Source organism: Acidobacteriota bacterium (genome assembly GCA_016184105.1).
Taxonomy (GTDB): domain Bacteria; phylum Acidobacteriota; class Vicinamibacteria; order Vicinamibacterales; family 2-12-FULL-66-21; genus JACPDI01.
The window spans coordinates 1-115,343 of sequence record JACPDI010000031.1 but is presented as its reverse complement, the minus strand read 5'-3'; the positions used below and the strand labels follow the sequence as shown (position 1 = coordinate 115,343).

Genomic DNA, 115,343 nt, shown 5'->3' with positions numbered 1-115,343 from the left:
CCCCTGGATGTTGTAGACGGGTACGACCGCGCCGAGCACGGTGGGGAAGTGGAAGATCTTGCCGGGCGCCGCGCGCAGCTGATCGCTGGTCATCGGCCCGTCGGTCGCCCCGAAAAAGACCGTCTCCTGCGTGATCTGGCGGATGCCGCCGCCCGATCCGATCGACTGGTAGTTGATTTGGACGTTCGGACGGACCTTGTTGTACTCGGCGAACCACTTCGAGTAGATCGGATATGGGAACGTCGCGCCCGCGCCGTTGATCTGGACCGCCTGCGCGGCAAGGCCCACGGTCGCGGCCGCGGTCAGGAGTGTCAGCACTTTCTTCATGATTCGGTATCGATCCTTCCCTCAGAAGTTAAGCAGCATGTGGAGCGCCACGCGCTGTTCCTTCGGGCGCGCCGGCGCGTAGTTCCTGTAGTCCACCTTCTCGAAGTCGAGCAGGAACGCGGCCTGGGCGCCGGAGATCGGCAGCCAGTACGCGACGCCCGCCATCGCGCGGTTCTTCCGGTCGTCGTCGCCGGTGTTCGGCTCGAGGCGGTCAAATCGGAGCAGCCCCTCCCAGCCCTTGGTGGTGCGCGGCGTCGCCCAGATGGAGAAGCCGCGACCGTCGATCCGAGCCGACGCCGGCAGCGCCTGGTCGGAGGTGGCGAGATAGATGAACCCGGTGTTGACGAACCTGTGCTCGAAGGTGAGGTCCCCAAGGGCGCGGCGGCGACGCCCGTCCTTCACCGCCGCGTCGGCGTCGTAGAACCCGCTCACGCGCAGGCCGCGCAGGGTTCGCGCCCTGGGCATCGGGCGAAACGTGGCGCGAACCATGAACGCCTTCTGATCGTTCGCCTCGAGCTTCGAGAACGTCTCGCCGTTGTAGATCCCCGCGTGCACGTCGCCGTAGTTGTTCTTGAACTGCGTGCGGAACGAGACGCCGGAGTCCGACGAACTGAGGAAACCCTCGCGGTCGGCGAACACGGTGCCCTGGAAGCGGTACCGGTACACCCCTTCCTGGTAATCGATCATCGGCGTCTGCTGCATCCCGATGCGCACCCAGCTCCCGCCCGTCAGCCAGTCGTCCAGGTTGACCTGCGCGTACGCGTACTTGAGACGGAACGTCAGGCTGCCGTTCAGCGAGCTGCCCGTGCCGGTCTCCTGCCGGATGTCCGGCGTGATCCGGAACGACAGCCGATGATGGACCTGGCCCGTCACGTTGATGTAGGTCCGGCCGACCTGGAACGCGTTGAAGTTGACGTTGCGGCCTGCAGCGTCCTTCACGTCCGGCGACTGCTGCAGCGTGTAGTCCAGGAAAATCGTCGTCCCGACCCGGATCGACGGGGTGTCGTCCGGCGGGGTGTAGCCCTGGGCAGGGGTCACCTGCGCGAGGGCGGGCGCTGGAGCGAGCAGCGCGGCGACAAAAAGGGTGGCGGCACGAGTCCGTCCTGTCTTTCTTGCGGTCGTCATGAGCTTGAAACGTACGACGACAGGATGACCGAGACGTTACGTGACGGTTACGGGCGCGTTAAATCCATCCGGCCGCCGCCGGGCGCGCGCCGGCGTGTAACGTCCGTGTAACGACTTGGGATAGGATCTACGGTTGCCTGAGGAGGTTGAGTGGCCAGATTCAGCTTGATCCCGCGCGAGGAGCGGTTCTTTGACGATTTCGAGACGATGGCGCGTGAAATCACCCGTGGTGCCGCGATGCTCGAAGAGATGCTGGCGCCGGAGCATCCGGTGTGGGACAAGGCCGACGAGATCAAGGAAGTCGAGCACAAGTGCGACTTCCTCACGCACGAGGTCATCCAGCGGCTGAACCGCACGTTCATCACGCCGCTGGACCGGGAAGACATCCACTCTCTCGCCCGCAGCCTGGACGATGTCATGGACGCCATCGACGCGTCGGCGGGCGTCATCCGGCTCTATCAGATCGCCAGGGTGCGGCCGGGCGCGCGGGAGCTGGCGCGGATCATCGCGCAGTCGACCGACCAGATCGTCAAGGCCATGCCAGCGCTCGATCGCCGCAAGGGCATCCACGAGCACGCCGTGGAAATCAACCGCCTGGAGAACGAGGCGGACCGCGCCCACCAGCTGGCGTTGAAGCAGCTGTTCGCCGACGAGCACGACGCGATTGCCATCATCAAGTGGAAGGAGATCCTCGACTTCCTCGAGGCCGCAACCGACCGCTGCGAGGACGTCGCCAACGTCCTCGAGAGCGTCGTCGTGAAGCACGGCTGACGGGGACGCGATGGAGATCAGCATCGGGCTCCTCGTCGTGCTCGTCCTCATCCTGGGCGCGGAGTTCGTCAACGGGTGGACGGACGCGCCAAACGCGATTGCCACGGTCGTCTCGACGCGGTCGCTCTCGCCGATCCAGGCGATCCTGATGGCGGCCGTCCTGAACCTGGTCGGCGTGCTGTCGGGCACCGCCGTCGCGGCGACCATCGGCAAGGACATCATCGATCCCAGCATCGTCGATCTGACGACGGTGGGCGGAGCGATGGTGGGCATCATTATCTGGTCCACGGTCGCCGCCTACTGGGGCATCCCCACCAGCGAGAGCCACGCGCTCGTCGCGGGACTGGCAGGGGCCGGACTGGCCACGGCCGGACCGGACGCCCTCGTGCTCTCCGGATGGACGAAGGTGGGCTACGGGCTGTTGTTCTCGACCTTCCTCGGCTTCGGGGGAGGGCTGCTGATGATGACGGCGGTGTACCGCCTGTTCCGGCGCGCGACGCCGGGGCCGACCAAGCGCATCTTCCGCTGGATGCAGGTCCTGTCGTCCGGGTTCATGGCGTTCAGCCACGGCTCGAACGACGGCCAGAAGTTCATGGGAGCGTTCACGCTGGCGCTGGTGCTGGGAGGGCAGCTCGGGACGTTCGCCGTCCCCAAGTGGGTGATCTTCCTCTGCGCCGGCACGATGGCGCTCGGCACGATCACCGGCGGCTGGCGCATCATGCGGACGCTCGGCATGAAGATCACCAAGCTCGAAACGCACCAGGGGTTTGCCGCGGAAATGGCGGCGGCGAGCACCATCGAGCTGGCCTCGCGGCTGGGCATTCCCCTGAGCACGACGCACACCATTTCGACGGCGATCATGGGCGTGGGAGCCACGCGCGGCGTCTCGGCGGTACGCTGGGGAGTGACGCGCGAGCTGGTGACGGCGTGGATTCTGACCTTCCCGATCTGCGCGGGGATCAGCTGGGGCGTCGTGAAGGCGATGCGCGCGCTGTTTTAATCGCGATCCTCAGGCCGGCAGGGACACGCTGAACACCGCGCCCCCCTCCGGTCGGTTTCGCGCGGTGACCGTGCCGCCGTGCAGGCCCACGAGGTGCTTGACGATCGCGAGGCCCAGGCCCGTGCCGCCGCCGTGCTCGGGGGCGCGCGCCCGCGCCTTGTCCACGCGATAGAACCGCTCGAACACCCGGGTGAGATCCGGCTCGGGAATTCCCGTTCCTTCGTCTTCGACGTCGATCACGATCCGGCCATCAGCCGCGCGCGTGCGGAGGTGGATTGTCGCCCCCTCTGGCGAGTGGCGGCTTGCATTCTCCAGGAGGTTGCGCAGGACGTCATGCATGTGCGCGGCGTCGGCGCGGATCGTCGCGGCATCGGCGGCGATGTCGCGCGCGATGCGCTGGCCGCGTGGTTCGATCACGGGGCCGAGCGCCGTTTCGACGTCGGCGAACAGCCCGGCGACCGGGACGTCGCTCACGTCCAGGCGTTCCTGCCCGGCCTCGATGCGGGCGAGGCGCAGCAGGTCGCGCACCAGCCGCTCCATCTGCGTGCTGTGCCTCGCGATCACCTCGAGGAACTTCTTCGCCTGCGCGGGGTCGTCGATGCCGTCGGCCAGCGCCTCGGCGTAGCCGCGGATGGCCGTGAGCGGCGTTCTCAGCTCGTGGGAAACGTTCGCCACGAAATCCCGGCGCATGCGGTCGGCGCGCTTCAGGTCCGACACGTCGTGCAGCACGACGATCGCAATGCGTCCTCCGGGCACGTCCACGGCGCTCGCGCGCGCGATGAACACGCGGTCTCCCGCGGCGGTCAGGGTGACCTCCACCGGCGCGGGCGCGTCCCCGGCGAGGGCCGAGCCGAGCTGCTGGGCGATCGCCGGATGCCGCACCGCCTCCAGGTAGTGGCGCCCCGCCCCGCGCGGCTCCAGCGCCAGCATGCGACGCGCCGCCTCGTTGACGAGCTGCAGCTGCCCGCGCGCGTCCACGACGACGACTCCCTCGGTCATGCCGGAGAGAATGCCGGCCGTCAGCGCGCGATCGCGCGCCAGTTCCGCGACGCGGCTGCTCAGATCCTGCACGGCGTCGTCGAGCACCCGCGCGACCGTGCCGACCTCGTCGGCGCCGTAATCGGCCGGCGTGCGCAGGCGTTCCCCCCGCGCGTACCGTTCCGCTCTCGCCGCGATGGCGCTGACCCGGCGCGAGACGAGCGCGGCCATCCACCACGCGAGCGCCGCCGCCGTCACGATGCCGACGGCGAGCGCGAGCACCGACAGCCGGCGGACGGTGCTCAGCTGCTCTTCGACTTCCGCCAGCGGCAGCGCGAGCCGCACGACCGCCACCGCCCCGGGTCCATCCCGAACGGGAACCGCGACGTACAGCATGTCGGTCTGGACGGTGGTGCTATGGCGGGTCGAGATGCCTCTGCCGGCGCGGAGCGCGCCGAGTACTTCCGGCCGGCCGCCGTGGTTCTCCATGGCCGCCAGCTCCCGGCCGTCGCGTTCCGAGTCGCCGACGACACGGCCGTCGCGCGCGACAAGCGTCACGCGCGCGGAGACGCGGGCGCCGATATCATCCGCCTGGTCGTCGAGCGACGCGGCGTCCACGTGATGCGACACCAGCGCGGCCGCGAGCTGCGCCTCGGAGATGAGGCCGCGCTCGAGGCGCGAGATCAGATCGCGCCGCACCGCCCACGAAACGAGCGCAGTGGCCGCGGCGACCGTGGCGAACGCGGCCACGAAGGCGGCGAGGAAGATCTTCCGGCGGAAACTCATTCGGCGAGCTTGTACCCGAACTGCTTCACGGTTTCGATGACCTGCTCGAGCAGCGGGATCTTCTCACGCAACCGCCGGACGTGCACGTCCACGGTCCGGGTGCCCCCGGTGTACTGGTAGCCCCAGACGTCGGTGAGGAGCTGGTCGCGCGAGACCACGCGTCCCGCGCGCTGCATCATGTACTGGAGCAGCAGGAATTCCTTCGCCGTGAGCTTCACCTCGGCGCCGTTGGCTGTCACGCGGTGGCGATCGCCGTCGACGACGAGATCGCGATAGCGGAGGACCGTGGCCGTGGGCGCAGCCGGCGGGCGCGACCGGCGGAGGAGCGCCGCGACGCGTGCGACCAGCTCGCGCGGGCTGAACGGCTTGGTCAGGTAATCGTCCGCGCCCAGCTCGAGGCCGCCGACGCGGTCCGCTTCCTCCCCGCGCGCGGTCACCATGATGATCGGAGTGGCCGCCGTGTCCGGCTCCGCCCTCAGCGCGCGACACACCTGCATGCCGTCGAGCCCGGGGAGCATCACGTCGAGCACGAGCGCGTCGGGACGCGCCGCGCGCGCCCGCGCGAGCGCCTCCGACCCCGACCCGACGATCTCGGTCTCGTGCCCCGCCTTGCGGAGGCTGTGGTCGATCAGATCGGCGATGTCGCGATCGTCTTCGGCGATGAGGATGTGGGGCATGGGGCGTGTGGAAAGGTTCGAACCGTCCGATTCTCCCTGTCTCCCCCCGATTGTACGGTTGAGCCCTTCAGAGGACAACGTCACCGCGCTCGGCCGCAAAAGCCTCGGCAAATCGCGATTTCCGGGCGGCACGTGCCTTGGAACCTTACCGGGCGGAACGTGATTCGGAGGGAGTCTGAGATGAGGACCAACGGAGCAATGAGCATCAGCAGTCTGCGGCGCGCGGCGCTCGGCCTGGCGGGCGTGGGCGCGCTCGTGGTGACGGCTGCATGCGGCACGAAGGCCGACAGCAGCGTCCGCGCGCTCGGGTACGAGGGCGGGTTCGCCCAGCCGGTCGCCCAGCAGGTGGCGGGCGCCGCAAACGGGCAGGTCCTCGTCAACTGCGAGCCGAACCAGCGCACGCTCGTCCGGCAGGCCGTGGTCAGCGGCCAGCCCGTGGCGCAGGTGCAGTGCGTGTCCGCAGAGGTGCCATACGCAGCGGCGCCGGTGGCGTACGGCAACGGCGCGCTCGCGGTTCGTGACTACGGTTACGACACGCGCGTGGTGCAGCCTGCGGTGGTGCAGCAGCCTGCGGTGGTCTACCGCGAGGCGCGGCCCCGCACCGTCTCGCAGCGGGGCGTCGTCACCGAGCGGTCGAGCGGCCGCAGCGTGAAGAAAAGCGCGATCATCATCGGGTCGTCGGCAGGCGTGGGCGCCGGTGTCGGCGCGGCGGTCGGCGGCAAGAAGGGGGCGCTCATCGGCGCGGCGATTGGCGGCGGCAGCGCGGCCATCTGGGATCAGATCACGAGGCGGAACTAAGGGGAACTGCTCGGCGATCTGGAGCCACGTCCCTCCCGTATGTGGGGGGACGTGGTTTTTTGCGTGTTCCGCGCATTCTGCAGCGCGCCTGTTGTCAAGCGCCGGTCGTTTGTCCACAATACGACGATGATCCCGGCGCTCCTTCTCGTGCTGCTGCAGGCGGCCACTGCCGGCGCGCTCCGGTCTCCTCAGGCGCCGCTGGCGCGTGTCGAGGCCGTGCGGCGTTCGGCTCCCGTGAAGCCGGGCACGCCGGTGCCGCTCAAAGTCACCGTGACCCCGCGCGAAGGCATCCACATCTACGCGCCCCCGCAAGAACGGTACATTCCCGTGTCTCTGACGATCGAGCCGATCCCGGACGGGCATGCCGGCAGCGTCCGGTTTCCCCCGGCGGTGGTTCGAATGTTCGCAGGGGAACGCGTGCGCGTCTACGACAAGGCGTTCTCGCTTGCCGTCCCGGTCACGGTGCCGCCTGGCCGACCGGGCGCGGCCGTGCGCGTGCTGGGCACCGTGCGCTACCAGGCATGTGACGATTTGATGTGCTACCGCCCGGTAAATGTCCCCGTTCGATGGGACCTGCGGCTACAATAACCCGGTGTTTCTGATTGCTTCGGCGCTCGTGCTCGGCTTCCTGCACGGGCTCGGCGCCGACCATCTCATGGCCATCGCCGCGCTGACGGTCCGCGGCGAAGAAACGGTTGCCGTCCGTCGCGCGCGCGCGCTTGCGGTCGCCGTCCGATTCGCAGCCGGCCACGCGCTGGTGCTCGCATTTGGCGCGAGCCTCGTCGTGGTGGCCGGGTGGACGATTCCGCAGACCGTCGAGCGCGGCGGAGAGCAGCTGGGGGGAGTGCTGCTGGTCGCCCTCGGCGTCACGGCGCTGATGGCGGCGGTTTCCGGCCGCTTCTACGCGCACGCGCACCCGCAGAGCCACGATCCGGGCGCATGGCACCTGCATCTCGGCCGCCCGCAGGCGCACGGCGTCGCGCACTCGCAGCTGCCCGCCCTGCTTGGCGCGGTCTTCGCCATCAGCAGCCTGCGCGCGCTGGCCACGTTCGCGCCGTTCGGCGGCTCGACGGCGGCGGCCGCGATCCCGCAGATCGTGCTGCTCATCGTGCTGTTCGCCGTCGGCATCCTCATCTCGATGTCGCTGTTTGGCGTGGCCCTCGCGCGCACGCTCTCCACGCGCGTCGTCGCGCGGCTCGGCCGCGGCGCCGCGCTGCTGATGGCGGTGGCATCGATCGGCCTCGGTCTGTACTGGATCCTGGCTGTCTGATCCGATCTCTTACAACTCCCGGAGGCCGTGGCCGCGGAACAGGTAATAGACCGCGATCGCGACGAGCAGCGTTCCTCCCGTCACCAGCGCGGTCGGCGCCGAGGTGATGCTGGCCATCGTGCCCGCGGCCAGCCCGCCAAGCGGCATGCCGCCGCGGAACGCCACCATGTAAATGCTGACGACACGGCCACGGAGGTGATCCGGCACGATCAGCTGCACGAGGGAGGCCGTGAACGAAAACACCGCGATCAGCGCGGCGCCCGCCACGAAGAGCAGGACGTTGCTCAGCCACAGCAGGCGCGACAGCGCGAAGCCGACGAGCAACAGCCCGAACACGATCTGCAGGAGCAGCGTCGCCAGCCCCATGTGCCTGAACCGTCCCAGCCACGCGACGATGAGCGCGCCGGAGACGGCGCCGATGCCGGAGAAGGCCATCATCTGCGTGTAGCGGCCGACACCGCCGTGAAAGACGTCGCGCGCGAAGACCGGCAGCAGCGTCAGCAGCGGCAGCCCCAGGAACGTCGTGACGAAGCCGAGGAGGGTGAGCGAGATGATCGCCGGCTCGCTGCGGGCGTACGCGATGCCGCCGCGCAGCTCGTCCATCATCGGCTGGCGTGTCAGCGGCGGGATGTGTTTCACGCCGAGCGCCATCAGCGCGACGATCACGATGAGGAACGAAACGCCGTTGACCGCGAAGCACATCGCCGTGCCGAACGCGGCGAGCGTGGCGCCGGCGAGGATCGGCCCGAACACGCGCGCCAGGTTGAACTGGATCGAGTTGAGCGCGATCGCGTTGGGCAGGTCCTTGCGATCCACGAGCGACGGGATCAGCGACTGGTACGCCGGGCCGCCGAACGCCTGCGCGACGCCGGTGATGAACGACAGCGCGAGGATGTGCCACAGCTCCACGACCTGCCAGTAGACGAGCGCCGTGAGGATGAACGCGGCCGTCATCTGCACGTACTGCGAGCCGATGAGGAGCCGGCGCCGGTCGTAGCGATCGGCAATCACGCCGCCAATCAGCGTCAGGAGCAGGATGGGAAGCTGCGCGAGGAAATCGTCGAGCCCCAGGAAGAATGACGACCCGGTGAGCGAGAGGACCAGCCAGCTTTGCGCGACCTTCTGCATCCACGTGCCGACCGTGGACATGAAGGCGCCTGTCCAGAGGATGCGGAAATCGCGGTAAGTGAAGGCGGCGGCGGTCCGGCGGATGAACCCGTGGTTCGGAACCGAAGGGGCGGCCTCACCTTCGGTTTTCAGGGCGTCAGAGGACAAGGAAATCATCTTAGCAGGAGAGGGCTGCGCCGCGGAACGCGCTGAACACGCAGGATCCCGTATTTTTCCGCGTGTTCTGCGTGTTCCGCGGCGATGTTGCCCCAGCGTCGCTGGGTGGTTTATACTGCGTCCGGCAGGCGAAATAAAAGCGAAACACCTCGACCGGACACCATGGCTGCCGCGGCCCGCGCCCACCTCGAATCGCTGCTTCGCGCGAAAAAGCTCGACGCCACGCTGACGCACCTGCGCCCGGCGCTCGACGCCGGGCGGCCGCTGCTGCCGCTCGGCCATGCCGAGATCGACGCGCGGCTTGGCGGTGGATTGCCGCGGGGTGAGCTGTCGGAGATTGCGGGAGCGCGCTCCACCGGGCGGACCACGCTCATGTGTGCCGCGCTTGCGTCGGCGACCGCGGCCGGCGGGGCGGCGGCGCTGGTGGACGCGCTGGATCGGTTCGATGTGGAGTCGGCGGCGGCCACGGGGGTGCAGCTCGGGAACCTGTTGTGGGTGCGCGGCGTGGCGGCCAGCGTCGAGGCGATCCGCGCGAGCGGGCACGCGGCGCCGGGAAACACCTCATCGCTTTGGCGTGCAGTGGAGCGCGCGCTCAAGGCGTTCACCGTCGTGCTGGAGTCGCGCGCCTTCGGCCTCGCGGTCTGCGATCTCGCCGACGTGCCGCCGCCCGTCCTGCGGCGGCTGCCGTTCACGACCTGGCTTCGCCTGGCGCGGCTGATCGAAGGGGGATCCACCGCCGCGCTGCTCGTCGCGCCCGAGCGCGCCGGCCGCAGCGCGGGGGGCGTGACGATCGTGCTCGGCGGCGCCGCCGCGCCCCGGTGGCGCGGTGCGTCGGCGCGCGCGCGGCTGTTCGACGGGATTGCGCCGCAGGCGCGCGTGCTGGGGCGGGCTTCGCACGGAGGTTCGCACGGAGGTGCGCACGGAGGTTCGGGGAGTGTTCGCCGCACTGTTCAGCCCGGACAGTAAGGATGCCGCTGCGCTGCTTGCCGCGGCACAGGCGTGTTCGCCGCGCGTCGAGCCGCAGCTCGGCGGGCGGCTGGTGCTCATCGACACCGCCGGCCTCACGCGCATCGTTGGCGATGCCGCGGCGATCGCGGAAGAACTGTCGCACGCCGCACGTCGCACGCCGCACGTGACCGTGTCGGTGGCGGTCGCGCCCTCCCGCACGGCGGCCCTCCTGCTCGCCATCGCGCAGCCGTACAGCGTCGTCCTGCCGGGGAGGACCGCGGCCGCCGTGGGCGCGCTGTCGCTGGAGGTGTTCGACACGCTGGCGGCGAACAAGGGGCCGGGAGCCTTTTTACCGCCGCGGCTGCAGAAAAAAGGCTCCCGGCCCCTTGTTCGCGCCTGCGCGTTGTGCCGCCTGGCCGGCGCGCCCGGCCGTTGCGGCGAGCCGGGCGGCGCGTGCACCGAGCTTGCCACGCTGCGCCGATGGGGGCTGGTCACGCTCGGCGATCTCGCGGCGCTGCCCGCGGCCGATCTGGCGGCGCGGCTCGGCCAGGCCGGCGTCGTGCTGCAGCGGTTCGCGCGCGGCCTCGACACGCAGCCGCTCGTGCCGGTCCTCGACGAGGCGCGCTTCGAGGCGTCCTTCGATCTCGAGTGGCCGCTCGACGCGCTGCAGCCGGTGTCGTTCGTGCTCACGCGGCTGCTCGATCCGTTGAGCGCCGCGCTCGAGCGCGCCGATCGCGGCGCAGCCGTTCTCGAGACGACGCTCACGCTCGTGACCGCCCGCGTGGATGCGGACGGGACGAAGACGCGCGAGACGCACGTGCGGCGCATCGAGCTGCCCGCGCCGATGCGCGAGGCGCGCGTGCTGCGCACGCTCATCCTGCTCGATCTCGAGTCCCATCCGCCGCCGGCGGGCATCGATCGTATCGCCGTCCGGCTCGAGCCGGCCCCGGGACGCATCGTCCAGTTCTCGCTGCTCGAGCGCGCCGGGACGCAGCCCGAAACGATCGCGACGGTGGTGTCGAGGCTGACGGCGCTGATGGGAGAGGGACGCGTGGGCTCGCCGGTGCTCCTCGACTCGCACGCGCCGGACGCGTTCACGCTCGCGCCGTTCGCGCCCGCCGAAGCGCGAAGCGCGAACAGGGGCGCCAGCTGCGCCGAAGCGCGAAGCGCGAAGGCGAGACCTGTTCTGCGACGCTTTCGCATCCCCGTTGTCGCGCGCGTGGCGCTCGAGGGCGAGCGGGTGGCGCGCGTGACCACGGATCGGATTGGCATCCGCGGCGGCGCGGTGGAGCAGTGCGCCGGGCCGTGGCGATCGTCCGGCGGCTGGTGGAGCGGCCGCGACCCCGGCGCCTGCTGGGACCGCGATGAATACGACGTAACGCTCGCCGACGGCGCGGCCTACCGGATCTGCCGCGATCGTCACGAGGACAGGTGGTTTGTAGAGGGGATTCTGGACTGACGAAGGTTCTCACGAGGGTTCGAACGGTGGTTCCGGCGAGGATTCAGAGCGCGCGGTCGAACCTTCGTGCGAGCCTTCGCGTGAGCCTTCGCGTGAACCTTCGTGTGAACCTTCGTGTGAACCTTCGTGTATATCGAACTCCATTCCGCTTCGGCCTTTTCATTCCTCGACGGCGCCTCGCTGCCCGAAGCGCTCGTCGACCGCGCGGCGGCGCTCGGCTATCCGGCGCTCGCCCTCGTCGATCGAGACGGCTTCTACGGCGCGCCGCGATTTCACCTGGCGGCGAAGAAAGCGGGGCTGCGCGCGATTGTCGGCGCGGAGATCACGATCAGGGAGAAAAAGGGGTCGGGAGCCTTTTTCGCCGTTGACGCCTCGAAAAAGGCTCCCGACCCCTTTTTCTCCCTCTGGCGTCTCCCGGTCCTCGTCGAGTCCGCCATTGGCTACAAGAATCTCTGCCGCCTGATCACGCAGATGAAGCTCCGCGCGCCGAAAGGCGAGGGGTCGCTCGACCTCGAGGAGCTCGACGGCCGCACGGCGGGGCTCGTCGCGCTCATCGGGCGCGAGGCGCTGCAGGGGCCGCGGCACGGCGTGGGCGGGCTCGTCGACCGCGCCGTCGGCATGTTCGGGCGCGGCAGCGTGTACGTCGAGCTGCAGCGCCATCTGCGCCGCGACGAGGAATCGGACAACCACGCGCTGCTGTCGCTGGCCTCGGCGTTTCACGTCCCCGTCATCGCGACCAACGGCGTGCGCTTTGCCGAGCCGGCCGATCGCCCGCTGTACGACGTCCTCACGTGCCTCCGTCACAAGACGACGATCGCGCGCGCAGGCCGGCGCCTCAGCGTGAACGCGGAGCGGTACCTCAAGTCGCCGGAGCAGATGGCGGTGCTCTTCCACGATCTGCCGCACGCGGTGGCGGCGACGCGCGATCTGGCGGACCGCCTGCAGTACACGATGGCCGATCTCGGCTACCGCTTTCCCGAGTACCCCGTGCCCGCCGGCGAGACGATGGGCTCGTTCCTGCGGAAGATCACGGACGCGGGGGCGCGCGAGCGCTATCGGCCGTACCACGCGCGCGCGCGCGCGCAGATCGAGCGCGAGCTGTCGCTCGTCGAGAAGCTCGATCTCGCCGGGTACTTCCTCATCGTCTGGGACATCGTGAACTACTGCCGGCAGCACGGGATCCTCGTGCAGGGGCGCGGCTCGGCGGCCAACAGCGCGGTCTGCTACAGCCTGGGCATCACCGCGGTGGACCCGGTCGGGATGGATTTGCTCTTCGAACGGTTTCTTTCCGAGGAGCGCGGCGAGTGGCCCGACATCGATCTCGATCTGCCGAGCGGCGACCGCCGCGAGCAAGTGATTCAGTACGTCTACGAGCGCTACGGGAAGCGTGGCGCGCCCCCCGAAGGGCAGAGTGCGGCCCCCGAAGGGCAGAGTGCGGCAATGACCGCCAACGTCATCACCTATCGCGGGCGCAGCGCGGCGCGCGATATCGGCAAGGTCCTCGGGCTGGAGCCCGGCGAGGTGGACCGCCTGGCGAAGGTGATGAACCCCTTCGAGTGGATCGACCCGAAGGACACGCTCGAGCGGCACCTGCGCGACGCGGGGCTCGATCCCGCCAACGCGGCGCTGCGCACGTTCGGCCACCTGTGGGAGCGCATCCACGATCTGCCGCGGCACCTCGGGCAGCACTCCGGCGGCATGATCGTCTGCCAGGGGCGGCTCGATGAAGTCGTTCCCCTCGAAAACGCCAGCATGCCCGGCCGCGTCGTCGCGCAGTGGGACAAGGACGACTGCGCGGACATGGGGATCGTGAAGGTTGACCTGCTTGGACTGGGGATGATGGCGGTGCTTCAAGATGCGCTGACGATTGTGAATTCAGAGGCCAGAGGAGCGCCTGCGGCCCCTCTGGATTTGGTCCACCTCCCCCCCGACGACCCCGCGGTCTACCGCATGCTGCAGGAGGCGGACACGATCGGCATCTTCCAGGTGGAGTCACGCGCCCAGATGGCCACGCTGCCGCGGATGAAGCCCGAGCGTTTCTACGACATCGTCGTCGAGGTGGCGATCATCCGGCCCGGTCCGATCGTCGGCCAGATGGTGCACCCGTACCTGAAGCGGCGCCGCGGCGTGGAGCCGGTGGTGTACCCGCACCCGTCGCTCGCGCCGATCCTCGAGCGCACGCTCGGCGTGCCGCTCTTCCAGGAGCAGCTCCTGCGCATGGCGATGGTCGCGGCGGGATTCACGGGAGGGGAAGCGGAGGAGCTGCGCCGCGCGTTCGGCTTCAAGCGCTCGGAGAAGCGGATGCGCGTGATCGAACAGAAGCTGCGCGATGGCATCGCGAAGCAGGGGATCGGTGACGACGCGGCGGAGGAGATCATCCGCGCGATCACGTCGTTCGCGCTCTACGGCTTCCCTGAGTCGCACGCCGCGAGCTTCGCGCTGCTCGTCTATGCCAGCGCCTACCTGAAGGCGCATTACCCGGCGGCGTTCTACACCGCGATGCTGAACAACCAGCCGATGGGGTTCTACTCGCCGGCCACGCTCGTCAAGGATGCGCAGCGCCGCGGCGTGCGCTTCGCGCCGATCGACGTGCAGGTGTCGGGGTGGGGCTGCAGCATCGAGGAGGACGGGCGCGTGCGCCTCGGGCTGCGATACGTCAATGGGCTGCGCGCGGAGGCGGGAAAGGCCATCGAGCAGGCCGGTCCGCCGCACGATCGCACGTCGCACGATCGCACGTCGCACGATCGCACGTCGCACGATCGCACGTCGCACCGTGGCACGTCGCACGTCGCACGTGACATTTGCCCCAAGTGCGGTTCGGACGACGAAGCGATGATCGAGCGCGTGGGGACGACGTGCTTCTGTAGCGTCTGCGCGCACGAGTGGGCGGTCCACGTGCCACGTGCCACGTGCGACGTGCGACGTGCCACGTGCAGCCGGCCGCCTTCGCGCTTCACCTCCCTGGACGACTTCGTGGCGCGCAGCGGCGTGCATCGCGACGAGCTGCGCGCGCTGGCTGACATCGGCGCGCTCAACGCGTTCGGTTACGAGCGGCGCGCCGCGATGTGGCAGATCGAGCGCGCGATGCGGCCGGCGGGTGAGCTGTTTTCGGATCCCGGGTCCCAGGTTCCCGACCCCGCCGACGCGAGTCCGCTGGCCCGGATGACGCTTGCCGAGCGCATCGAGGCGGACTATGCGGGCACCGGTCTCACGATCGGGCCGCATCCGATGTCGCTCAGGCGCCAGGAGCTGGCGCTGCGCGGCGTGCTGCGCGCCTGCGATCTGCCGCAGGGGCGGCACGGCCGCCGCGTGCGCGTCGCGGGCGCCGTCATCGCGCGCCAGCGGCCGGGCACCGCGAAAGGGTTCGTCTTTCTCACGCTTGAAGACGAAACGGGCATCGCCAACATCATCGTCCGGCCGGATCTGTTCGCCAAGCAGCGGCGTTCGGTGGTCGGCGAGGCTTACCTGCTGGTGGAAGGCACACTGCAAATCCAGGAAGGAGTGACGTCCATTAAAGCTGAGCGGTTGTACGGTCTCGGCGGCGGCGGCCCTGATGTCGAGGCGCGCGACTTTCACTGAGCGCGTTTGCGCCTTCTGCGGTTGAGGTGTTGGGGGCGCGAGTACGAACCTTGCAGATCGCCTCGTCCGTATGGTGGGCGCGATGTCGTTCCATCTCTGCCGTCGGCCGCCGACGGCCCTCCTCGTCGTGCTCTGCGCCTGCACGGCCGCGGCGTGCGGCGAGCCCAGGATTCGCCGGACTGCGCCGCGCCCGCCGGCGCCGGCGCAGATGGCCGAGCTGTGGGTCGAGCCGTCGAACATCGCGGCACGCGACCTGTTCTGGGGGCCGGGCGGTCGGGCGCTCGCGCCCCGGAATGGCGCCACGTTCACGTTCAAGGAGGAAAAAGCCGGCGGGTTCAGCCCGGGCTTGACCGTCGAAGACGCGCAGGGTCGCGAATGGAGCGCGAAGCAAGGCCCCGAGGCCCAGACCGAGGTCGTCGCCTCGCGCATCTACTGGGCTGCCGGCTATCGCCAGCCGCCGACCTACTTCCTCGCGCACTGGAGCGTGGAAGGGGGGCCCTCGTCCGGGGCGCAGAACTCCGCACGGTTCCGTCCCGAGATCGGCAAGGTCATCGGGGAATGGTCGCTGCACCGGAATCCCTTCGTCGGCACGCAGCCGTACCGCGGGCTGCTTGCACTCGCCGTCATCCTGAACAACTGGGACATCAAGCCCTCGCAGAACAAGATTTACGAGTTCGGCGAGCCGCGCGACGGCGCGCGCCGCTGGTACGTGGCGCGCGATCTCGGCGCCACCTTCGGCCGGCCGCGGTGGCCGGACGGCTCCCGCAACAATCCCGATCACTTCGAGGCGCATCCCTTCATCATCGCGTTCGATGGTGACCGGCCGCGCTTCGGCGACCAGGGGCGCCACGACGAGCTGCTGAATCAGCTGCGCCGGCGCGACATCCGCTGGATCTCCGAACGGCTGGCCCGGATCACGGACCGGCAATTTGCCGACGCGTTTCGCGCCGCGGGATATCCCGATGCGATCGCCGGCCGCTTTATCGCACGCCTGCAGGAAAAGATCGCGGACGGGCTCGCGGCGTGCCCGCGCGGGTGCTGAGCGGCCGGCAGCGGCGAAGCGTGATGGTGCTGCTGCTCCTTCTCGTCGGATCGTTTTCAGGCTGCGCGCCGGCGATGCGGTCCACCGCGACGGGGCCGATCGCGGCGCGGCAACTCGCGGAGCTGTGGATTCCGCCGGCAGGTCTGTCCTCCCGCGATCTCTTCCACGGGCCCGGCGGTCCCGGGCTGCTCCCTCCCGAGGACGCGACCTTCCGCTTCAAGAGACTCGACGTGCTCGGCTACAGCGGCGGCTACGACGTGGTGGACGCCGGCGGGCGCGAGTGGAGCGTGAAGCAGGGGCTCGAGGTCCAGAGCGAGATCGCCGCGTCGCGGCTGCTCTGGGCGGTTGGCTATCACCAGCCCCCCATGTATCTGGTCCGGCACTGGCGCCTCGACGGCGGCCCGCGGCCGGGCCCGAAGCCCGCCGGGCGCTTCCGCCCGGAACTGCCGAACGCGCGAAAGCTCGCGGACTGGAGCTGGCAGCAGAACCCCTTCGTCGGCACGCGGCCGTTCAAGGGCCTGGTGGTGCTCAACCTCCTCATCAACAACTGGGATCTCAAGACCACGAACAACAAGGTGTACCAGGTCGCCGATCCCGGCGACGGCCCCGCGCTCCGGTATGTCGTGCGCGACCTCGGCGCCGCGTTCGGCAAGAGCCGACGCTTCCCGCACGGAACGCGCAACAACGTGCGCGACTTCGAGTCGCATGGATTCATCACGGGCGTGAAGGACGGCCGCGTGCAGTTCGAGTACCGCGGGCGTCACCAGGAGCTGCTCGCCGACCTTTCGCAGGAAGACGTCGCCTGGGCGTGCGATCTCGCGTCGCAGCTCACCGATCGCCAGCTCGACGACGCGTTCCGTGCGGGCGGATACGCCGCCGCGGATCGCGCCCGCTTCATCAGGAAACTGAAGGCCAAGATTGCGCAGGGGCTCGCGCTACGCGCCGCGCCCGCCGCGCGGAGGGAATGATGTCGCGCGTGCTTCCCGCCTTGATGCTCGTCGTGCTCGCCGCCTCGGGTCCGGCGCTCGCGCAGGTGCCGCCGGAGGGGCCGTTGCAGATGCCGGCCCCGCAGGAGCTTCCCGAGCACGCCATGCATCCGCTGCACGAACTCGATTCGGCGCTCGTGGCGCTCCCGCTGGCGACGCTCCTCGGCACGACGCTGGCGTTTCGGCCGCGGCGCCGCGGCACGCCTCCGCGAACGCCTGCCGTCATCCAGACGCAGATCATCCTCGCCATCGTCGGCGCCGTCGTGATGCTCGTCGTGGGTGCGAGCATTGCGCGCGCGTTCGCGGTCGTGGGCGCCGCAAGCCTGGTACGCTACCGGGCGAAGATCGATGACCCGAAGGACGCCGGCGTGATGTTGTGTTCGCTGGCGATCGGGCTGGGCGCCGGCGTCGGCCTCTACGCGCTGGTCACGTTTTCCACGGCATTCATGCTGGTGGTGATGTGGGTGATCGAGTCGCTCGAGCCCAAAACGACGAAAACCTTCGAACTGCACGTCCGCACGAAGGACAGCTCAGCGCTGCGTTCGGCCATTGAAAATCTTCTTCGGCGCCAGGAAATCCGGTACGAGCTTCGCACATCCTCCCAGGACGAACTCAGTTACCTGGTCGACCTGCCGTATGATCGCCGCACCGACCGGCTGTCCAATGCCATTCTTCGCCTCGACGAATCGGGCGGGACGTCGGTCGAGTGGGAAGAGAAGAAGAAAGGGAAATAGCCGGTGGATCTCATCGTCCAGCCCCAGGAAGGCCTCGTGCCCATCCTCGCCGCGATCGCGGACGCGAAGAAGAGCATCGACATCACCGTCTTCCGGCTCGATCGCGCCGCGGTGATCAAGGCGCTTGCGGAGGCCGTTCAGCGGGGCGTCGCGGTGCGCGCGCTGATTGCCCACACCAACAGCAGCGGCGACAAGGCGCTCAGAAAACTGGAGCTGAAGCTGCTCGACGAGGGAGTGACCGTCGCGCGCTCGGACGATGACCTCGTGCGGTACCACGGCAAGATGATCATCGTGGACCGCGGCCGGCTCCTGCTGCTCGGGTTCAACTACACGAAACTCGATATCGACAAGAGCCGCAGCCTCGGGCTCATCGTCGAGGACGACGCGGTGGTGAAGGAGGCCATCCGGTTGTTCGAGGCGGACCTCCTGAAGCAGCAGTACACGCCGCGGCACCACGCGCTGGTCGTCAGCCCGGAAAACGCCCGCGAGCGCCTGGCGTCGTTCATCAGGGGCGCGCGCGAGCAGCTCGTGATCTACGATGCGCGTCTCTCGGACCGGTCGATGATCCGCCTGATCGAGGAGCGCGCGAAGGCCGGCGTGGACGTGCGCGTCCTGGGACGCTGCGCGAAGGCGGGCGCGCGGCTGAAATGGGACACGCTGGCGCATTACCGCCTCCACATCCGGGCGATCGTGAAAGACGGCGAGCATGCGTTCGTCGGCAGCCAGAGCCTTCGGAAGGTGGAGCTCGACGAGCGCCGGGAGGTCGGCATGCTGATCGCGCACCGGCCCACGGTGCGGCGCATCCTCGCAACCTTCGACGAGGATTGGGCGCTTACGGCCGCCGCCAGGGAAGCGGCGCAAGCTGCGGGAAAGGAGGCGGCCGCTTCAGCGCAGACGTGAGCGGCGACGCCTTTCGCCGCACGACGACACCTTCGTCCACCGTCTGCCCGGTGCGCGAAATGACCTGGAACCGCATCTGGTCGCCGTTGATCTCCGCGAGCATGAATGAATTATCGGTGTCGAAGCCTCTTGCGGTGAGCTGCGAGCCGTCGCGCAGGTTCCCCTTCCGCAGCTTTGCCGATCCGCCCGCCGTGAAGTACGAGATGCCGTTCTGCGGCTTGAGCCGCTCGTAGAAGTGCTCGTGGCCGGCGAGCACCACGCTCACGTTGTACTTGATGAAGAGAGGCTCGAGCACCTGCCTGAGCGCGATGCTCGACCCGTGGCGGCCGCCCGACGAATAGATCGGGTGGTGCATGAAGACGATCTTCCAGTCCTCGTCATGGGTCTGCAGCTGCCGCTCCAGCCAGTCGAGCTGCCTGCGATCCATGTAGCTCGACTCGATCCCGAAGAAGCGCACGTTCTGACGAGGCGCCTTGAAGGTGTAGTACAGCTCGCCATTCATGTTGAACAGCTTGTAGTTGCGCTGCTCGCGGTCGTCGTGGTTGCCGAGCACCGCGTAGAACTTCACGCCGGCATCGAGCAGCGGCTTGTAGGGCCGCTCGAACTTCTTCGCGAAATCCTGCGGCCGCTCGGCGCCGTACAGGTTGTCTCCGACCATCAGGGCAATCTCGAACGGGTACTTCTGCCGCGCCTCGGCCAGGCGCTCGCCGACCTGGTACTGGGAGCGCCCGCCCGTGCCCGTGTCGCCCAGGACCGCCATCCGGAGCGAGTCTTCCTTGTTCGGCAGGCGCACGTCGACCGCCGCCAGCGAGAGCCCGGCGAGCAACACGGTGAGCATCAAGCGACGCATGGCGTTCAACCTCGAAGAGCGGACGTGCTAGCGCGGCAGCGCTCGCTCCATGTAATCGACGATCATGTTGGCTCGCGCGTCGAGGAGGATCAATCGCGTGCCCACGAACCGGAACTCGATCTGTTCGTCGGGAAGCCGTGGCAGCGCGGCGAGCACCTGCGGCGGCATGGTCGGCAGCGGCACCGTCGTCGGATAGGCACCATTGACCGCGATCGTGATCGGACCCGGGTCCTCGTCCTCGATGGCACGACGGATCGAGGTCCCCGGCTTCGGGTTCGGGCTCGCGAGCAGGCGCCGGATGAGCGCGCGGCTCGGCGCCGTGAAGATGTCCCCCTGTCTGGCGCCGCGCCGGGCCTGCTGAAGCGCCCCGAGCAGCGCCTTCTGGTGCGCCGCGATGTCCTCGGGCTTCGCTTCGTCCGAGAGGGAGGGCAGTTTCTGCTCTTCGGCCTTCCGGAGCTCGAGGTACTTCGCCACGCCGTCCAGGAAGTCCTTCTGGATTTGCGCGTCGCGGTTGACGCCGGCGGCGGCCTGCGCCGGCGTGACCGGTTGCCGGTGCACCGCCGCGGGAGCCGCGCATGAGGAAACCACGGCCGCCAACGCCACGGAGTAGCGCATCGTCATGCGGGATGCCAATTCAAGAACGTGACCGGAACGAGCTCAGCCTCGATAATTGCCGAACTGGAGGGCGATGCCGAAATCCTGCTCGCGGAGAAGGCGCATGACCGACTGCAGCTCGTCCTTCGAGGCAGAGCTGATGCGAACCTGGTCTCCCTGAATCGCGGCCTGGACGCGCTTGAGCTTCTGCTCTTTGATGAACCTGGCAATTTCCTTGGCCGCGTCGCCGGGAATACCCTGCTGGAGCGCGACCACCCGGCGGACCGTGTCGTTGGCGGCGCGCTCGAGGTCTCCCGGTTTCAGGTTCTTCACCGGGACGCCGCGGCGCACCAGGCGCGTCTGCACGATCTCCCACAACGCGTTCAGCTTGAACTCGTCGTCGGCGACCAGCGTGAGCGCGTTCTCGGCGCGGCTGAACGCGATGTCCGCCTTGGCGCCCTTGAAGTCGTATCGCTGCGCGACTTCCTTCTTCGCCTGATTGACGGCGTTGTCAACCTCCTGGAGGTCTACCGTCGAAGTGATGTCGAACGACGCGGTGGCTGCCATGCGATGTGTGCTGAGCTGCGCCGAATTATAGCGCAGCTTGAACCGAAGTCCCTCGTCTGCGACACTGAATGTCCGGCCCTTTCGCCGGAACCCACACCCAGACAACTGGACGATGAATGTTGAGCGACCGTGATCTGAGCCGCCGGAAATTCTGCGCGCTCGGGGCCATGGCGGCCGCGTCTCTGCTGCTGCCGCGCAGCCTCAGTGCCGCAACGCCGGCGTCCGGCAACAGACAGCTTTCGTTCTTCCACACGCATACAGGCGAGAGCCTGGCGGCGGAGTACTGCTGCGAAGGCGTATACAAGCCGGAATCGCTGCGTCGGATTAACCATCTGCTCCGGGACTTCCGCGTCAATGAGGTCAAGGCGATCGACGTGCGCCTGCTCGATCTCCTGTTCTCGCTGAACGGACAGCTCCAGACGCGCGAGCCGTATCATGTGATCTCCGGGTACCGCTCGCCCAGGACCAACACCATGCTGCGCGCGCGGGGCGGCGCGCATACCGGCGTCGCGTCCAAGTCGCTGCACATGGTGGGCAAGGCGATTGATATCCGCGTGCCCGGCGTGCCGCTCGGCCAACTTCACAAGGCGGCGGTGTCTCTCGAGAAGGGCGGCGTCGGCATCTACCCCTCGTCGAACTTCGTGCACGTGGACGTAGGGCGCGTTCGGTACTGGTCCGGAAACTGACTGCGTCCCCTGCGGTGAGTTCTCGTGCGCGGTGGGATATATTCGATCTCGTGATTGAGCGTCGGCGTTCGGGCATTCATGGCTGGGGGGTGTTCGCCACCCACGGCATTCCGAAAAACAAGCGCATTGTCGACTACGCGGGCGAGAAGATCTCCATCCGCGAGAGCGCGAAGCGCGAGGCGAATTACCTCGACCGCGGGCACATCTGGTGCTTCCGCCTGAATTCGCGATGGGTGCGCGACGCGGCGGTCGGCGGCAACGTCGCGCGCTACATCAACCACTCCTGCAAGCCCAACTGCTACGTCCAGATCGTCGGCGACGTGATCTGGATCCGTGCGTCGCGCACGATCCGCAAGGGCGAAGAGATCACCTACGACTACGCCACCGACGGCGCCAAGATCATTCCGTGCCGGTGCCGGCCCGGGTGCCGCACGCGCCTGTAATGCGCGGCATCTATCTCCACGGGTTCGCCTCGTCCGCGCGGTCGTCGAAAGCGCGAACCTTCGCGGATCGGCTTGCCCCCTACGACATCGTCCTCGAGGCGCTCGATTTCAACCAGCCCTCCTTTGAAACGCTCACCATCACGCGCATGATCGAGCATGCGGTGCGCGCCATCGATGGCGGCTCGGAACCGGTGGCGTTGATTGGGTCGAGCCTCGGGGCCTTTGTTGCCGTGCACGTCGCCGCGCAGCGCGCGGCCGTGGAGAAACTCGTGCTGCTCGCGCCCGCGCTCGATTTTGCTGAAACGCGGATGCGGGATCTTGGCGACGACGCGATCGCGAGGTGGCGCGAGACCGGATTGCTGGACGTCTTTCATTACGGCTTCGGCCGATTGGCGCAGGTCGGCTACGCGCTCTATGAAGATGCGGCACGATATGACGCATTCGGACTTGAGCTGACACAGCCCATGCTCGTTTTCCAGGGTACGCGCGACGCAGTGGTGAACCCGGCGGTTGCCCGGAAGTTCGCAAGCACGAGGACTAACGTCACGCTCCGGCTGCTGGATGACGACCATCAGTTGCTGTCCAGCATGCCGGACATCTGGGAGGAAACCCGCGTATTCCTTGGTTTGCCCGCGCGGCCCTAGATTTCACTTTCGCAAACCGGTGACAGTTCTTGTCGGTCGTTCCCGCCCACGCTCCCGCTAACTTGTTGTATTGTCGTCCATGCGTGGGCGGCACCGTCCTTGCCTCTTACCGGACGAACCGCACCCCAGCGACCAACTGCTTTCATGCTGCCGTTCCAGATTCTCGTCGTCGATGATGATGAGGCCGCATTGGCCGGCCTGATCGAGTTGCTCCGCGACGCCGGCCACCAGACGACTGGCGCGGCGACATTTGACGCGGCCCGGCGTCTCCTGGACGTCGGCCACTACGACCTTCTCGTTGCCGACATCAGACTTCGGTCGTACAACGGGCTACATCTTGTTCGCTTGAGTCGGTTACTGCACCCTGACATGGCCGTCATCATGATGACGGGCTACCCGGAGCGGTCGCTGGAATTCGAGGCGTCCCGCTACGGGGCGGTGTACATGGAGAAGCCGCTCGAGCCGAAGCAGTTCATGCGCTCGGTCGAACGGTTGCTCGCGCAAGTGCGTCGCGAGCGCCGCTGGCCCCGGCACCACGCACCCGAAGCCTTTCACGTGCAGATCGGTTCGTGGCCGGCACGCTTGCTGGATGTGAGCTACGGCGGGCTGCGTTTCGCGATGGCGGCGCCCGACACGCCGCTGCCGCCGACCGTGCCAGTGCGGATGCCCGCGCTCAACCTTTATATAGAGGCGGAAACGATTTGGACCGACCGTCTCACCTCGCCGGGCGCGTTGCTCGGCGGACTGGCGCTGCTCTCGGAAGGAGAGAACGCGCCGCTGCCCTGGCGCGCGCTCGTGGACTCGCTCGGCGAGGAACTGAACGACCTGCCCACCTAACCGCCGAGGCCGTCGCCTGTGGCCTGGTTTACGCCACAGCCGGCACGTCGGCCGGCGACGGACGCCCCCAGCAGATCCCCTCATACCGCGCCGGGATCGTTGTGAGATCCGTCTTCACGCGCACGAGGTCAATCACGATCTGGCCGGGGCGCGTGCGCGCCAGCGCGCCTGCAAACTCCGCCGCATGATTGCCCACGACAATCACGTCGCAGTTCTCGAGCACCTCGTCCACCGTGTCGCACAGCAGCGATGAGAGGTGGGGAATCTGCCGCTCGATGTACTCCTTGTTGGCGCCGACCAGCCGGGCAAGCGACACGTTCCGGTCGTAGATGCACAGCTTGTAGCCCTTGCCGAGCAACTGTTCGCCGAGGATCACGAGCGGGCTCTCGCGGAGATCGTCGGTCCCCGCCTTGAAGCTGAAGCCGAGCAGGCCGACGCGCTTGTGCCCCGACTCCACGATCAGGTCCAGCGCGTGCTGGATCTGCAGCTGGTTGCTCCCGAGGATGGCTTGAATGACCGGCAGCTCCAGGTCCACTTCCTTCGCGCGGTACTGCAGCGCGCGCACGTCCTTGGGCAGGCACGACCCCCCGAACGCGAACCCCGGCTTCATGTAGTGCGAGCTGAGATTCAGCTTGGTGTCCTGGCAGAAGATGTCCATCACCTCGTGGCTGTCGATGTCGAGGCGCTTGCACAGGTTGCCAATCTCGTTCGCGAAACAGACCTTCAGCGCGTGCCACGTGTTGCTTGCGTACTTCATCATCTCGGCGGTGCGCACGCTGGTGGTCACGAGCGGCGCCTCCACCTTGTCGTACAGGCCCACCGCTGCAGCGGCGTCCGCGGAGTGATCGACGCCCACGAGCGTCAGCGGCGGGTTCCGGAAGTCATGCAGCGCCGTGCCTTCACGCAGGAACTCCGGGTTCATCGCGACGCCAAACCCCTGGCCGTACTTCTTGCCGGAGTGCCGCTCGAGCCGGGGAATGACCACGTTGAACGCGGTGCCGGGGAGCACGGTGCTTCGAACGACGACGACGTGGTAATCCGCCTTGTCGCGCAGCGCGGCGCCGATTTCCTCGCAGACCCGGGTGAGGTACGACAGATCGAGGCTGCCGTTCCGCCGGCTGGGCGTTCCGACGCAGAGCAGCGACACACCGGTCCCTGCCACCGCTTCGGCCGCGTTCGTCGTGGCGCGCAGCGTGCCCTGCGAGACGGTCTCTGTGATCAGCTCCTCGAGGCCCCCCTCGACGATCGGGCTGCGCCCACGGTTGATCGCCTCCACCTTGCCCGCGTTGACGTCCACGCCTGTCACCTGGTGCCCGTCGCTCGCAAACGACGCAGCGGAGACGCAGCCGACATATCCAAGACCGAACACAGAGACCTGCATCTGGACCTCTCCCGTACTACGCGACCTGTTCCTTTGCCCGGGCCGCGGTGGCGACTCGTGCCAATGCCGCCTCGAATTCCCGGGCGACCGCCGACCAGTCGTAGCGCTCGACCACGAGCTGCCGTGCGGCCGCCTCGATCTGCCGCCGCTCGTCCGGCCGCCGGAGCAGGCCCACCACCGCTTCCGCGAACCGCGCGGGTTCGTCCGCGATCACGATGTCGCGTCCGGGCGTCACCGGCAGCCCCTCCGCACCGACGGTCGTGGACACGACCGCCTTCGCCATCGACATCGCCTCGAAGATCTTCAGGCGCGTTCCGCCGCCGATTCGAAGGGGAACGATGGAGAGGGACGCGCCGGCAACGTGCGGCCGCACGTCGTCGACGCGGCCAGTCACCTCCACGCCGCGCGCCTCGGCGAGGCGGCGCACGGCGGGAGTCGGCGCGCGGCCGACGATGCTGACCGTGACGCCGGGCTCGAGCTGCCGTATCTGCGGGAGGATCTCGCGGCAGAAGTAGAGCATCCCGTCCTCGTTGGGCAGCCAGTCCATGGAGCCGGTGAAGACGAGATGCCGATCGCGTGCGGCGTGGGCGCGGTCCGCGCCACGGGCGGGCGCGAAGTACTCCGTGTCGACGCCGGTCGGCACCACGTGGTACGCGCGACCTGTGGCGGGATAGAGCCGCTCGAACGTGGCGCGGTCCGCATCGGACACCGTGAGAACCAGGTCAAAGCGGTCCAGCGCCGCGCGCTCGAACGCGAGCATGCGCGTCCACTGGCCGTGCATGAGCGCGCGCCTGACGGGGTGCCCGGCGGTTTCCGCGTGGCGCCGCCAGATCTCCGCCTCGACGTTGTGCGTGAACAGCACCGACGGGCAGGGAAGCTCCGCCGGCATGTTGACGATCGGAGGCAGAAAATCGCAGACCGCGACGTCGAACGCTCGTTCGCGCAACAGGAATGTCAACGCGGCCGCGTAGGCCTGAGAGCGGTACTTCGCGACTGCGTACGGCGCCGGGTTCATGACGTAGCGCGCCGCGTCCACGTAGAACGCGAGGCTGCCCTTCGGCGCGTCCTCGCGCGGCACCGTGAGCACGCGCGCGGCAACTTCGCGCATGCCCTCGAGATCGCTCCGCGGCTGGTTCGGAGCGGCAAAGGACAGGTAGGTCACCTCGTGCCTGCGCGCAAGGTGGCGCATCAGGTGCCACGTGCGGAGCTTTCCCCCCTTGTCGAGCGGCAACGGGAGACCGGCGTTCAGCCAGAGAATCTTCACGCGATAGCCTCCCGCGCCGTCACGTCGACCGGAGCGGCCGTGTTCGACGGCGGCAGTCCTGCGGGCGTGCTCAAGACCTGCGCCCCGTCGCCGTCGACGCAGGTGCGGTACCACAACTCGAGGTTGAGCAGCGCCCAGAGTGCATCGCCGCCATCGGTGGTGCCGGAGCGGTGGGCGCCAATCAGCCGCTCGACCGCCGCGGGCGCGATGATGCCGCGCTCGCGCGTGCGGCGGTCGAGCAGGACGTCGCGGGCCACCGAACTCCATTCGGTCCGCATCCAGCGGCCGAACGGCACGGGAAAGCCCATCTTGGGGCGCGCCAGGATCTCGGGCGGCAGCACGTCCCGGACCGCGGCGCGCAGGATCCGCTTGGTCGTGAGGCCTCGCAGCTTCGCCGACGGCGGCAGCATCGCGGCGAACTCGACGAGCCTGTGATCGAGAAACGGGACGCGGCTCTCGATCGACGCCGCCATGCTCATCTGGTCCTGCTTCATGAGCAGCTCGACCAGGTACGTCTTGAGATCCGCGTAGAGCACGCGGTTGAGCAGCGGCGTGCCCGGCTGGGCGCGGTCGAGCCACGCGCACGATGCCGCGTACGGGTCGCGCGCCGCGGCGATCGCGCGGCGGCTCAACAGCCCGCGCGCCTGGGGCAGGCGGATGCCGGCGAAGGTGTCGAAGAAGATCGCCTCCGGCGTGTGGGGCAATCCGAGGAAGGACCGCTGCGCGTACCGACCCATCCGGCCCGGCAGGCGCGGCACGACGCGCTCGCGCAGCCACAGCCGCGCGGCGTCAGGGACCACTGTCGCGTAGATGCTGCCGGCGCGCCAGTTGACCAGCGAGCGCGGATACTTGCCGTAACCCGCCAGCAGTTCGTCCGAGCCCTCGCCCGCGAGCACCACCTTCACGTGATCGCGCGCGAGGCGCGAGACGAAGTAGAGCGGGACGCTCGAGGGGTGCGCGATCGGCTCGTCCTCGTGCCACACGAGCTGCGGCAACGCCCCAAAGAAGTCCCGCTCGTCGATGACGATCTCGTGGCGGTCCGCCTTGATGGCGTGCGCGACGGAGCGAGGCGCGGTCCTTGAAGGCCACGGAGAAGGTCTGCAGCGGCCGGGCGATCATGCGCGCCATGAGCGCGGCAATCGCGCTGCTGTCGATGCCCCCCGAGAGAAGCATGCCGAGCGGCACGTCGCTCATCAGCCGCAACCGCACGGATTCCTCGAGCAGCTCGCGGAACGTGGCGGCGAGATCGTCGAATGACCGCGAGCGTGCGGGCGCACCGGTCGGGACATCCCAGTACTGCCGGGCCTGGACCCGCCCATCGCCGTACACCAGCAGGTGCCCGGGGAGCAGCCGAAAGATGCCTCTGAACAGCGTCTGCTCGTCCGACGTGTACCTCGTGGTGATCACCTCGGCGAGAACCGGCTCGTTCGCCTCCGCCCGAACCAGCCCGCTTTCGAGGATGGCCTTGATCTCCGAGGCGAACAGCAGCCGGTCGCCGACCCGGCACCAATAGAGCGGCTTCACGCCCAGGCGATCGCGCGCGAGGAGCAGCCGGCGCCGGGGAGCGTCCCAGATCGCGAAGGCGAACATGCCACGGAAGTGGTGTACGCAGTCGTCGCCCCATTGCTCGTACGCGTGGACGATCGTTTCCGTGTCGGATGTGGTCCGGTAACGGTGCCCGGCCGCTTCGAGGCGGGAGCGAATCTCGCGATGGTTGTAGATCTCGCCGTTGAACACGATCCAGATGGTGGCCTCCTCGTTCGACAGCGGCTGGTGGCCGGAGGCGAGATCGACGATCGACAGGCGCCGGTGGGCCAGTCCTGCCCGCTCGTCCACATAGGTGCCCGCATCGTCTGGCCCGCGATGCGTCAACACATCACGCATGAAGGTCAGCCGGGCGCGCTCGTCCGCGTGCAGGCGATCGGCGGCGATGATTCCGGCGATGCCGCACATCAGGCCACCTCCCTCACGGGGCCCGGCGTCGCCGGGCGGGCCGCGGCGGTGTCGGCGCACTGGCGGAACCAGAGCTCGAGCATCACGAGCTGCCAGAGCCGATGCCGATGATCGGCGACGCCGGTCCGGTGCTCGGCCCAGAGGCGGCTGACTTCGCGCTGCTCGAACAGGCCGCGAGCGGCGAGCCGGCCGCCCATCAGCAGGTCGTCGGCCATCGGGGCGAGCGGGCCGCGGAGCCACTCGCCGATGGGGGCTTCGAAGCCGCGCTTGCCGCGCTCGACGATCTGCCGGGGCACCTTGCGCTCGAGCAGCCGGCGCAAGAGGTACTTGGTGTGGCCATCGCGGATCTTGAGCGAGACGGGCACCGTGGCGGCAAACTCCAACAGCTTGTGGTCGAGCAGCGGCTCGCGCGTTTCGAGCGACACCGCCATGCTCATGCGATCGACCTTCGTGAGAATGTCGTCGAGCAGGTAGGTCTTCACGTCCACGTAGAGCGCGCGATCGAGGGGGTCGTTCGACGCGCAGGCGTTGTACGCGGCGATGAACGGCGCGAACGGGTCGCTGTGCCGGACCGCGCGCGTGAAATCCGCGCTGTACAGCCGCGCCTTCGCATCGCGTTCGAACATGCCGTACCCGTGTTTGTCCGCGCACGCCGCCGCGGGCGAGAGCGCGAGGCGACGGAGGGCGCGCGCGCCCTTCATGCCGAGCGGCAGCGCCCGGGCCGCCCAGCCTGCCGGGCGCGCGGCCCCACCGAGCGCCCGGCGTGCGCGGGCCTCCCACCGCTCGACGCGATGACGGGCGTAGCCTGCCCACAGCTCGTCGCCGCCGTCGCCCGAGAGCGCGACGGTCACGAGCTCCCGCGCCGCCTTCGACACGTAGTAGGTCGGCACGGCGCTCGAGTCCGCAAACGGCTCGTCGAAGTGCCACGCCAGTGCCGGGAGCAGGTCTTCCACTTTCGGGTCCGCAGCCTGCGGGTGGTACTCGCACCCGAGGTGACGCGCGACGGCCTCGGCGTGGTGAAGCTCGTCGTACGCGTGCACGTCGAATCCCACCGACGTCGTGACCACCCGTGCGTCGCTCGTCTCGACCATGTACGAGACGACCGTGGCGGAATCGCTGCCCCCCGAGAGGAAGGCGCCGAGCGGCACGTCGCTCATCAGCCGCAGCTTCACAGACTCGCGCAGCAGCGCGTCGAGCTGCTCGAGGTACTCGTCCGCCCGCGCGGCGTCGCCCGTGCCGGTGAACTCGAGGTCCCAATACTGCCGTGTTCTCACGCTGCCGCGCTCGGCGACGAGGAGGTGGCCGGGGGGCAGCTTCTGGATGGACCGGTAAATCGTGGCGGGCGCCGGGACGTAGAGCAGCGTGAGGTAGGCGTCCAGCGCGTCGGGGCGCCAGTCGCGCGGCACGGATGGATCGGCCAGCAGCGATTTGATCTCGGACCCGAAGGTCAGGCCGCCGCCCGGCAGCGCCGAATAGTACAGCGGTTTGACGCCAAGCCGATCGCGGGCGAGCAGGAGCCGCCGCGCCGTCGCGTCCCACACGGCGAGCGCGAACATCCCGCGGAAACGCTCGACGCAGGCCTCGCCCCATTCCTCGTAGCCGTGAACGATGACCTCGGTGTCGCTCCGGGTGCGGAATCGATGGCCCGCCGCCTGCAGCTCCGCGCGCACGTCCGCGAAGTTGTAAATCTCGCCGTTGAAGACGGTCCACACGGTGCCGTCCTCATTGGCCAACGGCTGGTCCCCGGTGACGAGGTCGATGATGCTGAGGCGGCGATGACCCAGCCCGACGCCGGGCGCGAAGTGATAGCCGGCGGCATCGGGCCCGCGATGCGTGACCGCGTCGGTCATCGCGCCGAGGAGCGCCCGGTCCACCGGCGCCCCGTCGAAATTCACCGTTCCCGTGATTCCGCACATGGTTCAGGACACCGTAACGGCCGAACGATCGGCGGCGAGCGGCGCGCGCGCGTGCAACTCCGCGAGGTAAAGGGCCTCGAAGCCGGCGACCATGCGGTCGAAGCTGTAGCGCTCCCGCACGTGCCGCCGTGCGGACGCGCCCAGCGCGGCGGCGAGCGTTGGCTGCGCGAGGAGCCGCTCGACGGCCGCGACAAGCGCGTCCGCATTCCGTGCCGGGACGAGCAGCCCCGTTCGCCCGTCCTCGATGAGATCCAGCAATCCTCCGACCGCGGAGGCGATCACGGGGAGGCCGGCGGCCATGGCTTCAATCGCGCTGTTGGGAAACGCCTCGGAGCGCGAAGGCAGAAGAAACAGGTCGCTCGAGGCAAGAATCTCCGCGACGTCCTCGCGATGACCCATGAACTGAACGCGGTCAGCCACCCCCAGCGCCCTCGCCTGTCGCTCCAGGGCGGCGCGCCGGGGGCCGTCTCCGACGATCCTGAGCACCAGGGCCTCTGAAGCGGTGACGCGCGCAAACGCCTCGAGGAGCACGTCGTGCGCCTTCTCCTCGCGCAGGTGTGCCACCGTCACCAGCGTGCGGAGACGGCCGCTGTGGGCGATCGGGGGAAAGCGCGCCACGTCGAGCCCGTTCGGAATGATGCGGATGCGATCGGCGCTCACACCCTCGCGCGCAAGCTGTTGTGCCGCGGCGGGAGAGTTGGCGATGACGCGGTGGGCCGCATGGTAGGCGGCGCGCTGCAGGGCAAGTTGCCCCCGGGACTTATCCGGCTTGAGTTCGCGCCGGCTGCCCAGGCGGACCGGGACGCGCGCGATCGCGGCGCCGGCCAGGCCCACGACGTTCGCGTAGAAATCACACGTGTGCACGATCTGGATCGCGCGGTCGCGACACCAGGCGGCGAACGCTCGAACCGCGCGGACCGCGGAGACGTGGGCAAACCCGCAGAGGGGGAACTCTGAGACCTCTGCTGCGGCCTCTTCCGCCTTCGGCAGCCATGCGCCCTCGCGATGCAGGCACGCCACGTACACCGTGAAGCGGGTGCGATCGAGGCGACAGACGAGCTCCACCATCTGCCGTTCGGTTCCGCCCGGGTGGAAGCTCGTGAGGAACACCGCGAGGCGCGGCTGGGGTGTGATGATCACAGCGCTGTGCATCTCAGCAAGCGAAGTGCCACGCACACCGCCGGAAAGCGGGAGTTCTTTTCCCTTCCGCTCGCGGGCGCCCGCGGAGTGTGAAAACGCGGGGGTGGTGTGTGAAAGGGACTTCCCATCCGCGCGTTCGGCGGCTACGTTCCCGCGGCAAGCGCGGCCGGCTGCTCGCGAAGGGAAGGACCCGCGTCCAGGTAGCGGCGGTGCCACAGCTCGAAGACGAGCAGCTGCCACAGCCGCAGCGAGTGATCGCGCGTGGCGGACAGGTGCTCGCCGACAAGGCGATCGACGAAACGCGCGTCGAAGTAGCCGCGCGACCGCGTCACCGGCGAGAGCAGGATGTCGTGGAACAGCTCGCGCAGGCCTCCGCGGAACCACGCGCCGATCGGGACACCGAATCCATGCTTCGGCCGGTCGAGGATGTCCGGGGGAAGCAGCGGGGCGGCGGCGAGTTTGAGAATGTGCTTGCGGCGTCCGTCCCGGATCTTGAAGGCGGCCGGCAGCGTCGCGGCAAAGTCGATCACGTCATTGTCGAGCAGCGGCACGCGCGATTCGAGCGAGTGCGCCATGCTCATGCGATCGACTTTCGTCAGCACGTCTTCGGGCAAGTACGTCTCGAAATCGAACCGCATCATGCGGCTGTGCAGCGGGAGCCCCGTGAACCGCGCGAGGCGCCGGGCCGCACTGCGCTCCGCATCGTGCGCACCCAGGGCGGCACGCAGGTCGGCGCTCATCATCGCGCGCTTCTCGTCGGTGCGGAAGAGCGCCACGGCGTCGAGGTAGCGCCCCTCCTCGTCGCGGGACACGTGGCGCAGGAAATTCCTGCCGCGGGTGCCGTGCGGCAGCATCGGCCAGAGCAGCGACGCGACCTGGCGCGTGCCCGGCAGCGGCAGCCGATCGAAGCGCGCCACCCGCGGATGGGGAAGATAGCGGTCGTACCCGCCGAACAACTCGTCGCCGCCGTCGCCGGAGAGCACCACCGTCACGTGCCGCCGCGCGATCTCCGAGACGTACCAGGTGGGAATGGCCGAGGCATCCGCGAACGGCTCGTCGAAGTGGTCGATCACCGCGTCGAGAATCGCGAGCGCGTCGGGACGCACGACGAATTCATGGTGGTCCGTGCCGAAGTGCTGCGCGACCGCGCGGGCGTGCGGCAGCTCGTCGAACTCCGGCTCGTCGAATCCGATCGAAAACGTCGTGACGCGCGACGAGGCTTCGGCCATCAGGCCGACGACGAGGCTCGAGTCCACCCCGCCCGACAGGAACGCCCCCAACGGGACATCGCTCACCAGGTGCGCGCGGACCGCGTCTCCCAGGACATCGCGCAGGCGCGCGGCGGCCTCTTCCTCGCGGCCATCGAACGTTTCGGCGGCCGGCACTTCCCAGTAAGGGGCGATCGTCGCCACGCCATGGTCGCGCCACCGCAGGTAGTGACCCGGCGGCAGCTTGCGGATGTTCCGGAAGATCGAGCGATCGCGCGGCGTGTAGAGAAAGGACAGGAAGTGATCGAGGGCGATCGGATCCAGCTCGCGCGGCACGTCGCCCGTGGCGAGCAGTGACTTGGCTTCCGACGCGAAGCACAACCGCCCGGCCGCCTCGGTGAAATAGAGGGGCTTGATGCCCGCACGGTCTCGTGCGAGAAAGAGCTCCCGGCTGCGGGCGTCCCAGATGGCGAGGCCGAACATGCCGCGCAGCCGGGCGAACGCGCCGTGCCCCCATTCCTCGTACGCGTGCACGATCGACTCGGTGTCGCTCGATGTGTAGAAGCGGTGCCCGCGATGCTCGAGTGCGTGCCGCAGCTCGCGGTAGTTGTAGATCTCGCCGTTGAAGACGATCCAGACGTCGCGGGCCTCGTTGTGAATCGGCTGGCGCCCCGTGGACAGGTCGATGATGCTCAGCCGGCGCATGCCCAGGCCGACGCCCGGCCCCACGTGAATCCCCTCGTCATCCGGGCCGCGATGGCGCATGACGTCGCACATCGCGTGCACGAGCGAGAACGCCGCGTCTTTGGAGCGACCGTCGCTGGCACCGCGTTCCGCGTAACCTGCAATCCCGCACATCGTGTTGTGACCCTCTTACCCTCGCGGACGCCCTGCCGGCGAAGCCGCGGCAGGCGCATGGAGATGCACGGACGGGGCCACCGTGCGGCTGTGGTGGCGGAGCTCGTGACCGTGAATCTCGAAGACGTCGGCGCGACCCTCGCGCCCGATGGTAATCGTGAGACGGCGGCCGTCTTCTGAGTCCGCCGCGCGAACAGCGAGGCTCGGCGGGACAGAGCCCTCGCAGAGCGCCGTCACGATCTCGAAGGGGGCCGGCGCCCGATGGGTCCCGAGGAGCATCCACGTCGGCCGCAGCTGGCCGTACACCGGCGCGCACCAGCCACCGCCTTCCCCCCCTTTGACCGCGTGGAGTGTCGCGGTGCTGCTGACGCGAAGCTCGGCGTGTGAACTGTGAATCAACCTCGCTCCCCGCATCGCCCGCTGGTATTCCCAGGAGGGTTCCAGGTGCCACCGGACCTCGGCGGTATGGAGCACGTCGCCGTCTCCGTCGACCGCGTCGACGATGAGCAGCAACCCGTCGTCGGAGAGGAAGACGCCGCGCCGGTGCACGAGCGGGGAGTAGCCATCGTGTGCTGCGGACATCCAGGTGCCATGCGGGTGTGTGTCTGCGCGCGCGAGCTGCGCTCCGGCAGTGCGCCGCCAGTGAAACGGCCCGGAGGGTTCTGACTGCTGGCGGCCGTCGACGAGCAGCGTGTTGTGGGAGCCGCTGCCCCTCATCCGGTCGCGCAGGGCAGCATCCATCGTGTAGGTCGACGTGCCGGGGTCGATCAGCACGGCGCGTCCTCCCACGCTGACGACGAGGGAGAGCGCATCGGCATGGGCGTGGCCGCCGTTGAGAAACCCGTGACGGCCGACGTCGAACACCACGTGGTCACGCCGGAGCGTCCGTGCGACCACGTAGCCGCTGTCGGGAAAGACGAGGATGAGGGGCCCTGGCGCGCTCGCCGGCGTGTCGGTTGGCGGGTCGGGAACGCGCCCGAGGAGCCACGAAACCTCCTCCGGAGCCGCGCCGTCCGGCGCAAGGGCCGGATCGCCCAGCAGCGCCGCAGCCCAGGCAAGCGAGGGTCTCGCATCGGCCGGATCGCGGCCGCAGATCGGAAACAACTGCCCGCCGTCGTCATCGCCGATGAGCGGGAGCCGGCCGCTGTCGTCGGCGAGCGCGCGCGCGTAGCGCGCCAGCCGCCGCGAGACCTCCTCGAACCGCCCTTCAGCGCCGGTGTCGCCGGTGAGGCGCGCGATCGAGAGCGCCAGCAGGTAAAAGTCCAGCGCGTATCGGTGGTAATGCGCAGACAGCTCGGCGTGCCCGCCATCGGCATGCACCTGGCGGTCGATCTCATCGATCAGCACGCGGCGCCCGGTCCGGACCCAGTCTGTCGCCTGCGTCAGTTCGGGCAGCGAGCGTCCGGCGACATACAGCGCCAGCGCCTCGCCGAGCAGGTGCGTGTTCGGGCTGAAGTAGTACGACAGATTCCCATGGACGTGGCGGAGCTGGGCGTCCAGTCCGACGAGGAGTTCGGCAAACCAGTCGTCCGGCGTGTCGTCGAACGCCGCGCAGAACTGCAACGCCCACAGCCATGAGAGCGATCTGAACGCCAGCTCCAGCATGCTCGCCCAATTGATGCCCATGAGCGGCGGGTTCTGCGCGAGCCAGTCGCGGAGCTGCGTGACGATCGCGTCACGATAACGAACGTCCCCGGTCAGCCATGCCGCGCGCCCGAGGACGAGCCAGTGCTGGTGCCGATTGAGTTCCCACGTGACCTTGTGGTCGCCGATGGCGGGATCGAGATACCGGACGGTCGCCCAGAAGTGAATCGGCGCGGTGCGGTCGTGGACGGGATCGCGGTGCCAGTTGATCGGCGAGCCCACGGCGACATTGCGATAGCCGAGGATGTCGAGGCGGCCCGCCAGGATCGGATCGGCGAGCTGGCGCGCGTGGTCCGAGGCGGCGGGATCCCGCTCGAGCATCGCCGCACGCAGCCTGGCGGCGTCAGTGGGATGAACCGGAAAGAGCCTGCAACGCGAACGAAAATGCGAGCCCAGCCGGCGGCGATCGGCGCCCGCGAGCAGCCCGTCAATGCCGGCGCTGTCCCACTTCGGCGTGCGGATGGCGACAGAGACTCGTTGCGCCGCCTGGCGCGAGGCAACCCGTGCGCGGAACGCCAGTTCGCGCCGGTCCATCCGGAGCGCGCGTGCGAGCATGCCCATTGGTCAGCGCGCGGAGGGGATCGCGACCGGCGCGGCGACGCGCCCCGGCGCAGCCAGTTGCCGGTACGCTTCCAGCCATCGCGACCGTACCGATTCCCAGTCGCAGTTCCCGGCGTACGCGCGCCCCGCGGCAATCGTGCGGGCAGCCAACCCGGGAGAGTCGAGGAACCTGAGGACCGCGGCGGCAACCGCCGCGTCATCGCCGCAGGGTGCCAGCAGCCCCTCCTGCTCGTGGCGGAGGATGTAGGGCACTCCGCCCGCGCGCGTGGACACGACAGCCAGGCCGCTGGCGTACGCCTCCAGCACCGACGCGGGCATGTTGTCGATGTCGGGCGTCTGCAGGTAGATGTCTGCCTCGTTGTAGTACTGCCAGATGTCGTCCGGCGCCACGCGGCCGGCGAAAGTCACGCCACGCAATCCCAGCTCGCGCGAGAGGGCCTCGAGGGCGGGCCGCTCAGCTCCATCGCCGACCAGCGTTAAAGTGGCGTCAGCCACCTGCTGCTGCACGCGCTTGAACGCGCGGAGCGTGCACGCCACGTTGTAGAGGCGCTCGAAATTGCGCGTGGACACGAGGCGCGGGCGGAGCGGTCGCCGGTCGCGAAACCGGAACCGCTCCAGATCGACGACGTTCTGAATGACGTCGGAGTCGATGCCGAATCCGGCAAACACGTCGCGGAGGAACCCCGACGGCACGATGTTGCGCTGGACGCGCCGGAGCCCCCACCGCGCGGTCGCGGACCGCCGGAGGTGATCCGGCGCCTCGCCGCTGCGATAATTCAGGAGCACCGGCTTTCCGAGCGCCCGCGCCACGAGAATCGCGGGCAGCGGCGCCAGCAGGAACGAGAAGTAGCTCGCGGAGAAGACGTGCACGACGTCCGCGCGCCGCACCTCGCGCAGGAGCCGCGGCCAGTAGGTGAGCTGGGTTGCGATCGTGCGGAGATACTTGAGCGGGACCAGTGCCCGCAGCGGTCCGGGCGGCACCGGGTTGACCGGCACGAGGTACGCGCAGACCTCGGGGTCGTCCCGCCACGCCCGCAGGAGCCGATCGGCCTGGACCGCCTGGCCACCGAGTATTCCGAGCGAGGGCGCAACGATCGCGACGCGCAACCGAGCAGACGAAGGCCCGCGAGTCATGAAGTCAGCGAGCTGGACTGCAAAGCTGGGGCCCCGCGGAATGTGTCCGATCCCAATTCAGATTCCGGGTTGGACGATAGCCTGCTGAGATCGCGCGACCGCGTCATTGTAGGGGTTTGCAACTCTGCTGAAAAATGTACTTCGCCCGGTTTTACTGGAGTCTTGGAACAGAGATGTAAGTCTTACAAACGGCAGAGTTGTCTCAACTAACAACACCTCAGCCATACGTCACTCGGCGCTGAGACGACGTATCGAAAACCTCAAGTAATTCGCGGATTGCCCAACTTGGCCACGTCCTTGCCCATAGGGCGGGCGACCCGGCCGTTCTACGGTTGGTTCCACTTGGCCTCGGCTGGGTGCATTTCAAATCAAACCAAACGCTGGCGTCGCCGTTACGGGGCAAGGCGACGTGTGGCTTGACCGGAGGTGTGATGCACGGACGTGTGTGCTTCGACAAGGCAGGTATGCGGCGGCTGACGGCGATGGGCACGGCCGTCGGCGACAACGGCAACACGAAAGGCGCGACGCGGAACAACCGGATTGACTGCGTGTTTCACTCGAAGAACGCGACCGCGCTGGTCCTGGAGAGCGCGCGCGTCTACGAGACGGCTGACAGCGGCGGCGTGAGGCCGTCGGATCACCGGCCCCTGCTGGTCACCTCCTCGGTGCAGTAGCGGCGGGCACGGCCATTCATTACGGGACGACAGACAGGGAAGCCATCATGAACGTCACGCACACTGGCGCACGGCGCCTCACCAGGATCCTTGCGGCATTGGCCGCCACCTGCGCGCTCTCGAGCGCCGCGCAGGCACAATCGCTCGTGCTGACCGACGCGGCCGACACGGTGCTGCGCGGCGGCTCGTACGCCAGCACCAATTACGGCCGGAGCACGACGCTGGCGACGCGCGCCAGCACGAACGACGAGTACAAGCGCCGCGTGCTGCTCAAGTTCGACACGCACAGCACAATTGCCGCCGGCAGCACGATCGGCTCGGCGAGGCTGACGCTCACCGTCCGCGGCGGCAACAGCCAGAGCCGCACCCTGACGGCCTACAGGGTGTCGCAGCCGTACACCGACGTCGAGGCGACGTGGAAGATCCGCCGCACCTCGGCGTACTGGTCGACCCCGGGCGGCGACATGGCCGAACGCATCGGCCAGGCCACCGTCACCAACGTGGCCGGCTCCAAGGTGGCCTACGACGTCACCGCCGTCGTGCAGAAGATCGTGAGCGGCACATACGGCAGCTCGCGCTATCTGAGAGTGCTGCTCGTCGACGAAGGGGCCTCCACGCGCGACTCGTACAAGGAGTTCTATTCGATGGAGGCCGGCAGCGGCACCGGGCCGACGCTGGCGGTCGTGCTGGGCACCTCTTCGACGCCTCCGCCCGATCCGACGCCATCGCCTTCGAGCACGCTGAAGTTCATGGATTGGAACATTCATCACGGGCTCGACACGAGCAACGTGTCCAACCTGGACCGCGTTGCCACGTGGATCGCGAATATCAGTCCACATGTCGTGTCCCTGAACGAAGTGGAGCGCCTGAACGGCTACACGGGCAATGCCGACCAGCCTGCGGTACTCGCCTCCCTGCTGAAGAGCAAGACGGGCGCGGCCTGGTACACGTGCTTCGCGCAGATTAACGGTGGCTCGACGGGACAGGGGAACCTGCTGCTGTCGCGCATCCCCATCGAGAGCTGCGGCACGCACGTCCTCAGCTACACGAGATCGGTCGCACAGGTGACCATCACCGTCAACGGACGGAGCGTCAACATGTTCTCGACGCACCTCGACGACGATTCGAGCAGCCAGCGCGCGGCCCAGATGGAGCAGTTGAAGAACTGGGCGTCCGGGTTCTCGGAGCAGCGGCTCATCGCAGGGGACTTCAATACATGGCCCGGTGGCGGCGAGATTGGTCGCATGACCGGCACGTATTACGACGCTTGGGCAGTGGCACAGAGCGCGGGGACGGCGGTGGCATATTCCGGCAACGAGGCCGGCAATACGCGCAACAGCCGGATCGATTACATCTTCTATTCGAAGGGCGCGACCGCGCTCGTTCTGAAGGGCGCGCAGGTTTACGACACCGGGTCGGTTTCGGACCACCGGCCGGTCGTGGCGACGTTCGAAGTGCGCTGAAGCTTCCGCCGCGGTCTCGCGGCGGATAGGCAAGGGTCGGAGACGGCACCGGAAGCTGGGGAGCCTGCTGGTGTTGGATCCGGCCCTTTTCCACGTACGCCTGCCGCAACACATGAGCATGGCCCGCTGATTGCACTCATGCGTCAATGGGGTCCTGCCTTGAGCGATTTGCGTGTGGCTGTCATCGGGTGCGGCGCCGTCGCCCAGCTCGTCCATCTGCCAAGCCTCGCAGCGATATCCGGCATGCGAACGACGCTGCTGATTGACACGGATGTGCCCCGGGCAGCGGGCCTGGCTCGCGCGTTCGCCGTTCCGGCGACCGGTACCGACTATCGAGAAGCGATCGGCCGTGTCGATGCCGCGATCATCGCCGTGCCGCATCACCTCCACGCGCACATCTCGACGGAATTGCTCGACGGCGGCGTGCATGTCCTGGTCGAGAAGCCCATGGCCCTCCATGCCGGTGAGTGTGACGCCATGATCGCCGCCGCCGAGGCGGCGGGTCGCGTGCTGGCGGTCGGGCTTCTTCGGCGGTTCCATGATTCGCTTCGTTTCGCGAAGAGTGCGATCGATACAGGTCTCATCGGGCGGTTGAAGAAAGTGGAGATTCGCGAAGGCGCCGCATATCGGTGGATGCTGGCTTCGGATGCGATGTTCAAGCGCCCCGCGGGCGGTGTCCTCGCCGACGCGGGGGCGCACGTCCTCGATCTTCTCGTGTGGTGGTTCGGCGACTGTGAGATCCTCAGCTACCGCGACGACGCCGCTGGTGGCGTCGAGGCGGACTGTGAGATCCGCGTCGGCCTGCCCGACGGAGTTGGCGCTGTGGTTGCGCTGAGCCGCACGCGCGATCTCCCTGGGACCGCTCTCCTCGAAGGCCATTACGGCGTCCTCGAGGTAGGTACCAAGACAGACTCAACGGTGCGCCTCGCCGTCGGTGATCGGCGCACGGTCCTCGCGGGCAAGCCGATCGAACCAGGTGGAGCCCCTCCCGCATCCCTCGTGGACCTGTGCACGCGTCAACTGGAGGACTTCCGTGATGCCATTCGTGATGGACGGCCACCGAGGGTGACCGGTGGGGAAGGGCGAAAGTCGGTGGCGCTCATCGAAACCTGCTACGCGATGCGACAGCCGATTGAGTACCCCTGGGAAGCGCCGTTGCCGGTCTCGGCGCCCGTGGTCACGGTGGAGGCGTGATGCTGGAAAAGCTCTGCGGCAGGCGGGTGCTCGTCACCGGAGGCAGCGGGTTCATCGGCGGCCAGCTCGTGGCCCGCCTGGCGAAAGAGTGCCAGTCGAACGTGAGGGTGCTCGTTCGCCGCTTTGGCAGCGCGGCGCGAATTTCCAGATTTCCGGTCGAGCTGGTCCAGGGCGATATCAGCAGTCCCGAGGACATCGACCGCGCCGTGACCGGTTGCGACCTCGTCTTTCACTGCGCATATGGAAAGGACGGAAACGATCGCGCGCGCAGGCACGCGACGGTCGCCGGCGCCGAGAACGTTCTCGCGGCGTCGCTCCGCCACAACGTGTCGCGGATTGTGTACGCCAGCACCTTCTCCGTGTACGGCGAACTGACGACGTCGCACCTCGATGAAACCGCACCACGCCGGATCACCGGCGATACGTACGGCGATTCCAAGGTCGAAGCCGAAGAGGTCGCGTTCCGTTACTGGCGGCAGCACCGTGTGCCGGTCAGCATCGTGCAGCCCACGATCGTCTACGGTCCGTTCGGTTTCAGCTTCACCGTCAACCCGCTGCAGCAGCTTCGCACCGGCCGGCTTCCTTTGGTCAACGGCGGCAGCGGCCGCTGCAATGCGGTGTACGTCGACGATGTCGTGACGGCCATGCTGCTGGCGGCTGTGAGGGACGAAGCGGTGGGAGAGGCCTTCCTGGTCTCTGGGCCGCAGCCGGTCACGTGGCGTGATTTCTACGGATCGTACGAGCACATGCTCGGCGTCTCGGCCACGGTATCGATGACGCCCGACGAGGCGCTCGCGCACTACTACGCGAGCCAGCCCGGCTCGACGTCACTGGTTGGGGAGGCGCTGCGTCTCCTCGGCGATCGGCACGTTCGCGAGCGCCTGGCATCCACCCGTGAAGGCGCGTGGATTGCGAGCGGCCTCCGCGCAGCGCTGCCGCGACGCGTCCGGCAGACTCTGACGGCGCGCGTCAAGGCCGCCGCCCGGGAGACACCCGCCGGAGGTCCCCGCGAGCCACCCGCGAAGATCCATCCGGTGCGGCCGGCGCGCATCAGGCTCTTTGCGGCGCCGACCGCGGTTCAGATCGGCAAAGCCTCACGGCTCCTCGGCTACGAGCCCCGGTTCGACCTCCACGCCGGCATGGCGCTCACGCGCGAGTGGGCCAGGTGGGCGGATCTCGTCGCATGAAGCGGCTGCGTTCCTTGGTCGCCGGGCCCGTCCGCGCGCTCGACCATGCCATCGGGCGACGGCTCGGGCGACGACAGGTCGTCTTCGATGCCCGTCTGCCGGTGCACTTTGTAGTCGTGCGGCCGGTCCTGGAACTTCTGCGCCGTGATCCGCGCGTCGAGGTGTGGGTCTGCTCTGCGGAGGGGCGGACGGATACCATTGCGGCGTTTGACGAGGCAGGCTTTGCCGACCGCTTGCTCACTCGCGAAGGTTGCGCCTGGCGGCGGTTCGATCTCTACATCAACGGCGATCCCTGGTGCGTGGCGCCGCTGAGGCGCTGCTCGGGTTGGATCAACTTCTTTCATGGGGTGGCGGGCAAGTACGGCTTGGATCAGCCGCCTGCTGACGCGCATCTCTTTGACCGCTACGACCGCGTCGCGTTCGTCAACGAGGACCGGCTGCGCCGGTACCTGGACGCAGGGATCGTGACACCCACCCAGGCAGCGCTGGTCGGGTATCCGAAGCTGGATCGCCTGGCGACCGGGGCGTTCGATGCGGCGGCCATCAGGCGTTCCCTCGGAATCCCGCCGGATCGTCCGACAGTCATGTATGCGCCAACGTGGTCCTCGGCGTCCTCGCTGCACGTTGCCGGCGAGGCAATCATCGGGACGCTGCTCGAGAGCGGGTGCAACGTCATCGCAAAGCTCCACGACAACTGTTTCGTGCGCGGGGAACGGTGCGCGGGCGACGTGGACTGGCGCGGGCGGCTGGCCCGCTTTGCCTCTCTTTCGGGATTCCACCTGGCGCGCTCAGCGGACTCGACTGCCTATATGGCCGCTTCCGACATCCTCCTGACCGATCACAGCTCGATCGGCTTTGAGGCGCTCGCGATTGATCAACCCGTGGTGGTGTTCGATGCACCTGACCTCGTGCGCGTGGCGCGGATCAACCCGGAGAAGGTTGCGCTCCTTCGGAGTGCGGCCGACATTGTGACGGCCGCCGACCAGCTCCCCCGCGTGCTTGAAGCGGTGCTGCGTCACCCCGGTGCGAGGGCTGAGGCCCGCCGTCGCGTGGCGTCCCAGATATTCCACGCGCCTGGCGGCGCCACCGAGCGTGCGCTGAGGCTGCTGTACAGTGCGCTGGAACTGTCGCCGGACCAGCGGGCGATCGAGTTGGCCACGCCGGTGTCACGGCTGCCGACGGTGGCGGTGGGATCATGAGCAGTCGTGGCGTCCGTCCGCCGGACGTCAGCGTTCTGATCTGCACGTACAACCGTGCGGCGCGTCTGGGCGAGACCCTCGAAGTCCTCGGCCGGACGCGATCCCGGCTCCGCTGGGAAGCGATTGTCGTCGACAACGCGTCCACCGACTGCACGCGCGACGTCGTCCTGGAACTGACCCCCTCCTTTCCAGCACCGCTGCGGTACCTGTTCGAGCCACGCCAGGGGAAGTCGTACGCGCTGAACACGGGCATCCAGGCGTCCGCCGCGCGCGTGATCGCGTTCACGGATGACGACGTGCGCATACCGCCGGGATGGCTCGATGCCGCAACGACGCCGTTGCTCCCCGATGACGGCCCGGACTACACCGGAGGGCCCGTTGCGCCTATTTGGGAAACGCCGCCGCCGCGGTGGCTCGATCCAGCCGGCAACTTGGGGGGCACCATCGCGGTGAAGGACCATGGCCCTGTGGCGTTCGTGTTCGAAGACCGCGCGAAGACGCCGCTCGGGGTGAACATGGCTGTGCGGCGCTCGCTGATCGACCGGATCGGCGGTTTTCGTACGGAACTCGGCCGGCGCGGTAATTCGCTCATGGGGCAGGAGCAGGCAGAATTCTTCTGCCGGTCGCGCGCGGCCGGCGCCCGGGGCCTGTACGTCCCTGAAATGGCACTGGGACACCATGTGCCCGCCTCACGCCTCACGCGCTCGTATTACCGCCGCTGGTGGTACTGGAAGGGCGTCTCGCACGCGCGGCTGCACGATATCCAGCCGGTCACCGAGCTGGGCGTCGACCTGCGGGGTGTGCCGCGCCTGCTGGGTCTGCCGCGGTTCATGTATGGCGTGGCGCTGCGGGACGCCGTCGGCTTGCTGCGTTCAGTGCTGCGCCGCGACCCGGTCGCATCAACTGAACATGTGATGATGCTCGCGTACTTCGTCGGCTACTTCCGGCAGGTCCGGTCGCACGTCGCGCCATCCCACGGCGCGAGCGGCGCCACGGCGCTGTCCGCCTGAGGTCCGCTCCGACCTGCTCTCTCACCCGTCGGTCCCGCCGCTTTCGGCATAGATGTTCGCGTCGTTCTTCAGCAGTCCAGGCGACGACGTAATGAAGCGCTCCGGCGACAGGATGATGTGATCGATCGACACGCCGTCTTCGCGGATCTGGATCCGGACCGTGTGGGCGCCGGTGGTTTCGAAATACACGAGCGGGCCGAGCACGGACGTTCCATACCCGTTATCCTGCCAGCCCCAGTTCAACAACCCGCACCCGCTGCAGTCCTCGAGATTGACCTCGGCCGACGAGGTGGTGCCGATCCGGTAGATCGGAGCGCCCGCCTCGTTCGTGCTGTCGGAGAACTGCACGTGCACGGAGTCGTTCGGGTAATCGTTGTTCGACGCCTTCATGCGCAGCCACAGGCGGTACGGCCGCCCGGCGTCGGCGTTGAAGCTCATTTCGAAATAGTCGGCCGGGCTGGCGATGACCGGCGAGCCCGCCACGATCTTCGGGGCTCCGTTGTTGGCGCTGCGCATCATCATGCCTCCGGCCGCGGTGGCGTCGGCCGCCACGGTCCAGTTGCCGGCGACCACCGGAGCCTTCGACGCGTACAGCACCACCTCGGCGCTCGCCGGAGGCGGCGGAGGCGGCGGTGCGCCATCGCCGCTGCTCGCCGGGTAGATCGTCGCGTCGTTCTTCAGCGCCCCCGGCGCCGCCGTCTTGAACTTCTCCGGTGAGAGGAGGATCTGGTCGATCGACGCTCCGTCCTCGCGTTGCTGCACACGGATCGTCTGCGTGCCCGTCGTCTCGAAATAGATCAGCGGCCCGAGCACGTTGATGCCCCAGCCGTTGTCCTGCCAGCCCCATTCGAGGAGGCCGCAGCCGCTGCAGTCCTCCAGGTTCACTTCGGTCATGCCCGTGGTGCCGATCCGGTAAACCGGGGCGCCCGATGAGGTGACGCTTTCCGAAAACTGCACGTGGACCGAGTCGTTGGGGGCGGCGTTGCCTTCCGCCTTCATGCGCATCCACAGGCGGTAGCCGACGCCCGCGGTCGCATCGAACGTCAGCTCGAAGTAATTGGTCGGGCTGGCAAGCGCCGTCGTGATCTTCGCGGCGCCCGCGTTGGGCTGATACATCCGCACCGCGCCGGCGGCCGTGCTGTCCGACGCCGCGCGCCACGTGCCGTTTACGCTGGCCGTCCCGGCGTAGAGGAGGATGTCACCGGGACCGAGGACACCGGTGGTGGGCGGCGGCTGCGGCGCTCCGCCAGTGGTGAAGCTCCGCACGGGTCCCGTGGCAACCTGATCCGCCATCGTCTTGCTGACGATCTGCCAGTAGTAGGTGGTGCCTGGAGTCAGGTTCGGGACCGTGTAGCTCTTGTACTGCGTCGAGGTTTCGCTCGGCCCCAACTCCAGGTTCGCCGCCACCGCTGCGAGCGAGGCCGGCGTCGTGCCCAGGAGCACGTCGTACTTGTGGGCCCAGCGGCCGCCGTGCCAGACGAGCGTCACGGTGGTCGAGAGCCCCGTCGCGCCGTCGGCCGGCGACTGGTACGCGGGCTTGGTCGGGGGCAGCGGCACGAAGGCGGCGGTCTCCTCGTTGCCCGTGCTGTTGTTCCACTTGCGTTCGAACTGGTCGCGGAAGAAGGTGAAGAACTGCGCCTTCTTCGTGAAGTAATTGTGCTCGTGCTGCGAATCCGACGAAGGCGACGTCCAGTTCGACGAGCCGAAGAACACCATCCCCTGGCCGTAGAAGACCGCGGACTTCTGGTGGAGCAGTCCCTGGTGCGCGCGATGCCGAATCTGGACCCCCGCCATGTACAGCCGATCGACGTTCCACGAATGCCACGCGCGGTCCGGATCCCGGTACTGCTTCGGTTCCGAAATGAGTCGAATCGGGACGCCGCGGCCGCGCGCCGCAATCAGCGCGTCGGTGTGACGACGGTCCGTGATGCGGTACATGATGGCGTCGATGCCGGCGGTCTCGGCGTTGTACGCCTTGACCGAGCGGCTGGCGAAGCTCTGGAACGGCGGCCAGTTCAGTTCCGGGTCGAGTGCGGATGCAACCGGGTACTCGCGCGCCGGCGGACTGGTGATGTTGGCGTAATCGGCGAACGGCGATCCGCTCACCCACGCATCGTCGAACTTGGTCTTGAAGGTGTCGACGACCGTTCGATCGCTGGCGAAGTAAATCACCTCGTCGACGTAGTTCACGTACGGGATCTCCGGGACGAACGCCTCCGACGTGTAGTTGGCAGCGCTGAACTGCAGCGTGTTCTGTCCGGCGAACAGCATCAACTTCCAGTGCAGGATGCCGCCGCCGACTTTCTCGCGCATCGGGATGCCGGCGTCGCGCAGCTCGCGAAGGCGGTCGGCATTCGGGGGATACTGCGAGTTGGCATTGGTGTCCATCAGGACACGGACCTTCACGCCCGCCTGGTGACGCCTGATCAGTTCAGCCGTGTACCGCGCGTCTTCCATGAACCAGAACGCGACGTCGATCCCGGCCGTTTCGTTTCTGATGAGCTGAATGAGCGGCGTGCGACAGTCTTCGAAACTTGGATCGCAAAGCCTGTCGGCGGCCTCGGCAGGGCGAGCGCCGGAGGCGAACACGAGCAGGAGAAAGAGAATCGAACCGAATTTACGCATCAGTAAGGCCCACAAATCACGGCGGCGCAAACGAACGGCCGCGGCCGTTCGAATCGCAAGAAGGGTGCCGATGAAACTGCCGAATGTCGGCGGACAAGTGCCTGAGATTACCGCCAGAGCTCACCACGGACCGTTCTCTTTCACGACTGATGGGAAGCGGGGCTCTCAAGGTGGGCAGCGATCTGTCCAGTCGGGCGGGCGGCGAGCGGTGCGGCGCCTCGGCTCGTGACCGCGCGCTGCCTGACGATGCCGGCAAAAAACCAGAGCCACGTGTCGTGCTCGAAGGCCTGCTCGCGGTCGCCGCGCAGCGCCGCCCTGAGCCATCCGAACGCTTCGGCGATGAGACGACGGTACAAGTAGCGCGGCACGCCGGCGATGTGCGGGACTTTCGAACAATCAAGGGTGGACTGTTCCGGAGCCTCCATGTCGAGGCCGAAACGCTCGTACAGCATCGCCCGGCTGATCCCGCGCCAGAAGAACCACCGGCGGAAGTACGACTTGGTCAACCGCGACGCAGGAATGATGTGGCGCACGGACATCTCCGGCACGTAGAAGCCGCGCAACCCGGCGGCCCGCGCGCGGATCCCCCATTCACGCACCTCCTGGCCGAGCAGCGTTCCCGCGCGGCGGCCGGTGTTCACGTCGAACAATCCCGCCCGCGCGAACGCGCCGCGGCGGAAGGCCATGTTCACGCCCAGCGGCACGCGCGTGGTGAACTCGATGGGCTGCTCGCCATAGTCGAGAAGGGCGATCACGGCCCAGTGTTTCGTCGGGCGGGCCGCGAGCCATCGCGGGCGCTCGCCGCCCCAGATCGGCAGCACCTTGCCGCCAACGTAGTCGCAGCGCAACGACTCGAGCCCTGCCGCCGCACGGTCCAGCCAGTCAGCGTCCACCCGCACGTCGTCGTCGGTGGTCGCGATGATCTCGCCGCGGGCCGCACCGATGCCTGTGTTGAGCGCGGGGCTGCGCCCCTGCTGCCGCTCGAACAGGTACCGTAGCTCGACGGGGAAGGTCTTCGACGCCCGCTCCACGCACGCGCGCGTGCCGTCGGTGGAGTTGTTGTCGACGACGATGACCTCCCAGTCGCCGGGGGGGCGGAGGCCGGCGAGGCTCCGGAGCGTGCCCGCGAGGTCGGGCGCGCGGTTGTAGGTCGCAATGACGATGGAGAACTTCATCCGGCGACTCCGGCGGCGGCCCGGCCGCGGGACGGGGTGGCGGCCCGTCGCTGTTTGAACTGATAGGCGGCCGCCAGGAGTGGCGCCGCGTAGCGGGCGAGGAACGCCGCCGCGCGGTGTTTGAACGTCGGCTGGAGCGATCGCAGCGCGGCCAGCGCGCGGGCCGCCGCCGCGTGGTCGCCGCTGGCGAGCGCGTGCCGGGCGTGCGCCAGTTCCAGCTCCGCTTCGAAGCGCGCGATCTGTGCCTCCAGCACGCGCCGCGCCGGTGTGCCTGGCACGCAGGAGGTCCGCGCCTTGTCGTAGACCTTCAGGATGCCCGCGATCATGCGCACCTCGCTGGCCGAGAGGCTGTCATCGCGCCGGCGGTAGCGGGCGAGCGGCAGCGGGTTGCGCGCGAAGCGGAAGCCGGCGGCAGCCGCGCGCAGCCAGTAGTCGTAGTCCTCGTTGGTCCGAAGCGTCGTGTCGAAGCCGCCGATGGCGTGGTAGACGCGGCGCCGGAAGACGGTCATCACGAACACCGCTTCTTCGTCCGCGATGATCCGCTCGAGCGTGATGGCGGGGCGCATGTCAGGGCAGGGGCGGACGGGGCGCCCCTCGAGCCGGCTTCCAAGAAACAACGCGTTCCCGGTGACGAGATCGACCTCGGGCGACGCCTCGAAGATGGCCATCTGCGAGGCCAGGAACTCCGGCTCCCACGTGTCGTCGCTGTCGAGGAGCGCGAAGTACTCGCCGGTGGCGGCCTGCATCGCGGAGTTGCGCGCCCCGGACAGCCCGGCGTTGGGCTGCGTGACCACGCGCACGCGGGCGGGATCGCGGCGGCGTATCGTCTCGGCGATCTCGCCGGTCGTATCCGTCGAGCCGTCGTTGACGATGATCAGCTCCAGGTCCGCGAACGTCTGGCGCAGGGCCGATTCCGCTGCGTCGAGCAGGTACTGCGCGACGTTGTACGCGGGCGTGATCACGCTGACGGCTGGCACAGGGCCTCCGCGGGACGCAGCGCCGCTGCGGGCTGCTCGAGTTCGATGGTGTCGTACAACGCGGCGACGGTTCGCGCCGTGGCGGCGCCGGGCTGATGAAAGAGGTCCTCGGCGATTGCACGTCGCGAGCCCGAGCGCTCCGAGGGTGCGGCGAGCGCACGTTCGACGGCGGCCAGGGTTCCCTCGAGGTCGTTCGCCGAGTCAGACGCTTCGGTCATCAGCTTGACGTAGTCCGGGTGAATGTTGGCTGCCCGGATCAGCGTGGGCCGGTGGATGCGGACGAGGGGCCGGTCGAGCAGCAGGTATTCGAATCCGGCGGAGCTGTGATCCGTGATCATCGCGTCGGCGGCCGCCAGGCAGGGGCAGATGTCGTGCCCGGTCACGATGCGGGCGTTCCGCCGTTCCGCCAGGGGCGCGAGCGCCTGCATCCAGTCGCGCCCGCCGGAATACCGGTCGCGCAGGTCGCGCGATCGGTCGTGCAGCTTCACGATCACGTTGATTTGCATCGCGGCGAGGCGCGCCACCAGGTCGAGTCCGAAGGCGTTCAGCGACGACTCGGGAGACCACGTCGGCGCATACAGCACCGATGGCTTCGCCGGATCCAGGTCGAGCGTCCTCAGCACGTCGTCTCTCCGGAGCGTGCCGTCGACGAGGCAGTCCACCTTCGGCATGCCGACAAGGCGGATGGCGGGGCTGTCGGCGTCGATCGCACCCGCCGCGATGAAGTTGCGGAGCCGCCGCACGTTCACGAACAGGAGCCGGTCCCACACGCGCATGGAGGTCGTCGGCGCGTCAAACCCGTACTTGCCCCCGACGCCGTGGAACATCTGGACGCGCTGGGCGCCCCTGGGGAGCGTGGCCCACATGAAGTCCGACGCGAGATACGCATCGAACTTCATGAGCGCGGCGCGTCGCGGGTGCACGAGCGCGCCATCAGGCGGCGCGGCAGCAGAGATCTCCGCCAGGCGCCTGGGCTCTTCGCTCGCGGTGAACCAGAATTCCACCCGGGGGTCAGCCGCCATGGCGCGGTGGACCGGCGCGACCATGACGTAGTTGACCGGCGTGCGGCCGTCGACCAGGATCCGGCGCTTTCCCGACCTGCGCGACCATTTCTCGTCGGCGCGGCGGATCTGTCGGAGTCCCGATTGGATCAGCGCGGCGAGCGTCATGCGCGCGCCGCCTCCGGCCGCGCCACGCCGGGCAGGCGGGCCGTTGCTCTACGGGCAGTCGCCTCGGCCACGTCGAACCCGTTGAGGATGAGCAGCTGGCGCGGCGCCGCCGCGAGCGCCAGCAGGTAATAGAAGGTCCAGTTGTACGCCACCGACGCGAACTGGGCGCAGATGAACCAGCCGATGATCCCTGCCGACATGGCGGAGAGATGCGCCCGCATCCACCGCACCGCGGGGTCCGACGCCGAGAGGGTGCCCGCCCGCACCGCCCGTGCGAGGATCTGCCGCGCGTGGCGCACCGCCTTGAGGCCGCGCCACACGAGAAACAGCATGATCATCGGCCCGAGAGCGCCAAGCTCGGTGGCGAGCTGCAACAACGCGTTGTGCGTCTCGCGCCAGGCCTCGAGGCGCCCTTCCGGGTTGTAGTTCTTGAACTGGCCCGCGCCGACGCCCGTGATCGGGCGCGCGACGAACGAGGCCCACGACTCCTGCATCAGAATCCAGCGCGCCTCTCGCGAGCCGCTCTGGTCCTTCGAGGGGTCGGCGATGCTGGCCATCCGTTCGACATAGCTGTGAGGGACAAAGGGCACCGACACCGCCACGATCAGGAATCCCACCAGGACGAGCGTGGGCCGCCGGAGCAGAGCGTACAGAGTGCAGATGCCGATGACGATGACGAGGCCGATCGTGCCGCTGCGGGACTGGGTCGCAATGACCGCGCCGATCATGAGGAGGGCGATGATGGCGCCCCACGTGCGCTTCGGGATGCTGCCGGGCTCGATCATCGCGAAGATCGCAATCGGCAGATAGCTCACCAGGTTCAGCGCGAGGTCATTCGGATTCCGGAAGATGCCGCCGATCGAGCCCTGGACGCGCCCTCCCTCCACCAGGTTGACGCCGCGCGCGTAGTCGAGGATCGCGCGGAAGCCGAGATAGCCGCAGGCGACCAGGATGATCCACGTCATGCGCTCGAGCCGCTTCGGCGAGCGCAGCGCGTGCACCATCAGCACGAAGATCGCCAGGATCTTCAGGAACACGTCGCTGAAGGTGGCAAACGCGCCGCCCGGCCAGATCGAGAACGGGATCGTGGCGGCCATGACGATGCCGAGCGCGGAGACGCCGAGGAATTCGGGCGTCAGCGGGACGACCGTCTCGCCTCGGCTGAGGCGCTGGAAGAACATCGCGGTGAGCGCGGCAATCGCGGTCACCTCCGCGAGGTGGAACGGCATGAGGAACGGGAGCTGGTCCTGCGGCCGGAAGAAGAGCACGAAGGTGAACGCGAGGAGTCCGCGCCACGCCCAGTCGGGACGTGCGGACTCTTCCAGCGTGCGCGCGCCGGAGGGACCCGCAAACGCGCGCTCGAAGTCCACGCGGCGTCTCTCGACGTGCCGCTGCCCGGTGCCGTAGTTGAACGTCAGCCGCTCGGTCATTGCCTCACCGCCAGACGTGCCGGCGCCGCAGCGCCGCGAGAAGTCCCGCCACCGCCGCTCCGTTCATCGTGACGAACGCGTAGGCGATCCGTGCGACCCGATTGATCAGCCTCATCGCCGTGTTCCTGTCGTGCGAGCCAGGCCCCGTACCCGGCCAAGCCGTAAAACCCGATCTGCGCGACCAGCGCAGCCACATACAAGATGTCTGCCGGCACGATCGCAACGTTGGTGATCAGCGCGAGCGCCATCGCGTACGGCACGACGAGCCGGCCAAGCTTGTGGGAGACGTACTGCAGCCAGACGCGATTCGCGAATGGATTGATGAGCGCGGGCTCGAGCCCCAGGATCTGGATGTTGCCGGCGAGCGTCCTGACCTTGCGCCGGCGTTCGGCCCCCGCGTCCGCTTCGACGCGGTCGTAGGCCTTCGCGCGTTCATCGAACACCACTCGAGCGCCCGCGAGCACCACGCGCATCGGCGCCAGCACATCGTCGAGCAGCGCCGGAGAGGGAAGCGGCCGCCACAACGTCCGGCGCATCGCATAGATCGCTCCGGTCGCGCCGAGCGTGGACCAGACCGCGCTCTCCCGGCGGCGCAGCCACTTCTCGTACCGCCAGTACGCACCGACGCTGTCGCCGACCGTTGATGCCGGCATCGCCGCATCCGCTTCGCAATCAAGCAGCAGTTCGCCGGTGACCGCACCCACGGCCGGATCGGCGAAATTCTCCACGAGCCGGCGGACGGCGTCGGGCGCGAACGCCTGCCGCGCGTCCGCGAACACGAGAATCTCGTGCGCCGCAGCGGCCACCCCGGCATTCAGGGCCGATGGCTTTCCGGACGCCGGGATGTCCACGAGGCGCACGCGGTGCCCGAATGGCGCGAGTGCGTCGCGCGTCGCATCCGTGGATCCATCGGAGACGACGATGATGTCGATCGGGCCGGGATAGTCCTGCGCGAGCAGGTTGGTGACGCGCGCCGGAAGGCGGTGCGCCTCGTTGCGCGCGGCAATCACGATGGACGCTCCGGGCGCGTCGGGCCCGAGCGGCTTCCGCCGGACGGATCGCGGCCGCAGCCGGGCCCACGCCGCGAGCAGCAGCGGATAACCCACGTAGACGTAGGCAATCACCGCGATCGCGATCCAGAACAGCGGCTTCATCGGTTCGCCCTCGTGACGCGAGGCGTTCAGGCTCGCGCCGGCGGACCCGAAACGGCCCCTTCCGCGGCCGCGAGGACAGCATCCGCCTCGGCCTGCTCCTGCAGCGCCTGCTTGTGCGCCGGGTTCGGCGCCCCCAGCCTGAACACGTGCGGGGCGTCGCTCCGCGTCGCGTTCCGCGTGTCGACCACGAGATCGGCGGCCGCGACCATCGCGGCGTAGTCGAAAGCCTTGTGATCCGTGAGGATCGCGACGCAGTCGGCCGAGCCCAGCGCCTCGGGCGTCAGGGCCACCGACCGCAGCTCGCGCCCTCCCGCCCACGCGCCGGCTGCCAGGACCGGCACCCAGGGATCGCTGTAGAGCACCCGGGCGCCGCGTTCCTCGAGCAGGTGCATGACGTCGAGCGACGGAGACTCGCGCATGTCATCGATGTCGCGTTTGTACGTGATGCCTGCGACAACGATCGTCGACCCGTTGAGGGCCTTCCTCCGCGTGTTCAACGCTTCGGCGATCTTGTCTGCCACGAAACGCGGCATCGCGCTGTTGACGTGGCCGGCCAGCTCGATGAACCGCGGCTCGAATCCGAACTGTTTGGCCTTCCACGAGAGATAAAACGGATCGATAGGGATGCAGTGACCACCGAGGCCGGGGCCGGGATAGAAGGGCATGAACCCGAACGGCTTCGTCTTCGCCGCGTCGACCACCTCCCAGACGTCGATCCCGAGCTTGTCGCACATGAGCGCCAGCTCGTTGACCAGGCCGATGTTCACGGCGCGGAACGTGTTCTCGAGCAGCTTCACCATCTCCGCCACGCCCGGCGAGCTGACCGGGACAATGGTCTCGATGGCCGCCCCGTAGAGCGCCGACGCGAGATCGGTGCACGTCGGGGTCAGGCCGCCGACCACCTTCGGCGTGTTCCTCGTGTTGAACCGCTCGTTCGCGGGGTCGACGCGCTCCGGAGAGAACGCCAGGAAGAAGTCCACGCCGGCCTTGAGCCCGTTCGCCTCGAGCATTGGCTGCAGCAGCTCCACCGTCGTGCCCGGATACGTCGTGGATTCGAGGACGACGAGCATCCCGGGATGCAGGTGCTCCGCTATTCGCTCGCACGCCGAAACGACGTAGGACATGTCCGGGTCCTTGGTCTTGCGCAGCGGGGTGGGGACACAGATGTTGACGGTGTCCAGCTCGGCGATCACGCCGAAGTCCGCCGCGGCGGTGAGCCGTCCGGCGCGTGCGTGTTCGGTGACATCCGCCTCCGGCACGTCGGGGATGTACGACCGGCCGGCGTTGACCGCGTTCACCTTGCGCGGATCGAGGTCGATGCCGGTGGTACGAAAGCCCGCGCGCGCGAATTCGACGGCGAGCGGCAGGCCGACGTAGCCGAGGCCCACGACGCCGGTGCGTGCGGAGCGGGTCTTCAGGCGATCCAGGAGAACGGCCGCGAGTCCAGACATGAATGCGTGAGGCTCCTCAGATACGGTCGGTGCTGAACGGTTCCATGACGCCGAAGACGATCCGGCGCAGGCGGGTCCAGAAGGTCTCCGGCTCCCGCGATCTGCCGGGGAGGCGGCCGGAGGTCCCCACGTACGCGGACGGCGGCGTGGTGGCGCGCTGCGTGATCGGGCGCGACACGGACACGTGCGCGGGCGCGCCCGCTGCGTGCGGCGCCGGCGCGCTCAGCGGAGCGGTGTGCGAGGTCGGTGCCGACTGCATCAGGGCGGGAGCCGATGAGGCCGCCGGCCGCCGCAGCAGCCGGTATTCCTCGGAGAGCACCCGGCGCTGCTCCAGCAACTCGCGCTCGCGCTGCGCGAGCTGCTGTTCGCGCCGGCGAACGTCTTCCTCGCGCGCGTCCAGCGCGTACGCCGCGGCAGGGCTGATGGCGGGCGTCGTCGCGACCGCCGGTGCGCCGGCGGCTGACCGCGTCTCCACACCCGCGGCGGCCGCTTCAGCGATCTCGCCCTCGCTGGGCGGAAGCACGCCCGTTGCCTCCAGCTCCTTGATCGCTTCCCGCGCGAGCGAGGCGTCGATGTGGTGGCGCTCCTCGGCGTAGCCGAACACGAGCACCGCGTCGCAAATCACGTTGATGATGCGCGGGATGCCTTTGGCGCGCACGTGGACCAGATCGGTGACCGCCCGCGGGAACTCCACCGGCGCGCCCACGGCCGCACGGCGCAGCCGGTGATTGATGTAGCGCGCGGTGTCGTCGGCATCGAGCGGGTTCAGGTGGTAGCTCACCGTGACACGCTGGCGCAGCTGTTCGAGCTGCGGCGAGCGCATCTTCGTGCGGAGATCGGGCTGGCCGATCAACACCATCTGCATCAGCTTGGATTTCTCGGTCTCGAGGTTCGAGAGCATCCGCAGCTCCTCGAGGGCGGCCGGGCTGAGATTCTGCGCCTCGTCGATGACGACGAGCACGATGCGGCCCATCATCCGCTGGTCGACGAGGAACTGCGCGAGATCGCGCAGCATGAGCGGCTTGCTCTTGCCAGCCGGGTCGAGCCCGAGATCCACCATCAGGGCCTCGAGCACCTCGCGCGGGTCCAGCAGCGTGTTGACGATCCGCGCCACGGTGGTGTGGCCGTCGAGTGTTCGCAGCACCGCCTGCAGCAGGGTGGTCTTGCCGCTGCCGATCTCGCCGGTAATCACGACGAACCCGGCGTGGCTCTCGAGCCCGTACCGCAGGTAGTCGAGCGCTTCCTGGTGGACGCGGCTCGGGTACAGGTAGTCCGGGTCGGGACTCAGGGCGAACGGCCGTTCACGAAGGTGATAGAAGCGTTCGTACATTAATCCACTCCATCTTTAGGCGCGCGACCTTCGACGCTCAGGCCGCGCCGAGCGAGTCGGGGGGCGCCATGCGCCGAGCTTGCCGCGGGCGACCGCGGTGATCGCCGCGCCCAGCCGACCGGGGTGGTGCCGGATCGTGCCGGGTGGCATCTCCGAGGCGAGCGGCAGGCCGATGGCGCGCGCGCCCATCGCGGAAAGCGTCTCGAGGTCGCCAGGCGAAACGATCACCGGACCGGCGCCACGCGATGCGTATGCCGCGACGGTCTGCGGCGACAGGGTGGCCGTGCTATACAGCGCCACGTCGAACAACTGCCTGCCGACATGCGCCGCGATGGCACGCAGGTGCTCCGGCGCGCCGAACCCGTCGGTTTCGCCCGGCTCCGTCATCAGGTTCATCACGAACACGCGCGTGGCTCGCGCGGCCGACACGGCCTCGGCGAGCTCGGGCACGAGCAGCGGCGGCAGGAGGCTCGTGTAGAGGCTTCCCGGGCCGAGCACGATCACGTCCGCGCCTGCCACCGCGTCGATCACGGCGCTCAGGCACTTCGGATCCTCGGGCGACAGGGAGAGCCGCACGATCTTCGTGCCGGCGTTGCGAATCGCGGTTTCGCCGCGCACCAGCGATCCGTCTTCCAGCGCCGCCACCAGCGACACGGCCTCGGCGGTGACCGGCAGCACGGTCCCGCGCGCACCGACCGCACGCGCCGCCAGCTCCACGGCGCGTGCGAAGTCGTTGGTCACGTCAGCCAGCGCCGCCAGCACGAGGTTGCCCAGGGCGTGCCCGTTCAGCCCGCCGCCGCTGTCAAAGCGGTACTGGAACAGATCCGCGAGCAGTCCCCGATGCTCGGCGAGCGCGGCCAGGCAGTTCCGAATGTCCCCCGGCGGGATCACGCCCAACTCCTTCCGGAGCCGGCCCGAGCTGCCGCCATCGTCGGTGGTGGTGACCACCGCGACGAGCTGGTCGCGCGGCGTGCTGGCCCGGTCGCCGTAGAGCAGCGGTCTCAGGCCGCGCAGAAGGTTTGGCAGCCCGGTGCCGCCGCCGATCGCCACTACGCGTGGCGCGGAGGTCAGCGCCGGCATCACGTCGCGCCTGTCCACGATCGGCTGCGGAAACGAAGAGATGTTCATGCGCGTGACTCGGCTCCCGCGGCGGCCAGCGGCGCCTCGTCGCGCCTGCGCGCCGGCGCCGCAGCGCGCGTGTCCGCCTCGATGGCGGGGAGGACGTCGTTCACCGCCCGGTCGTAATCCTCGGGGAAATCGATCTCGGTCCACGGCAGCCCGCGCGTCCCGATCGCATGCAGCGGGCGCCGGCGCGCGAACTCGGCAAACGCGCGAGGCGCCCACTCGCGCACGCCGCCCGCCTCCACGATGCGGTCAAGGATCAAGAGCAGCAGCCGGGTGCCTTCCCGGCCGAACTTCAGCACGCCCAGGTTCTCGCCGTCGGCGTCGGCCGGATCCATCTGCTTTGACATGTCGGTGACGCAGCCGCGGCGCACGGTGACCTTCATCTCCTCGTCGGCAAATGCCGTCGCGGCATCCTCGCGGTACCCGATCAGCATGGCGTCCTCGTAACGCGACGTCAGCAGGTCATCGAGGAGCCGCGGGTGGAGCAGCACGTCGCAATTCATGACGACGAAACCGGCTGCATCGCCGAGCAGATGCCGTGTCAGCCACAGCGAGTAGAGGCTGTTGGTGGCCGCGAAGTCCGGGTTCTCGACGTACCGGACGCCGCGCCCGCAGGCACGCCGGACCGCCTCGGCCCCGCAGCCGATCACGACGGCGACGTCGCGGACGCCGCACGCCTGGAGCAGAGCAATGTGGCGCTCGACGAGCGACACGCCGCCCACGTCGACCAGGCATTTCGGCGCGTTGCTCTGCCCGCCATTGAGCCGGGTGCCGCGCCCCGCGGCCAGGATGACCCCTCGCATCGATCCGGTGACTCCCTTCGTTGACTCACGCCGCCTGCGGCGCGGTCCGCACGATCAGTTGCCGCACTTTCCGCAGATACAGATCGCGATCGCGCGTCCCCACCGCGAACGCGATGAAGAGCGTCAGGTACACCAGTGCCGCGGCCAGCGAGAGCGCGGCGATCGCACCCAGGCGCGCGGGCACATACGCCCTGACGCCGAGCAAGAGCAGCGCCATCGGGATCGCCGGCCACACCGCCGGCCAGACTCCCCGCCGCCAACCCTCGTTCAACGCCACGCCCGTGTGCCGGCACGCAGCCGGGAACTGCAGGAAGAGGGCCGCCGCCGTGACCGGCAGCAGCGTGCCGAGCGCGTTGCCGAGCAGGCCGAGCGGCCCGATGAGCGCGATCGACAGCGCCACGTTGACCACCGACATGCCCAGGTTCGTGAGCGCGATGAAACGGTGCTCGCCGGCCCCCTTGAGCACGGTGGTCGCCGTCGCGTTGCCGACGCGGACGGCGATGGCGATCGACAGGATCTGGATGATCACGGCGCTCGCGGCGAAGTCCGCGCCGACCCACGCGTGGACGAGCGGCGGCGCCACCATCACCAGGCACGCGGTGATGGGGACGACCGTCGCGAGCGACAGCCGCGTGCCCTGCAGCAGGATCGCGCGGAGATGCTCGGCGCGCCGGCCGGCGTCGCTGTCCACCACGACCGGAAAGAGGACGCCGTTCAACTGGTTTGTGAGCCGCTGGACCGCCCACACGATCCGCTGCGCCACACCCCACACCGCCACCGGCGCGGCGCCCAGGAACACGCCAATCACGAGCGGGTCGATCGAGTAATTGAGCTTGTTGGCCCAATCGATGATCAGGCTGTACACGCTGAAGCCGGTCACCTCGCGCAGGCGCGCGCGGCGCACGTGCGCGAGCCGCACCTGGAGCGCGGGGAAGATGCGGTACGCGTTGGCGCGGTACACGAACAGCGCCACGATGCGGATCCCGGTCGTCCACGCGACGAGCGCGACCAGGCCTCCCCCCGACAGCAGCACGCCCACGTTGGCGGCCGCCACGAGGACCGCGCTGACGATCGCCACCAGGTTGTTCGTGTCGTACCGCTGGAATCCGTTGATGACCCCGCCGAAGACCGAGAAGGGGAACGACAGGGCGATCTGGACCGCCACGATCAGCAGCACGGCACGCCCGGTGGGCGCCTGATCGGGCGTGATCGCGAACAGGTGCGGCAGGTTGTACGCGACCGCGGCCGCCACGCCGTAGGAGAGAAGGCCCACGCCGGCGAACAGGAAGAACAGCGTGCTCGCGATCTGGTTGATCGCCTTCGCGTCCCGCCACGCGCGGTATTGCGCGACGAACTTCACGAGCGCCCCGCCGTAGCCGAGGTCGAGAATCGAGAAGTACGCGGTCACCGATGCGGTCAGCAGCCAGAGGCCGTACGCGTCCTTCCCCAGGTGGGTGACGTTGAAGGGCAGCATGAACAGCCCGATGATCGTGTCTGCGAAGATCATCAGGTAGCGCGTCCCGAGGTTCCGCGCGATGCGGGCGAGCGGCCGCGTGTCCCCCCAGATCGCCGCCGGCGTCTGGTCCTGCCGCGAGGTCATCACTGCGCACCCTTCCGGAAGAGGATGACCTTCACGGTGTCGAAGATGATCGTGATGTCGAAGGCCAGCGACAGGTGCTTGATGTAGTACAGGTCGTAGCGCAGCTTCTCGATCGCGTCCTCGAGCGACGCCCCGTAGCGATACTTCACCTGCGCCCAGCCGGTGAGCCCCGGCTTCACCGCGTGCCGCTGCTGGTAGAACGGGATCTGCTGTGCCAGTTGCTCGACGAAGAACGGGCGCTCGGGGCGCGGACCGACGAAGCTCATGTCGCCCCGCAGCACGTTCCACAGTTGCGGCAGTTCGTCCAGCCGCGCCTTGCGGATGAACCGGCCGACGCGGGTCACGCGATCGTCGTCGGCCTTCGCCCAGATGGGCGTGCCCGCGCTCTCGGCGTCCTTTCGCATCGATCGGAACTTGTAGACGCGGAAGATGCGGCCGTGCTCCCCGACGCGCTCCTGGCTGTACAGGACCGGCGAGCCATCCTCGAGCCAGACGGCCACGGCCGTCAGCGCGATGGACGGGGCGCCGGCCACCACCATCAGGAACGCCATCGTCACGTCCAGCGTGCGCTTGACCGCGCGCGTCCAGCGCGAGACCCGGAAGCCGTCGCCGAAGATCAGCCAGCTCGGCCGGACATCTTCGACGAGGATCTTGCCCGTCAGCCGCTCGTAGATCGTCGTCACGTCCTCGATGCGCACGCCCGCGAGCTTCGCCTGCAGCAGCTCGTCGACCGGCAGCTTGCCGCGCCGATCCGACAGGCCGATGACGACGCGATCGATGCGCTCGCTCGTGATGAGCCGCGGGATGTCGACCGGCGTCCCGACGATGCCGGGGTTGACGATGCGTTCGCCGATCCGCGCGGCGTCGTCGGCGATGAAGCCCACAACGCGGTAGCCGAAGTCCCGCTGCGCGAGGATCTGGCGCGCCACGATGCGCGCCGATTGTCCGGTCCCCAGGATCAGCACGCGCTCTTCCATTCCGCGCAGCGTCGTGACCCGGTTGAAGAGCAGGCGCCACGCGAGGATCGCGACGAGAAACACCGTGAGCGCCGACACGAAGATGCCGCTGCCGATCATCAACCCCGGCGCGGCGAGGTAGACGGCGGCGAGCAGGATCGACGCGGCGCCCGCGGCCTGGAAGAGCCGCACGACCAGCTCGCGCGGCGTGTGTACGACGGTCAGGTCATAGAAGTCGTTGTAGTACAGGCACAGCTGGCACAGCAGCGTCACCAGGGCGATCTTCCACAGCGTGGCCGCGCCCGGAACGAAGCCGTCCTGCACCCCCGCCGCGAGCGAGACCGATCCGAAGATCAGAAACAGCTCGGCGGCGAAGACCGTCATGCTTCGCGCTGACACGTACCGGTCGAACACCTGCATGGTCCCGAAACCCTCAGTCCTTCTGATAGCCCTCCGGCGAATAGCCGGACTCGGTTGGCACGCCCGCCTCGTTGAGCACCAGGCCGAGCACCTTCGCGCGGGCGAGGCCGCCGAGCGTGCGCTCGACGGCCGGCCGCGGCGTCACGCCCGCCCGGACGATGACGACCACGCCATCGACGAGCGGCGAGAGAATCTGCGCGTCGGCAAACGGAGCCGCCGGCGGCATGTCGATCACGATGCGGTCGTAGCGCTGCCGCAGCGACTCGATCACGCGCCGCATCGCGGTGGAGCCAAGCAGTTCCGCCGGATGCGATGGGGGCACTCCCGCCGGAAGCACCGTCAGGTGGTGGTCGGGCAGCGACACCAGCGCGGCATCCAGCTCGAGCTCTCCCTTGAGGACCTCGGCGAGTCCGGCCCCCGCCGTGAGGCCAAGCAGGTGGTGCGCGCGCGGGTGCCGAAGGTCGCCATCCACGAGAACGATCCGCTGCTGGAACTCCTGCGCCATCGTGAGCGCGAGGTTGGCCGCGTTGACGCTCTTGCCGTCACCTTTCGCTGGGCTCGTGACAGCGATCGTGCGCACCGCGCGGCCGTTCTCCGATTGCGTGATGCGCGTGCGAAGGGCGCGGTACTGCTCGGAGGCCAGCGACTCGGGTTCGAGCGCGGCGACGAGCACCGGGTCGAGCTGCACGCCGCGGATTTCCGGCGTGGCCGGAGTCGTCTCCACGGGGGCCGACACCGTGCCGTGACGGTCGACCGGGAACGCGTCGGATGCGGTGCCGTCGTGCAGCGCCATGATCCGCGCCGCCGGCTCGATGACGGGCGGGGGCGCGTCCTCGGTCGCCGTGAAGCCGGCGGTGGAGACCCGCCGCGCCGTGCCGTCGCGCTCGGCCTTGCTGAGGATGTCGTGTATCCGGCTCATGATCGTTCACCTTTTCTCAAGCGGTCCTGCCGATACGCGGGATTTCCGCGAGCACCGGCACGTCGAACGCGGATTGCAGCGCGCGCGCATCATGGACGGAGCGATCGAGGTACTCGCGCCCGAGGACGAGCCCGGCCCCGAGCGCCAATCCCAGGGCGAGCGCCATCAGCAGCAGCCGCGCGCGGTTCGGCCGCTCCGGGCTGCGCGGGCGGGCGGCAGGGTAGAGCAGCGAGAAGCGCTCGTTCCCCTGCTTCCGCTCGAGGTCCTCGGCGACGAGCGCGGTCTTGTGCTTTTCCGAGAGCTGGCCGTACTGCGTCTTCTCGAGCTCGTATTCGCGTGTCAGCGCGGCGAGCTCCTGTTCCACCATCGGCGCGGCTTCCACGCGCTGCTGGTAGCGGGCGATCTGGGACTTCGTCGCGCTCTCGTCGCGCCGCAAGGCCTGAACCCGCAGCCGCGCGAGGTTGCGATCCGCCAGGAGCTGCTGGTACGTCGGGTCGGTCCGCAGCAACTCGTCGCGGTCCGACCCGCGGCCGCCGCGCTTCAGCTCGTCACGCGCGTCGGCGAGTTCCTGCTGCAGCCGGTGAATCTCCGGGTGTTTGTCGGTGTACATGGTCCGCGCCTCGGCTAGCTCGCGCTGCAGCAGCGCCACGCGCCCCTGCACGGTCATCGGGCCGACGTCGGCGCGCATTGGCGCGACATCCGCCGTCCCCTGGCGGATCGCGTCGATCTGGCGTTCGGTCATCGTGAGGCGGTCCTGCTCGCTGCGCAGCGTGTTGCTGGTCGCCTCCAGCCGCTGGCTGAGCGTGGCCACCATCTGCAGGTTCGCGTCCCGCTGCTCGGGGAGGCGCCCCATGTAGGCTTCCTTCTTCTGCCGCAGCCGCTCCTCGAGCTGCGCCAGGCGGTCCTGGCTTTCGCGCAGCTGCGCCGCCAGGAACTCGGACGATCGCTCGGCGCGGTTTTCGCGCGCGCGTTGCGTTTCCTCGACGAAGACCAGCGCCAGGCGGTTGGTGACCTTCTGCGTCTGATCCGGTGAGCGATCCATGTAGCTGATCGCAAACGTGTCGAGCCCCGGGCGCGCAGCGGCCCTGGCCAGCGGGTCGTCGGGGCGCACCGTCGTGTTGGCGCGCAGTTCCGCCACGACCTGTTCGATGGGCCGGTCGTTCGTCAGGCCCTCTTCGCGGGCGACGCGCTCGAGAAGCGGCCGGCTGAAGAGCTGCTGCGTGACCGCCCGGACGCGCTCCTCGCGGTCCATCGACGCCACGCCTGACTTGGTCACGTCGGGACTGACCGTGGCCGCGGTGACCCCGATGGTCGCTTCCGCGCGGTACCAGGAGGGCAGCACCAGGGCGAGGGTGGCGCCGCCAACGACGCAGATCGCCAGCGGCACGACAAACCACCGGAACCGGCGCCGCACCACCGTCACGTAGTCGAGCGGATGAAACGGACGTTCTTCCATTACTGAATCCTCATGGGCGCCGACAGGACGACCTGCGCGCCGACGCGTTGACGATTGACCCTGCCGCCCGCCAGGCGCGTATCCTGCCAGGCGACCGTGTAATACCCCTCGATTCGGACGGTTCGCACGACCGCGTAGCCCACCGTCGTGTTCACCCAGAAGGACTGCAAGGCCGGCTCCGCTTCGATGACGGGATTGTTCCGGCGCCACGTCGTGGACGACTGGATGTAGGTGCGATTGCGCGCGACCGGCATCAGGAGCGACGCGAAGGCCTGCTCGGTCATCGCCGAGGCGCCGAAGCCGAAGGTCGGCACGAACGCCCGCTCGTACCCGGTGTTGAAGACCGCGCGCTCGAGCGCGTGCGTGAGCCCCGCCCGCGCGAATGGGCCGACGCTGGTCTCATCGAGCCGCTTGTCGTTCAGCGTGGAGAGGCCGCCGGCGACCGACAGGCTGGTATGCGGCGCCAATTGGAGGCCGACGGTGCCGCCGACAATCTGGAACACCAGCGGTTCATCCGCGCTCGCCTGCGATTCGATCGTCGCGAACCGGACTTCGTACAGGCCACCCAGTGACACTCGCTCGGTCAGGCGGCGCGTGAGATCCGCGTTGAAGCCGTGCGAACGCCCTCCCGTGACGAAGGTGGGCAGGATGCGGGTGTGATCGAACGCCGCGTCCACGAACTCATACGATGCGCGCAGCGTTGTCAGCTTGCTGAGGCGTGCCTCGGCGCCGCCCGTCACGTTGTGCACCTGCGATCCCACGCGGCGGAAGGGCACGCCGTTCAGCTCCGTCTCTTCGGTCGTGGGCAGCTCGCTGAAGCCGTAGCGCCCGAACATCGTGACCCGCGACGTCGGACGGTGTGTCAGGCCGAACCGCAGCCGCTGGTCGTAGCTGTCGAGCGCCCCAAGGTCGCGATGCCGCCGCAGCGTGCCGCCGTACCCGGCGCGGAAGGTCGTGTACTTTCCCAGATAGTCGAGCGTGCCCCCGGGCGTGATCACCAGGAGGTGGTCGCCGCGGATGTCCTGCTCGAAGCCTTCGTTGACGAGCGCGACGTTGTTGTCCCACAGCCATCCGACCGTCACCGTGGGCGTGAACGCCCAGCCGGGCGCCGGCGTCGGCTCGAGTTCCGGCGTCTGGGCCGCCGCGGCGCCGGGGAGCGCCAGTACGGCGGCAACGGCGATCGTGTACGCAGCGCGGCGCATGGCTACGGCACCACCACGATGTCGCCCGCGCGCAGGACGATCGGTTCACCTTCGCCTTTGAGCGCCTTCTTGTAGTTGAACTTCAGCGTTTCGGTGCCCGCCGGTGCCTTGCGCAGCACGCGGATGTCGCTCGTCTTGGCGAAGTCGAGGAACCCGCCCGCCATCGCCAGCGCCTCGAGCACCGTCATGCTGCCGCGCAGCGGCTGCGGCCCTGGCGCTTTGACCTCGCCCATGACGAAGACGGTTGCCGGCGTGGCCTCGACAACGATGACGGTGACGACCGGAGTGGTGATGTATTCCTTCAGCGACGTCGTCAGGCGGTCACGCAGCGCGATCGGGGTGAGCCCGGCCGCCTGTACGTCACCGAGCAGCGGAAGCGTGATCTTGCCGTCGGGCCTGATCTGAACCGACTGCGAGAGCTGCTGATCGCGGTACACCTCGACGCGCAGCTTGTCGCCGGCCGACAGCCGGTAGTCGTGTGCGGCCGGGCTGGCGCCCGTGGTCGGCGCCGGCGCGGGCGGCGTGGTCGTCGTGTCACCTGTCGCGGGGCGCGCGGCGGCCGATCCGGTCTGGGTGCGCAGCGCCGGGTGGGACGCGCTGGAGGTCTGGGCGAGCGTGGGTGCCACCGCCTGCGCGGCGAGCAGCCCGGTCATCACGATCGCGAATGCTGGTGTCATCACAGTTTCCTTCTTCACTGGTTCGTTGCTCAGGCATTGGAGGCGCGCCGGCGCGGCCGGCGGGTCACGACCGGCCGGGTGGCTGCCGCGTGCCGGAGCGAAGCGGGGTCGGTGCCGTCCGCGGGGCAGCTCGCCGCACCAACGGTGATCGAAACCGGGCGGGGAAATTCGTAGTGATCGAACCGCGTCATCAGCCGGTCGATGACGCGCATGGAGCTGTTCATGTCGGCGTCGAGCAGCACGACGGAGACCCCCTCGCCCGTGCGGGTCATCAGATCGGTTTCGCGCACCTCGCGGCTGACGATCCGCGTCACGTGGCGCACGGGATCGTCCTGCTGGCCGTCGTCTTCGGGCGCGGTCTCCATGACCACCAGCGTCACGAAGTTCTGCGAACGCATCGCGCGCTTCAGCTCGTTGCCGAGCACGAACTCGAAGGCTTCCGGCGTCAGCACGCGAACATCCTCGTCGTAGAACGCATCGGGGGTCATTGCGGTCACGAGGCGCGATCCAGATCCGCGTCCTTGATCTTGTAGAGCAGCGCCTTGTAGCTGATGCCGAGGATCTCCGCCGCCTCGCGACGGTTCCACCGGGTGTGCTGCAGAGTGCGGGCGATGAGCTCGCGCTCGGCTTCGCGGGCCGCGTGGCGTGCGATCTCCTTCAGCGAGCACGGCGCCATCGGATCCGGTGCGGCGTCGGTGCGCGCCGCCGGCACTGATGGGGCCGGCGCGCCGGCGGCCTCCACCGGTGCCGCGATACCGGCCTCCCCCGCCGCGGTTGCGTCCGGCGGCACCGGCGTGTCCAGTCGGTTGGCCACGAGCGCCGGGATCGGGCCGGTGACGAGCGGCCGCTGCGCGAGCGCCTGGGTGATCTCGCGCCGGATCGGGACGTCGGTGCCGAGCACGACCATGCGCTTCACCATGTTCTCCAGTTCCCGCACGTTGCCCGGCCACGCGTACCCGACGAGCAGGTGGAGGATGTCCTGCTGGAGCGCCAGCGGCGGCCGGTTGTAGTGCTCGGCATACTTCTGGATGAAGTACTCGGCGAGCAGCGGGATCTCCTCTCGGCGCTGCCTCAACGGCGGCAGCGTGATGCAGACGACGTTCAAGCGGAAGAAGAGGTCTTCGCGGAACTGGCCGTCAGCCACGGCGCCTTCCAGGTCGCGATTGGTGGCGGCGACGACCCGCACGTCCACCTGCACGTCGTGCCGGCCGCCAAGCCGGGAGAACTCGCCGTCCTGCAGCACGTGGAGCAGCTTTGCCTGCAGCGGCGGCGGCATCTCGCTGATCTCATCGAGGAACATCGTCCCCTGGTTGGCGAACTCGAACTTGCCGGGCTTCTGCTGGACCGCCCCCGTGAACGCGCCGCGCTCGAAGCCGAACAGCTCGGACTCCAGCAACTCGGTGGGCAGCGCGGCGCAGTTGACCTTCACGAACGGTTTGTCGCGGCGGAGCGACGCGGCGTGGATGGCCCGCGCGACCAGTTCCTTGCCGGTGCCGCTTTCGCCGCGCACGAGGACCGTGACATCGGTGTCGGCGACGCGGTCGATCAGCTCGCGCACCTCCAGCATCTGGTCGCCATGGCCGAGGAGCAGTGTGTAGCGCGAGGGCCGGCGCTCGAGCATCGCTCTCACCCGCTCGCGCAGCGTCTCCGGATCGCACGCCTCGGCGCCCGCCGGCGGCGACGGCATGGATCGCACTTCGAACTCGTGCCTCTCGTCGCGCGCCAGATTGGTTGTCCCCATGAGTCGCGTCACCTTCTGAACGAGCGCGGCCGCACGGCAGCTCACGCGTATCGCTGCGCCTTTTCGAGCAAGTGGGGTGCCACGCGAGGAAAAGTTTTTGTACGAGTTGGGAAAAGCGCAGGTTTTCCGCGGCGAATATCGCACTCCCGCGCGCCGCGGCGCGCGCGGTGCTTGAACGGGAGTGCTCAGGATGGGAAAGGAGTTACTGACGAACTGAGAAGGCGAAGCGCTCAGCGCCGCGAGATCCCGCACTCCTTGATCTTGTTCAGCAGCGTCTTGTAGCTCACGCCGAGCAGCTGGGCCGCCTTGCGCCGGTTCCAATGAACCTGGCGCAGCGTGCGCTCGATCGCGACGCGCTCGGCCTGCATCGACGCCGCGCGCGCCACCTCGGAGAGCGAGACCTGGCCCGGCTGCTCGGCGGCCGCGGGCGCGTCGGCCGCCGGCGCCGCCATCGCGGCGCTCGTGCCCGCCAGCGCCGACATGGCCGCGCCGCCCGGCATCATCATGCCGACCGGCACCGACGCCATGTGGGCCCCCTGCATCATCGCCGCGAACCCCTGCGGGGATCCGGCGAGCGCCGCCGCGGGGCCGAGCGCGGCGCGCCGCATGTTGCGCTCGATTTCCCTGATCACGAGCTGCTCGTCCTGCAGGATCACGATCCGCTTGATCATGTTCTCCAGCTCGCGGATGTTGCCCGGCCACTCGTACTCCATGAATTGCTGCCGCAACTCGTCGCTCACCGGGCGTGCCGGACGGTTGTACTTGCGCGAGTACTTCGCCGTGAAGAAGTCGATCAGGTGCGGGATCTCGTCGCGGCGCTCGCGCAGCGCGGGGACCAGGATCTCGATCACCTTGAGCCGGTAATAGAGATCTTCGCGGAACTCCCCCTTCATCAGCATCGCTTCCAGATCGCGATTGGTCGCGGCCACGACGCGCACGTCCACCGAGACGCGCTTGTTGCTGCCAAGCTTGGTGAACTCGTTGTCCTGCAGGACGTGGAGAAGCTTGGCCTGGAGCGCGGCCTTCATCTCGCCGATTTCGTCCATCAGCAGCGTGCCGTTGTCCGCCTGCTCGAACTTGCCGATGCGCGTCATCGCGGCGCCGGTAAACGCTCCCTTCTCGTGCCCGAACAGCTCCGACTCGAGCAGCTCGGAGGGCAGCGCCGCGCAGTTGACCTTGACGAACGGCCGGTTCTTCCGCGTGGAGCGCTGGTGGATGGCGCGCGCGACCAGCTCCTTGCCGACGCCACTCTCTCCGCGGATGAGCACGGTGACGTCGCTGTCCGAGACCTGCTCGATCACCTGCGCGATCCCCCGCATCTTCTCGCTGTTGCCCCAGACCGCGCGATCCTGGTCGTCGCTGATCTGCTGCCTCAGCTCCGTCAGCTCGCTCACGAGGCGGTTCTTCTCGATGGCGTTCTTGATGGCGACGTCGAGCGCGATTTCACCGAGTCCTTCCGGGTCGTCCGGCTTCACCAGAAAATCAGCCGCGCCGAGCCGCACAGCCTCGACGATCGTCGACGCCTGGTTGCGACCCGACAGCATGATGACCTGCGATTCGGGCTTCGACGTCTTCAGCGCGCGCAGCGTGGCAATACCGTCGAGCCCGGGCATCATCACGTCGAGCAGCACCACGTCGGGCGCTTCCTCCGCGCTCTTGACGGCGGCGAGCATCTCGTCGCCGCGCGCATAGCAGCGCGCTTCGTAGCCGCGGAGCGAGAGGAACGTTCGTAAGTACGCCGCGAAGGCCGAGTCATCGTCCACGATCGCTACGTAGGGTCGCTTCACGATTGTCTCCTGTGGGCATTTCGCTACACAATTCCAGCCGAACGGCCGCCGTGATGCATGGAGCGCGCCAGCTCTGCTGGCTCGTACGCCCGGCCGCGACCCAACTTGGACAAAGTCCTGCGCACGCTGAGTGTTGCGACGCATCGCGCACGAACCGCATGAGGAGACGTTCGACACATCTGCGCGGCAATTGGCCCCCAACAGCTCTGGCATCACACTTGATGTTCGGTTGCGCCGTGAGGTGGGACGTGACTCGGCGGGTTCAGGTCGGAATCGCGGCGGCGATGCTCGTCGCGCTGGCGCTCGCAGCGCCGGCCGTCATCGGCGCCCCAAGTGATGAGGTCGCCGGCGGGTCCGATGCGCCGATCACGTCATCCATCATCGACAGGTCTGCGGCAGACATCGCGGACCTGCCGGATGGAGCAGTGATGGTGCTCGCGGGCACCGCGCTGATTGGAGCTGCGGCGGCCGTTCGCAGGGCCGCCTGAGGTTCGGGCCGCGCAAGAGCCGGTCGCGGCGGCGCATGGTCGCCAACCGACGGCTGCGGCACCGAAAACGCGGGCGCTGCCGGGGATATTCCCGGCGCGCCCGACTTTTCCAGAAAGCCGCATTGATACACGTGAACAGACTCGTACGCGTGACGTGGCTCGTCGCCGCGTGCTGGATCGCCGCCGCGGCGATCTCGACCGCCGCCGGCGAGCCCATCCGGGTGCCCGCAGGCGGAGACCTCCAGGCGGCGATCAACCAGGCACGATCCGGCGACCGCGTGCTGCTCGCGCCGGGCGCGACCTACACGGGCAATTTCATTCTCCCGGTGCACGGCGGCGATTCAGCCATCACGATCGCGACCGACGTCGATGACACGCGTGTGCCGGGGCGCGGCAGGCGCATCGCGCCCGAGCACGCGCCGCTGCTCGCCAAGCTGAAGTCACCCAACGGCAACCCGGCGCTGCGCACCGCGGCGGCGGCACGCCACTGGCGGCTCGAGCTCGTCGAAGTGCTGCCGGCGGCCGGCGCGAGCGCGGATCTGATCCAGCTCGGCGACGGCGGGTCGGCGCAACGGGACGCCGCTGCCGTTCCGCGCGACCTCGCGATCGACCGCTGCTACATCCACGGAGACAAGGCCGCCGGACAGAAACGCGGCATCGCGCTCAACAGCGGGCGCACCGCCATCACCGGATCGCACTTCTCTGACTTCAAGCTCTCCGGTGCTGACAGCCAGGCCATCGCCGGTTGGAATGGGACCGGCCCGTATCTGATCGAAAACAACTATCTCGAGGCATCCGGCGAAGGCTTCCTGCTCGGGGGCGCCGACCCCTGGATCGCCGGCCTCGTGCCGGCCGACATCACGTTTCGCCGGAACGTCGTGAGCCGTCCCGTGGCGTGGCGCCAGGAGAAGTGGCAGGTCAAGAACCTGTTCGAGCTGAAGAATGCCCGCCGCGTGCTCGTCGAGCGCAATCTCTTCGAGAACAACTGGAGCGGCGCGCAGTCCGGGTTCGCGATCGTCATCACGCCGCGCAACCAGGACGGGCGCGCCCCATGGAGCACGGTCGAAGACGTCACCTTCCGCGGCAACATCGTCCGCAACGCGGGCGGCGGCGTGAACATCCTTGGTCGCGATAACGAGCGCCCAAGCCGCGTCGCGCGCGGCGTGCGCATCGCCCACTCGATCTTCACGGGCATCGACGCCAAGGCATGGGGTGGATCGGGGATCTTCCTCCAGATCGGCGAGGCGCCGGAAGGAATCGTGGTCGAGCACAACACCGTGATCCACAGCGGCAACGTGATTTCCGTGTACGGCGGCACACGGGAGCGGCCCGCCGCCGTGCGCGGCTTTGTCTTTCGCGACAACCTCCTGCGCCACAATCGCTACGGCGTGCACGGCCAGGACCGGGCCCCAGGCAACGACACGCTCAGCACGTTCTTCCCGAACGCCGTCTTCATCTGCAACGCGCTGGCGGGCGGCCACCAGAAGGACTATCCGGAGGGCAACTGGTTCCCCAGCGAGCAGGAGTTCCGCGCCCAGTTCGTGGGTTTCGACGCTGGTGATTATCGGCTCCGTGAAGAAAGCATGTTCCGCGGTGCCGCATGCGATGGCACCAATGTCGGCGCGGGCGTGGACGAGATCCTCGAAGAAGCAGGGAAGGACCGCGGGCCGCGGAAGGGGCAGTCATCGCCGCGATTGCCCGCGCATGGCTCAATCTCGCGGCTCACATCGTGCGCGGCCTTCCCCGTCACGCGTCCGTGCGGGCCGCGCGGCGGGGTCGGAGGCGGCTTCTAAATGGCGGCAACGGCCACGACGAGCCCGACGCTGCGGGAGTGGGAGCAGGCCGAGATCGTCCGCAGCGACGTGGAGGCGACTCGAACGCCGCGCCTGGAGCTGCGGACGAGCGAGACCAACATTGCGCGATACATGGCGCCGCCCGCCGGCACGCCGTACCCGCTCGAATACGCGTATCACCTGCTCGGCGATGTTCGCGGCCGGCGCGTCCTTGATATCGGGTGCGGATCCGGCATGAACAGCCTGCTGCTCGCCCGCCGCGGCGCCGATGTCGTCGGCGTGGACATCTCCGCCTCGCTCATACAGGTTGCGCGGCAGCGGCTGGCCGCGAACGGCACGACCGGAGCGGCATTCGTCGTCGGTTCGGCGCACGATCTGCCGCTTCCGGATGCCTCGGTGGACGTGGTCTTCGGCATCGCGATCCTGCACCACCTCGATCTGGACCTTGTCTCGCGCGAGGTGGCACGCGTCCTTCATCGCGGCGGGCGCGCCATCTTCCAGGAACCGGTCCGGAACTCCCGCACGGTTCGGGCGCTTCGACGACTGGTGCCGTACCGGGCGGCGGACATCTCCCCCTTCGAGCGCCCGCTCACCGACCCGGAACTCGCCCGGTTCAGCGCGCCGTTTGCGTCGGTGCGCCGGCGGGCGTTCCTGCTGCCGCACGTCAGCATCGCGCAGGTGCTGCCGCCGGCCCGGCGCTACGTGGATGCGTGTTATCGCGCGGACGCGGCGCTGCTGCGCCGCTGCCCGCGCCTCGCGACACACGCCGGGATCAGGGTCCTCGAACTCACGCGTTAAAAGAAAAAAAGAGATGACCCTCAAGCAGCTGAAGATCTCAGCCCTGAGATTCTCCAAGCGGCTTGGCGTCTTCAACGTCATCAAGAACAGCGAGTGGCGCCGCCGGCGCCTGTTGATTCTCTGCTACCACGGCGTGTCGCTCGACGACGAGCACAGGTGGAACCCCTCGCTCTACATGAACCCTGCGGATCTGCACCGCCGCTTCGAGGCGCTCCGCGAGGGAGACTTCCAGGTACTGCCCCTCGCCGATGCCGTCAGCCGGCTGTACGCGCGCGATCTGCCTCCGCGCAGCGTGGCCATCACATTCGACGACGGGTACTACGACTTCTATGAAGAAGGATGGCCGCTCCTGCGGGAGTTTGGCTATCCCGCCACCGTTTACCTCACCACGCTGCGGTGCGACAGGAACCTGCCGATCTTCAACCTGGCGGCCTCGTACATGCTCTGGAAGCGGCGCGGGTCCGTGCACGAGACGCCGTCGCTCGGCATCGGGCCGCTGGACCTGCGGACTGCCGGCTCCCGCCTCCAGGCCTGGCGCAAGGTCATGACGCTCGCCGGCGGGCTGAACCCGGAAGGCAAGCGGTCGCTTGCCCGCGCGCTGGCCGCCGACATCGGCGCGGACTACGACGCCATTGAGGCCCGGCGCCTGCTGAGCATCATGACGCCCGCCGAGGTCTCGGCGCTCGCGGCGCAGGGGCTCGACGTGCAGCTCCACACGCACCGGCACCGCACCCCGCGCGAGCGCGCGCTGTTCGACGATGAGATTGCGAGGAACCGCCAGCGGATTACCGAGATGACGGGCCGGATCCCGACGCACTTCTGCTATCCGAGCGGGGTCTACGACAGGCGCCTGCTTCCGTGGCTCTCCGATCTGAGCGTGACGTCCGCCACGACCTGCGATTCGGGCTTCGCGACGCCGGAGACCCACGCGCTGCTGCTGCCGCGCCTGGTCGATCATGGGGGGCTCGCTCCTGTCGAGTTCGAAGGGTGGCTCACGGGCGCGGCGGCGCTGACGGCGCGCAAGCGGGATCTCAAAGACGTGATCGCGTGACGGTCCTGTAAGAGCACATCGGCCTCAGCCGTATCGACTTCTTTCAATATCCGGCCCGAATAACGCAATTGGCGCGTCCGCGCCGCGGTGCGTGCGCGCGGTACTCGCCTTGCGGCATTCGAGGTGACGCGCGCAGGTAGCGCGCGCATCAACGAAGCAACCACAAAGCTCTAACGAGGTTCCCATGGGCCGTCGGTTTCCGACCGCAGTCCTTCTTCTACTCGTGTGTACGATCGGCGCGTTCGCCGGTACCGCGAGCGCGCAAACCCGTCTTCGCGTCGCCAGCTGGAATGTTCATCACGGCACGGACGTGAACGCCGTCTACAAGGTGAAGGAGCAGGCCGCGTTCCTGGCGGGCCTCGATCCGGACGTTGTCGCCTTGCAGGAAGTTGAGCGATACACCGGCTGGGGCAACGAGGATCAGGCCGTCGTCTTCAAGCGCGCGCTCGAAGCCGCCACCGGGTTCACGTGGTACACGCACTTCTCCAATCACAGCGGCAGCACGGGTACGGGACAGCAGGGCAACCTGATTCTGAGCCGGTTTCCGTTCACGCACACGGACCAGAAAAGCCTGCCGTACACCCGCGCGCTGACGATCGCGAAGATGAACGTCAACGGCCGGAGCCTGTTGTTCTTCAACGTGCACCTCTCGCCCTACAGCTCGAAGGCGAACGAGCGGGTGACGCAGCTGGCCGAGGTGTCCTACTACCTGACGGTCTACGGCAGCTACGACCGGTTCATCCTTGGCGACTTCAACGCGGGCGAGGGTGTGGCCGAACTCGACCCGATGCGTCACTGGTACCGCGACCAGTGGACGACGGCGTCCGCGGTGGGGAAGGCATTCGGGACGAGTGCGACGAGGCCGAGCGGCTCGCGGATTGACTACATCTTCTTCGGCAAGTACCTGCGGTCGTGGCTCGCCCTGCAGTCGGCGGACGTCTTCGAGACGGCGCTCTCTGACCATTACGCGCTGGTCGTCGAGTACACCGTCAGCTAGATCGCCGAAGTGCGGAGCCCGCGCGGCCGCCCGGGCTGCCCGCTGGGCCGGCGAAGACGATCAGCTGAGCGGAAGTTCGATCACGCCGCCGGTCTTCCGGCGCTCGCCGTGGGGCGCCATCAACCGGCCGCCGTGCATTTCGATCACGCGTCGTGCCAGCGGCAGCGTGAGGCCACATCCGCCGCGCCACTCATCGAAGGGGCCGAGCGCGTCGGCGGAGGCGCCCTTCAGGGCGTCCGCGACCGGGCGGGCGCCCAGCGCGATCCACGCGGCCCGCCCCCCGTTTTTCGGCCGTGTCTCGGCGGTGATGAGCAGGTCGGTGCCGTCGATGATTTCCCGGCGCAGCGCGTAGACGATCGCTTCAATCGACCGCCTGAGCCGGCTGGCATCGCCGCTGGCCACAAGGCCCTCGGCGACTGGCCCGACGCGCACGGCGCTCTGGCCGTCTTCGGTCGGCGGCCCCTCGAGCGCCTTCAGGATCTCGCCAAGATCGGCGGAGTCGCCGGCGAGCGATTGGCGGCCGTCGTACAATTGCCCCAGTTCGCTCATCTCCCCGATGAGCGCAGAGAGCCGGCCGCAGGATTTCTCCGCTTCTGCGAGCAGCTTGCGCTGCGGATCTGCGACCGGACCGGCGCGCTCGCGCAGGATCATCCGCAAGTAGCCGGAGACCACGGTGACCGGCGTCCGGAACTCATGAACGGCCAGCGACAGCAGTTTCGGCCAGTTTGGAACCGTTTCCCCCACGCCGTCATCTTAATATAGTGAGCGAGGGCGGCCTTGCCGCGTGCCGCCAGGGAAGGACGGAATGCTGATCCGCCGTGCGCCGGACGTGCGCAGCTCGCAGATTACCGGGGAGCGCCTGTATCTCAGCCGCCGGGAGTTCATCAAGACGGCGGGCGCCGCCCTGGGAGTGGCGAGCGGGGCGCTGGCGGTGGGCAGCGGGGTGGTGGGAGCCCAATCCGCGATCCCGCACTACCGCAAGCTGCCGTTCGGTCCGTTCCACACCGACGAGGGGCTGAATTCGTTCGAGGAAATCACCACCTACAACAATTTCTACGAGTTCGGGAGCGACAAGAGCGATCCCGCGCGGTACGCGGCACGGCTCAAGACACGGCCGTGGACCGTCAAGGTGGACGGCCTCTGTGGGAAACCTGGCGACTACGATCTCGACGATCTGGTCAGGCCCGCGACGCTCGAGGAGCGCGTCTATCGGCTCCGGTGCGTCGAGGCATGGTCGATGGTGATCCCGTGGATCGGCGTGCCGCTGGCGGGTCTGATCAAGCGGTTCGAGCCGGCGCCCGCGGCGAGGTTCGTGGAATTCACGACGCTCCTGCGCCCCTCGGAGATGCGGGGGCAGCAGACCGACATTCTGGCGTGGCCGTACGTGGAAGGCCTGCGTCTGGACGAGGCGACGCATCCGCTGACCATCCTGGCGGCCGGGTTGTACGGCAGGACGCTGCTCAACCAGAACGGGGCTCCGCTGCGGCTGGTCGTGCCTTGGAAGTACGGGTTCAAGAGCATCAAGTCCATCGTGCGTATCCGGTTCGTCGGCAAGCAGCCGGTGAACACGTGGCAGCGCATGGCGCCGCACGAGTACGGCTTCTACTCGAACGTCAACCCGGACGTGGATCATCCGCGATGGAGCCAGCGGCGAGAGCGCCGGATCGGCGAGTTCTTCCGCCGGCCGACGGCGATGTTCAACGGTTACGCGGAGCAGGTCGCCAGCATGTACGCCGGGATGGATCTCAAGAAGCATTACTAGGGGTCAGATCCAGAATTCTCACATTTTTCTAGACCTGGCCCCTTCCATGCGACGCATCACGCCGTTTGTTTTCGCGCTCGGCCTGGGACCCCTCGCGTACGTGATCGTGCTGGCGAGACCGTGACGCTTTTGACTGGGCGCTGGACGCTTCGGTTCCTGCTCGTCACGCTGGCCATCACGCCCGGCCGGCGGCTGTTCCGGTGGTACGAGGTCATCCAGCTCCGGCGCATGCTGGGGCTGTTTGCGTTCTTCTACGCGTCGCTCCACTTGGCCACCTATCTCGCGCTCGATCAATTCTTCGACTGGCGGACCATCGTTGAGGACGTGACGAAGCGGCCGTTCATCATGGCGGGGCTGGGGGCGTTTGCCCTCGTCACGCCGCTGGCGCTGACGTCGACGCGCGGTTGGATTCGCCGCCTGGGGCGGAACTGGGCGCGGCTGCACATGCTGATCTACCCGGCCGCGGTGTTGGGCGTCGTGCACTTCGTGTGGAAGGTCAAGTCCGACTACAGCTCGCCCACGCGGTATGCCCTGATTCTCGCGATGCTGCTCCTGGTGCGGCTGGTGATTGGGGTCAGATCCAGAATTCGCACTTTCTTCGTGGGCCGGCACCTTAGTGCCGGCCCACGAAGAAAGTGCGAATTCTGGATCTGACCCCCAATCACCCTGGGCCGTCCGGCGCCCCAGGCGCCCGTTCACCCCTCGGAATCGCCCACCCGGCCAAAACTGCGCACAAATGCGCGGGATCGCCGGTATTCTCAGAGGGATTCTGGGGAGGAGTATGCACAAGCCGATTAAGTACGCCGAAAAGGGGCTGACCTACGTCGCCCGAGCGGCGTGGGGCGTCTTCGACACGCTCAATAGCATCAAGCCGAACGCGTCCTTCACGCCCGCCTGGTCAGACCAGCCGCTGCTCAAGTCGCACCAGAAGGTCAAGCCGCCGCTCGGCTGGCCGCGCGAAACCGATTCGCTCTGCCCGGTCTGCGTCCGCGAGGCGCGGCAGGAAATCATCGACGGAAAGCGCGACTACCGCGTGCTCCTCACCGAGAAGATCGGTGAGATCAAGGCCCAGATCATCGAGCGCGACGGCCGGATCCTCATGGTCAAGGATTGCCCGCTGCACGGGCACTTCGAAGACGTCATGGCGATCGACCCCGCGTTCTTCAAGCACCTCGAAGAGGTGTTCCCGGGCAGCGACATCCGGGCTCACGCCGACGAGAAGCTCCACAACCACGGCAGCAGCACGATCAAGTACGGCCGCGGCGCGGTGCTCACGATCGACCTGACCAACCGCTGCAACATGATGTGCGACCCGTGCTTCATGGACGCCAACCAGGTGGGGTTCGTCCACGAGCTGTCGTGGGGGGACATCAAGACGCTGCTCGACAACGCGATTTCCCTGAAGCCGCGCCGGCAGTTGTCCGTCCAGTTCTCGGGCGGCGAGCCGACGCTGTCTCCCTTTTTCCTCGACGCCGTACGGTACTGCAAGAAGGTCGGTTACAACAGCGTCCAGGCCGCGACCAACGGCATCGAGTTCGCCAAGAGCCCCGAGTTCTGCAAGGCCGCGGCTGAAGCGGGCCTCCGCTACGTCTACCTGCAGTTCGACGGCATCGGCAACGCGGCCAACTCGCACCGCCTCGTCGGCAACCTGTTCGACGTCAAGCTGCGCGCGATCGAGAACCTCTGGAAGGCCGGCGTCGACATCGTCCCGGTGACCACCATCGTCAACGGCATCAACAACGAGCAGGTCGGCCGCATCGTCCAGTTCGCGCTCGACAACCCGAAGAAGATCAACTTCCTGTCGTTCCAGCCGGTGTCGTTCACCGGGCGCGACGATGAGGTGACGCCGGAGCGCCGCGCGGCGCAGCGCTACACGCTGTCGCACCTGGCGCACGACGTGAAGAACCAGACCGGCCTCGGCGAGCCGGTGCGCGACTGGTTCCCGATCTCCTTCATGGGCACGTTCACCGACTGGGCGGACCTGGTGCACGGCCCCTCGGCGGAGTGGGGGAACCTGACGTGCGGTTGCCACCCGAACTGCGGCGTCGGCATGGCCGTCATGATCGACAAGGAAACCAAGGAGGCCGTTCCGGTCACCGCGTTCCTTCACGCCGATCAGCTCGCGAAGGACCTGCGCAAGGTGAACGACGCCGCGCGGGGCAGGTTCCTGTCGATGGCCGGCATGGCGCTGGCGCTGATGAAGAACTACGATCCGTTCAAGGCGCCGACGCACTTCAAGATCGCGGACCTGATGAAGAAGTTCGACAAGACGTTCGGCGCCACCGGCAGGGACTACGGCCGCGTGGACGGCGAGCGGACCGAGGCGGACATCGCCGTGCGCCGCGCGGACCGGTGGAACTTCCTGTTCATCGCGGGCATGTGGTTCCAGGACCTGTTCAACTACGACTTCCGGCGGACGGAGCGCTGCATCATCCCCTATGCGACGCAGGAAGGGGAAATCTCCTTCTGCGCGTACAACACGGGGATCGGCTGGCGCAACATCATCGAGAAGATGCACATGACAGCCACGCTCGCCAAGTGGTACGAGGAGCACGGGCGTCACGAGATCTTCGCCGGCGGCAGGAAGGTGAACCTGCAGTCGACCGAGCACAACCTCGTGCTCGACGAGGCGGCGGTTGCCGCCGGACGCCAGACCGATCTGGATGAAGCCGGCATCGCCAGGAACGCACGCGAGGAAAAGCTCCGCGCGCGCGACGAGTCGAGGAAGAAGCAGCAGGAAAACGAGCGCATGGCGCAGCTGTACCGGCAGTACGTGCTCAAGGAGGAGCCGGCCGCGCCCACCCTGCAGATCCAGGGTCTGGGGAACAAGAAGGACACGGCACAGATCCACTGACGCGTCAGTCGCGCCGGAGATACACTAGGGCCGGCTGGGGACACCCCAGCCGGCCTTTCCTTTTTCCGGCACGCGCATATGACAGGCGAAGTCGTCGCGACACGCAACCGGTACATCCGCCTGCGCGGTCTCCTGCGACACGCCGCCGTCTGGACCGCCGCCGTCGCGCTGATCGCAATGACGATGGGCCTGACGAGCGCGGGCCGGGCCGACGCGCAGCAGTCGCCGCCGCCGATCGTCGACGGGCATCTGCACACGCTGAGCGCGGCCGACCAGGGGCCCCCGCCGATGGGATCCTGCCCCGACGGGCTGATGCAGCAGGCGCTGGACATTCTGCGCCGGCGCAACATCGCCGGCGTGGCCAGCGGCCCGCTCGTGGGCAAGTACGCCGCCGCCGCGACCGGCGTCCATCACATAGAGGCCTGGCCGATGATCGACGACCGGCTGAACGGAGCGAAGTGATGCGGATTGGGATTCTCGGGAGCGGTGAAGTGGGGCGCACGCTGGGGCGCGCGTTCATCGCCTGCGGCCACGAGGTGAAGCTCGGATCGCGCGAGGCGGGCAACCCGAAGGTCAAGGAGTGGGTGGGGAAGACGGGCGCGCATGCCTCGGGCGGCACCTTCGAGGAGGTCGCAAAGTTCGGCGAGATCATCGTGCTCGCCACGCTCTGGGCCGGAACCGAGAATGCGCTGCGGCTGGCGGGCGCGGCCAACCTCGCGGGCAAGGTCGTGATCGACGCCACCAACCCGCTGGACTTCACCACGACGCCGCCGCGGCTCGCCGTCGGCTGCACCGACTCGGCGGGCGAGCAGGTGCAGCGGTGGCTGACGACCGCGCGCGTGGTCAAGGCGTTCAACATGATCGGCAGCGCCCACATGTTCAGGCCGGAATTCCCCGGGGGGCCGCCCGACATGTTCATCTGCGGGAACGACCAGTCGGCCAAGCAGGCCGTGTCGCGGATTCTGAATGAATTCGGCTGGGAAGTGATCGATCTCGGCCGGATCGAAGCGTCGCGCCACCTCGAGTGCCTCGCGATGCTGTGGATCACGTACGGGTTCCGCCACAAGTCCTGGAATCACGCCTTCCGGCTGCTTCGGAAGTAGCCGTCAGGCCGCGGGAGGTACGACGATCGCCGGCGCGCGACGGGTGGCATCGCGGTACCGCGACGCGATCCGCCGTGCCACGGCGGCGGCACTTCCCGCGCGGACCGCGGCGACGATGGATCCGCCGAACCCGCCGCCCGTCAGCCTGGCGCCGTACACTCCGGGTTCGTCCCACGCCAGCTCCACCAGCCTGTCGACGTCCGGCACGGAGACCTCGAAATCATCCCGCATCGAGGCGTGCGAGGCGTTGAACAGCGTGCCCACGCGTTCGACGTCGCCGTTCTTCAACGCGGTCACCGCCTCCAGCACCCGCGCGTTCTCCGTCACGACGTGCCGCGCGCGCGCGCCGAGCGGCGCCGGAAGCCCATCGATTCGCGCGAGGTCTTCGATCCCGCAGTCCCGCAGCTGCCGCACGCCCAGCCGCGCGGCGGCTTCCTCGCATTCGGCGCGGCGCGTCCGGTAATCGCCCGCCGCGTGCCGGTGCGCCACGCCCGAGTGAATGACGACGAGCGCGAGCGATTCCGGCAGCGGGATGCGCTCGTGCTGCAGCGTCCGGGCATCCAGGAAGAGCGCGGTGCGCTCGTCGGCAAGCGCTGCGGCCATCTGGTCCATGATGCCGACCGGCGCGCCCACGAACTCGTTTTCCGCGCGCCGTCCGAGCCGCACGAGCGTCACATCGTCGAGCGGGAGACGAAAGGCGTCGCGAAACGCACGCAGCAGCGCCATCTCCAGCGCCGCGCTCGACGACAGGCCGGCGCCGATCGGGACGCTGGATGCGATCGAGATGTCGCAACCTCCACACCGATGACCGCTGTCGCGCAGGACGCGCGTCACGCCCTGCACGAAGTCGATCCAACCGCCGGCCGCGCGGTCTTCGCCGAGGATGTACGCCTGCCGGCGCCCTTCGTCCATTGCACCGCTTGTGGCCCGCACCGTGTCGTCCCCGCGCGGGCGCACCTCCACGCGCGTGCGCTGCGGAATCGCGACGGGCAGCACGAAGCCGCCGCTGTAGTCCGTGTGCTCGCCGATCAGGTTCACACGGCCCGCCGCTTCGCCAACGAACGCGGATCGCCTCATACACGGGTAGAATATCGCGGCATATGCGCATCCACGGTCACCTTGCGCTCGTCATGCTGCTCGGTGCCAGTGCCGCTCCGGCACAGGAGCCGCCACAGCTTTCCGCGCTGAGTCTCGCGTTGCAGCGGTTGGCCGAGAAGATCAACCCGTCAGTCGTGCAGGTATTCGCCGCTTCGTATTCCACACCCGACCGCGAATCCGACCAGAGCACGCTGCTCACCACGCAGCGCACGAGCGGCTCCGGGGTCATCCTCGATCCGGACGGCTACATCGTGACGAACGCCCACGTCGTCGCGGGTGCGATTCGGGTGCAGGTGGAACTCCCGGTCACGGCCGGGGACTCCCGTGACGTGCCGCGACGCTCGGTGCTCAGGCCCACGGGCCGCACCGTCGGCGCGCGCGTCGTCGCCATCGATGATGAAACGGATCTCGCGGTGCTCAAGGTGGACGTGAAGGGCCTGCCCGCGCTGATGTTCGGGGATTCCGACGCGCTGAAGCCGGGGCAGATCGTCATGGCGTTCGGCAGCCCCCTGGGGCTGGCGGCCTCGGTGTCGATGGGGGTGGTGAGCGCGGTGGCGCGGCAGCTCGAGCCGGAAGACCCGATGGTCTACATCCAGACCGACGCGCCGATCAATCCAGGCAGCAGCGGCGGGCCGCTGGTCGACACCGACGGGCGGGTCGTGGGCGTCAACACGCTCATCTACTCGCAGTCCGGCGGCAACGAAGGCATTGGCTTCGCCGCGCCGAGCAACATCGTTCGGAACGTCTTCGAGCAGATCCGCGCCACCGGCCGCGTGCGGCGCGGGGAGATCGCCGTCGACACGCAGACGATTACTCCGGTCATGGCGGAGGGGCTCGGACTGGCGCAGGACTGGGGCGTCATCGTCGCGCACGTCGATCCCGCCGGGTCGGGCGCGCGCGCGGGCCTGCAGGTGGGAGACATCGTGACGTCGCTCGACGGCAAGGCCATGGAAAACGGGCGGCAGTTCCGCGTGAACTTCTACACGCGTGGCGTCGGCGACGTCGTGACGCTCCAGGTGCTGCGAGGGGAGCGGCGGTTGACGCTCCGCGTGCCGGTCGCCGAGCGGGCTGACGACCCGATGCGCTTTGCGGGCATGGTCCGGCCGGAAGACCACCTGGTGGCGAAGCTGGGCATCCTGGGGCTGAACATGGATGAACGAATCGCGGGGATGCTTCCAGGCCTGCTGCACCCCGAAGGTGTCGTGGTCGCTGCGGCTGCCGCCGATGCGCCGATCTCTCGGCAGGGCGCGCTCCATCCGGGCGACGTCGTCCACGCGCTGAACGGCCGCGCGGTGACGTCACTCACCGGCCTGCGCGCCGCGCTCACGGCGCTCAAGCCCGGGGCGCCGGCCGTGCTGCAGATCGAACGGGACGGGCGGCTGATGTATCTGGCGTTCGCGCTCGAGTGACGGTTCTGCGGTGAAACGGCTTCAGAGATCTCTCTTCGAGTACGCCACAAACGCCACCGCCGCAAACACGGCAGCCACGCCGACCAGCAGCGATACGTCACCGGCCCACCGGGTGCCCATTCCCGACACAATGCCGATCGGCTGGTAGTAGTGAAACGGCGAGAGCGGCGCGTACGGACGGATGCGGGGGTTGATCTCGGCGAGAACGTTGAGCAGGTACAGCGCGAGGACGACGATCGCGACGCCGCCCGCCGCGGCGCCGCGGCGCTTGGCAAGCGACGCGACGGCGAGGGCGAGTGCGCCTGCAGCCCACGCGACCGCGACGAGGTTCGTGGCGAGCTTTGCGACCACCGCGGCTCGCAGGCTCGCCCCCGGCGGCGCCAGCATCTGGAGCGAGGACCAGGAGGCGGCCACCATCAGCGAGGCGATGATCGAGGTGGTCAGCAGCAGCATCAGCAACGATCGCGTGACGAGGTGACCGCGGCGGATCGGGCGTGCCAGCACGAGGTCCACGACGCCCGACTCGACGTCGGCCGCCGGCTCGCTTGCCACGACGATCGCCAGGCCGACCATCACGATGATCACCACCGGGTGGAAGTAGCCGAACGCGACCATGCTGCCGAAGGAGGAAAACACCCCTCCCATGAGCTGCTGGGCCATCGGCGGGAGGAGCGCGACGACCTGTGAGAAGCCCCCCTGCTGGTGCAGGTACCCGGCGGCAAGCACCACGAGGACCTGGAACGCTGCGAGGACCGCTGCCAGAGCCATGAGCAGCGCGCGGGCGCGGCGAAACGATCGGTGAAGGAGCGCCAGCAGCACTACGGGCGCTCCTCGTAGAGACCCAGGATGTAGTCCTCGAGCCTGAAGTTCTCGATCTGCACGTCCGCGATCTGTGCCCCTTCCACGGCTCCGAGGACGGGGCCCAGTTCGCCGCGCACTTCCAGGCGCCACTCGCGATCGGATACCTGTAGTACCACGACACCGGGCAGCGCCGGCGGGGAAGGCGCCGCGCCGGCGAAGGTCACGCGCACGCGGCGCGGGAAGTCCCGGCGGATCTCGTCGATGCTGGCGAGCTTCACGAGGCGGCCCGACGCCACGAGCGCGATGCGATCGCACAACCGCTCGACCTCCGAGAGCACGTGCGACGAGAGAAACACGGTGTGCCCGGCGGCGCGCAGGTCGGCGACCGTTTCTGAGAACGCCTCGATCATCAGCGGATCGAGCCCCGCTGTCGGCTCATCGAGAATGACGATCGGCGGCCGCCGCACGAGCGCCTGAACCAGGCCGACCTTCTGTTTCATTCCGTGCGAGAGCTGCACGAGCCGGCGGTCGAGCACCGCGTCGGTCAGGCCAAAACGCCGCTGCAGCGTGTCGAGCCAGGCCACGTCGAGCGGTTGCGGCACCAGGCTGGCGAGAAAAGCGATGAGCTGCCGCGCCGTCGCGTCCGGGTACACCGGCATCTCGCCGGGCAGGTATCCGACGCTCGCGCGTGCCGCCAGGCTGTTGCGGCGGCAGTCATGGCCATTGAGGAGCGCGCGCCCGCGAGTCGGGCGCAGCAGATCGAGCAACAGTCGGATCGTGGTGGTCTTGCCGGCGCCGTTCGCGCCGAGAAAGCCGAAGATCTCGCCGCGCCCGACTTCGAGCGTCAACCCCTCGAGCGCCCGCACGCGCCCGAAGTGCTTGGTGAGATCGACGGCCTGGACGGCGATGTCGGTCATGCAGCGCTATCCGCCGCGGGTGTGCATCTCCAGGTGCGCGTTGCGCTTGAGGGCGGCAAGCGGAATCAGCACGTCACGGCGCTTCGCCGTGCGGCGCTCCTCGGCGCCACGATCGGTACGCCACTTCCACACGGTCTCGATGATCTGGCGCAGGTCATCGCGCGTTGCGCCGGCGCGTAGCGGGCCGCGGAGGTCCGTCCCGCTCAACGCGTACAGGCACAGCAGCCAGACGCCATCCGCGGTGACGCGGCTGCGGTCGCAGGTGCGGCAGAACGGCTCGGTGGTGGAGGCGATGATGCCGAAGACCGTGCCGTCCGACAGGCGGAACCGCGACGCGGGCGCCGAGGATTCCTCCTCCACGGGCGCGGCCGGGCCGTAGCGCCGCTCGACGATCTCGAGCATCTCGCGTCGCGACACCACCTGGTCCATCGTCCAGTGCGTGGCGCCCCCCACGTCCATGTACTCGATGAACCGGATCTCCGACCCGATCCCGCGCGCGTATTCCAGCAGCGGCGCCATCTCGTCATCGTTCAGGCCGCGGATGACGACGGTGTCGAGCTTCGGCGGTGGGAAGCCGGCGGCGAGCGCGGCGTCGATGCCGGCCAGCGAGGCCGCGAGCCCATCGACGCCGGAAATCTGCAGGTAGCGTTCCCGCCTGAGCGTATCGAGGCTGACGGTCAGCCGGTGCAGCCCCGCCGCGCGGAGCGCGGCCGCCTGCGCGGCCAGCAGCACGCCGTTGGTGGTGAGCGCCAAGTCGGCCAGCGCCGGTCGCGCGGCAAGGGCTTCGATCAGCGCGGGAAGGTTCCGCCGCAGCAGCGGCTCTCCACCGGTGAGGCGCACGCGATCCACGCCGGCGTCGGTGAACGCGTCGGTGATGCGTACCATCTCGTCATAGTTCAGCACGTGCTCGCGCGGCAGCCAGACGTAGTCTTCCTCCGGCATGCAGTACTGGCAGCGAAGGTTGCAGCGGTCGGTCACCGAGAGCCGCAGGCTGCGCAGCGGGCGTCCAAGGGAGTCGCGGAGCATGGGCGTACACCTCAATTATAATCGGCGTCCGGAGGCTCCTTTCATGCGCGATGTCCGTCCCGTGATGATTGCCGCCGCGGTGCTGTGCGCCTGTGCCGCTCCGCTTGTCGGCAGTGCGCAGAAACAGAAGCCCGCGGCGTCGAAGGCCGCGGCGAAGCCGGCGAACGCGGATCCGCGGCTCGACCGGCTGAAGCAGGAGGCCGCGGCGGAGGTCGACGCCCGCGCCGACCTCGCCCAGCAGATGGTGGACTCCATCTTCAGCTTCGGAGAGCTGGGCTTCCAGGAGGTTGAGACGCACCGCTACCTCGTGGACATCCTCAAGAAGAACGGGTTCACCGTGGAGGAGGGGATTGCCGGCGTGCCGACCGCCTTCATGGCGACGTGGGGCTCCGGCAAGCCGGTCATCGCGCTCGGGTCCGACATCGACGGCATCCCGCAATCCTCGCAGAAGCCCGGCGTCGCCTATCACGACCCGCTCGTCGAAGGCGCGCCCGGTCACGGCGAAGGGCACAACTCCGGCCAGGCGCTCAACCTCGTCGCGGCGATCGCGGTGAAGAAGCTGATGGAGCGCGACGGGATCAAAGGCACGATCAGGATCTGGCCCGGCACGGCCGAGGAGCTCGTGGGCACGAAGGCCTACTTCGTGCGCGACGGCTACTTCAAGGATGTCGACGTGGCGCTCTTCACGCACGTCGGCAATAACCTCGGCGTCTCCTGGGGACAGCGCGACGGCAACGGCCTCGTCTCCGTCGAGTACACGTTCGTCGGCGAGACGGCCCACAGCGCCGGCGCGCCCTGGCGCGGCCGCAGCGCGCTTGACGCCGTGGAGCTGATGAACGCGGGCTGGAACTACCGCCGCGAGCACCTGCGCCTCCAGCAGCGCTCGCACTACGTGATCCGCAACGGCGGCGATCAGCCCAACGTCGTCCCGCGCACGGCCTCCGTCTGGTACTACTTCCGCGAGACGACGTATCCGCGCATCAAGGAGATGTGGGCGATCGGCGATCGCATCGCGCAGGGAGCGGCGATGATGACCGACACCACCCTCCAGCCGTCGCGCGTGCTCGGCTCCGCCTGGCCGCAGCACTTCAACAAGGTCGTGGCGGAGACCACTTACGCCAACATCCAGAAGGTCGGGCTGCCGCAGTGGAGTGAGGACGATCAGAAGCTGGCCAGGGCGTTGCAGAAGGAGTTGAAGACGGCGGAACGCGGCCTGGACACCGAGTTGAGCAAGCTGACCGGCCCCGTGCCCGATGAAGACAACCGGGGCGGTGGCTCGGACGACATCGGGGACGTGTCATGGGTCGTGCCGACCGTCACGCTCCGCTTCCCGTCGAACATTCCCGGCTTGCCCGGGCACAACTGGGCGAATGCCATCGCGATGGCGACGCCGATCGCGCACAAGGGAGTCGTCGCGGGCGCGAAGGTCCAGGCCATGACCATGCTGGACCTGCTGCTGACGCCGGACCTGGTGGCGCAGGCGTGGGACTATTACCGGAACGTTCAGACCAGCGACCAGAAGTACGAACCGCTCGTCCGCCCGCAGGACAGACCGGCGATCGACTTGAACAAGGAGATCATGGACCGCTACCGGCCGGCGATGAAGAAGTACTACTATGACGCAACGAAGTACAAGACGTACCTGGAGCAGCTGGGGATCGGATACCCGACGGTCAGATAGATAATTGATAAGATGATCCTGTGATTCGCCCGTATCGCGGCATCACGCCGGCCATCGACCCCTCCGCGTTCATCGACGAAAGCGCCCAGATCATCGGGGACGTCGCGATCGGCGCGGAGAGCTCCGTCTGGATGAACTGCGTGGTTCGCGGCGACGTGAACATCGTCCGCATTGGCCGCCGCACCAACCTGCAGGACGGCACGATCGTCCACGTCATGCGCGGCACGCACGAGACGCACCTTCACGACGAGGTCACCGTCGGGCACGGCGTCATCCTCCACGGCTGCGTGATCGAGGATCGGTGCCTGATCGGCATGGGCGCGATCCTGCTCAATGGCGCCACCGTCGGCCACGACTCGATCGTGGCGGCCGGCTCGCTGGTGACCGAGGGGACGGCGGTCCCGCCGCACTCGCTCGTGGTCGGCAGCCCGGCGAGAGTGCGGAGGCCGCTGACCGAGCAGGAGGTCGCGTCGATCCGGGACTACGCGCGGCGCTACGTCGGCTACCGGATGGACTACATGCCGGAGCGCACCGCCAGGCGCGGCGCCGGAGGGGAGTGCCCCGAAGGGGCGCCGCCGCAGCGCTAAGCAATGGACCGACGCACCCAGCCCGCGCGCGGCATGCGCGACTTCCTTCCGGACGATATCCGCAGGCGCGAGCACGTGATCGGCGTCATCACGCGCGTGTACCGCGCGTACGGATTCGAGCCGCTCGAGACCCCCGCCGTCGAGAACATCGACACGTTGCTCGGGAAGTACGGCGAGGAAGGCAACAAGCTCATTTTCAAGATCCTGAAGCGCGGGGAGGGAGAATCGAGCGGTGTCGCCGACCTCGCGCTGCGCTACGACCTGACGGTCCCGCTCGCCCGCGTCGTCGCCGAGCACCGGGGCAAGCTGCCGAAGTTCTTCAAGCGGTACCAGATTCAGCCGGTCTGGCGCGCGGATCGCCCGGCGCGCGGGCGCTTTCGCGAGTTTTACCAGTGCGACGTCGACGTCGTCGGATCGACGTCGATGGTCGTCGAAGCGGAATTGTGCGCCGCCGTCGCCGACGTGCTGCGGGAGCTGGGTTTCCGCGAGTTCGTGATCCGGTTGAACCACCGCCGGCTGCTGCGAGGCATGCTCGACGCGTTCGGCATCGCCGAACCACAACACGAGCAGGCGCTGATCGCGGTGGACAAGCTGGACAAGGTGGGACGCGAAGGGGTCGCCGCGGAATTCGCGACGCGTGGAATCCCGGCCGCCGCAGGCGGGCGGCTGCTCGACACGTTCGAGGCCATCGCAGCGCTTCGCGGGAGCGTGCGGGAGGCGCGTCCCTTCAACCAGCGGGCGGTGGAGACGTTGAGCGCCGGCGTGGGAGACGGCGCCTCGCGCGCCCTCGCGGAGCTCGCGGAGATCGTCGCGCTGTCGGCGGGCACGAGCGCGGGCGATTACCTCGCGATCGATCCCAGCCTCGCGCGCGGCCTGTCGTACTACACGGGTGCGATTTTCGAGATTGCCGTCGGGGACCTCGCCGGCAGCCTCGGCGGGGGAGGGCGTTACGACGGCCTGGTCGGCATGTTCCTGGGAGAGGACGTTCCCGCCTGCGGGTTTTCGCTCGGCCTCGAGCGCATCCTCGTCGTGATGACCGAGCGCAAGATGTTCCCGCCGGCCGTGACGCGCGGCGCCGCCGATGTGCTCGTCACGCTCTTCGAAGGGGAGCCCCCCGCCGACGCGCTCGCCGTCGCCGCCATGCTGCGGCAGGCGGGATTGCGCGTGGACGTGTACCCGGAGGCGGACAAGATTGGCAAGCAATTGAAGCTGGCCTCCGCGCGCGGCATCCGCTTCGCCGCCATCGTCGGCGAATCGGAGCGCCAGGCGGACAGCGTTACCATTAAAGATCTGACGGCAGGGGGCCAGCAGACGATGTCGCGCGCGCGCGCCGCGTCATACGTGTCGGCGCTCCTGAATCCCGAACCGTGAATGCGATGGCGGAACCGCTAGGCGACACCTACCGTACCCACACATGCGGCGAGCTGCGTCCCGAGCACGCCGGCAGGGACGTGATCCTGCTCGGGTGGGCGCACCGCGTCCGCGATCTCGGCTCGCTCGTGTTCATCGACGTGAGGGACCGGTACGGGGTCACGCAAGTCGTCGCGCGCAATGCCATTGCAGAGGTGGCAAAACGCGTGCGCGGAGAGTTCGTCATCGCGGTGACAGGAACCGTCGAGCAGCGCGCGGCCGAGGCGGTGAACCCGAAGGTGGCCACCGGCGAGATCGAAGTGGCGGCGCGCGAGATCCGCATCCTGAGCGAGGCCCGGTCTCCCGTGATTCCGATCGCGGACGAGTCGGCGACGATCAATGAAGACGTGCGCCTGCGCTACCGCTATCTCGACCTGCGCCGCCCGCGTATGCAGCACAATCTCGAGCTGCGGCACCGTGTGCTCCTTGCCGTCCGGAATTACTTCGACGCGCAGGGATTTCTCGAGATCGAGACCCCCATCCTGACCAAGTCCACGCCGGAAGGGGCGCGCGACTACCTGGTGCCGAGCCGCATCCACCCCGGCGAGTTCTTCGCGCTGCCGCAGTCCCCCCAGATCCTCAAGCAGATCCTGATGATCTCGGGGATGGACCGCTACTTCCAGATCGTGAAGTGCTTCCGCGACGAGGACCTGCGCGCCGACCGCCAGCCCGAGTTCACGCAGGTGGACGTCGAAATGTCCTTCGCCACCCGCGAGCTGGTCTTCGGCGTCATCGAGCCGCTCATCGTCGCGATGTTCCGGCTGATCGGGCAGGAGCCGGTGACGCCGTTCCGGCGGATGTCCTATGCGGAGGCGATCGCGCGCTACGGGTCAGACAAGCCGGACCTCCGCGTCGAGATGCCGATCGAGGATCTCTCGACGCTGTTTTCGGCATCGCCGTTCCCGCCGTTCCGCGATGCGCTCGCCGCGAAGGGGGCCGTCCGCGCGATTGCCGTGCCTGGCGCGGCGAGGTTCTCGCGCCGCGAGACCGATGAGCTGACGGAGCAGGCGAAACAGCTCGGGGCGTCGGGACTGATCTGGGCGCGCGCGGCGGAAGGCACGGTGCAGAGCTCCGCGCTGAAGGCGCTTGGCGAAGACGCCCTGCGCGCCGCGCTGCAGCAGGCGAAGGCGCAACCCGGTGACCTGCTGCTGATGGCGGCCGGCGAGCCGGAGGCGACCTCGAAACTGCTCGGCCAGCTCCGGCTGCTGCTCGCGAAGAAGCTCGATCTGCTGAAGCCGGCCGACTTCCGCTTCCTGTGGGTCGTGGACTTCCCGCTGCTCGAGTGGAGCGAGGAGGACGGGCGCTACTTCGCGATGCACCATCCATTCACCTCGCCGCTCGACGAGGATCTGGCGCGCATGGAGAGCGAGCCCGGGGCGGTGCGCGCCAAGGCGTACGATCTGGTGCTGAACGGGACGGAAATCGGCGGCGGGAGCATCCGGATTCACGATCAGCAGCTCCAGTCGCGCATGTTCCGGCTGCTCGGGATTGCCGAGGAAGAAGCGAAGGCGCGGTTCGGGTTCTTCCTCGAGGCGCTTCAGTACGGCACGCCGCCGCACGGCGGCATCGCGCTCGGGGTCGACCGGCTGGTCATGCTGCTCGCCGGCGAGCAGTCGATCCGCGATGTCATGGCGTTCCCGAAAACGGCCCAGGCCGTCGATCTCATGGCGGGGGCGCCATCGCCGGTCGATCAGCGCCAGCTCCGGGAACTCCACTTGCAGATTCGGAAAGGCACGTAAAGGTCCGGGCGTTCAGCCGGACCGTAGTAGAATTGCACGGCACCCCGCTTCAGCCGCTGAGCGGCAGCCGCCGTGACGACAGGAGATACCGACATCCCCACCGCCGCGCCCCGCAAGGTCACCGTTCCCGAAGACGGGATGGAATCCCTCGTCGGCCCTCTCGATGAGAACCTCAAGAACATCGAAGCGACTTTCAGCGTGCGCCTGCGCACCAACGGCAACCACGTCCTCGTCGAAGGGGACCCGGACGACGTGGCGAAGGCCGAGCGCGTGCTGGCGCAGCTGACATCGATGATGCGGAACGGCCACACGATCACGAGTGCAGACGTGAGGACGGCGACGCGGCTCATCGAGCAGGACGAAACCGTCGAGGTCAGGGACGTGATCTCGAAGGAGGTCGCCGTCCAGTCTGGCAAGAAGCAGATTGTCGCCAAGAGCATCAACCAGAAGCGATATCTCGATGCCATCGACAAGTACGACGTCGTGTTTGGCGTCGGGCCGGCGGGCACCGGCAAGACGTACCTGGCGATGGCGCAGGCCGTGGCGGCGCTGCTGTCCAAGCGGGTGAGCCGGATCATCCTGGCGCGGCCGGCGGTCGAAGCGGGCGAGAAGCTCGGGTTCCTGCCGGGCGACCTGCAGGAAAAAGTCAACCCGTACCTGCGGCCGCTCTACGACGCGTTGTACGACATGCTCGACACCGAGCGCGTCGAGCGGCTGATCGAGCGGGGCACGATCGAGATCGCGCCCATCGCGTTCATGCGCGGGCGCACGCTCAACGATGCGTTCGTCATCCTGGACGAGGCGCAGAACACCACGTCGGAGCAGATGAAGATGTTCCTCACGCGCCTCGGGTTCGGCTCGAAGGCCGTGATCACCGGCGACGTGACGCAGATCGACCTGCCGTCGGGCCGCATGTCCGGGCTGGTCGAGGCGCTCCGCGTGGTGGAGAGAATCGAAGGCATCGGCATCGTGTTTTTCGACGACCGTGACGTCGTGCGCCACCCGCTGGTCCAGCGCATCGTGAAGGCGTACGAGTCGTTTACGAACGGGAAGTCCTAGTTGGCCGATCCCGACAGTCGGCTTCGCGTCGCCATCGTGGACGCGTACGGGCGGCCGGCCCGCGTCCCCGGCCTGGCGGCCTGGCTCGCCGCCGTCGCGCCCCGCCGCGCGCGCGGCCAGGTGACGGTCGCGCTCGTCTCCGACGCGCGCATGCGCGCGCTGAATCGCACCTACCGAAAGCAGGACTACGCGACCGACGTCTTGTCGTTTGCGGTGAGAAAAAGGGGTCGGGAGCCTTTTTCGCGCCGGCAGATGCGGAAGAAGGCTCCCAACCCCTTTTTCTCACTCGGCGACATCGTCATCGCCCGCGGGGTGGCCGCGAAACAGGCGCGCGAGGCCGGCCATGCCCTCCGCACGGAATTGCGCGTCCTGGCACTGCACGGGCTCCTGCACCTGATCGGGTACGATCATGAGCGGGACCGGGGCCGGATGGCGCGCCTCGAAGCCCGGCTGCGGCGCAGGGGCGGCCTCCGCGAAGGCCTGATCGAGCGCGCGCGATGATTCCGCTTCTTCTCTTTCTGCTCGGGCTGGCCGCGGTCTACGCGGGCACGATCGAGGCGGCGTTCAGCGCCTTGATGAAGCTGTCGCTCCGGCTCATGGTGGAGCGCGACGCGCGCGACCGGCTGGGGCGGTATCTCGACGAGCCCGTGCGGCTGTTCCTCCCCGTCCGGCTGCTGCTGGGGATCATCTTCGCGCTCGCGACCGTGCTGCTGGCCACGCTCACCGGCGGCGGCACCTGGCGGTCGTTCGCCGCGCTGCTGGCGGCGGTCAGCGTGTTCGTCCTGGTCTGCGAGCATCTCATCCCGCTGCTGATCATCCGGCGCGACCCCGAGCGCGTCCTCGAGCTGCTGCTGCCGTCCTTCGATGCCGTGGTGCGCGCGCTGGCGCCGCTCTCCTCGGGCCTGATTAATCTCACGCGCGATCGCCGGCGCGAGGGGGCCGAGGACCGGCAGGACGCCGGCGAAGACGCGCCGGCGCGCCAGGAGGCGCCGCAGGAACAGGAACCCGCGCTCACCGAGAGCGAAGAGCGCCAGCTCCTGCGCTCGATCGTGGATTTCGGTGACACGCTCGTGCGCGAGGTGATGACGCCGCGTCCAGACATCGCCGCCATTCCCGCCGACGCGACAATCGGAGAGCTGCGCGCGCTCTTCAAGGAGCAGGAATATTCACGCCTGCCCGTCTTCACCGAGAACCTCGATAACATCATCGGCGTGGTCTTCGTGAAGGACCTGATCCGCCACGACGACCTCCGGGAGAACGAGTCGCTCGGCCCGCTCGTGCGGGCGGCCACGTTCGTGCCGGAGACCAAGCGCGTCGCGGAGCTTCTCAAGGAGTTCCAGCGCGGGCAGGTGCAGATCGCGATCGTCGTGGACGAGTACGGCGGCACCGCCGGCCTCGTCACGCTCGAGGACCTTCTCGAGGAGCTGGTGGGGGAGATCCGCGACGAGTACGACGTCGAGTCGGAGCCCATCGTGGACGAGGGGGGCGGCGCCTTCACGTTCAGCGCCAAGGTGAGCGTGGAGGACATGGCCGAGCGCCTGGGGATCACGATCGAGCCAGAGGGGTTCGAAACCGTCGGCGGCTACGTGCTCACGCATCTGGGCCGCGTGCCGGCGGTGGGAGAGACCTTCCAGATTGACGGCGTGGCGGTCGAAGTGCTCGAGGCCGAGCGCCGCCGGATCCACAAGGTGCGAATGCGGCGCGCGCCGCAGCCCGAGACCGTCGAGGCCGAGGAGCGCGGGTAGGGATGCGCTCCGGGTTCGTGTCGTTCATCGGCCGCCCGAACGCCGGGAAATCAACGCTGCTCAACCGCATGATCGGGACGAAGGTCGCGATCGTCTCCGACAAGCCGCAGACGACGAGAAACCGAATCCTCGCGGTCAAGAACCGTCCTGACGGCCAGATCGTCGTGCTCGACACGCCCGGGATTCACCGCCCGCTGCACCGGCTGAACGTCCGCATGGTGGATGCCGCGCTCGAGACCATTCGCGACGTGGACGTGCTGGGCCTCGTCAAGGACGTGTCGGAAGCGTTCGGTCACGGCGACCAGTTCGTGCTCGACCTCGTCAGGAAGGCGTCGGTTCCCGCCATCGTGATCCTCAACAAGATCGATCTGATCGCCAAGACGAAGCTGCTGCCGCTCATCGACTCGTATCGACAGGCGCACGAATTTGCCGACATCGTGCCGGTCTCGGCCGACAACGGCGACGGCGTCGAGCGACTCGAACAGGTCATCGTGTCGCACCTGCCCGAAGGGGAACCCCTCTATCCAGAGGACTACCTCACCGACCAGGCGGAGCGCGTCATGGCCGGCGAGATCATCCGCGAGAAGCTGCTGCGGCACACGGGCGCGGAGCTGCCGTTCACGACGGCCGTGGTCATCGACCAGTTCCAGGAGCCGGACCGGGAAGGCGGCCTGCTGCGGCTGTTTGCGACCATCCTCGTCGAACGGGAATCTCAGAAGCCGATCGTCATCGGCCGCGGCGGCGCGATGATCAAGCGGATCGGCACCGAGGCGCGCAAGGAACTCGAGTCGCTGTTCGGGACCAAGGTCTTCCTGGATCTGCGCGTGAAGGTGAACGCCGACTGGCGGGAAAACGACCGGCTCCTCGACGACCTGGGCGTCCCGCGCACCAACCGCCGCAGGTAGCGCCCCGCTTTTCACCGCGGAACCCGCCGAACGTGCGGAGTTCCTTCTGATTCTGCGTTTTCTGCGTGTTCAGCGGTGTGTTCTCCATGGTAAATTTAGGAGTTTCCTTCATCAGGATCGGACGTCCATATGGCGGCTCCGCGCAAACACGAGGTCATCGTCGATTCCGTCAAGCGCCTGCTGCGCATGGGGGCGACGTCCAACCTGGTGAACCTGCTCCAGAAACAGTACGCCGCCGACCTGGCGCAGATCTTCAGCGCGGTGACGGACAAGGAGCGCCGGTCCGCGTTCTCGCTCCTCGTCGAGCGCGCCCCGCGCCTGGCGATGGAGTCCATCTCCGAGCTGGGCCCCGAGGGGGCGGCCGACCTGCTGTCGGACCACTCTGCCGAGGAAATCGTCCGCCTCCTCCAGGAACTGCCGTCCGACGATGCGGCCGCCATCGTCGATAACCTGCCTGACGAGCTGTCGAGCGCGGTCCTCGCGCTAATTAAGCCCAGGCCGGGCGGCGGCGTCGGCGAGTTGCTCGAGTATCCCGAGCAGACCGCCGGCCGCATCATGAACCCGAATGTCTTCGCGCTTGCCGAAGACATGACGGTCAACGAAGCGATCGCCGCGCTCCAGGGCTCGCGCGAAGTGGAGATGGTCTTCTATCTCTACGTGGTCGACGCCCGCCGGCACCTGGTGGGCGTCGTCTCCCTGCGCCGCCTCCTGCTGGTGCCTCCCGAGACGCCGCTCAAGCGCATCATGACGACGGACCTGATCAGCGTCCGCGTGGATACCGACCAGGAGGAGGTGGCGCGGCAGGTCGCCTCCTATAACCTGCTGGCGATCCCGGTCGTGGACGAGGAGAACAAGCTGGTCGGGATCATCACCGTCGATGACGTCATCGATGTCATCAAGGACGAGGCGACCGAGGACGTGTACCGCCTGGCGGGCGTGCCCGGCGACGACCACGTGCTGACCTCGCCGATGGAATCGCTGCGGAAGCGTCTGCCGTGGCTGGCGGTGAACCTCGTGACGGCGTTCATCGCGGCCTCGGTCGTCGCGCTGTTCCAGGGCACCATCAGCCAGGTGGTCGCCCTGGCGGTCTTCATGCCCATTGTGGCGGGCATGGGGGGCAACGCGGCCACGCAGACGCTGACGGTGATTGTCCGCGGGATCGCGCTCGGCGAGCTGACGTGGAGCAACAGCCGCAAGGCGCTGATGAAGGAAGCGGTGGTCGGGCTGGGCAACGGCGTTGCGCTCGGCACGATTGCGGCCCTCGGCGCCTGGGCGCTGCAGGGGAACCCGTTCCTGGGGGCGGTGCTCGCCATGGCGATGATCATCAACATGTTCGTCGCGGCGACCGCCGGCACGCTGATCCCGCTGGCGCTCCGCGCCCTGAAGGTCGACCCGGCGCTGGCCTCGTCCGTCTTCATCACGACGCTGACCGACGTGTTCGGCTTCTTCTCGTTCCTCGGCCTCGGGACGATCTTCCTGCGATACCTGCAGAACCCCCGCTAGGCGCGATAAGATGGGGGAATTGCCCCGTGCCTGTGTACCGGTCCGAAGCGCTGGTCCTTCGTACCTATAAGCTTGGCGAGGCCGATCGGATTGTCGTGTTCCTCACGCGCGACCGCGGCAAGAAGCGCGGCGTGGCGAAGGGGGCGCGGCGTCCGCGGTCGCGCTTCGTCGGTGCGCTCGAGCCGCTGACGCGGGGCGATGTGCAGTACTACGAGCGCGAGAACCGCGAGCTGGTGCGGATCAATTTCGTCGAGACCGCGAGGTCGCCCCTCGCCCTCGCCGGGGAGCGCAGCGACGCGGCGCTCAGTTACGTCTCCTATTTCGCCGAGCTGATCGACGAGTGGGCGCAGGAGGCGGACCCGAGCGAGACGCTGTTCCGCCTCGGGGCGTCCGCGCTCGATGCGCTCGCGGCCGGCGCGCCGGTCGAGGCGCTGGCGCGATATTTCGAGTACTGGCTGCTGCGGCTGCAGGGCGTGTACCCCTCGCTCCTGGCGTGCCCGGCGTGCGGCGAGTCGCTCGAGCGCGGGGCCGCGGTCGTGATGCGCGACCGCGTGATGCTGTGCCGGCGCTGTGCGTCGGCGCACGCGGGGGCGTCGGCCGCGCTGTCGGCCGATGCGATGGCGTTTCTGCGCGCCGCGCGGCGGATGACGCCCGGCGAGCTGGCCGGCGCGGTGCTGCCGGCGCGCGCCGCGCGCGAGCTGGAGCGCGCGCACCGCAAGCTGATTGCGGCGCATCTCGACAAGGAGCTGAAGAGCGCGCGCGTGCTGCGTGAGCTCAGGTGAGCGCGCGCGAATCGATAATGCTGACGCTGCAGGATCTCATTTTCAAGCTGTCGGAGTTCTGGGCCTCGCGCGGGGGCCTCCTGCAGCAGCCGCTCGATACCGAGATGGGCGCCGGCACGATGCACCCCGAGACGTTTCTCCGGGTGCTCGGGCCGTCGCCGTGGAGCGTCGCGTACGTGCAGCCATCGCGGCGCCCCGCTGACGGCCGCTTCGGCGAGAACCCGAACCGCCTGTTCAAACACCACCAGTTCCAGGTGATCCTCAAGCCGGCGCCCGATGAAGCGCAGGCGCTGTACCTCCAGAGCCTGGAGGCCTGCGGGATCGACCTGCGCGCGCACGACGTGCGGTTCGAGGAAGACAACTGGGAGTCGCCGACGCTCGGGGCGTGGGGCATCGGCTGGCAGGTGCTCTTCGACGGGCTCGAGATCACGCAGTTCACCTATTTCCAGCAGGCCGGAGGCCTCGACCTTGCGCCCATTTCGGTGGAGCTGACCTACGGCCTCGAGCGTCTCGCGATGTCCCTTCAAGGAGTGGAAGACGTCTACGACCTCGAATGGGCGAGCGGCGTGAAGTACCGGGACGTGCGGCACCGCGACGAGGTGGAGCAGTCCAAATACGTGTTCGGCCAGGTGGGAATCCCGCGCGCGCAGTTCGCCGAACAGCACCGGCGCTGGTTCGACGAGTACTACGCCTTCGCGCGGACGCTGCTCGCCTCCGGGCTCGTGCTGCCGGCGCTCGAGTACTGCCTGAAGTGCTCCCACGCGTTCAACATCCTCGACGCATCCGGCAGCATCGGCGTGACGGAGCGCGCGGCCTACATCCTGCGCGTGCGCCAGCTTGCCGTGGCCATCGCGAAGGCGTGGGTGGGGGAGCCGGAGGCCAGGGACCAGAGGCCAGAGGTCAGGGCGGAGGGCTCCGGGCAGCCGGAGACCGCGGGGGAAAAACCCTAGATGGACCGCGAGCTGCTCATCGAAATCGGCACCGAGGAGCTGCCGGCCTCGTGGCTGCCGGGGCTGACGCGTCAGCTCAAGGAGCGAGCCGACGCGACCCTCGCCGAGTTCCGGCTCAAGTCCGATCCCGCCGAGACGTTCGCCACTCCACGGCGGCTGGCGCTTCGCGTCGGAAAAGTCGCCGAGCGGCAGGAGGACCTCGAGGAAGTGATCACCGGCCCTCCCGTGTCGGCCGCCTTCAGGGATGGCCAGCCCACGGCTGCGGCGGCCGGCTTTGCCAGAAAGAACGGCGTCGAAGTCGACCGGCTCGCGCGTGTGACCACCGCCAAGGGGGAGTACCTCGCGGTCAATCGCCACCATCGCGGCCGTGCGGCGGCCGACGTGCTGCCCGGCGTGCTGAGCGTGCTCCTCAGGAGCCTGTCGTTCCCGAAGCAGATGCACTGGGACGCGGAGCTGCCCGACGGGAAGGGGGAGCTGGTCTTCGGCCGTCCGATCCGGTGGCTGCTGTTTCTGTACGGAGGGCGCGTCGTCCCGTTCACGATCGGTCGCACCGAGCTGGCGCGCGGGCCGAACGTACAGGAGGTCCAGTCGGCGGCGCTGACCTACGGGCACCGGTTCCTCGCCACGAGCGGCCGCGCCGGGCGATCGATCAAGGTCCGCAACTTCGACGAGTACCGTTCGCGCCTGGCGGAGCATTTCGTCGTGCTGGATCGCACGGAGCGCCGCGAGCGCGTCACGCGCGAGCTGGACATGCACGCGCGACGGCTGAACGCCCGCGTGCTGCCGATGGGGCACGCCGAGCTGCTGCAGGAGGTGCCGGACCTCGTCGAGTACCCGACGGTCATCGCCGGCGCGTTCGATCCTGCGTTCCTGGATCTTCCGCCGGAAGTGCTCACGACCTCGATGATTCACCACCAGCACTTCTTTCCGGTGGTGGACGAGCACGGCAAGCTGAAGCCCGCGTTCCTTGCGGTGACCAACACGGAGCCGCAGGACAAGCGCACGATTTCGACCAACGCGGAGCGGGTGCTCGCCGCGCGGCTGCGGGACGCGAAGTTCTTCTGGGACAGCGACCTCAAGACGCCGCTCGAGTCGCGGCTCGCGCGGCTCGAGACGCTGCTGTTCCACAAGCAGCTCGGCAGCTATCGCGCGAAGGCGGAACGCATCGAGGAGCTGGCTCGCTGGATTGCCGCGGAGACTTTTGGGAAGCCCGATCAGGCGGAGTTCGCCGCCACGGCCGCGCGCCTCGCCAAGGCGGACCTGACGACCGACATGGTCTTCGAGTTCACCGAGCTGCAGGGCACGATGGGCGGCATTTACGCGCGCGAAGAGGGGGCGCCCGAGCAGGTCTGGAAGGCGATCTACTACCATTACCTGCCGGTTGCCGTGGAGGCGGATGCCGCGCCGAAGCGCGCGGACCTGGTCGAGGCTGCCGTCTCGTGGGCGTCGGTCGCGCTCGCCGACAAGCTCGATACCGTCGTCGGGCTCTTCAAGGCGGGCGAGCGGCCGACGGGGTCGCGCGACCCGTACGGGATCCGGCGGCAGATGCAGGGGATCGTCCGCATCCTGATGGATCTGCCGGAGCTGACCGGGCTGCGACTGGAGATCGGTCTGGAGGCGCTGTGCGAACGCGCCGGCAGGCACATCGGCGAGACCGGCTTCCCCTGGGGCGGCTTCAATTATTTCAGCGGCTTCGTCGGAGAGCGCGTGCGATTCGTGCTCGAGCAGCGCGGCTATCCCATCGAGACGGTGCGCGCCGTGACGCAGCAGTGGGACGTCAGCCCGTTCCGCGCGCGGCGCGTCGCCGACGCGCTCCAGGACGTCCGCAAGGGGGAGGATTTCCTCGCGCTCGCGGTCCTGTTCAAGCGCGTGAAGAACATCGCGAAGGAACTGGACGAGGGCGTGCCCATGGAGCGCGCCCGCGCGCCGCTCGAGCGGTCACTGCTCACCGAGCCGGCCGAGCAGGCGCTGCTCCAGCAGCTCGATGCGCGCCGTCCGGCGGTGCAGCAGGCGGTCGCAGGCGGCGATTACCGGCGCGCGTTGACCGAGATCTCGGCGCTGCGTCCCGCGGTCGATCGCTTCTTCACCGAAGTCTTCGTCATGGTCGATGACGCCGCGCTCAAGACCGCGCGGCTGGCGCTGATGGCGGAACTGCGCGACCTGGTTCTCCAGCTCGCCGATATTTCTGAAATCGTCCCTCAATCGGAGTTATAGAGACATATGGCTGAGAAGCTCGCACGCAAGGCGAAGAAGGCTGCGGCGCCCTCGTCCCGCACGCGCCGGAGCAAGTACGTCTACTTTTTCGGCAACGGCAAGGCGGACGGAAACCGCAACATGAAGGACCTGCTCGGCGGCAAGGGCTCCGGGCTCGCCGAGATGACCAACGCCGGCCTGCCCGTCCCGCCCGGCATGACCATTTCCACCGAGGCGTGCACGCTGTACTACGCGCAGCATCGCAAGACGCCGAAGCTGGTGGACGAGCAGATGCTCGAGAACCTGAAGAAGCTGGAGAAGGCGGCAGGCGCGAAGCTCGGCGACGTCGGCAACCCGCTGCTCGTGTCGGTCCGTTCCGGCGCGAAGTTCTCGATGCCGGGGATGATGGACACGATCCTGAACCTCGGGCTGAACGACCAGACGGTCGAAGGCCTGAAGACGCGCACGAGCAACGGCCGCTTCGCGTACGACAGCTACCGCCGCTTCATCCAGATGTTCGGCAACGTGGTCCTCGAGATCCCGAAAGAGGAGTTCGAGCACACGCTGGAGGCCGTGAAGAAGGCACGCGGCGCGAGGCTGGATACGGACCTGGACGAGGCCGCGCTGCGCGAGGTCGTCGCGCGCTACAAGCAGGTCGTGCGTGAGAAGGCGGGGAAGGCGTTCCCGCAGGATCCGCTGGCGCAGCTGCGCGGCGCGCGCGATGCGGTGTTCCGCTCCTGGAACAACCCGCGGGCCATCGAGTACCGCCGCATCTATGAGATCCCGCACCACATCGGCACCGCGGTGAACGTCCAGATGATGGTGTTCGGCAACACCGGCGAGCGGTCGGCGACCGGCGTCGGGTTCACGCGCAACCCCGCCACCGGCGCGAAGGAGTTCTACGGGGAGTTCCTCGTGAACGCGCAGGGGGAGGACGTGGTCGCCGGCATCCGCACGCCGCAGCCGATCACCGAGCTCGAAAAACTGATGCCCGCCGCCTACAAGCAGCTCCGCCAGATCACGACGCGGCTGGAGCGGCACTACCGCGACGTCCAGGATTTCGAGTTCACGATCCAGGACGAGCGGTTGTTCATGCTGCAGACGCGCAACGGCAAGCGCACCGGCTACGCGGCCGTGGTCATCGCCACCGACCTCGTGGACGAGCAGCTGATCACGCCGAAGGACGCCGTCCTGCAGGTCGATCCCGAGTCGCTGTCGCAGCTGCTCGCGCCGGTGTTCGATCCCAAGGCCTGGAGGGGCCTGCCGATGGCGGCCAGGGGGCTGCCGGCCTCGCCCGGCGCCGCTTCGGGCCAGGTGGTGTTCACCGCGGATGCCGCCGTGGAATGGTCGCGGCAGGGCAAGCCCGTCGTCCTGGTGCGCAAGGAGACGGTGCCCGATGACATCCACGGCATGTTCGTCGCGCAGGGGGTCCTGACCGCGACGGGCGGCATGACGTCGCACGCCGCGGTCGTGGGCCGCCAGATGGGGAAGCCGTCGGTCGTCGGCGCCGGGCAGCTGGAGATCCGCGAGGCCGAGAAGAAGTTCAGCGTCGATGGCCGGACGGTGAAGGAAGGGGACTGGGTCTCGTTCGACGGCCTGACCGGCGAAGTCAAGATCGGCCAGATGCAGACCAAGCCGAGCGAAATCCTGCAGGTCATCGCGGGGCAGATGAAGCCGGCCGGGTCGGACATCTATCGGCGGTTCGCGCGCCTGCTCGAGTGGGCGGACAAGCACCGCCGCCTCGGCATCCGCGCCAACGCGGACCAACCGGACCAGGCGGAGACCGCGTATGCGTTTGGCGCCCGCGGCATCGGGCTGTGCCGCACCGAGCACATGTTCTTCGGTGAGGGCCGCATCCCGATCGTGCAGCGCATGATCCTCGCGGACAACGAGCAGGACCGCCGCGCGGCGCTGAACGAGCTGCTGCCGATGCAGCGCGACGATTTCTACGGCGTCTTCAAGGCGATGCACGGCTCGCCGGTGACCATCCGCACGATCGATCCGCCGCTGCACGAGTTCCTGCCGAAGCGCGAAGATCTCATGGTGGAGATCGCGCGGCTTGAAACCGCCGGCAGAACGGGACGCGAGCTCGAGGAGAAGCGCACGCTGCTGCGGCGCGTGGAGCAGCTCCACGAGTTCAATCCGATGCTCGGCCATCGCGGCGTGCGCCTCGGGATCACGTATCCCGAGATCACCGAGATGCAGACGCGCGCGATCATCGAGGCGGCGTGCCAGTTGAACAAAGAGGGCTTGAAGGTCGTTCCTGAAATCATGATCCCGCTGGTGGGCACGGTCAAGGAGCTGCGCGATCAGAAGATCATCGTGGATCGCGTGGCCGCGGAGGTCATGAAGGAGAAGGGCGTCAAGATCCAGTACCTGGTCGGCACCATGATCGAAGTGCCGCGCGGCGCGGTGACCGCCGACGAGATCGCGCAGGAAGCGCAGTTTTTCTCGTTCGGGACGAACGACCTGACGCAGCTCACCTTCGGCTACTCCCGGGATGACGTGGGCAAGTTCCTGGGGATCTACCAGGAGCGGAAGATCCTGGACCGCGATCCGTTCGCGTCGCTCGATGTCACCGGCGTCGGGCAGCTGGTGGAGATGGCGTGCCGCAAGGGGCGCTCGACGAAGAAGGATCTCAAGCTCGGGGTGTGCGGTGAGCACGGCGGCGACCCGTCGTCGATCCATTTTTTCAACAAGGTCGGCCTCGATTACGTGTCCGCCTCGCCGTATCGCATCCCGGTCGCGAGGCTTGCCGCCGCGCAGGCGGCGCTGAACGTCAAGGTCGGCGACTAGGTTGATTACCGTCCTTGTCCGGAGCGGCGGCCGCGTGACGACCACCGACCAGGTGGACCCGGCGTGGCTCCGCCCGGACAGCGACGCGATCGTCTGGGTGGACCTCGCGAACCCGACGGCCGAAGAGGGGCGCATCCTCTCCGGCGTGTTCGGGTTCCACGAGCTGGCGGTCGAGGACGCCCTGGCCGAGAGCCACCATCCCAAGATCGAGCCGTACGACGACTACCTGTACGTCATCCTTCACGGCATCGACTTCGAAGCCACGAGAAAGAAGCGCGGCTTTACCACCCGCGACGTGGACTTCTTCCTGTCAGATCGGTACCTCGTGACCGTCCACGACGGCCGCTCGCGGTCGATCGCCGCGGTGAGGGACGTCTGCCTGCGCAACGGCGACGTGCTGCGGGACGGCACCGCGGGGCTGATGTACCGCATCGTCGACGCGATGGTGGACAACTATCGGCCGGAGGTCGATCGGCTCGAGCAGCAGATCGACCGGCTCGAGACGGAGGTGTTCACGCGCGCCCGGCACGGCATGATCAGGACGATCCTGGCCACCAAGCGCGACATCATCTCGCTGCGCCAGGTGGTGCAGCCGCAGCGTGACGTCATTGGCCGGCTGGCGCGGCGCGAGTTCCGGCTGATCGACACGCAGGCGGGCTACCGGTTTCGCGACGTCTACGACCACCTGGTACGGCTCAGCGATGAATCGCTGATGTTCCAGGACCGCGCGACGAGCCTGGTGGAGGCGCACCTGTCGAGCGTGTCGAACCAGCTGAATACCGTCATGAAGATCCTGACGGTCATCTCGACGATCTTCATGCCGCTGACGTTCGTCACCGGGTTGTTCGGCATGAACGTGACCCTCCCGCACTTCGGCCTGGGCGACGACGTCCTGTTCTGGGCGCTGCTGCTCTTCATGGTCGCGCTGGTCGGCTTCATGCTCTCGTGGTTCAGGAAGCGCGGGTGGCTGTAATCCACCGGCTGCCACCGGAGCTGGCGAACCAGATTGCCGCGGGCGAGGTCGTCGAGCGTCCTGCGTCGGTGGTCAAGGAGCTCATCGAGAATGCCCTCGACGCCGAGGCCCGTCGCATCGCCGTCACCGTGGAGCTGGGCGGCAAGAAGCTGATCCGCGTCGAAGACGACGGCGCCGGCATGGACGGGGAGGACGCGCGGCTCGCGCTGGAGCGGCATGCGACGTCGAAGATCCGCCGCGCGGAGGACCTGGGCGCCATCGTCACGCTCGGCTTCCGGGGGGAGGCGCTGCCGAGCATCGCGTCCGTCTCGCACTTCGTCCTGCGCACGCGCGCCCGCAGAGAGGGCAGTGGCACCGAGGTGCGCGTCAACGGCGGGACGGTCGAATCGGTGCGCGAGATCGGGGCGCCGGAAGGCACGACCATCGAGGTCGCCGACCTCTTCTACAATCTGCCGGCGCGCCGCAAGTTTCTCAAGTCCGATTCGGCGGAGTCGGCGCAGGTCTCGCGGTTGGTCACACAGCTCGCCCTCGGGTATCCCGAAGTCGGGTTCACGCTCACCAGCGCCGGGCGGACGGTCATCCGGTGTCCCCCCGCGCAGGGATCGCGCGAGCGGTTCTTCCAGTTGTACGGCGAGCGTCCGGACCTGGTGGAGCTCCGCAAGGAGGCGGGCGGCCTGCGCATCAGCGGCTACATCGCGGCGCTGGCCGAGCAGGGGCCCGTGCGCGGCCCGCAGAACGTGTTCGTCAACCGCCGGATCGTCCGCGATCGCACGATCGCGCACGCGATCATCGAGGCGTACTCGAACGCCACGATCAAGGAGCGCAGCCCGGAGGTGCATCTCTTCATCGAGATGCCCCCGGATCGGCTGGACGTGAACGTCCACCCGACGAAGGCCGAAGTGCGCTTCCTGGAGCAGTCGCTCGTGCACGGGGTGTGGCGCCGCGCGCTCGGCGAGGCGCTGGGCCAGGGGCCATCGCCCGAGTTCCAGTTCCGGGCCGTGTCGCTGCCGCCCTCCGAGCCGCTCGCGCAGAGCATCCCGGGCGTGCTGGCCGGCGCGTCTGTGGCATCCCGGTGGAGTGCGCCGGGAGCCGCCGGCTCGACCGGCTATCCGCACTGGGCCCCGCCGGCGCCGGCGGCCGCCGTCGCGGCGGCAACGCCGGTGGATGCGACGGCATCCATCCGCCCCATGATTCCGCTCGGGCAGTTTCGAGACACGTTCATCGTTGCCATCGACGACGAGGGGGTGGCGATTATCGACCAGCACGTCGCGCACGAGCGCGTGCTCTTTGAGCAGGTGATGGAGCGACTGAGCGCCGGGCGGCTCGACAGCCAGCGGCTGCTGTCCCCGATGCTGGTGGATCTCTCAGCGGCCCAGCGCCAGGCGCTCGCCAGTCACGGCGAGGCGCTGGCGCGCTTCGGGTTCGAGGTTGAGGAGTTCGGCGGCGATAGCGTGCGTCTGTGCGCGGTGCCGGCTCTCTTGGATGCCGCAGAGTGCGAAAGCGCGATTCGCGCGCTCTCGGACGACCTCGACGAGCTCGACCGCGGATCCCGCGTGGAGGATGCCCTCCGTCGAATTGCCGCGACCACCGCTTGTCATGCAGCGGTCAAGGCGAACTATCCGCTCACACGCGAGAAGATGCAGTTCATTCTCGATGAACTGCGCCGGACCGCCTACTCCACGGTGTGCCCGCATGGCCGTCCTGTGGTCCTCCGCCTCACTCGGCGCGAGATCGAGCGCAACTTCCAGCGGATTTAACCGCGCTTAGCCTCTCTGGCCTCTGGTGCCTGGCCCCTGGCCTCTGCCACGCCCCGCGCAAGATTCATCGCGTGAAAACTCTCGTTGACAGCCACGCATGCGGCTGCTACATTCGCATCATCCCAGCAACCGATCGACCAGCCTGACGGCTGACCGCAGCCTCATGGAATGGCCGTGGTGTATCTACCCGGGCGATTCGTGGGGGGCTGCAGCAGCCTGGCGCGGGGCGGGGGGAGTCTTGATGTCGCGACCGGTGTTGTTCACGGCCATCACTGCGATGCTCGCGCTCGCGTGCTTCGCGATTGGAAGTTACTGGGGCGCGCGCCACGCGCTCGCCAGCGATACGCGCATCGACACGCTGCGGAGCGAGCTGGCGTCGCTGCGCAGGAACGACGTGGCGCGGGCGACCGGCACCAGCGGCCGTGGCGACGCGGTGTCCGCCGCCCTCAGCGAAGAAGTCCGTTCGACGATGGTGGCCGACATCAAGAAGCAGTTGCAGGCCGAGATGGGCCTGCTGCCGTTGCAGCTGCTCAAGTCGCGGAAGGAGAGCTTCGTCGAGCTGTACTCGTACGACGATCGCGGCGGCAGCAGCTACGGGACGGCCGGGTATCTGGGCGGGGGATATTTCATCACCGTGAAGCACGCGGTCGTGGCGCTCGACGGAAAGCCGGGCAGTTCCGCCGGTTTCGATGACACGCGAGACGGCCGGAAGATCTCATCGATCAAACTGATGTACCGCGGCCGTGCGCTGCGCGCGCGCGTGGTCGACCACGGCGACGCGACGGCCGAAGTCGACCCGGGCGATTGGGCCGTGTTGAAGGTCCAGGACCAGGTGGACCTGCCGGCGTTGACCGTCGATCTGAGTTACCCGTACGACTTTGCCGACCCCATCTTCCGCCTCGGCAACGACTATTCGAAGGGCATCATCCTGTCCACTGGTTACGTGGGGCAGCGCACGGGCAACGACCTGGTGACATGCCTGACCGATGGTCATCCCGGGGTGTCTGGCGGTGGAGTGCTCAATCGCGAGGGCGCGCTGGTTGGCATTCCGGTCGGCCGGATGCAGGGGGACTACCGGTTCTCGTTCATCCTCCCACTGCGTGCCGAGATGTTCCGGAGGGTGCCGGACGTCAAGATTGCGGAGCTGATGGCGAACTGATCAGAGGCCGGAGGTCAGAGGCCAGGTGCGACGCCGCAACGGCTATTCGTCAGAGGCTTCTGGCGTACCCGACCTTTGGCCTCTGGTAGCCGACCTCTTCAGCGTTTCCCAGTACTCCATCCTCTTCCGGATCTCCCGCTCGAAGCCCCGCTCGACTGGCTCGTAGTACCGGCGTCCGTGCTGTGATGGCGGCAGGCACGACATGTCGGTCACGGCGTCCGGGTTGTCGTGGGCGTACTGGTAGTCCTTCCCGTAGTTGAGATCCTTCATCAAGCGCGTCGGTGCGTTGCGGAGGTGCAGGGGCACGGGTTCGGCGGTCTCGCGACCGGCGGATTCGGCCGCGCCGAGATACGCGCGGTAGACGGCGTTGCTCTTGGGCGCGGTTGCGAGGTAGATGGCCGCCTGGGCGAGGGCCGTGTTGCCTTCGGGCATGCCGATGAAGTGCACGGCATCTTTGGCGGCCACGGCGATGCTCAGCGCCTGCGGATCGGCGTTGCCGACGTCCTCCGAGGCAAACCGCACCAGGCGTCGCGCCACGTACAGGGGGTCTTCGCCTGCTTCCAGCATTCGCGCCAGCCAGTACACGGCTGCGTCCGGATCGCTGTTTCGCATCGACTTGTGCAGCGCCGAGACCAGGTTGTAGTGTTCCTCCCCCGCCCTGTCATAGAGCAGCATCCTGTTCTGCACCACCCCCGCCACCACCCCAACCGTCACTTCGGGGTCAGATCCCGAATTCGCACCCTTTTCGTGGACTGACCCTTTTGCCGATGCGACACTGACCGCCAGTTCCAGCGTGCCCAGCGCAATCCGGGCGTCTCCGTTCGCATACAATGCGATAGCCTGCGCCGCTTCGGCATCCACCCGTGGTCGCAGCGCCCCAAGCCCGCGCTCAGAATCCACCAGCGCCCGATGCAGAATCGCGATGAGGGCGGTCTTGTCCAAAGGCTGCAGCACGAACACTTTCGAGCGCGACAGCAGCGCGGAATTGACCTCGAAGGATGGATTTTCGGTCGTTGCCCCGATAAGGACGATGTGGCCGGCCTCAACGTGGTGAAGGAAGGCGTCCTGCTGAGCCTTGTTGAAACGGTGAATTTCATCCACGAAGAGAATCGTGCGACGAGCCAGCCGCCGGCGGGTCTCTTCGGCCCGCTCCATGACGGCGCGGATTTCCTTGACGCCCGATAACACCGCGCTGAACGCGACGAAGTCGGCCTTCGTCGCGGTCGCAATCAGCCTCGCGATGGTGGTCTTTCCCGTGCCCGGTGGGCCCCAAAGAATGATCGATTGGAGCGTGTCTCGCTCGATCGCTTCCCGCAGCGGCCGGCCAGGGGCGAGGATCGTGTCCTGCCCGACCACCTCATCGAGTGTCGCCGGCCGCATCCGCTCGGCCAGTGGTGACGGCGCTGATTCGGAATGGGCTGCGGGCTTGTCGCGATGCTTCTGGGGGGATGGTTCGCCTTCGCCGAAGAGATTGTTCATGGGGTCAGCCGACGAAAAACGTGTGATTTCTGGATCTGACCCCACGCTGGCGGCAGGCTTCGTACAGGATCACGGCGGCGGAGACGGCGACGTTCAGGGACTCGACGGGGGGCCGCATGGGGATGGTCACGCGCTCGTCGGCGTGATCGAGCTCGCGGTCAGACAGGCCCGGACCCTCGCCGCCCAGCATGAAAGCGAGCCGGCGGCGGAAGTCGAATTCGTGCATCGGCGCGCCGCCGCGCGGGACGGCGGCCGCAATGATCAACCCCCGCCGGCGTGCCGCCAGCAGCGCGTCGTGCAGAGCCACGCGCTCCGACACCGGCAAGCGGAACGTACTGCCCATAGCCCCTCGCAGAGCCTTCCAACCGTACGGATCCGCCGAGGGGGTGCAGGCGACCAAACCGGTCGCGCCAGCCGCTTCAGCCGTCCTGATCACCGCGCCGAGGTTGCCCGGATCCTGCACGCCAGCCAGGACGGCCACGAGCGGCACGGAGCCGTCCATCACCCGCTCGAGCGGCGGCGGGGACATCTCGGCAATCGCGACGATGCCCGACGGCGTTTGGACGGGGCTCATGGCGGCCATGAGGCTCTCGCTGACGGACAACACCCGCGCGCCATGCGCTTTGAGGCGTTCCGCCAGCCGGCCGACACTCGCTTCGTTGGCATCCGCCACGCGCGTGAGCACGCGCGCGGCCAGCGCGGCCGTGGTGATTCTGACGCCGGCCTGCAGGGCTTCGGTCACCAGATGTTCACCGTCGAGGAGCACCTGGCCGTTCTCGCCGCGACGCCTCGCAAGCCCCCGAAACGCCTTGACGACGGCATTATGCCGGCTCGCGATGGTTTCCATTAGTTCTCCTCGCGGCGTGGGCAGTCGCCCCGAGACTTGCGCCTCACTGGCCTGCACACGTGGGCTATTCTATTATCTGAGGCAGTTACCCTGCATGAAAGCACGCCTGCTCAAGAAATTCGAAGACGAACTGGCCCAGCTCAATCTCGAGCTGAAGACGGAGCTGCCGCGCGAAATCAAGCGCGCCCGCGAACTTGGCGACCTGCGCGAAAACGCGGAATACCACGCCGCCAAGGAACGGCAGCGGCTCGTCGAGGCCCGCATCTCGATGCTGCAGAAACGCGTGGGGGAGATCTCGATGATGAATCTCGATCGCATCCCGCGCGGCCGCGTCGGCTTCGGCAGCAGCGTCCACCTGCGCGAGGACGGGGGGACGGAAGCCGTCTACCAGCTCGTCATGCCCGAAGACGCCGACGCCGAGAAGGGCTGGATCTCCACGGCGTCGCCGATCGGCCGCGCGCTCCTCAACCGCGAGGAGGGTGACGAGGTCGAGGTTCGCACGCCCAACGGCACACGCCGCTTCGAGATCACGCGCCTGTCCACGATCCACGACGACGCCGAATGAGCGAGTCTCCCTATTCGCCGGCGCTCCGCACGGCGGTGGTCCTGACCGGCAGCGGCACGGCGGGCGCGTATCACGCCGGCGTGCTGCGCGCGCTGCACGAGGCGGGCGTGCGCGTCGATCTGGTCGCGGGACGGGGAATCGGGGCGCTCGGGGCGATGTTTGCCTCGATTGACGGGAGCGCGCGCCTCTGGGAGGCGGACGGCTTCTGGCGCGCCAGGGGGATCGAGACGCTCTACGGGTGGCGGCCGCGGCTGAAGGCCGCCGGCTGGGCGCTCGCCGTCGCCGTGGCGTGCCTGGCACTTCCCGTGGCGGTCCTGGCGGGCGTTGGCGCCATGTACTTGATCGCGTGGGTGCTCGCGCTGGCGGGCGCCGTCGGGGTGAGCGTCACGGTCAGCGCCGCCGCGGCACGGCTCCTGGCCGCGCTCTTCGACCCGGGCGCGCTTCCCACGATCGTGCCCAGGCTGGCGATGCTCGCCTGCATCGCGGCGATGGCGATTTTGATCTTTGCCGCCTGGCACGCACGCCGCCGGCGCAGCCGGCACGAAGCGACCGGCTGGGCGTCGCTCATCGGCGCGCCCCTCGACAGCCACGAGGCCGTGTCCCGCGCGACCGCGGCGCTGTGGGATCTGATCCGCGGCGCGGCCCCGATCGCGGCTCCCACGGCGCGCGAGATCAGCCGCAGGTATGCCGAGATGCTGGCCGAAAATCTCGGCCAGCCCGGTTTTCGCGAGCTGCTCATCGTCACTCACGACGTGGATGCGCGGCGCGACGTCACCTTTGCGCTGCTCTCCGAGCCGCACCGGTCGCGAGTGTTCGGCCGGAAGGGCAGTGGTGCGGACGCCGACAAGATCGATCTGGCCGGCACCGGCCGCGATCACGCGCTCGACGCGCTTGCGGGCGCGTTGGGCCTCCCGCTGGCGACCGATCCGCACATCATCACGTTCGCGCCGGAGGCGTACTGGCGCGGCGAGGCGCACCGCTTTGCCGACCGGCCGTCCGCCGCGCCGCGCGTGCTCGAGGAGGTGGCCGCCGCCGGCGTCGAGCAGGTGATCGTCGTGTCGGCCGCCCCCGCGCTCGAGGGACCGCACGCGCTGTCACCGGCGCGCGGGGACGCGCGCGGTCGCGGTGGGGAAGTTCTCGTCGCCATGGAATCGGCCTCGCTGCGCGACGGCCAGGCCTCGGCGGCCTCGCTGGGACTCTTTCCCGGCGGACTGTTCCAGGTTCGCCCGGCCCACAACCCGCTCGGCCCCTTCGACGTGCGGGGCGGCTACGACCTGCGTTCGGATCGCGAACAGACGGTGGCCGAGCTGATCGATCGCGGCTACGAAGACGCCTACCGGCAGTTCATTGAGCCCATCGTCGGCGCCGGCGGAGAGCCGGCCGAGCAGAAAGTCCTATGAAGCGTTCCACGAGCCTGATCCGGCCGAAGAAGCCGACGGATCCGGCGGCGCCGCTCATCGAGCCGATCTACGAGACGACGACGTACGTGTTCGAGTCGGCCGAGCAGGTGCGCCAGTACTCCGAAGGCGCGCTCAAGAAATTTCTCTATTCGCGCTACGAAAACCCCACCGTCGTCGCTGTCGAGCAGCGGCTGGCGCAGGCGGAGGACGCGGCGGAGGCGCTGGTCTTCAGCTCGGGGATGGCGGCGACGGCGACGGCGCTGATGGCGCTCCTGAAGGCGGGCGACGAGGTGGTGTGCAGTGCCGCGATCTACGGCGGCACGCTGCACCTGCTGCACGATCTTCTCTCGCGGTTCGGCATCACCACGCGTTTCGCGACGCTCGACGAGCTGCAGCAGCCGGCATCGCTGCTCGGCGCGCGCACGAGGCTCCTCTGGTTCGAATCGCCGATCAACCCGACGCTCCGCTGCCTGGATATCCGGGCGATCGCCGGCGCGTGCCGCGCGAACGGGGTGCTCTCGGCGATCGACAACACGTTCGCGTCACCGGTCAACCAGCAGCCGCTGTCGCACGGCGTGGACCTGGTGATGCACAGCGCGACGAAGTACCTCAACGGGCACAGCGACGTGACGGCCGGCGTCATCGCCGGCCCCGCGGAGCTCGTTCAGCGCGTGGGGCGCACGCGGCGGCTGCTCGGCACGATCCTCGATCCGCATCCCGCGTACGCGCTGGGCCGCGGGCTGAAGACGCTGCAGGTCCGCGTGGAGCGGCAGAATGCGAACGCGATGGCTGTCGCACGCTGGCTCGAGCAGGACCGCCGCGTGTCGCACGTGTACTATCCCGGCCTCGAGTCGCATCCCGACCACGACATCGCGCGGAGGCAGATGACCGGGTTCGGCGGCATGGTGACGATCGATCTGTCGGGCAGCTACGAACGCGCCGCGCGGCTGTTCGATCGCCTGCAGGTGATCCAGCGCGCGGCCAGTCTCGGCGGGGTCGAAAGCCTCTGCAGCCTCCCCGTGCTGACATCGCAGTGGGGCCACACCGACGAGCAGCTCGCGCAGGCGGGGGTCACGCGCGGGATGGCGCGGTTGTCGATCGGGCTCGAGGATCCGGACGATCTCATCGCCGACCTGGATCAGGCGCTCGCCTAATTCAGAACCCGGAGACCTTGGTGACTTCGCGCTTCCGCTCGGCGGGGACGTGCTCGCGAAGGAACTGATCGGCGAGGTCCAGGATCGTGCGGCTGATCATGGCGGCGTCGCCGTCGCCGAACTTCTCGCGGAAGCGGGCCATCGGCATCACGGCCTTCGCCATCGACCGGTGCCCGCCGGCGCTGCCGATCTCCGCAAACCACTTCTTCACGAATTCGCCGGCGTTCCTCGAGTACCCGAGGTTGCGCACGCTGAGGATCAGCGCGTCGTTCACCACGCCCGAGATGATCGTCCACTTGATGTCTTCGAGCTGCAGGAAGAAGTCTGCGGTGTAGGTGATGAAATCCTCGCGCGGGGCATCGCCAAGAAACGCGGAAAAGATCTGCTCGCGATGGGCCCCCGATTGCGTGGCCCGCACGACGTACTCGAGGCGGTCCAGCGTGATTTCCGCCCCCTCCATCTTTCGAATCAAGGCGGCGTCGGCGACCGGGTACAGGAATGTGAACGCCTCGAGGTCCGACCGGTTGGTGTGCCGCGAGAAGAAGAGCGTGTCCGACTTGATCGCGTACAGCATCGCGGTCGCGGTCCGCTCCGAGATGTTCACGTCCACGGCGCGCAGGTGCTCGGTCAGAATGGTCGACGTCGAGCCATATTCGGGCCGGATGTCCTTGAAAACCGCGCTGTACCCCGGCTGTTCCGGATGATGGTCGATCACCAGATCGACGCGTTCGAACAGCCCGTTGAAGTAGTGCGGCTGCACGTCCACCGTCGCGATCCGCTCGAAGCCGACGAGCATGTCCGCCGTCACACGCTCGACCTGGATGTCGAGCATGTTCGCCATGCGCAGGTTCTCCGGACGGGTCACCCCTTGCATGGCGCCGATGATGGCGGTCGTCTTGGTCCGGCGGAGGATGTTGCGCAGCGCGAGCCCGCTCGCCAGCGCGTCCGGATCCGGGTCGTTATGGAGCAGGATGAGCACGCGGTCCGCATCGGCGAAGTAGCGCTGGTACTGCTGCACTTTCGCGCGCGTCAACGAGCGGCTCAGCTCGGTTGTCAGCGTGGGACGCAGCAGGTCGGCGAGTTCCAGGTGCGTCACGTCCTCGTCCGGCTTGCCGTTCGACGGCTGCCGGGCGGCGGTCCGCGTCCCGAGGACGTAGATGAGCGTGCCCCCGGCGTCGCGCACCGCGTCGATGATGCGCTTCACGCTGCGGCGCCCGTTGTCCTCGATGATGACGCAGGCACTGGGGGAAAGGTCGGCCTTCAGGTACGTGTCGAGCCGGCGCGGGTCGCCGGTCCACAGCCGGAACCCGTCGTCGTGCAGCCGGCGCACGAGCGTGCGGTTTTCGACGAGGAATTCCACCTCGAAGGTGGGAACGAGGACCTCGCCGAGGGTCCGAATCACGAGCTCGTCCTGACAGATCGCGAGCGCTCGCACTTCAGCGCGCCCCCGTTGGATCGTTCACCAGCATGACGTGCAAACCACCATTATACGCGCTTGCAGCCCTGCTCATCGGCGCCACAGCCGCCGCGTCGCAGGCCCCAGAACGGTCACCAGATGACCCGCCAGGTGTCCCGTGCGGGGCCTGTGCCCGCGCGGCAGTCCGGCTGGCCGGCTGGAACCCAGTCGAGGGAAACAGCCTGGTACTGGTTCTGCGCCCAGAGGAAGTCATCGGCGCCGGCCAGGCGCTGGTGAAGGAAGCCCGAACGATCCTGCTGCAGCCAGCCGGCGGCGCAAGTATGGACGAGATGAGTTTCCGGGTGCGCCGATCGCTGGCGGACCTTCGCGGGGCGAATCCCGATGCCGCCCTGGGGGTCGTCGCACCGCGGCCGCTCGTTGAGGCTCTCCTCGCGCGGGAGCTGGCGGCCTATGCCGACATCGTCGTGTTCGAGGACGGGGCGGACGCGCGCGCCGAAGAGGTCAAGAGGACGCATCCGGGGCTGGCGGTGTGGAGCACGATCGCGTTCGACTCGTTCGAGCGCCTGCTGGAGGCGACTACGAAGCGATCCCCGGCCGTTGACAGGATGGTGACGTGGCCACCGCTCGCGAGCCCGACGCCGGAGTTGGCTGCCGACCTTCGCACGCTTGCCGAGGTCTTCCCCGACAACCTGGTTCCGATCGCAGATTTTCCGGCGCGGTGCGATCCGGTGGACGCCTGCAGCGTGGCGGCCTACGAGCGCGCGGACACGCGCGCGCCGGTCGTCGTCATCCGTCGCACGGGCGAAGGGCGCGCCTCGGTCGTGCTCTCGGCGCCACGCGCCGAGATGTTCGCGATCGTGTCGCACGTCCGCGCGTCCGCGGAGATCGCCGACAGCGTGCTCCCGCTCGCGCCCGTCCCGGCAGACAGCACGGGCGCCATTCGCCTGTGGATGCCGATGACCGGCGTGTCGCACCTGATCGCGCGGCTCCCGCCGGCGCAGGAACGCGTCGCCGAAACCGTGAGCGTGGTTGGCGCGCGGAGCCTGGCGGTGGAAGAAATCGTCGCGCGGCACCAATCGGCCGCGGCGCGACAGACGCGCGCCGTCCGTCGCCTCATCACCGAGGCGCAGACGATTGTGACCTTCGAGGTGCCGGCCTTCCCGGCACCCGTCACGATCGAGGCCGATACGACGATCTTCCAGGGTGACGGTCCGACCGAGCTGGCCCAGCGCCGCCTCACCGTGAACGGCGTCGCGTTCGCATCAGGCGGCTCGGGTGTGCCGAAGCTGCCGCTCATCGAGCCGGAACGCGCCGCCTCACCCCCGCTGGCGATCACGCTCGGCCGCGCATACCGATACCGTCTCGAGGGGCGGGAGCGGGTTGCCGGTCGCGACGCGTACGTGGTGGCGTTCACGCCGAGCGACGCGTCGCGCAGCCTGTTTGCCGGCCGCGCCTGGATCGACGCGGACGGCTTCGCGCTCCTGCGCGTGGACGCGGCGCAGACGAACCTGCGCGGCCCGATCACCTCGTCACAGCAGATTGAAGAGTTCGCCCCGCACCCGGCGGGCGAGGACACGGTGTGGCTGCTGGCGCGCTCCGAGATCCGGCAGGTCTACCAGGGTGCGGGCATCACGACACCGATCCATCGCCTCATGGTCGTGCGACGGCACGAGATCAACCCGCCCGGTCTCGCCGCGCGGCGCCAGGCGGCATATGCGTCATCGGCCGTGATGCTGCGAGAAACGCCCGAGGGCCTGCGGTATCTCCGTCGCGGCGACGGTCGCGGGACGGGAGGCGCGCCCTCGGCCGCGCGGGAAATCGCCGGGCGCGCCACGCGCATCCGGGCGCTCGCCGGCGGCGTGCTGATCGACCCCACCATCTCGCAGCCGCTGCCGTTTGCCGGGTTGAACTACACGGACTTCGACTTCCTGCGCACCGGCGCGCAACTGAACGCCTTCTATGCCGGCAGCTACGGGCAGTTCGCCTTCAACGCGCCGTCGATTGCCGGCACCCGCTGGCAGCTCACCGGCTCCGGGTTCGGGATTCTCGCGCGCTACAACGACCGTTCGTTTCGCGCCGGGCGCGAGCGCTACGAGGAAAACTTGCGCCAGCGCCCCGCGCGCGTGCGGGGCGGCGTGGTGCGCCCGCTGACGGCGCGGACGGCGATGCGGGGCGAGTACCTGTTCGATTACGTCGCGCTCGAGCGCGGCCCGTCCACCGCGCCGTCGTTCGTGACGCCCGCCGACCAGGTGGTGCACGGCGCACTGCTCACGCTCGAAACGCAGCGCGCGGGCTGGCGGCTCGAAGGGTGGTGGAACCCGGCACGGCGGAGCGGGTGGCGGGCCTGGGGCCGCCCGGACACAGACGACTACCGGGAAGAGCACGCCGATTTCCAGCGCTTTGGCGTCAATGCGTCCCGCCTGTGGATGCTGAGCCCGCGCCTGCTCGCACGGGTGGAGGCGGCGTGGATGTCAGGGCGCGATCTCGACCGTTTCAGCCGGTACGCCTTCGGAAGTTTCGACAACCGCCTCCGCGGGTACCCGTCGGCGAGCATCCGATACGACCGCGGCGCCGCGCTTCGCACCGCCCTCGCGTGGCAGGCCGGCGGACGCCTTCGGCTGGACGGCTTTGGCGATCTGGGGTGGGTGCGGGATCCCGGATTCGGCTCGCGCGCGCGGGCCTACCCGGGGATTGGCGCCGCGCTCGAGGCGCCGGGCCCCCGGTCCTTGCTGTTGGGCGCCGAATGGGGATATGGGATCAGGGGACTGAACACGGATGGCAGCCGCGGGACGCACGTGGTGCGCCTCACCGCGTACAAGGTCTTCTAAACCCTGTATTCTTTCCTCACCAGGGATCACCATGGGTGCCAGAACGGATCGCCTCACGGCTGTGCTCGCCGCGGCGACGATCGGCGTGGCGGGATCGATCGGCGTGGAGACGCAGAGCGTTCGGCAGCCGCGCGTGTTCCGCAGCGGCGTCGACCTCGTTCGCTTCAGCGTGGCCGTCACGGACTCCAAGGGAAAGCTCGTTCGCGGCCTCGCCGCTTCCGACTTCACGGTGCTCGAGGACGGCAGGCCCCAGACCATCACGTTCTTCGCGGCGGGAGACGCGGGAGAGGCGAAGCCGCCGATGCACGTCGGCCTGCTCTTCGATACGAGCGAGAGCATGATCGACGACCTCAGGTTCTCCAAGAACGCCGCGGTGAAGTTCCTCCGCGGCATGCCTGACGCGGTCGACGTGACCTTCGTCGACTTCGACACCGAGGTGCGGGTCGCGCGGTACGGCCAGAACGATTTTCCGAGGCTCGTCGAGCGCATCCGGTCGACCCACCCGCAGGGGTTCACGGCGTTGTACGATGCGCTTGGCGTGTATCTGGACGGCGCCTCGTCTCAGGACGGCGACAAAGTGCTCGTCATCTATACCGACGGCGGGGACACGCGCAGCAACGTCATGTACGGGGACGTGCTGGAGATGTTGCGTGCGTCCGACGTGACCGCGTTTTCGGTCGGGCTGCTCGAGAATCAGTCGGCGTCGGTCAAGATGGATCAGCGCATGCGGCTGCAGGACATCGCCGCCGTCACCGGCGGGATGGCGCTGTTTCCGACGTCGGCCGACCAGCTCGATGAGATGTACGCGCGCATCGCGGAGGAGATCGAAGCCCGCTACAGCCTGGGGTACCTCTCGACCAACACGAAGACGGATGGGGCCTGGCGCAAGGTCGAGATCAAGCTTCTGCGGCCGCACCTGAAGAACGTCCGGCTGCGCACGCGCCCCGGCTACTACGCGCCGTACCGCGCCGAATAAGGGGGACAGTCACACTTTCCGAAGCAGCGCCCTCTAGGAAAGTGTGACTGTCCCCCTTACTCGGCAGCAAGCCCTTCTGTGGTACGATCAGTTGTTTATCATGCCCTCGAAGTACGACCGCTTCTCGCTGGTCTCCGACTTTGAGCTGCGCGGCGACCAGGCGCGCGCCATCGACGAGCTGGCGGAGGGGCTGGACCGGGGAGATCCGCATCAGGTGCTCCTCGGCGTCACGGGGTCGGGCAAGACCTTCACCATGGCGCAGGTCATTGCGCG

98 protein-coding genes and 1 pseudogene (1 of these 99 running past the window's edge) are annotated in these 115,343 nt (G+C 68.3%); 55 read left to right on the top strand and 44 right to left on the bottom strand.

The features are described 5' to 3' along the window. Positions 1–327, bottom strand: the beginning of a protein-coding gene (gene pstS / locus HYU53_11980) for a phosphate ABC transporter substrate-binding protein PstS (protein MBI2221911.1). Its footprint begins 684 nt before the window's first position; 327 of the gene's 1,011 nt are visible here — the first part of the coding sequence; its start codon is at positions 325–327; the stop codon falls past the left edge of the window. A 21-nt stretch (positions 328–348) separates the two neighbouring features. Beyond that, positions 349–1,452, bottom strand: a complete 1,104-nt coding sequence (locus tag HYU53_11975; GenBank protein MBI2221910.1) for a hypothetical protein — start codon at positions 1,450–1,452, stop codon at positions 349–351. A gap of 150 nt (positions 1,453–1,602) precedes the next feature. Between HYU53_11975 and HYU53_11970 the strand changes: the two genes are divergently transcribed. Both HYU53_11970 and HYU53_11965 read left to right on the top strand, forming a co-directional pair. Continuing rightward, positions 1,603–2,223: a DUF47 domain-containing protein gene (locus HYU53_11970; protein ID MBI2221909.1), complete on the top strand. Its 621-nt coding sequence runs from the start codon at positions 1,603–1,605 to the stop codon at positions 2,221–2,223. Positions 2,224–2,233: 10 nt separating this feature from the next. Beyond that, positions 2,234–3,223 carry an inorganic phosphate transporter gene (locus HYU53_11965; GenBank protein ID MBI2221908.1) on the top strand — a complete coding sequence of 330 codons (990 nt, stop codon included), beginning with the start codon at positions 2,234–2,236 and terminating at the stop codon, positions 3,221–3,223. Between the two features lie 9 nt (positions 3,224–3,232). On the opposite strand, the gene HYU53_11960 is transcribed toward HYU53_11965, so the two are convergent. Together HYU53_11960 and HYU53_11955 are read right to left on the bottom strand one after the other, a co-directional pair. After that, positions 3,233–4,987 (bottom strand): PAS domain-containing protein, encoded by a 1,755-nt coding sequence (locus tag HYU53_11960; protein MBI2221907.1) that lies wholly within the window; start codon positions 4,985–4,987, stop codon positions 3,233–3,235. Further along, a complete protein-coding gene (locus HYU53_11955; GenBank protein ID MBI2221906.1) occupies positions 4,984–5,664 on the bottom strand; it encodes a response regulator transcription factor in 681 nt (226 codons plus the stop codon). Before HYU53_11955 ends, HYU53_11960 begins: the two co-directional genes overlap by 4 nt. Positions 5,665–5,844: 180 nt before the next feature. Here HYU53_11955 and HYU53_11950 point away from each other — a divergent pair, with 180 nt between their 5' ends. From HYU53_11950 to HYU53_11940, 3 genes are all read left to right on the top strand, one after another. Continuing rightward, positions 5,845–6,462, top strand: coding sequence for a hypothetical protein (locus HYU53_11950; protein ID MBI2221905.1), 618 nt, complete (start codon positions 5,845–5,847; stop codon positions 6,460–6,462). A 126-nt stretch (positions 6,463–6,588) separates the two neighbouring features. Continuing rightward, positions 6,589–7,050, top strand: a complete 462-nt coding sequence (locus tag HYU53_11945; GenBank protein ID MBI2221904.1) for a hypothetical protein — start codon at positions 6,589–6,591, stop codon at positions 7,048–7,050. Between the two features lie 4 nt (positions 7,051–7,054). Then, entirely contained in the window at positions 7,055–7,732 is a 678-nt protein-coding gene (locus tag HYU53_11940; GenBank protein ID MBI2221903.1) for a hypothetical protein, read from the top strand. Between the two features lie 9 nt (positions 7,733–7,741). Here HYU53_11940 and HYU53_11935 read toward each other — a convergent pair whose 3' ends face one another. Then, positions 7,742–9,016 (bottom strand): MFS transporter, encoded by a 1,275-nt coding sequence (locus tag HYU53_11935; GenBank protein ID MBI2221902.1) that lies wholly within the window; start codon positions 9,014–9,016, stop codon positions 7,742–7,744. Between the two features lie 162 nt (positions 9,017–9,178). Between HYU53_11935 and HYU53_11930 the strand changes: the two genes are divergently transcribed. The 7 genes from HYU53_11930 (at position 9,179) to HYU53_11900 (ending at position 18,664) form a co-directional block, all read left to right on the top strand. Then, positions 9,179–9,982 (top strand): hypothetical protein, encoded by an 804-nt coding sequence (locus HYU53_11930; GenBank protein MBI2221901.1) that lies wholly within the window; start codon positions 9,179–9,181, stop codon positions 9,980–9,982. Beyond that, entirely contained in the window at positions 9,951–11,423 is a 1,473-nt protein-coding gene (locus HYU53_11925) for a hypothetical protein (GenBank protein MBI2221900.1), read from the top strand. Before HYU53_11930 ends, HYU53_11925 begins: the two co-directional genes overlap by 32 nt. Before the next feature lie 126 nt (positions 11,424–11,549). Then, positions 11,550–15,002 carry an error-prone DNA polymerase gene (locus HYU53_11920; GenBank protein ID MBI2221899.1) on the top strand — a complete coding sequence of 1,151 codons (3,453 nt, stop codon included), beginning with the start codon at positions 11,550–11,552 and terminating at the stop codon, positions 15,000–15,002. A gap of 82 nt (positions 15,003–15,084) precedes the next feature. After that, positions 15,085–16,044: a hypothetical protein gene (locus HYU53_11915; protein ID MBI2221898.1), complete on the top strand. Its 960-nt coding sequence runs from the start codon at positions 15,085–15,087 to the stop codon at positions 16,042–16,044. Beyond that, on the top strand, positions 16,026–17,012 hold the full coding sequence (locus HYU53_11910; GenBank protein MBI2221897.1) for a hypothetical protein: 987 nt from the start codon (positions 16,026–16,028) through the stop codon (positions 17,010–17,012). The genes HYU53_11915 and HYU53_11910 overlap by 19 nt, the downstream gene beginning before the upstream one ends. After that, positions 17,012–17,764, top strand: a complete 753-nt coding sequence (locus tag HYU53_11905) for a DUF4956 domain-containing protein (protein MBI2221896.1) — start codon at positions 17,012–17,014, stop codon at positions 17,762–17,764. Before HYU53_11910 ends, HYU53_11905 begins: the two co-directional genes overlap by 1 nt. Before the next feature lie 3 nt (positions 17,765–17,767). Next, positions 17,768–18,664: a phosphatidylserine synthase gene (locus tag HYU53_11900; protein MBI2221895.1), complete on the top strand. Its 897-nt coding sequence runs from the start codon at positions 17,768–17,770 to the stop codon at positions 18,662–18,664. Here HYU53_11900 and HYU53_11895 read toward each other — a convergent pair. The 3 genes from HYU53_11895 to HYU53_11885 are packed head-to-tail and all read right to left on the bottom strand — an operon-like array spanning position 18,597 to position 20,675. Beyond that, on the bottom strand, positions 18,597–19,514 hold the full coding sequence (locus HYU53_11895; GenBank protein MBI2221894.1) for a metallophosphoesterase: 918 nt from the start codon (positions 19,512–19,514) through the stop codon (positions 18,597–18,599). The two genes, HYU53_11900 and HYU53_11895, sit on opposite strands and share 68 nt — an antisense overlap. A gap of 27 nt (positions 19,515–19,541) precedes the next feature. After that, a complete protein-coding gene (locus tag HYU53_11890) occupies positions 19,542–20,135 on the bottom strand; it encodes a hypothetical protein (protein ID MBI2221893.1) in 594 nt (197 codons plus the stop codon). Positions 20,136–20,171: 36 nt separating this feature from the next. Continuing rightward, complete coding sequence (locus HYU53_11885; protein MBI2221892.1) at positions 20,172–20,675, bottom strand: YajQ family cyclic di-GMP-binding protein; 504 nt, start codon at positions 20,673–20,675, stop codon at positions 20,172–20,174. Between the two features lie 116 nt (positions 20,676–20,791). On the opposite strand from HYU53_11885, the gene HYU53_11880 reads away from it, so the two are divergent. The 4 genes from HYU53_11880 to HYU53_11865 all read left to right on the top strand — a co-directional run bounded on the left by HYU53_11880 (position 20,792) and on the right by HYU53_11865 (position 23,285). Next, positions 20,792–21,361: a YcbK family protein gene (locus HYU53_11880; GenBank protein ID MBI2221891.1), complete on the top strand. Its 570-nt coding sequence runs from the start codon at positions 20,792–20,794 to the stop codon at positions 21,359–21,361. Between the two features lie 50 nt (positions 21,362–21,411). Next, positions 21,412–21,804, top strand: coding sequence for an SET domain-containing protein-lysine N-methyltransferase (locus HYU53_11875; protein MBI2221890.1), 393 nt, complete (start codon positions 21,412–21,414; stop codon positions 21,802–21,804). Then, a complete protein-coding gene (locus HYU53_11870; GenBank protein ID MBI2221889.1) occupies positions 21,804–22,448 on the top strand; it encodes an alpha/beta fold hydrolase in 645 nt (214 codons plus the stop codon). The genes HYU53_11875 and HYU53_11870 overlap by 1 nt, the downstream gene beginning before the upstream one ends. Before the next feature lie 144 nt (positions 22,449–22,592). After that, positions 22,593–23,285, top strand: a complete 693-nt coding sequence (locus HYU53_11865; GenBank protein ID MBI2221888.1) for a response regulator — start codon at positions 22,593–22,595, stop codon at positions 23,283–23,285. Between the two features lie 28 nt (positions 23,286–23,313). On the opposite strand, the gene HYU53_11860 is transcribed toward HYU53_11865, so the two are convergent. From HYU53_11860 to HYU53_11820, 9 genes are all read right to left on the bottom strand, one after another. Beyond that, on the bottom strand, positions 23,314–24,666 hold the full coding sequence (locus HYU53_11860) for a UDP-glucose/GDP-mannose dehydrogenase family protein (GenBank protein ID MBI2221887.1): 1,353 nt from the start codon (positions 24,664–24,666) through the stop codon (positions 23,314–23,316). Between the two features lie 16 nt (positions 24,667–24,682). Beyond that, positions 24,683–25,930, bottom strand: coding sequence for a glycosyltransferase (locus tag HYU53_11855; GenBank protein ID MBI2221886.1), 1,248 nt, complete (start codon positions 25,928–25,930; stop codon positions 24,683–24,685). Then, positions 25,927–26,826 carry a hypothetical protein gene (locus HYU53_11850; protein ID MBI2221885.1) on the bottom strand — a complete coding sequence of 300 codons (900 nt, stop codon included), beginning with the start codon at positions 26,824–26,826 and terminating at the stop codon, positions 25,927–25,929. Before HYU53_11850 ends, HYU53_11855 begins: the two co-directional genes overlap by 4 nt. Next, complete coding sequence (asnB, locus tag HYU53_11845) at positions 26,720–27,883, bottom strand: asparagine synthase (glutamine-hydrolyzing) (protein MBI2221884.1); 1,164 nt, start codon at positions 27,881–27,883, stop codon at positions 26,720–26,722. Before asnB (HYU53_11845) ends, HYU53_11850 begins: the two co-directional genes overlap by 107 nt. Further along, entirely contained in the window at positions 27,883–29,799 is a 1,917-nt protein-coding gene (asnB, locus tag HYU53_11840; protein ID MBI2221883.1) for an asparagine synthase (glutamine-hydrolyzing), read from the bottom strand. The genes asnB (HYU53_11845) and asnB (HYU53_11840) overlap by 1 nt, the downstream gene beginning before the upstream one ends. Before the next feature lie 3 nt (positions 29,800–29,802). Continuing rightward, a complete protein-coding gene (locus tag HYU53_11835) occupies positions 29,803–30,951 on the bottom strand; it encodes a glycosyltransferase (protein ID MBI2221882.1) in 1,149 nt (382 codons plus the stop codon). Between the two features lie 131 nt (positions 30,952–31,082). Beyond that, positions 31,083–33,005, bottom strand: a complete 1,923-nt coding sequence (gene asnB, locus HYU53_11830) for an asparagine synthase (glutamine-hydrolyzing) (GenBank protein ID MBI2221881.1) — start codon at positions 33,003–33,005, stop codon at positions 31,083–31,085. Between the two features lie 15 nt (positions 33,006–33,020). Continuing rightward, positions 33,021–35,210, bottom strand: coding sequence for an alginate lyase family protein (locus tag HYU53_11825; GenBank protein MBI2221880.1), 2,190 nt, complete (start codon positions 35,208–35,210; stop codon positions 33,021–33,023). Positions 35,211–35,213: 3 nt separating this feature from the next. Next, a complete protein-coding gene (locus HYU53_11820) occupies positions 35,214–36,344 on the bottom strand; it encodes a glycosyltransferase family 4 protein (GenBank protein MBI2221879.1) in 1,131 nt (376 codons plus the stop codon). A gap of 431 nt (positions 36,345–36,775) precedes the next feature. Here HYU53_11820 and HYU53_11815 point away from each other — a divergent pair, with 431 nt between their 5' ends. The 6 genes from HYU53_11815 (at position 36,776) to HYU53_11790 (ending at position 43,071) form a co-directional block, all read left to right on the top strand. Next, positions 36,776–37,018, top strand: coding sequence for a hypothetical protein (locus HYU53_11815; protein ID MBI2221878.1), 243 nt, complete (start codon positions 36,776–36,778; stop codon positions 37,016–37,018). A 47-nt stretch (positions 37,019–37,065) separates the two neighbouring features. Continuing rightward, positions 37,066–38,481, top strand: coding sequence for a DNRLRE domain-containing protein (locus HYU53_11810; GenBank protein MBI2221877.1), 1,416 nt, complete (start codon positions 37,066–37,068; stop codon positions 38,479–38,481). A gap of 159 nt (positions 38,482–38,640) precedes the next feature. Continuing rightward, positions 38,641–39,675, top strand: a complete 1,035-nt coding sequence (locus HYU53_11805; GenBank protein ID MBI2221876.1) for a Gfo/Idh/MocA family oxidoreductase — start codon at positions 38,641–38,643, stop codon at positions 39,673–39,675. Further along, the gene (locus HYU53_11800) at positions 39,675–40,862 is read left to right on the top strand and encodes an NAD-dependent epimerase/dehydratase family protein (protein ID MBI2221875.1); all 1,188 of its coding nucleotides are present in this window, start codon (positions 39,675–39,677) and stop codon (positions 40,860–40,862) included. Before HYU53_11805 ends, HYU53_11800 begins: the two co-directional genes overlap by 1 nt. Further along, the gene (locus HYU53_11795) at positions 40,859–42,061 is read left to right on the top strand and encodes a CDP-glycerol glycerophosphotransferase family protein (protein MBI2221874.1); all 1,203 of its coding nucleotides are present in this window, start codon (positions 40,859–40,861) and stop codon (positions 42,059–42,061) included. The genes HYU53_11800 and HYU53_11795 overlap by 4 nt, the downstream gene beginning before the upstream one ends. Beyond that, positions 42,058–43,071: a glycosyltransferase gene (locus HYU53_11790; protein MBI2221873.1), complete on the top strand. Its 1,014-nt coding sequence runs from the start codon at positions 42,058–42,060 to the stop codon at positions 43,069–43,071. Before HYU53_11795 ends, HYU53_11790 begins: the two co-directional genes overlap by 4 nt. A 21-nt stretch (positions 43,072–43,092) precedes the next feature. Here the strand turns inward: HYU53_11790 and HYU53_11785 are convergent, their stop codons facing one another. The 19 genes from HYU53_11785 to HYU53_11695 form a co-directional block, all read right to left on the bottom strand. Next, positions 43,093–45,696: a hypothetical protein gene (locus HYU53_11785; GenBank protein ID MBI2221872.1), complete on the bottom strand. Its 2,604-nt coding sequence runs from the start codon at positions 45,694–45,696 to the stop codon at positions 43,093–43,095. Positions 45,697–45,836: 140 nt separating this feature from the next. After that, positions 45,837–46,871, bottom strand: a complete 1,035-nt coding sequence (locus HYU53_11780; protein MBI2221871.1) for a glycosyltransferase family 2 protein — start codon at positions 46,869–46,871, stop codon at positions 45,837–45,839. Then, the gene (locus HYU53_11775) at positions 46,868–47,848 is read right to left on the bottom strand and encodes a glycosyltransferase family 2 protein (GenBank protein MBI2221870.1); all 981 of its coding nucleotides are present in this window, start codon (positions 47,846–47,848) and stop codon (positions 46,868–46,870) included. The genes HYU53_11780 and HYU53_11775 overlap by 4 nt, the downstream gene beginning before the upstream one ends. Continuing rightward, a complete protein-coding gene (locus HYU53_11770; GenBank protein ID MBI2221869.1) occupies positions 47,830–49,017 on the bottom strand; it encodes a CDP-glycerol glycerophosphotransferase family protein in 1,188 nt (395 codons plus the stop codon). Before HYU53_11770 ends, HYU53_11775 begins: the two co-directional genes overlap by 19 nt. Continuing rightward, complete coding sequence (locus HYU53_11765; protein ID MBI2221868.1) at positions 49,014–50,447, bottom strand: O-antigen ligase family protein; 1,434 nt, start codon at positions 50,445–50,447, stop codon at positions 49,014–49,016. The genes HYU53_11770 and HYU53_11765 overlap by 4 nt, the downstream gene beginning before the upstream one ends. Then, positions 50,444–51,601: a glycosyltransferase family 2 protein gene (locus HYU53_11760; protein ID MBI2221867.1), complete on the bottom strand. Its 1,158-nt coding sequence runs from the start codon at positions 51,599–51,601 to the stop codon at positions 50,444–50,446. Before HYU53_11760 ends, HYU53_11765 begins: the two co-directional genes overlap by 4 nt. A 26-nt stretch (positions 51,602–51,627) precedes the next feature. After that, positions 51,628–53,052, bottom strand: coding sequence for a nucleotide sugar dehydrogenase (locus tag HYU53_11755; protein MBI2221866.1), 1,425 nt, complete (start codon positions 53,050–53,052; stop codon positions 51,628–51,630). Positions 53,053–53,068: 16 nt separating this feature from the next. Further along, positions 53,069–54,382, bottom strand: a complete 1,314-nt coding sequence (locus tag HYU53_11750; protein ID MBI2221865.1) for an AAA family ATPase — start codon at positions 54,380–54,382, stop codon at positions 53,069–53,071. Positions 54,383–54,397: 15 nt separating this feature from the next. After that, positions 54,398–55,510 (bottom strand): YvcK family protein, encoded by a 1,113-nt coding sequence (locus HYU53_11745; protein ID MBI2221864.1) that lies wholly within the window; start codon positions 55,508–55,510, stop codon positions 54,398–54,400. After that, positions 55,507–56,310 carry a phosphocholine cytidylyltransferase family protein gene (locus HYU53_11740; GenBank protein MBI2221863.1) on the bottom strand — a complete coding sequence of 268 codons (804 nt, stop codon included), beginning with the start codon at positions 56,308–56,310 and terminating at the stop codon, positions 55,507–55,509. The genes HYU53_11745 and HYU53_11740 overlap by 4 nt, the downstream gene beginning before the upstream one ends. 25 nt (positions 56,311–56,335) lie before the next feature. Continuing rightward, positions 56,336–57,913, bottom strand: a complete 1,578-nt coding sequence (locus HYU53_11735) for an oligosaccharide flippase family protein (GenBank protein MBI2221862.1) — start codon at positions 57,911–57,913, stop codon at positions 56,336–56,338. Next, the gene (locus tag HYU53_11730) at positions 57,910–59,286 is read right to left on the bottom strand and encodes a TIGR03013 family PEP-CTERM/XrtA system glycosyltransferase (GenBank protein MBI2221861.1); all 1,377 of its coding nucleotides are present in this window, start codon (positions 59,284–59,286) and stop codon (positions 57,910–57,912) included. The genes HYU53_11735 and HYU53_11730 overlap by 4 nt, the downstream gene beginning before the upstream one ends. A gap of 13 nt (positions 59,287–59,299) precedes the next feature. Next, complete coding sequence (locus HYU53_11725) at positions 59,300–60,205, bottom strand: CpsD/CapB family tyrosine-protein kinase (protein ID MBI2221860.1); 906 nt, start codon at positions 60,203–60,205, stop codon at positions 59,300–59,302. 16 nt (positions 60,206–60,221) lie between these two features. Then, positions 60,222–61,661 (bottom strand): hypothetical protein, encoded by a 1,440-nt coding sequence (locus tag HYU53_11720; GenBank protein MBI2221859.1) that lies wholly within the window; start codon positions 61,659–61,661, stop codon positions 60,222–60,224. Further along, positions 61,661–62,863, bottom strand: coding sequence for a hypothetical protein (locus tag HYU53_11715; protein ID MBI2221858.1), 1,203 nt, complete (start codon positions 62,861–62,863; stop codon positions 61,661–61,663). Before HYU53_11715 ends, HYU53_11720 begins: the two co-directional genes overlap by 1 nt. Positions 62,864–62,865: 2 nt before the next feature. Next, on the bottom strand, positions 62,866–63,540 hold the full coding sequence (locus HYU53_11710) for a polysaccharide biosynthesis/export family protein (protein ID MBI2221857.1): 675 nt from the start codon (positions 63,538–63,540) through the stop codon (positions 62,866–62,868). Between the two features lie 29 nt (positions 63,541–63,569). Beyond that, positions 63,570–64,037 carry a hypothetical protein gene (locus HYU53_11705; protein ID MBI2221856.1) on the bottom strand — a complete coding sequence of 156 codons (468 nt, stop codon included), beginning with the start codon at positions 64,035–64,037 and terminating at the stop codon, positions 63,570–63,572. Next, positions 64,034–65,281, bottom strand: coding sequence for a sigma 54-interacting transcriptional regulator (locus HYU53_11700; protein MBI2221855.1), 1,248 nt, complete (start codon positions 65,279–65,281; stop codon positions 64,034–64,036). The genes HYU53_11705 and HYU53_11700 overlap by 4 nt, the downstream gene beginning before the upstream one ends. Positions 65,282–65,511: 230 nt before the next feature. Continuing rightward, complete coding sequence (locus tag HYU53_11695; protein ID MBI2221854.1) at positions 65,512–67,068, bottom strand: sigma-54-dependent Fis family transcriptional regulator; 1,557 nt, start codon at positions 67,066–67,068, stop codon at positions 65,512–65,514. Between the two features lie 248 nt (positions 67,069–67,316). Between HYU53_11695 and HYU53_11690 the strand changes: the two genes are divergently transcribed. The 5 genes from HYU53_11690 to HYU53_11670 all read left to right on the top strand — a co-directional run bounded on the left by HYU53_11690 (position 67,317) and on the right by HYU53_11670 (position 72,195). Beyond that, positions 67,317–67,556 carry a hypothetical protein gene (locus HYU53_11690; GenBank protein MBI2221853.1) on the top strand — a complete coding sequence of 80 codons (240 nt, stop codon included), beginning with the start codon at positions 67,317–67,319 and terminating at the stop codon, positions 67,554–67,556. A 131-nt stretch (positions 67,557–67,687) separates the two neighbouring features. Then, positions 67,688–69,349 carry a right-handed parallel beta-helix repeat-containing protein gene (locus HYU53_11685; protein ID MBI2221852.1) on the top strand — a complete coding sequence of 554 codons (1,662 nt, stop codon included), beginning with the start codon at positions 67,688–67,690 and terminating at the stop codon, positions 69,347–69,349. Then, positions 69,350–70,147: a class I SAM-dependent methyltransferase gene (locus tag HYU53_11680; GenBank protein ID MBI2221851.1), complete on the top strand. Its 798-nt coding sequence runs from the start codon at positions 69,350–69,352 to the stop codon at positions 70,145–70,147. Positions 70,148–70,160: 13 nt separating this feature from the next. Further along, entirely contained in the window at positions 70,161–71,198 is a 1,038-nt protein-coding gene (locus tag HYU53_11675; protein MBI2221850.1) for a polysaccharide deacetylase family protein, read from the top strand. Positions 71,199–71,508: 310 nt separating this feature from the next. Beyond that, complete coding sequence (locus HYU53_11670) at positions 71,509–72,195, top strand: endonuclease/exonuclease/phosphatase family protein (protein ID MBI2221849.1); 687 nt, start codon at positions 71,509–71,511, stop codon at positions 72,193–72,195. 60 nt (positions 72,196–72,255) lie between these two features. On the opposite strand, the gene HYU53_11665 is transcribed toward HYU53_11670, so the two are convergent. After that, positions 72,256–72,939: a HAMP domain-containing histidine kinase gene (locus HYU53_11665; protein ID MBI2221848.1), complete on the bottom strand. Its 684-nt coding sequence runs from the start codon at positions 72,937–72,939 to the stop codon at positions 72,256–72,258. A 61-nt stretch (positions 72,940–73,000) separates the two neighbouring features. Between HYU53_11665 and msrP the strand changes: the two genes are divergently transcribed. From msrP to HYU53_11640, 5 genes and pseudogenes are all read left to right on the top strand, one after another. After that, positions 73,001–73,957 carry a protein-methionine-sulfoxide reductase catalytic subunit MsrP gene (gene msrP, locus HYU53_11660; protein ID MBI2221847.1) on the top strand — a complete coding sequence of 319 codons (957 nt, stop codon included), beginning with the start codon at positions 73,001–73,003 and terminating at the stop codon, positions 73,955–73,957. Positions 73,958–74,003: 46 nt separating this feature from the next. Then, positions 74,004–74,611 (top strand): annotated as a pseudogene (locus tag HYU53_11655) (sulfoxide reductase heme-binding subunit YedZ). A 127-nt stretch (positions 74,612–74,738) separates the two neighbouring features. After that, on the top strand, positions 74,739–76,811 hold the full coding sequence (locus tag HYU53_11650) for a radical SAM protein (protein MBI2221846.1): 2,073 nt from the start codon (positions 74,739–74,741) through the stop codon (positions 76,809–76,811). A 78-nt stretch (positions 76,812–76,889) separates the two neighbouring features. Next, the gene (locus HYU53_11645) at positions 76,890–77,273 is read left to right on the top strand and encodes a hypothetical protein (protein MBI2221845.1); all 384 of its coding nucleotides are present in this window, start codon (positions 76,890–76,892) and stop codon (positions 77,271–77,273) included. Continuing rightward, the gene (locus tag HYU53_11640; GenBank protein MBI2221844.1) at positions 77,273–77,914 is read left to right on the top strand and encodes an NAD(P)-binding domain-containing protein; all 642 of its coding nucleotides are present in this window, start codon (positions 77,273–77,275) and stop codon (positions 77,912–77,914) included. Before HYU53_11645 ends, HYU53_11640 begins: the two co-directional genes overlap by 1 nt. A 3-nt stretch (positions 77,915–77,917) precedes the next feature. On the opposite strand, the gene galK is transcribed toward HYU53_11640, so the two are convergent. Beyond that, the gene (galK, locus tag HYU53_11635; protein ID MBI2221843.1) at positions 77,918–78,991 is read right to left on the bottom strand and encodes a galactokinase; all 1,074 of its coding nucleotides are present in this window, start codon (positions 78,989–78,991) and stop codon (positions 77,918–77,920) included. Between the two features lie 23 nt (positions 78,992–79,014). Between galK and HYU53_11630 the strand changes: the two genes are divergently transcribed. Then, positions 79,015–80,421 (top strand): trypsin-like peptidase domain-containing protein, encoded by a 1,407-nt coding sequence (locus HYU53_11630; GenBank protein MBI2221842.1) that lies wholly within the window; start codon positions 79,015–79,017, stop codon positions 80,419–80,421. 21 nt (positions 80,422–80,442) lie between these two features. On the opposite strand, the gene HYU53_11625 is transcribed toward HYU53_11630, so the two are convergent. Genes HYU53_11625 through moaA form a run of 3 tightly spaced genes read right to left on the bottom strand, consistent with a single transcriptional unit; the run spans position 80,443 to position 83,165 of the window. Next, complete coding sequence (locus HYU53_11625) at positions 80,443–81,240, bottom strand: ABC transporter permease subunit (protein MBI2221841.1); 798 nt, start codon at positions 81,238–81,240, stop codon at positions 80,443–80,445. Further along, positions 81,240–82,139, bottom strand: coding sequence for an ABC transporter ATP-binding protein (locus HYU53_11620; protein ID MBI2221840.1), 900 nt, complete (start codon positions 82,137–82,139; stop codon positions 81,240–81,242). Before HYU53_11620 ends, HYU53_11625 begins: the two co-directional genes overlap by 1 nt. Before the next feature lie 6 nt (positions 82,140–82,145). Next, complete coding sequence (gene moaA, locus HYU53_11615) at positions 82,146–83,165, bottom strand: GTP 3',8-cyclase MoaA (GenBank protein MBI2221839.1); 1,020 nt, start codon at positions 83,163–83,165, stop codon at positions 82,146–82,148. A gap of 64 nt (positions 83,166–83,229) precedes the next feature. Here moaA and HYU53_11610 point away from each other — a divergent pair, with 64 nt between their 5' ends. The 16 genes from HYU53_11610 to HYU53_11535 all read left to right on the top strand — a co-directional run bounded on the left by HYU53_11610 (position 83,230) and on the right by HYU53_11535 (position 104,404). Next, complete coding sequence (locus tag HYU53_11610) at positions 83,230–84,846, top strand: amidohydrolase (GenBank protein MBI2221838.1); 1,617 nt, start codon at positions 83,230–83,232, stop codon at positions 84,844–84,846. Between the two features lie 20 nt (positions 84,847–84,866). Continuing rightward, positions 84,867–85,433 carry a gamma carbonic anhydrase family protein gene (locus HYU53_11605; GenBank protein MBI2221837.1) on the top strand — a complete coding sequence of 189 codons (567 nt, stop codon included), beginning with the start codon at positions 84,867–84,869 and terminating at the stop codon, positions 85,431–85,433. A gap of 3 nt (positions 85,434–85,436) precedes the next feature. Beyond that, a complete protein-coding gene (gene hisS / locus HYU53_11600; protein MBI2221836.1) occupies positions 85,437–86,804 on the top strand; it encodes a histidine--tRNA ligase in 1,368 nt (455 codons plus the stop codon). A gap of 5 nt (positions 86,805–86,809) precedes the next feature. Then, complete coding sequence (aspS, locus tag HYU53_11595) at positions 86,810–88,582, top strand: aspartate--tRNA ligase (GenBank protein ID MBI2221835.1); 1,773 nt, start codon at positions 86,810–86,812, stop codon at positions 88,580–88,582. A 138-nt stretch (positions 88,583–88,720) separates the two neighbouring features. Next, positions 88,721–89,641, top strand: coding sequence for a PhoH family protein (locus HYU53_11590; GenBank protein MBI2221834.1), 921 nt, complete (start codon positions 88,721–88,723; stop codon positions 89,639–89,641). Continuing rightward, the gene (ybeY, locus tag HYU53_11585) at positions 89,642–90,142 is read left to right on the top strand and encodes an rRNA maturation RNase YbeY (GenBank protein MBI2221833.1); all 501 of its coding nucleotides are present in this window, start codon (positions 89,642–89,644) and stop codon (positions 90,140–90,142) included. It abuts the gene before it with no gap. Beyond that, complete coding sequence (locus tag HYU53_11580; GenBank protein ID MBI2221832.1) at positions 90,139–91,386, top strand: HlyC/CorC family transporter; 1,248 nt, start codon at positions 90,139–90,141, stop codon at positions 91,384–91,386. The genes ybeY and HYU53_11580 overlap by 4 nt, the downstream gene beginning before the upstream one ends. 2 nt (positions 91,387–91,388) lie before the next feature. Then, positions 91,389–92,291, top strand: coding sequence for a GTPase Era (gene era, locus HYU53_11575; protein MBI2221831.1), 903 nt, complete (start codon positions 91,389–91,391; stop codon positions 92,289–92,291). Positions 92,292–92,420: 129 nt separating this feature from the next. Then, positions 92,421–93,794 (top strand): magnesium transporter, encoded by a 1,374-nt coding sequence (mgtE, locus tag HYU53_11570; protein MBI2221830.1) that lies wholly within the window; start codon positions 92,421–92,423, stop codon positions 93,792–93,794. A 26-nt stretch (positions 93,795–93,820) separates the two neighbouring features. Further along, positions 93,821–94,576, top strand: a complete 756-nt coding sequence (gene recO / locus HYU53_11565) for a DNA repair protein RecO (GenBank protein ID MBI2221829.1) — start codon at positions 93,821–93,823, stop codon at positions 94,574–94,576. 20 nt (positions 94,577–94,596) lie between these two features. Further along, positions 94,597–95,526, top strand: a complete 930-nt coding sequence (locus HYU53_11560) for a glycine--tRNA ligase subunit alpha (GenBank protein MBI2221828.1) — start codon at positions 94,597–94,599, stop codon at positions 95,524–95,526. Further along, complete coding sequence (locus tag HYU53_11555; GenBank protein ID MBI2221827.1) at positions 95,527–97,740, top strand: glycine--tRNA ligase subunit beta; 2,214 nt, start codon at positions 95,527–95,529, stop codon at positions 97,738–97,740. Positions 97,741–97,746: 6 nt separating this feature from the next. Continuing rightward, positions 97,747–100,515 (top strand): pyruvate, phosphate dikinase, encoded by a 2,769-nt coding sequence (locus HYU53_11550; GenBank protein MBI2221826.1) that lies wholly within the window; start codon positions 97,747–97,749, stop codon positions 100,513–100,515. Between the two features lies 1 nt (position 100,516). Beyond that, positions 100,517–101,488 (top strand): magnesium/cobalt transporter CorA, encoded by a 972-nt coding sequence (gene corA, locus HYU53_11545; GenBank protein ID MBI2221825.1) that lies wholly within the window; start codon positions 100,517–100,519, stop codon positions 101,486–101,488. Continuing rightward, positions 101,479–103,245 carry a DNA mismatch repair endonuclease MutL gene (gene mutL / locus HYU53_11540; GenBank protein ID MBI2221824.1) on the top strand — a complete coding sequence of 589 codons (1,767 nt, stop codon included), beginning with the start codon at positions 101,479–101,481 and terminating at the stop codon, positions 103,243–103,245. Before corA ends, mutL begins: the two co-directional genes overlap by 10 nt. A gap of 241 nt (positions 103,246–103,486) precedes the next feature. Continuing rightward, positions 103,487–104,404 (top strand): trypsin-like peptidase domain-containing protein, encoded by a 918-nt coding sequence (locus HYU53_11535; GenBank protein ID MBI2221823.1) that lies wholly within the window; start codon positions 103,487–103,489, stop codon positions 104,402–104,404. A gap of 42 nt (positions 104,405–104,446) precedes the next feature. Here the strand turns inward: HYU53_11535 and HYU53_11530 are convergent, their stop codons facing one another. Both HYU53_11530 and HYU53_11525 read right to left on the bottom strand, forming a co-directional pair. Continuing rightward, on the bottom strand, positions 104,447–105,883 hold the full coding sequence (locus HYU53_11530; GenBank protein MBI2221822.1) for a replication-associated recombination protein A: 1,437 nt from the start codon (positions 105,881–105,883) through the stop codon (positions 104,447–104,449). 4 nt (positions 105,884–105,887) lie between these two features. Then, positions 105,888–106,730 carry an RNA methyltransferase gene (locus tag HYU53_11525; GenBank protein ID MBI2221821.1) on the bottom strand — a complete coding sequence of 281 codons (843 nt, stop codon included), beginning with the start codon at positions 106,728–106,730 and terminating at the stop codon, positions 105,888–105,890. A 94-nt stretch (positions 106,731–106,824) separates the two neighbouring features. Here HYU53_11525 and HYU53_11520 point away from each other — a divergent pair, with 94 nt between their 5' ends. From HYU53_11520 to HYU53_11510, 3 genes are read left to right on the top strand one after another with little or no spacing between them, the layout of a single operon-like run. After that, complete coding sequence (locus HYU53_11520) at positions 106,825–107,295, top strand: transcription elongation factor GreA (protein ID MBI2221820.1); 471 nt, start codon at positions 106,825–106,827, stop codon at positions 107,293–107,295. After that, positions 107,292–108,695 (top strand): hypothetical protein, encoded by a 1,404-nt coding sequence (locus HYU53_11515; protein MBI2221819.1) that lies wholly within the window; start codon positions 107,292–107,294, stop codon positions 108,693–108,695. Before HYU53_11520 ends, HYU53_11515 begins: the two co-directional genes overlap by 4 nt. Further along, positions 108,692–109,849, top strand: coding sequence for an aminotransferase class I/II-fold pyridoxal phosphate-dependent enzyme (locus HYU53_11510; protein MBI2221818.1), 1,158 nt, complete (start codon positions 108,692–108,694; stop codon positions 109,847–109,849). Before HYU53_11515 ends, HYU53_11510 begins: the two co-directional genes overlap by 4 nt. 1 nt (position 109,850) lies before the next feature. Here HYU53_11510 and HYU53_11505 read toward each other — a convergent pair whose 3' ends face one another. After that, positions 109,851–111,251, bottom strand: coding sequence for a DHH family phosphoesterase (locus HYU53_11505; protein MBI2221817.1), 1,401 nt, complete (start codon positions 111,249–111,251; stop codon positions 109,851–109,853). 344 nt (positions 111,252–111,595) lie between these two features. Between HYU53_11505 and HYU53_11500 the strand changes: the two genes are divergently transcribed. The 3 genes from HYU53_11500 to HYU53_11490 form a co-directional block, all read left to right on the top strand. Further along, complete coding sequence (locus HYU53_11500; protein MBI2221816.1) at positions 111,596–114,094, top strand: hypothetical protein; 2,499 nt, start codon at positions 111,596–111,598, stop codon at positions 114,092–114,094. Positions 114,095–114,125: 31 nt separating this feature from the next. Beyond that, positions 114,126–115,070, top strand: coding sequence for a VWA domain-containing protein (locus HYU53_11495; protein MBI2221815.1), 945 nt, complete (start codon positions 114,126–114,128; stop codon positions 115,068–115,070). Positions 115,071–115,170: 100 nt separating this feature from the next. After that, positions 115,171–115,343 (top strand): DEAD/DEAH box helicase family protein (locus HYU53_11490; GenBank protein ID MBI2221814.1); only part of this gene is annotated, 173 nt, incomplete at its 3' end.

Excerpts from the sequence above, each read along its gene's own strand:
- HYU53_11975 (MBI2221910.1), bottom strand. The coding sequence starts at position 1,452 with ATGACGACCGCAAGAAAGACAGGACGGACTCGTGCCGCCACCCTTTTT.
- HYU53_11965 (MBI2221908.1), top strand. The coding sequence starts at position 2,234 with ATGGAGATCAGCATCGGGCTCCTCGTCGTGCTCGTCCTCATCCTGGGC.
- HYU53_11960 (MBI2221907.1), bottom strand. The coding sequence starts at position 4,987 with ATGAGTTTCCGCCGGAAGATCTTCCTCGCCGCCTTCGTGGCCGCGTTC.
- HYU53_11955 (MBI2221906.1), bottom strand. The coding sequence starts at position 5,664 with ATGCCCCACATCCTCATCGCCGAAGACGATCGCGACATCGCCGATCTG.
- HYU53_11950 (MBI2221905.1), top strand. The coding sequence starts at position 5,845 with ATGAGGACCAACGGAGCAATGAGCATCAGCAGTCTGCGGCGCGCGGCG.
- HYU53_11945 (MBI2221904.1), top strand. The coding sequence starts at position 6,589 with ATGATCCCGGCGCTCCTTCTCGTGCTGCTGCAGGCGGCCACTGCCGGC.
- HYU53_11935 (MBI2221902.1), bottom strand. The coding sequence starts at position 9,016 with ATGATTTCCTTGTCCTCTGACGCCCTGAAAACCGAAGGTGAGGCCGCC.
- HYU53_11930 (MBI2221901.1), top strand. The coding sequence starts at position 9,179 with ATGGCTGCCGCGGCCCGCGCCCACCTCGAATCGCTGCTTCGCGCGAAA.
- HYU53_11915 (MBI2221898.1), top strand. The coding sequence starts at position 15,085 with ATGTCGTTCCATCTCTGCCGTCGGCCGCCGACGGCCCTCCTCGTCGTG.
- HYU53_11905 (MBI2221896.1), top strand. The coding sequence starts at position 17,012 with ATGTCGCGCGTGCTTCCCGCCTTGATGCTCGTCGTGCTCGCCGCCTCG.
- HYU53_11895 (MBI2221894.1), bottom strand. The coding sequence starts at position 19,514 with ATGCGTCGCTTGATGCTCACCGTGTTGCTCGCCGGGCTCTCGCTGGCG.
- HYU53_11890 (MBI2221893.1), bottom strand. The coding sequence starts at position 20,135 with ATGACGATGCGCTACTCCGTGGCGTTGGCGGCCGTGGTTTCCTCATGC.
- HYU53_11885 (MBI2221892.1), bottom strand. The coding sequence starts at position 20,675 with ATGGCAGCCACCGCGTCGTTCGACATCACTTCGACGGTAGACCTCCAG.
- HYU53_11880 (MBI2221891.1), top strand. The coding sequence starts at position 20,792 with ATGTTGAGCGACCGTGATCTGAGCCGCCGGAAATTCTGCGCGCTCGGG.
- HYU53_11870 (MBI2221889.1), top strand. The coding sequence starts at position 21,804 with ATGCGCGGCATCTATCTCCACGGGTTCGCCTCGTCCGCGCGGTCGTCG.
- HYU53_11865 (MBI2221888.1), top strand. The coding sequence starts at position 22,593 with ATGCTGCCGTTCCAGATTCTCGTCGTCGATGATGATGAGGCCGCATTG.
- HYU53_11860 (MBI2221887.1), bottom strand. The coding sequence starts at position 24,666 with ATGCAGGTCTCTGTGTTCGGTCTTGGATATGTCGGCTGCGTCTCCGCT.
- asnB (MBI2221884.1), bottom strand. The coding sequence starts at position 27,883 with ATGTGCGGCATCGCCGGAATCATCGCCGCCGATCGCCTGCACGCGGAC.
- asnB (MBI2221883.1), bottom strand. The coding sequence starts at position 29,799 with ATGTGCGGAATCACGGGAACGGTGAATTTCGACGGGGCGCCGGTGGAC.
- HYU53_11835 (MBI2221882.1), bottom strand. The coding sequence starts at position 30,951 with ATGCACAGCGCTGTGATCATCACACCCCAGCCGCGCCTCGCGGTGTTC.
- asnB (MBI2221881.1), bottom strand. The coding sequence starts at position 33,005 with ATGTGCGGGATTGCAGGTTACGCGGAACGCGGTGCCAGCGACGGTCGC.
- HYU53_11825 (MBI2221880.1), bottom strand. The coding sequence starts at position 35,210 with ATGGGCATGCTCGCACGCGCGCTCCGGATGGACCGGCGCGAACTGGCG.
- HYU53_11820 (MBI2221879.1), bottom strand. The coding sequence starts at position 36,344 with ATGACTCGCGGGCCTTCGTCTGCTCGGTTGCGCGTCGCGATCGTTGCG.
- HYU53_11815 (MBI2221878.1), top strand. The coding sequence starts at position 36,776 with ATGCACGGACGTGTGTGCTTCGACAAGGCAGGTATGCGGCGGCTGACG.
- HYU53_11810 (MBI2221877.1), top strand. The coding sequence starts at position 37,066 with ATGAACGTCACGCACACTGGCGCACGGCGCCTCACCAGGATCCTTGCG.
- HYU53_11800 (MBI2221875.1), top strand. The coding sequence starts at position 39,675 with ATGCTGGAAAAGCTCTGCGGCAGGCGGGTGCTCGTCACCGGAGGCAGC.
- HYU53_11795 (MBI2221874.1), top strand. The coding sequence starts at position 40,859 with ATGAAGCGGCTGCGTTCCTTGGTCGCCGGGCCCGTCCGCGCGCTCGAC.
- HYU53_11790 (MBI2221873.1), top strand. The coding sequence starts at position 42,058 with ATGAGCAGTCGTGGCGTCCGTCCGCCGGACGTCAGCGTTCTGATCTGC.
- HYU53_11785 (MBI2221872.1), bottom strand. The coding sequence starts at position 45,696 with ATGCGTAAATTCGGTTCGATTCTCTTTCTCCTGCTCGTGTTCGCCTCC.
- HYU53_11780 (MBI2221871.1), bottom strand. The coding sequence starts at position 46,871 with ATGAAGTTCTCCATCGTCATTGCGACCTACAACCGCGCGCCCGACCTC.
- HYU53_11770 (MBI2221869.1), bottom strand. The coding sequence starts at position 49,017 with ATGACGCTCGCCGCGCTGATCCAATCGGGACTCCGACAGATCCGCCGC.
- HYU53_11765 (MBI2221868.1), bottom strand. The coding sequence starts at position 50,447 with ATGACCGAGCGGCTGACGTTCAACTACGGCACCGGGCAGCGGCACGTC.
- HYU53_11760 (MBI2221867.1), bottom strand. The coding sequence starts at position 51,601 with ATGAAGCCGCTGTTCTGGATCGCGATCGCGGTGATTGCCTACGTCTAC.
- HYU53_11755 (MBI2221866.1), bottom strand. The coding sequence starts at position 53,052 with ATGTCTGGACTCGCGGCCGTTCTCCTGGATCGCCTGAAGACCCGCTCC.
- HYU53_11750 (MBI2221865.1), bottom strand. The coding sequence starts at position 54,382 with ATGTACGAACGCTTCTATCACCTTCGTGAACGGCCGTTCGCCCTGAGT.
- HYU53_11745 (MBI2221864.1), bottom strand. The coding sequence starts at position 55,510 with ATGAACATCTCTTCGTTTCCGCAGCCGATCGTGGACAGGCGCGACGTG.
- HYU53_11740 (MBI2221863.1), bottom strand. The coding sequence starts at position 56,310 with ATGCGAGGGGTCATCCTGGCCGCGGGGCGCGGCACCCGGCTCAATGGC.
- HYU53_11730 (MBI2221861.1), bottom strand. The coding sequence starts at position 59,286 with ATGCAGGTGTTCGACCGGTACGTGTCAGCGCGAAGCATGACGGTCTTC.
- HYU53_11725 (MBI2221860.1), bottom strand. The coding sequence starts at position 60,205 with ATGAGCCGGATACACGACATCCTCAGCAAGGCCGAGCGCGACGGCACG.
- HYU53_11720 (MBI2221859.1), bottom strand. The coding sequence starts at position 61,661 with ATGGAAGAACGTCCGTTTCATCCGCTCGACTACGTGACGGTGGTGCGG.
- HYU53_11715 (MBI2221858.1), bottom strand. The coding sequence starts at position 62,863 with ATGCGCCGCGCTGCGTACACGATCGCCGTTGCCGCCGTACTGGCGCTC.
- HYU53_11710 (MBI2221857.1), bottom strand. The coding sequence starts at position 63,540 with ATGACACCAGCATTCGCGATCGTGATGACCGGGCTGCTCGCCGCGCAG.
- HYU53_11700 (MBI2221855.1), bottom strand. The coding sequence starts at position 65,281 with ATGGGGACAACCAATCTGGCGCGCGACGAGAGGCACGAGTTCGAAGTG.
- HYU53_11680 (MBI2221851.1), top strand. The coding sequence starts at position 69,350 with ATGGCGGCAACGGCCACGACGAGCCCGACGCTGCGGGAGTGGGAGCAG.
- HYU53_11675 (MBI2221850.1), top strand. The coding sequence starts at position 70,161 with ATGACCCTCAAGCAGCTGAAGATCTCAGCCCTGAGATTCTCCAAGCGG.
- msrP (MBI2221847.1), top strand. The coding sequence starts at position 73,001 with ATGCTGATCCGCCGTGCGCCGGACGTGCGCAGCTCGCAGATTACCGGG.
- HYU53_11650 (MBI2221846.1), top strand. The coding sequence starts at position 74,739 with ATGCACAAGCCGATTAAGTACGCCGAAAAGGGGCTGACCTACGTCGCC.
- HYU53_11645 (MBI2221845.1), top strand. The coding sequence starts at position 76,890 with ATGACAGGCGAAGTCGTCGCGACACGCAACCGGTACATCCGCCTGCGC.
- HYU53_11640 (MBI2221844.1), top strand. The coding sequence starts at position 77,273 with ATGCGGATTGGGATTCTCGGGAGCGGTGAAGTGGGGCGCACGCTGGGG.
- galK (MBI2221843.1), bottom strand. The coding sequence starts at position 78,991 with ATGAGGCGATCCGCGTTCGTTGGCGAAGCGGCGGGCCGTGTGAACCTG.
- HYU53_11630 (MBI2221842.1), top strand. The coding sequence starts at position 79,015 with ATGCGCATCCACGGTCACCTTGCGCTCGTCATGCTGCTCGGTGCCAGT.
- HYU53_11620 (MBI2221840.1), bottom strand. The coding sequence starts at position 82,139 with ATGACCGACATCGCCGTCCAGGCCGTCGATCTCACCAAGCACTTCGGG.
- moaA (MBI2221839.1), bottom strand. The coding sequence starts at position 83,165 with ATGCTCCGCGACTCCCTTGGACGCCCGCTGCGCAGCCTGCGGCTCTCG.
- HYU53_11610 (MBI2221838.1), top strand. The coding sequence starts at position 83,230 with ATGATTGCCGCCGCGGTGCTGTGCGCCTGTGCCGCTCCGCTTGTCGGC.
- hisS (MBI2221836.1), top strand. The coding sequence starts at position 85,437 with ATGGACCGACGCACCCAGCCCGCGCGCGGCATGCGCGACTTCCTTCCG.
- aspS (MBI2221835.1), top strand. The coding sequence starts at position 86,810 with ATGGCGGAACCGCTAGGCGACACCTACCGTACCCACACATGCGGCGAG.
- HYU53_11590 (MBI2221834.1), top strand. The coding sequence starts at position 88,721 with ATGGAATCCCTCGTCGGCCCTCTCGATGAGAACCTCAAGAACATCGAA.
- HYU53_11580 (MBI2221832.1), top strand. The coding sequence starts at position 90,139 with ATGATTCCGCTTCTTCTCTTTCTGCTCGGGCTGGCCGCGGTCTACGCG.
- era (MBI2221831.1), top strand. The coding sequence starts at position 91,389 with ATGCGCTCCGGGTTCGTGTCGTTCATCGGCCGCCCGAACGCCGGGAAA.
- mgtE (MBI2221830.1), top strand. The coding sequence starts at position 92,421 with ATGGCGGCTCCGCGCAAACACGAGGTCATCGTCGATTCCGTCAAGCGC.
- HYU53_11555 (MBI2221827.1), top strand. The coding sequence starts at position 95,527 with ATGGACCGCGAGCTGCTCATCGAAATCGGCACCGAGGAGCTGCCGGCC.
- HYU53_11550 (MBI2221826.1), top strand. The coding sequence starts at position 97,747 with ATGGCTGAGAAGCTCGCACGCAAGGCGAAGAAGGCTGCGGCGCCCTCG.
- HYU53_11535 (MBI2221823.1), top strand. The coding sequence starts at position 103,487 with ATGTCGCGACCGGTGTTGTTCACGGCCATCACTGCGATGCTCGCGCTC.
- HYU53_11530 (MBI2221822.1), bottom strand. The coding sequence starts at position 105,883 with ATGAACAATCTCTTCGGCGAAGGCGAACCATCCCCCCAGAAGCATCGC.
- HYU53_11525 (MBI2221821.1), bottom strand. The coding sequence starts at position 106,730 with ATGGAAACCATCGCGAGCCGGCATAATGCCGTCGTCAAGGCGTTTCGG.
- HYU53_11520 (MBI2221820.1), top strand. The coding sequence starts at position 106,825 with ATGAAAGCACGCCTGCTCAAGAAATTCGAAGACGAACTGGCCCAGCTC.
- HYU53_11515 (MBI2221819.1), top strand. The coding sequence starts at position 107,292 with ATGAGCGAGTCTCCCTATTCGCCGGCGCTCCGCACGGCGGTGGTCCTG.
- HYU53_11510 (MBI2221818.1), top strand. The coding sequence starts at position 108,692 with ATGAAGCGTTCCACGAGCCTGATCCGGCCGAAGAAGCCGACGGATCCG.
- HYU53_11500 (MBI2221816.1), top strand. The coding sequence starts at position 111,596 with ATGAGTTTCCGGGTGCGCCGATCGCTGGCGGACCTTCGCGGGGCGAAT.
- HYU53_11495 (MBI2221815.1), top strand. The coding sequence starts at position 114,126 with ATGGGTGCCAGAACGGATCGCCTCACGGCTGTGCTCGCCGCGGCGACG.